The sequence below is a fragment of the Microcoleus sp. D3_18_C2 genome (assembly GCF_036702395.1).
Lineage (GTDB): Bacteria > Cyanobacteriota > Cyanobacteriia > Cyanobacteriales > Microcoleaceae > Microcoleus.
In genome coordinates, this window is the sequence record NZ_JAUBTG010000016.1 from 1 (window position 1) to 99657 (window position 99657).

At 44.8% G+C, this 99657-nt stretch carries 81 protein-coding genes, 1 other RNA gene and 6 pseudogenes; 35 read left to right on the forward strand and 53 right to left on the reverse strand.

Annotation, left to right across the window (positions count from 1 at the left end):
• The first annotated feature begins 811 nt into the window (after positions 1-811).
• On the forward strand, positions 812-955 hold the full coding sequence (locus QUA88_RS12395; protein WP_096831166.1) for a chlorophyll a/b-binding protein: 144 nt from the start codon (positions 812-814) through the stop codon (positions 953-955).
• 198 nt (positions 956-1153) lie between these two features.
• On the opposite strand, the gene QUA88_RS12400 is transcribed toward QUA88_RS12395, so the two are convergent.
• The 7 genes from QUA88_RS12400 to QUA88_RS12430 all read right to left on the reverse strand — a co-directional run bounded on the left by QUA88_RS12400 (position 1154) and on the right by QUA88_RS12430 (position 9485).
• Positions 1154-1366, reverse strand: a complete 213-nt coding sequence (locus QUA88_RS12400; protein WP_333055883.1) for a hypothetical protein — start codon at positions 1364-1366, stop codon at positions 1154-1156.
• Positions 1367-1472: 106 nt separating this feature from the next.
• A complete protein-coding gene (locus QUA88_RS12405) occupies positions 1473-1691 on the reverse strand; it encodes a hypothetical protein (RefSeq protein WP_333055882.1) in 219 nt (72 codons plus the stop codon).
• Positions 1692-2152: 461 nt separating this feature from the next.
• Positions 2153-2545, reverse strand: a complete 393-nt coding sequence (locus tag QUA88_RS12410) for a response regulator (protein ID WP_333055881.1) — start codon at positions 2543-2545, stop codon at positions 2153-2155.
• Positions 2546-2904: 359 nt separating this feature from the next.
• Complete coding sequence (locus tag QUA88_RS12415; RefSeq protein ID WP_333055880.1) at positions 2905-5466, reverse strand: PAS domain S-box protein; 2562 nt, start codon at positions 5464-5466, stop codon at positions 2905-2907.
• Between the two features lie 350 nt (positions 5467-5816).
• Positions 5817-8063, reverse strand: a complete 2247-nt coding sequence (locus QUA88_RS12420) for a glycoside hydrolase (protein WP_333271920.1) — start codon at positions 8061-8063, stop codon at positions 5817-5819.
• A gap of 255 nt (positions 8064-8318) precedes the next feature.
• Positions 8319-8555 (reverse strand): NifU family protein, encoded by a 237-nt coding sequence (locus QUA88_RS12425; RefSeq protein WP_006632519.1) that lies wholly within the window; start codon positions 8553-8555, stop codon positions 8319-8321.
• Between the two features lie 279 nt (positions 8556-8834).
• The gene (locus tag QUA88_RS12430; RefSeq protein WP_333055878.1) at positions 8835-9485 is read right to left on the reverse strand and encodes a DUF3386 domain-containing protein; all 651 of its coding nucleotides are present in this window, start codon (positions 9483-9485) and stop codon (positions 8835-8837) included.
• Between the two features lie 320 nt (positions 9486-9805).
• Between QUA88_RS12430 and QUA88_RS12435 the strand changes: the two genes are divergently transcribed.
• From QUA88_RS12435 to gmk, 3 genes are all read left to right on the forward strand, one after another.
• On the forward strand, positions 9806-11344 hold the full coding sequence (locus QUA88_RS12435; RefSeq protein WP_333055877.1) for a PAS domain S-box protein: 1539 nt from the start codon (positions 9806-9808) through the stop codon (positions 11342-11344).
• Positions 11345-12209: 865 nt separating this feature from the next.
• The gene (gene remA / locus QUA88_RS12440) at positions 12210-12476 is read left to right on the forward strand and encodes an extracellular matrix/biofilm regulator RemA (RefSeq protein WP_172193250.1); all 267 of its coding nucleotides are present in this window, start codon (positions 12210-12212) and stop codon (positions 12474-12476) included.
• 78 nt (positions 12477-12554) lie between these two features.
• Complete coding sequence (gene gmk, locus QUA88_RS12445; RefSeq protein WP_333055876.1) at positions 12555-13109, forward strand: guanylate kinase; 555 nt, start codon at positions 12555-12557, stop codon at positions 13107-13109.
• A gap of 116 nt (positions 13110-13225) precedes the next feature.
• Here gmk and QUA88_RS12450 read toward each other — a convergent pair whose 3' ends face one another.
• Complete coding sequence (locus QUA88_RS12450) at positions 13226-14032, reverse strand: hypothetical protein (protein ID WP_333208144.1); 807 nt, start codon at positions 14030-14032, stop codon at positions 13226-13228.
• A gap of 243 nt (positions 14033-14275) precedes the next feature.
• Between QUA88_RS12450 and xseA the strand changes: the two genes are divergently transcribed.
• Both xseA and xseB read left to right on the forward strand, forming a co-directional pair.
• Entirely contained in the window at positions 14276-15445 is a 1170-nt protein-coding gene (xseA, locus tag QUA88_RS12455) for an exodeoxyribonuclease VII large subunit (RefSeq protein WP_333271924.1), read from the forward strand.
• Positions 15442-15669, forward strand: coding sequence for an exodeoxyribonuclease VII small subunit (gene xseB, locus QUA88_RS12460; RefSeq protein WP_190740787.1), 228 nt, complete (start codon positions 15442-15444; stop codon positions 15667-15669). The genes xseA and xseB overlap by 4 nt, the downstream gene beginning before the upstream one ends.
• Before the next feature lie 353 nt (positions 15670-16022).
• On the opposite strand, the gene QUA88_RS29500 is transcribed toward xseB, so the two are convergent.
• Positions 16023-16373 carry an ISAs1 family transposase gene (locus QUA88_RS29500; protein WP_445243083.1) on the reverse strand — a complete coding sequence of 117 codons (351 nt, stop codon included), beginning with the start codon at positions 16371-16373 and terminating at the stop codon, positions 16023-16025.
• Positions 16374-17090: 717 nt separating this feature from the next.
• Here QUA88_RS29500 and QUA88_RS12465 point away from each other — a divergent pair.
• The 3 genes and pseudogenes from QUA88_RS12465 to QUA88_RS12475 all read left to right on the forward strand — a co-directional run.
• Entirely contained in the window at positions 17091-17408 is a 318-nt protein-coding gene (locus tag QUA88_RS12465) for an ISAzo13-like element transposase-related protein (protein WP_333055873.1), read from the forward strand.
• A 133-nt stretch (positions 17409-17541) separates the two neighbouring features.
• A complete protein-coding gene (locus QUA88_RS12470) occupies positions 17542-18801 on the forward strand; it encodes an ISAs1 family transposase (protein ID WP_333271927.1) in 1260 nt (419 codons plus the stop codon).
• 107 nt (positions 18802-18908) lie between these two features.
• A pseudogene (locus tag QUA88_RS12475) lies at positions 18909-19331 on the forward strand (ISAzo13-like element transposase-related protein); the annotation flags it as partial.
• 75 nt (positions 19332-19406) lie between these two features.
• Here the strand turns inward: QUA88_RS12475 and QUA88_RS12480 are convergent.
• The 5 genes from QUA88_RS12480 to QUA88_RS12500 all read right to left on the reverse strand — a co-directional run bounded on the left by QUA88_RS12480 (position 19407) and on the right by QUA88_RS12500 (position 22801).
• Positions 19407-20195 carry a class II glutamine amidotransferase gene (locus QUA88_RS12480; RefSeq protein WP_333053638.1) on the reverse strand — a complete coding sequence of 263 codons (789 nt, stop codon included), beginning with the start codon at positions 20193-20195 and terminating at the stop codon, positions 19407-19409.
• A 291-nt stretch (positions 20196-20486) separates the two neighbouring features.
• Positions 20487-21383: a thermonuclease family protein gene (locus tag QUA88_RS12485; protein ID WP_333053639.1), complete on the reverse strand. Its 897-nt coding sequence runs from the start codon at positions 21381-21383 to the stop codon at positions 20487-20489.
• 96 nt (positions 21384-21479) lie between these two features.
• A complete protein-coding gene (locus QUA88_RS12490; protein ID WP_333053640.1) occupies positions 21480-22058 on the reverse strand; it encodes an ACP phosphodiesterase in 579 nt (192 codons plus the stop codon).
• 3 nt (positions 22059-22061) lie between these two features.
• Entirely contained in the window at positions 22062-22397 is a 336-nt protein-coding gene (locus QUA88_RS12495) for a XisI protein (RefSeq protein ID WP_190740648.1), read from the reverse strand.
• The gene (locus tag QUA88_RS12500) at positions 22385-22801 is read right to left on the reverse strand and encodes an element excision factor XisH family protein (protein WP_333053641.1); all 417 of its coding nucleotides are present in this window, start codon (positions 22799-22801) and stop codon (positions 22385-22387) included. The genes QUA88_RS12495 and QUA88_RS12500 overlap by 13 nt, the downstream gene beginning before the upstream one ends.
• Positions 22802-22892: 91 nt before the next feature.
• Between QUA88_RS12500 and QUA88_RS12505 the strand changes: the two genes are divergently transcribed.
• Positions 22893-23180, forward strand: a complete 288-nt coding sequence (locus tag QUA88_RS12505) for a hypothetical protein (protein ID WP_333202092.1) — start codon at positions 22893-22895, stop codon at positions 23178-23180.
• 103 nt (positions 23181-23283) lie between these two features.
• Here QUA88_RS12505 and acs read toward each other — a convergent pair whose 3' ends face one another.
• The 3 genes from acs to QUA88_RS12520 all read right to left on the reverse strand — a co-directional run bounded on the left by acs (position 23284) and on the right by QUA88_RS12520 (position 26231).
• Positions 23284-25254 carry an acetate--CoA ligase gene (gene acs, locus QUA88_RS12510; RefSeq protein ID WP_333053648.1) on the reverse strand — a complete coding sequence of 657 codons (1971 nt, stop codon included), beginning with the start codon at positions 25252-25254 and terminating at the stop codon, positions 23284-23286.
• 121 nt (positions 25255-25375) lie between these two features.
• Complete coding sequence (locus tag QUA88_RS12515) at positions 25376-25738, reverse strand: DUF5615 family PIN-like protein (RefSeq protein ID WP_333053649.1); 363 nt, start codon at positions 25736-25738, stop codon at positions 25376-25378.
• Positions 25716-26231, reverse strand: coding sequence for a DUF433 domain-containing protein (locus QUA88_RS12520; RefSeq protein ID WP_445243013.1), 516 nt, complete (start codon positions 26229-26231; stop codon positions 25716-25718). The genes QUA88_RS12515 and QUA88_RS12520 overlap by 23 nt, the downstream gene beginning before the upstream one ends.
• Positions 26232-26336: 105 nt before the next feature.
• Between QUA88_RS12520 and QUA88_RS12525 the strand changes: the two genes are divergently transcribed.
• Both QUA88_RS12525 and galT read left to right on the forward strand, forming a co-directional pair.
• Complete coding sequence (locus QUA88_RS12525; RefSeq protein WP_333053650.1) at positions 26337-27017, forward strand: restriction endonuclease subunit R; 681 nt, start codon at positions 26337-26339, stop codon at positions 27015-27017.
• Positions 27018-27250: 233 nt separating this feature from the next.
• Positions 27251-28297, forward strand: coding sequence for a galactose-1-phosphate uridylyltransferase (gene galT / locus QUA88_RS12530; RefSeq protein ID WP_333053651.1), 1047 nt, complete (start codon positions 27251-27253; stop codon positions 28295-28297).
• A gap of 246 nt (positions 28298-28543) precedes the next feature.
• On the opposite strand, the gene QUA88_RS12535 is transcribed toward galT, so the two are convergent.
• Both QUA88_RS12535 and QUA88_RS12540 read right to left on the reverse strand, forming a co-directional pair.
• Complete coding sequence (locus tag QUA88_RS12535; RefSeq protein ID WP_333053652.1) at positions 28544-28828, reverse strand: hypothetical protein; 285 nt, start codon at positions 28826-28828, stop codon at positions 28544-28546.
• A gap of 155 nt (positions 28829-28983) precedes the next feature.
• A complete protein-coding gene (locus tag QUA88_RS12540) occupies positions 28984-29961 on the reverse strand; it encodes an acetamidase/formamidase family protein (protein WP_333053653.1) in 978 nt (325 codons plus the stop codon).
• Positions 29962-30283: 322 nt separating this feature from the next.
• On the opposite strand from QUA88_RS12540, the gene QUA88_RS12545 reads away from it, so the two are divergent.
• The 3 genes from QUA88_RS12545 to QUA88_RS12555 all read left to right on the forward strand — a co-directional run bounded on the left by QUA88_RS12545 (position 30284) and on the right by QUA88_RS12555 (position 34127).
• Positions 30284-32107, forward strand: a complete 1824-nt coding sequence (locus QUA88_RS12545) for a metallophosphoesterase family protein (RefSeq protein WP_333271934.1) — start codon at positions 30284-30286, stop codon at positions 32105-32107.
• A gap of 117 nt (positions 32108-32224) precedes the next feature.
• Positions 32225-33472, forward strand: coding sequence for a DUF262 domain-containing protein (locus QUA88_RS12550; RefSeq protein WP_333259249.1), 1248 nt, complete (start codon positions 32225-32227; stop codon positions 33470-33472).
• A 13-nt stretch (positions 33473-33485) separates the two neighbouring features.
• Positions 33486-34127, forward strand: a complete 642-nt coding sequence (locus tag QUA88_RS12555; protein WP_333259246.1) for a HEPN domain-containing protein — start codon at positions 33486-33488, stop codon at positions 34125-34127.
• 225 nt (positions 34128-34352) lie between these two features.
• On the opposite strand, the gene QUA88_RS12560 is transcribed toward QUA88_RS12555, so the two are convergent.
• Positions 34353-35558, reverse strand: a complete 1206-nt coding sequence (locus tag QUA88_RS12560) for a DUF4336 domain-containing protein (RefSeq protein ID WP_333271937.1) — start codon at positions 35556-35558, stop codon at positions 34353-34355.
• 126 nt (positions 35559-35684) lie between these two features.
• A complete protein-coding gene (locus QUA88_RS12565; protein WP_333271940.1) occupies positions 35685-36506 on the reverse strand; it encodes a Uma2 family endonuclease in 822 nt (273 codons plus the stop codon).
• Between the two features lie 119 nt (positions 36507-36625).
• On the opposite strand from QUA88_RS12565, the gene leuB reads away from it, so the two are divergent.
• Positions 36626-37711, forward strand: a complete 1086-nt coding sequence (gene leuB, locus QUA88_RS12570; protein WP_333239935.1) for a 3-isopropylmalate dehydrogenase — start codon at positions 36626-36628, stop codon at positions 37709-37711.
• Between the two features lie 357 nt (positions 37712-38068).
• Here the strand turns inward: leuB and QUA88_RS12575 are convergent, their stop codons facing one another.
• Complete coding sequence (locus QUA88_RS12575) at positions 38069-39547, reverse strand: bifunctional orotidine-5'-phosphate decarboxylase/orotate phosphoribosyltransferase (protein WP_333271943.1); 1479 nt, start codon at positions 39545-39547, stop codon at positions 38069-38071.
• Between the two features lie 273 nt (positions 39548-39820).
• On the opposite strand from QUA88_RS12575, the gene QUA88_RS12580 reads away from it, so the two are divergent.
• From QUA88_RS12580 to QUA88_RS12600, 5 genes are all read left to right on the forward strand, one after another.
• On the forward strand, positions 39821-40051 hold the full coding sequence (locus QUA88_RS12580; RefSeq protein WP_333272022.1) for a pentapeptide repeat-containing protein: 231 nt from the start codon (positions 39821-39823) through the stop codon (positions 40049-40051).
• A gap of 148 nt (positions 40052-40199) precedes the next feature.
• A complete protein-coding gene (locus tag QUA88_RS12585; RefSeq protein ID WP_333271946.1) occupies positions 40200-40910 on the forward strand; it encodes a DUF547 domain-containing protein in 711 nt (236 codons plus the stop codon).
• 390 nt (positions 40911-41300) lie between these two features.
• The gene (locus tag QUA88_RS12590) at positions 41301-41516 is read left to right on the forward strand and encodes a hypothetical protein (protein ID WP_333165514.1); all 216 of its coding nucleotides are present in this window, start codon (positions 41301-41303) and stop codon (positions 41514-41516) included.
• Positions 41517-41546: 30 nt separating this feature from the next.
• Positions 41547-41783: a hypothetical protein gene (locus QUA88_RS12595; RefSeq protein WP_333271949.1), complete on the forward strand. Its 237-nt coding sequence runs from the start codon at positions 41547-41549 to the stop codon at positions 41781-41783.
• Between the two features lie 34 nt (positions 41784-41817).
• Complete coding sequence (locus QUA88_RS12600) at positions 41818-42000, forward strand: hypothetical protein (protein WP_333254001.1); 183 nt, start codon at positions 41818-41820, stop codon at positions 41998-42000.
• Between the two features lie 168 nt (positions 42001-42168).
• On the opposite strand, the gene QUA88_RS12605 is transcribed toward QUA88_RS12600, so the two are convergent.
• Together QUA88_RS12605 and QUA88_RS12610 are read right to left on the reverse strand one after the other, a co-directional pair.
• Positions 42169-43095: a DUF4145 domain-containing protein gene (locus tag QUA88_RS12605; RefSeq protein WP_333271952.1), complete on the reverse strand. Its 927-nt coding sequence runs from the start codon at positions 43093-43095 to the stop codon at positions 42169-42171.
• A gap of 360 nt (positions 43096-43455) precedes the next feature.
• A complete protein-coding gene (locus QUA88_RS12610; RefSeq protein WP_333271955.1) occupies positions 43456-44049 on the reverse strand; it encodes a Uma2 family endonuclease in 594 nt (197 codons plus the stop codon).
• A gap of 349 nt (positions 44050-44398) precedes the next feature.
• Between QUA88_RS12610 and QUA88_RS12615 the strand changes: the two genes are divergently transcribed.
• The 3 genes from QUA88_RS12615 (at position 44399) to QUA88_RS12625 (ending at position 47958) form a co-directional block, all read left to right on the forward strand.
• Entirely contained in the window at positions 44399-45799 is a 1401-nt protein-coding gene (locus tag QUA88_RS12615) for a DUF2157 domain-containing protein (RefSeq protein WP_333271958.1), read from the forward strand.
• 98 nt (positions 45800-45897) lie between these two features.
• On the forward strand, positions 45898-46596 hold the full coding sequence (locus QUA88_RS12620; protein ID WP_333271961.1) for a GDYXXLXY domain-containing protein: 699 nt from the start codon (positions 45898-45900) through the stop codon (positions 46594-46596).
• 216 nt (positions 46597-46812) lie between these two features.
• Complete coding sequence (locus QUA88_RS12625) at positions 46813-47958, forward strand: hypothetical protein (RefSeq protein WP_333271964.1); 1146 nt, start codon at positions 46813-46815, stop codon at positions 47956-47958.
• Between the two features lie 143 nt (positions 47959-48101).
• Here QUA88_RS12625 and QUA88_RS12630 read toward each other — a convergent pair whose 3' ends face one another.
• On the reverse strand, positions 48102-48290 hold the full coding sequence (locus QUA88_RS12630) for a hypothetical protein (protein WP_333053671.1): 189 nt from the start codon (positions 48288-48290) through the stop codon (positions 48102-48104).
• Between the two features lie 421 nt (positions 48291-48711).
• On the opposite strand from QUA88_RS12630, the gene hemH reads away from it, so the two are divergent.
• The gene (gene hemH / locus QUA88_RS12635; protein ID WP_333053672.1) at positions 48712-49875 is read left to right on the forward strand and encodes a ferrochelatase; all 1164 of its coding nucleotides are present in this window, start codon (positions 48712-48714) and stop codon (positions 49873-49875) included.
• A gap of 208 nt (positions 49876-50083) precedes the next feature.
• On the opposite strand, the gene QUA88_RS12640 is transcribed toward hemH, so the two are convergent.
• Positions 50084-50695, reverse strand: coding sequence for a DUF4126 domain-containing protein (locus QUA88_RS12640; RefSeq protein WP_333053673.1), 612 nt, complete (start codon positions 50693-50695; stop codon positions 50084-50086).
• 420 nt (positions 50696-51115) lie between these two features.
• Here QUA88_RS12640 and QUA88_RS12645 point away from each other — a divergent pair, with 420 nt between their 5' ends.
• Positions 51116-52402 (forward strand): Glu/Leu/Phe/Val dehydrogenase, encoded by a 1287-nt coding sequence (locus tag QUA88_RS12645; protein ID WP_333271967.1) that lies wholly within the window; start codon positions 51116-51118, stop codon positions 52400-52402.
• An 82-nt stretch (positions 52403-52484) separates the two neighbouring features.
• Here QUA88_RS12645 and nrdJ (QUA88_RS12650) read toward each other — a convergent pair whose 3' ends face one another.
• From nrdJ (QUA88_RS12650) to QUA88_RS12715, 15 genes and pseudogenes are all read right to left on the reverse strand, one after another.
• The gene (gene nrdJ, locus QUA88_RS12650; RefSeq protein WP_333231792.1) at positions 52485-53558 is read right to left on the reverse strand and encodes a ribonucleoside-triphosphate reductase, adenosylcobalamin-dependent; all 1074 of its coding nucleotides are present in this window, start codon (positions 53556-53558) and stop codon (positions 52485-52487) included.
• A gap of 5 nt (positions 53559-53563) precedes the next feature.
• On the reverse strand, positions 53564-54598 hold the full coding sequence (locus QUA88_RS12655; RefSeq protein ID WP_333053676.1) for an NUMOD3 domain-containing DNA-binding protein: 1035 nt from the start codon (positions 54596-54598) through the stop codon (positions 53564-53566).
• Between the two features lie 104 nt (positions 54599-54702).
• On the reverse strand, positions 54703-55947 hold the full coding sequence (gene nrdJ / locus QUA88_RS12660; RefSeq protein ID WP_333053677.1) for a ribonucleoside-triphosphate reductase, adenosylcobalamin-dependent: 1245 nt from the start codon (positions 55945-55947) through the stop codon (positions 54703-54705).
• A 208-nt stretch (positions 55948-56155) separates the two neighbouring features.
• The gene (locus QUA88_RS12665) at positions 56156-56443 is read right to left on the reverse strand and encodes a hypothetical protein (RefSeq protein ID WP_333053679.1); all 288 of its coding nucleotides are present in this window, start codon (positions 56441-56443) and stop codon (positions 56156-56158) included.
• Positions 56444-56865: 422 nt separating this feature from the next.
• The gene (locus QUA88_RS12670; protein ID WP_333271973.1) at positions 56866-59028 is read right to left on the reverse strand and encodes a DUF4394 domain-containing protein; all 2163 of its coding nucleotides are present in this window, start codon (positions 59026-59028) and stop codon (positions 56866-56868) included.
• Between the two features lie 822 nt (positions 59029-59850).
• Positions 59851-61545: a hypothetical protein gene (locus QUA88_RS12675; protein WP_333053681.1), complete on the reverse strand. Its 1695-nt coding sequence runs from the start codon at positions 61543-61545 to the stop codon at positions 59851-59853.
• 193 nt (positions 61546-61738) lie between these two features.
• Entirely contained in the window at positions 61739-62692 is a 954-nt protein-coding gene (locus QUA88_RS12680; RefSeq protein ID WP_333053682.1) for an ABC transporter ATP-binding protein, read from the reverse strand.
• Between the two features lie 667 nt (positions 62693-63359).
• Positions 63360-63863, reverse strand: a pseudogene (locus tag QUA88_RS29505) (DUF6745 domain-containing protein); the annotation flags it as partial.
• Between the two features lie 561 nt (positions 63864-64424).
• Positions 64425-65138: pseudogene (locus QUA88_RS29510) on the reverse strand (leucine-rich repeat domain-containing protein); the annotation flags it as partial.
• A 61-nt stretch (positions 65139-65199) separates the two neighbouring features.
• Positions 65200-65775: a hypothetical protein gene (locus QUA88_RS12690; protein WP_333271980.1), complete on the reverse strand. Its 576-nt coding sequence runs from the start codon at positions 65773-65775 to the stop codon at positions 65200-65202.
• A gap of 68 nt (positions 65776-65843) precedes the next feature.
• Positions 65844-65984, reverse strand: a complete 141-nt coding sequence (locus QUA88_RS12695) for a hypothetical protein (RefSeq protein WP_333208169.1) — start codon at positions 65982-65984, stop codon at positions 65844-65846.
• Positions 65985-66185: a hypothetical protein gene (locus QUA88_RS12700; protein ID WP_333208170.1), complete on the reverse strand. Its 201-nt coding sequence runs from the start codon at positions 66183-66185 to the stop codon at positions 65985-65987.
• Positions 66182-66481, reverse strand: coding sequence for a BrnT family toxin (locus QUA88_RS12705; protein ID WP_333208171.1), 300 nt, complete (start codon positions 66479-66481; stop codon positions 66182-66184). The genes QUA88_RS12700 and QUA88_RS12705 overlap by 4 nt, the downstream gene beginning before the upstream one ends.
• Before the next feature lie 94 nt (positions 66482-66575).
• Positions 66576-67616, reverse strand: coding sequence for an ABC transporter permease (locus QUA88_RS12710; RefSeq protein WP_333271984.1), 1041 nt, complete (start codon positions 67614-67616; stop codon positions 66576-66578).
• A 239-nt stretch (positions 67617-67855) separates the two neighbouring features.
• On the reverse strand, positions 67856-68368 hold the full coding sequence (locus tag QUA88_RS12715; protein ID WP_333271987.1) for an adenine phosphoribosyltransferase: 513 nt from the start codon (positions 68366-68368) through the stop codon (positions 67856-67858).
• A 237-nt stretch (positions 68369-68605) separates the two neighbouring features.
• Between QUA88_RS12715 and QUA88_RS12720 the strand changes: the two genes are divergently transcribed.
• Entirely contained in the window at positions 68606-69772 is a 1167-nt protein-coding gene (locus tag QUA88_RS12720; protein WP_333231777.1) for a pyridoxal phosphate-dependent aminotransferase, read from the forward strand.
• 123 nt (positions 69773-69895) lie between these two features.
• Here the strand turns inward: QUA88_RS12720 and QUA88_RS12725 are convergent, their stop codons facing one another.
• Together QUA88_RS12725 and QUA88_RS12730 are read right to left on the reverse strand one after the other, a co-directional pair.
• Entirely contained in the window at positions 69896-70669 is a 774-nt protein-coding gene (locus QUA88_RS12725; RefSeq protein WP_333053793.1) for an RNA polymerase sigma factor SigF, read from the reverse strand.
• Between the two features lie 462 nt (positions 70670-71131).
• The gene (locus QUA88_RS12730) at positions 71132-71974 is read right to left on the reverse strand and encodes a photosystem II manganese-stabilizing polypeptide (protein ID WP_333053687.1); all 843 of its coding nucleotides are present in this window, start codon (positions 71972-71974) and stop codon (positions 71132-71134) included.
• Positions 71975-72375: 401 nt separating this feature from the next.
• Between QUA88_RS12730 and QUA88_RS12735 the strand changes: the two genes are divergently transcribed.
• Positions 72376-72738 carry a hypothetical protein gene (locus QUA88_RS12735; RefSeq protein ID WP_333053688.1) on the forward strand — a complete coding sequence of 121 codons (363 nt, stop codon included), beginning with the start codon at positions 72376-72378 and terminating at the stop codon, positions 72736-72738.
• A 67-nt stretch (positions 72739-72805) separates the two neighbouring features.
• Here the strand turns inward: QUA88_RS12735 and QUA88_RS12740 are convergent, their stop codons facing one another.
• The 4 genes and pseudogenes from QUA88_RS12740 to QUA88_RS12755 form a co-directional block, all read right to left on the reverse strand.
• Positions 72806-74476 carry a calcium-binding protein gene (locus tag QUA88_RS12740; RefSeq protein ID WP_333053689.1) on the reverse strand — a complete coding sequence of 557 codons (1671 nt, stop codon included), beginning with the start codon at positions 74474-74476 and terminating at the stop codon, positions 72806-72808.
• Positions 74477-74824: 348 nt separating this feature from the next.
• Positions 74825-76621, reverse strand: a pseudogene (locus QUA88_RS12745) (GAF domain-containing sensor histidine kinase); the annotation flags it as partial.
• 456 nt (positions 76622-77077) lie between these two features.
• Positions 77078-79906, reverse strand: a pseudogene (locus tag QUA88_RS12750) (ATP-binding protein); the annotation flags it as partial.
• Between the two features lie 164 nt (positions 79907-80070).
• Positions 80071-81054, reverse strand: coding sequence for an AEC family transporter (locus QUA88_RS12755; protein ID WP_333271992.1), 984 nt, complete (start codon positions 81052-81054; stop codon positions 80071-80073).
• 359 nt (positions 81055-81413) lie between these two features.
• Here QUA88_RS12755 and QUA88_RS12760 point away from each other — a divergent pair, with 359 nt between their 5' ends.
• The 3 genes and pseudogenes from QUA88_RS12760 to QUA88_RS12770 form a co-directional block, all read left to right on the forward strand.
• Complete coding sequence (locus QUA88_RS12760) at positions 81414-82370, forward strand: hypothetical protein (protein ID WP_333271995.1); 957 nt, start codon at positions 81414-81416, stop codon at positions 82368-82370.
• A 128-nt stretch (positions 82371-82498) separates the two neighbouring features.
• A complete protein-coding gene (locus QUA88_RS12765; RefSeq protein ID WP_333231769.1) occupies positions 82499-84088 on the forward strand; it encodes a hypothetical protein in 1590 nt (529 codons plus the stop codon).
• 428 nt (positions 84089-84516) lie between these two features.
• Positions 84517-84651: pseudogene (locus tag QUA88_RS12770) on the forward strand (IS630 family transposase); the annotation flags it as partial.
• A 73-nt stretch (positions 84652-84724) separates the two neighbouring features.
• Here QUA88_RS12770 and ssrS read toward each other — a convergent pair.
• Both ssrS and QUA88_RS12780 read right to left on the reverse strand, forming a co-directional pair.
• A non-coding RNA gene (ssrS, locus tag QUA88_RS12775) (6S RNA) lies at positions 84725-84912 on the reverse strand.
• Between the two features lie 50 nt (positions 84913-84962).
• A complete protein-coding gene (locus QUA88_RS12780) occupies positions 84963-86225 on the reverse strand; it encodes a 5-(carboxyamino)imidazole ribonucleotide synthase (protein ID WP_333271998.1) in 1263 nt (420 codons plus the stop codon).
• 338 nt (positions 86226-86563) lie between these two features.
• Here QUA88_RS12780 and purD point away from each other — a divergent pair, with 338 nt between their 5' ends.
• Both purD and QUA88_RS12790 read left to right on the forward strand, forming a co-directional pair.
• Positions 86564-87844 (forward strand): phosphoribosylamine--glycine ligase, encoded by a 1281-nt coding sequence (purD, locus tag QUA88_RS12785; RefSeq protein WP_333208178.1) that lies wholly within the window; start codon positions 86564-86566, stop codon positions 87842-87844.
• Between the two features lie 170 nt (positions 87845-88014).
• Entirely contained in the window at positions 88015-90180 is a 2166-nt protein-coding gene (locus QUA88_RS12790) for an ATP-binding protein (RefSeq protein WP_333272003.1), read from the forward strand.
• Between the two features lie 120 nt (positions 90181-90300).
• Here the strand turns inward: QUA88_RS12790 and QUA88_RS12795 are convergent, their stop codons facing one another.
• Positions 90301-91656: an O-antigen ligase family protein gene (locus QUA88_RS12795; RefSeq protein ID WP_333231762.1), complete on the reverse strand. Its 1356-nt coding sequence runs from the start codon at positions 91654-91656 to the stop codon at positions 90301-90303.
• A gap of 33 nt (positions 91657-91689) precedes the next feature.
• On the opposite strand from QUA88_RS12795, the gene QUA88_RS12800 reads away from it, so the two are divergent.
• Together QUA88_RS12800 and QUA88_RS12805 are read left to right on the forward strand one after the other, a co-directional pair.
• Positions 91690-93120 (forward strand): SLBB domain-containing protein, encoded by a 1431-nt coding sequence (locus tag QUA88_RS12800; RefSeq protein WP_333053699.1) that lies wholly within the window; start codon positions 91690-91692, stop codon positions 93118-93120.
• Positions 93121-93141: 21 nt separating this feature from the next.
• Complete coding sequence (locus tag QUA88_RS12805) at positions 93142-95373, forward strand: polysaccharide biosynthesis tyrosine autokinase (protein WP_333053700.1); 2232 nt, start codon at positions 93142-93144, stop codon at positions 95371-95373.
• A 349-nt stretch (positions 95374-95722) separates the two neighbouring features.
• On the opposite strand, the gene QUA88_RS12810 is transcribed toward QUA88_RS12805, so the two are convergent.
• The 3 genes from QUA88_RS12810 to QUA88_RS12820 all read right to left on the reverse strand — a co-directional run bounded on the left by QUA88_RS12810 (position 95723) and on the right by QUA88_RS12820 (position 98890).
• Positions 95723-96622, reverse strand: coding sequence for a S1 RNA-binding domain-containing protein (locus tag QUA88_RS12810; RefSeq protein ID WP_333053701.1), 900 nt, complete (start codon positions 96620-96622; stop codon positions 95723-95725).
• 181 nt (positions 96623-96803) lie between these two features.
• Positions 96804-98048 carry a transposase gene (locus QUA88_RS12815; protein WP_333053702.1) on the reverse strand — a complete coding sequence of 415 codons (1245 nt, stop codon included), beginning with the start codon at positions 98046-98048 and terminating at the stop codon, positions 96804-96806.
• Positions 98049-98131: 83 nt separating this feature from the next.
• Positions 98132-98890: a dienelactone hydrolase family protein gene (locus QUA88_RS12820; protein WP_333231760.1), complete on the reverse strand. Its 759-nt coding sequence runs from the start codon at positions 98888-98890 to the stop codon at positions 98132-98134.
• Positions 98891-99657 lie beyond the last annotated feature (767 nt).

The following is a 99657-nucleotide window of genomic DNA, read 5'->3' on the forward strand; positions in this document are numbered from 1 at the left end:
TCATTTTTTAACGTTATATGCTTGCTATGTAAGCATTATAACCTATTTTTATCGTATTTTATGTTTAAGTCCCGTTAAGTGTGTGTTCTGAAGATCGACGTAAATAGAAAATAAAGGCTGAGACTGGCTTTTTTGTTTGCCTGTGGTTCGATGATTGTCCACCATTGTATTCATTCCTACAATTAGGTTGATTGGACAGCCTCGACATATCGCGCATCTAGCATTCATGGAGTGTTGTCTGTGGATTTGCTCAAAAATTAACATCTCGGCACAGGACAATCTGTTACCACAAAACACTGTAATTTTGTTGGGATTTGATTAGCGTCTTAGCTACAGGGTTTACATAACTGGAACGAGTTTAGTAGCAGCCCGCTGAAGGGAAATGGAACTCAATAATGTTTCAATTTTCTCAAGCTTGTATCAACTTGTTAAAACGACATTAGACTTACATTCCGCTCAACGGGGTGCTAGAAACTTGCCCCAGTTTTATAAACCGTGTAGCTAAGACGACTCAATCAACATTCCTTCATTTTGAATGCGATATTTTGTTTTAGCTCTGCTTTTAGGCTAGCGTTCTAATTATTGGATGTCAAGTATTAACTCAAAATAATTTGTTTACATCCTTAGACATCTCACCAAGGTTTTCGCCAAGCTGACACCGATCGACCTTCCCCCCGCGAGCCCCTCTCCCTGCGGGCCCATCCCGCTGATCTCCGGCATTTGAACAGTAAATGTAAAAATATGTTGCAAACTTTATACTGCTGTGTTAAGTTTAGTTACATAAGGTTGAAATTAAACGAGGTTTATGGTCATGGAAAACAAAGACGCAAAAGTTGGCTTCACTGAGTTTGCTGAAACCTGGAACGGCCGTTTGGCAATGTTGGGCTTCGTTATCGGCCTAGCTACCGAATACATCACCGGTCAAGGCATTCTCTCTCAAATCGGTTTGATGTAATCAGCTTAACTGCATACAATAGCTGAAATTCTGTAGGGCGATCGACCCCATCACAAGTGCACTCATCCCCCCCGCTAATAAGTCCCCTTCACTTCACACGGAAGGGGATGAGTGCATTTTTTATCCAAAAATCCCACTGAGGGCACAAACAAAAATCTTTTCAGTCTCAATATTTATCGCGAGACTAACTCCAGGAAACTAAGCAATTTCTACAGAATCAAAAATCCTCAATTTAGGAGTCAAACTCGCAACCTTCACCAAACCATCGCGTTTGTGATTCCGCACGCTGTTACGTAAAATCATCTCCGACAGATCCGGCATTTCCTGCCAGCAGTGCGAGCAGAACCAATAAACGCGATTGTGGCGAGCGTGGCGGAGCAATTTAGAGGAGCAACAAGGGCAACTATTCATGATATTTTAAACCTTTTTTGAAGATATGGAGCGATAACCCAATCATTAGAGAGATTCACGAAAGCCTGCACATCTCAATTCCAGGCACAAAAATAAAAATTTTTTTTCACTCATAGCTTTGGGCGTCGCGCAAGTAGCACTTTTGGAGGCCCAAGAGTAACACCACAATCAAAAGCTGAACGCTCCAAGGAGCCCAAGAGAAACCCCAAATAAAACAACCCAGCCCGGCCCAAGCCACAAGAACAAAAATATCTTGAGAGGTTTGCCAGTAAATCCAGACTGCTGCCAGAGAAACTATTAGTAGCAAAATGTAAGCTGAGGGCATAATCGTCTTCTCCCAATGTGTCTGCCAACAGTCAGGAGCGATCCCTGACGTTCTGCTTAAACATAAAACTAAAACCTGAAGAACTTATGAAGACGAGTGAGTTGTTACAAAAAGTAAAATAATCCTGCCAGCTTATATTTCGCGGATAAATCAGTAGGAATACTGAGTTCATGGCTGAGGCCGAATTCGGTTAAATGGACGCACTACCAATAGGGACTTAGGCATCCCTATTGGTATCAATTTCACCCCAATACCGATAGGGTGGAAACTGATACCGGACTGAGGTTTTGAGTCTTAAGCTGACCGGACCAAAGGTGCGGGGTCTAAATTGCTACATATATCCTGTCCGATCGCCCTAATTCGATCTAAGGAACCATATCCAAGAAACCAAGTTTTTTTAACTCTCTTTGCCTGCAAAACTACTGCTTGAAAAGCTGCACAATTCAATGCGGACGATCGATCTATTCTTGCTTCCAGCCCAAAGCCTCAGCGACCTGATCCGCCAAAAACATCGGTTCAAAAGGCTTAGCAATCACGCTCACCACCCCCAAATCAGCGAACATCCGCCTGTCCCCAGCCAGAGCCTTAGCTGTCAATAAAATTACCGGAATGTGCTGCGTAGCCTTATTAGCTTGTAACTGTTGAAAAGTAGTAGGCCCGTCTTGGTCGGGCATCATCACGTCCAATAGAATAGCATCAGGCTGTTCGGCAAGAGCCTTAGCAACACCCTCGCGGCCAGAACTCGCTGTCAGGACTTCCCAGCCCCCCACCAGCTCAAGACTGACTTGAGCTACTTCCCGAATATCTTCCGCATCGTCAATAACCAAGATGCGCTTGGCAGTCAAAATTAACATTTTTTTATGAATGAGAACTGATCATAGATTAGAGGTTAAATGTGAATATTTTGTAAAGCAAATTATCTGACCCAATCGGACTTTACAGTAAAATTTCAAAACTGTATAGCAAATATTGAAGGAACAAGGAACAAGGAAGTTACCATTGAGCAGCAGGGTTTCACCTAAGAACATCCTAAGCGTCTGGCGCGATTGCTGTACAATATCCCACCCAAAAAAAGCCGCTTTTCGACCTCAAATTGTGCTTTTTGCCCGCAGTCCCCAAACTTCTGAAAAGGCTGAGATTGTTTGTCGATGACTCGATCAAACAATCTGCACAAAATCATTAACTTTGCGTACACCTGGGTAGAAATTAACTTTCAGTTGCCAGCCCCTCCCGCAAGAAGTGGCAGACTTAAGAAAAAAGTGCTGCCCTCCCCCACAACGCTCTCCACCCACATCCGCCCGCCGTGCTGCTCCACGATACTGCGACAAATAGCCAGCCCCAAACCAGTACCTCCTTTCTGGCGAGAATCAGAAGCATCAACTTGTTGAAAGCGTTCAAAGACCATCTCCAGTTTGTCTGGCGGAATACCCCGCCCTTGGTCTTTCACAGCAATCACGATGTACCACGAGGTCGGAACTGGCATATGCGGAGGCGCGGCGGCCGGCTCAGGAGACAACAAAGACGGAGACGACACCGACTTGTGGGCTGCTTTTTCTGCCAAATCCAGATTGTGGCTCAACTCCCCGCTCAGCCAAACCGTAGCGCCGGAGGGAGAAAATTTTATAGCATTACTTAGTAAATTTGTCAAGGCTTGAATTAGCCGATCGGGAACAGCTTGCAATTGCGCCCCCACAGGCTTCACCGACAGAGTAACTCCCGCCGGCTTCGCCATTCCCTGCATCTCGTCAGCCGCCTGCAACATCAGCTCAGCCACATTGCAAGTTTGTTTGACGGCAGTGCTGTAACTCGACTCCATCCGCTCTAAATCTAGGATGTCGTTGACCAAGCGCACCAAGCGGTCAGTATTAGTGACAGCAATCTCCAGCATCCGCTTAGCTTTCTGGGGGTAAGCGTCGAGCAGGCCGCTGTTGAGGAGGCCGAGGGCGCCGTGAATCGAGGTCATCGGCGTCCGCAGTTCGTGGCTGACAACAGAGATGAATTCATCTTTCATGCGCTCGACGGCAAGCTGCTCCGTGATATCTTTAAAAGTCACTACAGCTCCAATAATTTCGCCTTGTTCTCGCATCGGAGCGACAACGTACTCAACCGGAAAACTGCTGCCGTCTCGCCGCCAAAAAATCTCATCGGTGACGCGCCGCGCCTCTCCGTCTTCCAAGGTGGCTAAAATTTGAGAACTTACCCGGTTCGGCAGCAGTTTGCCCGCCTGCTGTGCGGCGCAGTGTGGGACAAGTTCCGACCCTGAATTGATGTCTGTTGCAGGTGACAGTTGCTCGATCGCCCTTGAGCATTCTTGCTGTGAACGGTGTAAGCTTTCATAGAGTGGTCGATCGATCAATTGCTTCAATTCGCACCCAGCCATTCTCACCGCCGCAGGATTGACAAAAGTTACTTTTCCCTGTTTGTTCAACCCGCAAATTCCTTCTCCTGCGGAGAACAAAATCATTTCTGTTTGGTGGCGGAGTTGTTCAAAGGCTTTTTCGACTCGCTTGCTGTCGCTGATGTCGCGAGAGATTGTCGAAACGCCCGTTACCGCTCCAGTCGCGTCTTTAATCGGAGAAATCGTGAGGGAGACATCTATCTGTTGGCCATCTTTCCGCAAGTGTACGGTTTCATAATGGTCGATGGTGGCTCCAGCTCTAATATTTTCCAATATTTGAGGCATTTCCTTGGGGCGTTCGGGTATGGCTAGAATCTCTATAGACTTCCCCTTGATTTCCGCCGCACAGTAGCCATAAATCTTCTCTGCTCCTGTGTTCCAGCTCTGAATTGTCCCGGTGAGGGTTTTGCTGACGATGCCGTCATCGGAAGACTCGACAATCGACGCCAAGCGCACGAGTTCGTCTCTAGCTTGCTTGTATTCGGTGATGTCGCGGCCCAAAATCACGATACTTTTGCGTCTGCCGTCGGGGTGAAATACGGGTACTTTAATCACGTCGTAGATATTCACAGTACCGTCCGATCGGGGAATCATTTCTTCCCCCCTAGAAAGCTTACCTTTTTCCCACGCTTCTCGATCGCTCACCTCGCAAGCCTGTAACGCCTCGCGGTAAAAACTGCTGAGTTCTCCTAGCTGAGAATCTTTAAGGCCACGGTAGTCTATTTTTTCTAGCTCGAACACTTCCAATATCGCTTGATTTGCCTCCTGCCACCTGCCCTCGCCATCTTTGAAGCAGACAATATCTGGCATGGCATTCATCAGCAAGTTGAGATAGGAGTTTTCTCGCAGTGCAGTTTCTACCTCGGCCCGCTTGGCGATTTCCCGTTGCAGGTTTTCGTTTGCCGTTTGCAGCGAGTCCTTTAACAAACTTTCTGTAAAAGTCCGTTCTTTAATTATTTCCTGAAGTCTGTGGATTTCTAGCGACTGCCGCCTGCGGGCCAACAAATTCTCTACCCGCCAATGCAGTTGGGCGAGTTCGACGGGACTTACTATCAAATCGTCTATTCTGCGTTCGAGTTGTTTGGGCTGCTGCGAAAATGGCTGCTCAGAAAGAGCAGGCGTTTGGGATTGACTAACCAGCAAGAACGGTAAAAATATCGGTTCGGCGGCAGTTTTTAATGATTCTACCAGCGGCCCGATGCGATCGAAAGAGGCCTCGTCGAGAATGCACAAGTCAAAAGCGATTTGGGGAATGGGAAATTCGGAGTTGGGATTTAAAGCGCGATCGAGTACAATCACCTCATGCTCGGTGTTGAGGTGGGCGATCGGCAAATTAAGTTGTTGGTGGCGATCGACCAATAGTAAAATGCGGCTCATTAGTTTGTTAATTTCCCCATGACTAATGATATGATTTCCGGTAAAATAACTATTACAATAAGGTTTGTAGTGATGACTTTATTCCTCTTTTTCATGAGTGATGAAGCCCTCATTACAGACATATTTTATAGTTTTCGCTCGACCGGATGCGACCGAAATTATCAAGGCATTAGGCAGCCAGAGTAGAATCCCCAATTGGATATAATTTGATAATTATTTAATTGTTTGTTGGTTCAAAAAATCACTAATGACTAATGACTAATTCAGGGGGCGGGTTTATATTTATTTGGGTTAGCAGTTCTATGAAAGCTGGTGAAACCCGCCCCTACAGCCTAATGACTAATGACTTTTTACGGCATTCCGATCGGAATCAAAGAATCGAACGGCATACAGGTAGAGTAACTACTCCCATCCGATAAAACCGCAATCAGCCTCACCTGCCAGTCGGGCATAATCTGCAAATCCGCCCAGGGCACTGCTACCTCCAAACATTTATCCACTCCCACTTGGGCGCGGCTAATGCGGGGCAGCCACCGATCGCCCTCTTCTGCTTCCTGAAACCAAATCGATTTCGTCAGCAAATTAATCTCTAACTGATGGTGGTATCTATAGTTGAGCGGTGCTTCGTCAGGTAAACCCGACAGCGGAATCAGACTGTTGTTCATCGTGCGATCGGGATAAAACCAGAACAAATTTAACTGCTGCGGGCAATCAATTCCCGGCCGCACCCCTACCTTGAAGTCGGCACGAATGTAAAAATTCAAGTGGTCAACCCCGTACCAAAGGCGCTGAATTGCCGAACTCCGGTGCATCGTACCCCTTGCTCCCCCAACTTCAATCCGACCGGCTTTGTCCCAATCCTGTTCGTTGCCGATACCGTCAATCACCGGGTGAATAAAGCTCAGCGGCAGGTGGTCGCCTTGAACAGAGTGCACCTCTACTTGCCGCCGCACTTCCGGGGGTACAGGCTCGCCGAGAGCTTCGTAAATCGCCGCTACGTGTTCGCGAAATAGCTGGTCGAACATGGCATCTTGGTTCGACGTGTGGCCTTCGCCAAACCACCAGAACCAGTCGGAACCTTCGGCCGCATACAGCGCTTCCCAAGCTTCTGGGTTGCTTTCTTCTGTGGCCTCTGGATGGTTTGCCAGCATTTGTCTCGCAGGCTCTAACAAGTCCCAAGCGCGATTTTTCGCGGGATCGCCGATCCAAGTTGTGAGAGAACCGTCCACCCAGGAACCAGTGTGCAGTTGGGCTGCGGGAATTGTTTCGGTTGCTGGGAATTTGTCGAGAAATTCCGAGACTGTGACTAATTTGATATCTGGATTGTCGCTGAGAGTTTGATAGAGGGATTCTAAGAACGGTTTGCCGTCTTGGGGATAGAATTCCCAGCAATTTTCGCCGTCGAGGGCGATCGTCACTAACCAGGGATTTTCTAAAGCTGTTTGGCCGCCTGACTGTCGGTTTTTGAGAGTTCTGCCGATCGCCTCTAAGTGTCCCACTAAATCTGATGCTGCTTTTTCCGGTTCCATCGAACCGTAGGTAAACCCGATCAAGTCCGACAATCTGTGGTCTCTAAATACTATGGCTAAATCCCCGTCAGGAGTTTCTAAACGGTAAGGGCGATATAAGAATTCTGGTTCGTAGACATTCCCTGTCGCGTCGCGGTGGAAAAAGTGTTTAATTGTCCACCCCAAAACTGCTTCGTCCGAGACTATCCATTTAAAGCCTTGTTTGGCAATGTAGGGCAAAATTTCCGGGCTGACTGCTTGTTCCGACGGCCACAAACCGCGCGGTTGGCAATCAAACCGGTCTTCATACATTTCCCAGGCTTTTCTCAGGTGTCGGGGAATATCTTCTTCCCACTGAAACCGGTGTTGTGGCAGCGTCATGTTTGGAATAGCTATGCGGCCGCCATTAGTGTCAGCAAGCAGCGGTAAAATCGGGTGCGTGTAGGGGGTTGTGGAGACTTCCAACTGTCCCTCAGCTTGCATTTTACGGTGCTGGGGGATGATGCGAGCGAGGATTTCTTTTTGTTTTGAGTAGATGTTTTTTCTGTCTACCAAACTAAAATTTTGTCCTTGTTTCAGCCACCCTGCAATCTCCGGGTCGTCCCAAAACAGCGGGTCAATCCAAGCTAAATTGTGCCAGGCCAGCAAGTCGCTAAAATCCTGCAATTTCCAGTTTTCCAAACACCACTGAATGCCTTTTTCCTGCCGCTGAGTGTAGAGTTGAGCGTAGCGGGGGTGTGGCTGAATCAGAGTGTGGTAATTGGCGTCAAAAAAGTGTTCTAAAATGAACTCTTGTTCTGGGAGGGTTAAAATTTCTGCTGACTTTAATGTCACCGTCAAGTAAGGGTCTAATGCTTTATCTGCGATGCAGTCTTCTATCTGCAAAATCAAGGAGGGAACCAAGTTTACGGTTTGATGAAGCTTGGGATATTTTGCCAGGAGGAGCACTAAATCCAAGTAGTCTTTGACTCCGTGCAAGCGCACCCAAGGCAGTCGGTACTGGGCTGTTCCTGCGCTAGCTGATACTCTGGATTTGTAGAGCGGTTGGTGTTGGTGCCAAATGAAGGCTACATAAAGGGGGTGAGACATTGAATTTAGTAATTGGTAATTGAATTTGGTAATTGGTAATTGGTAATTGGTAATTAAATTGGGTAATTGGTAATTGGCAATTAAATTGGGTAATTGGTAACAGTCAACAGTCAACTGGTAATTGGTAACAGCCAACTGTTAACAGCCAACTGCCAACAGTCAACCGTCAACTGGTAATTGGTAACAGTCAACCGTCAACCGTCAACCGTCAACTGCCAACTACCAATTGCCAACTACCAATTGCCAACTGACTAATTACATTACCTGTTCGACTTCGGCAATTTCTGGGATAGCCTCGCGCAGGCGACGTTCAATCCCCATTCTCAGAGTCATTGTGGAACTCGGGCAAGAGCCACAAGCTCCTTGCAGTCTCAGGTGTACCACTGGGCCGTCAATTTCTACGAGTTCGACGTTGCCACCGTCGGATATCAGGTAGGGGCGCATTTCATCGAGAACTGTTTCGACGTTATCTCTGGTTAGTGCTAGTGTCATATTTCGCCTCTGTGATGATTTTTTGCAGGTGATGAAAGTTCGATTTGACTCAAGGGCAGCATTCTCAACCCGCGCGGGATTTAAGAAACCGGGTTTTTTGATCAAAGACTTAGGCACTCAGGTGAGCCCGCGGCAGGAAACCCGGTTTCTGTCACGCTGATGCTCGATCCCAATTAGCTCTCTCGTTCGATCGTAGCGTTACTTGCCGCCAAATCAAGTTGATTCTGATACGTTAACCAAAAAAACCCTTTTATTTAAGAAATCGGGTTTTTGAGGGCGCTACACTACTGCTGGTTCTAGCAGTTTGACGTGGGAGTAGTTGAACTCGGTTGTTGTCAGTTGACCTTTTTCTTTGGCTCGAACTACTTGCTTTGTCATGACATAATAGTCGCCTATCTTCTCAAAGGTATCTTCAAATTCGAGTTCTTTGATAATTTCGTCTGTTTGGGGGTTGCGGAAAACGGCATCGTAGTGGGTAGCCAAAGAACCTTCGGGTGTCTCTAAGCTTTTGTGCGTGTCAATTACGAAAGCCATCCGGCCCATCACCCGGCTGACTTGACAAATTGAGAGACCTCGGATTTTATAATTCGAGCCCATTGAGTCGCCTTGCACCAAGATGTCCACAGCGTCGGTGCTGTCCTTCTCGCCCAGGGTAAAGCTATTTTTGCCGTGAGATTTTTCAAATGTCGATCGTTTGCGGTGGGTGACAATATCACGCATTTGGGTGTAGACGCTTTGCTGCACTTCCTCATCTTCAATGCCGCTGACTTCCACGCTCATGTCGGGTTTGATGGAAACATGACCCGTATATACTTCGTCGCCCTGTTTGAGTTCAATATCGGCACTGTAACCGGGAAAATTGGCATCCCAGGTATAGCGGTGTTCGTAAGCAGCGCGAAACAAATCGCGAGCGTTGGCTTGCTCTGTCATAAATCCCTCTTTCTCTTGACACCCATCTAGTTTAGCTTAACCGCGAGAAGCCCTACATTCACTGGGTAGGAGAGTTACCCGCACTCCTGGCGATCACTTCTTGGGGGTGCGGCTGGGCTGGCAATTAGGGCGCAACAAGAATTTACTTTCTCTATCGGTTGCTATGATTTGAAGAGAAAGTCCCAAAATGCCTGGTTATTGAGAGCGCGATGGGTCGATCGCCACACACCAGTCTTAGTTATGGGTTATGTTGAAAAAACTTGTGTCCGCTTTTTAGGGGTTGCACCCGCCGGCAACTATTAGATTCCCCCCTTAATAAAATGCTAGAAACTGTCTACAAACACTTAGAAACATTGCAGGAACAAGCTAGGGAATTGCCACACCCGCAACAGGCAATTTTCACAAAAACTTTGGAAGATTTATCAAATTCTCTACAGGAAATTGCAGGCAGCCGCTTGTTTGAAAGCGCCACAAATAACGCGGCAAAGCTGGTTAAAATTGAAAAAAACAATCGCCTATTGGAGCGCACTGTAGCCCAGCAAGTAGGGCAAATCAGACAGCTACGGGAGCAGTTGGAAAAACAAATCAGCCAGCATCGCAGGGACACTCAAGCCTTAACTAAAAGTGAAGCCAAACTGCAAGCTATGCTGCGTAATTCTCCCGATCTAATTAGCATTGTCGGCTCCGATGGGCGAGTTAGATACCACAGCGGCTCTCTACAGCGGCTTTTGGGCTACAACCCAGAAGATAGAATTGGCAAATTTCACGGCGAGTTAATCCATCCAGACGATTTGCTAGCTTGGCAGACGTATTTTGGTAAGTTGTTAGAAGCTCCCGGAATTGGGGGGGCAATCGAATATCGGAAACGCCACGCTGACGGTTCTTGGATCTACATGGAGTCAATAGGTAACAGTTTGCTTTACGATTCTAGCGTGCAGGGAATTATAATTAATTCGCGGGAAATAGGGGAACGAAAGCAAGCGGAAGTCGCTGTCCGAGATTCGGAACTGCACTACAGAGTTATGTCGCAAATTACTTCGGATTTTGCCTATTCTTTTAAGGGACTTCCCGATGGCAAGTTCGCCTGCGAGTGGGCGACAGAAGCTTTTGAGCGCTGCACCGGTTGCGTTCCTGAAGAATTAGAATCGTTTGGTTGGTGGAACTCCGAACTCGTTCATCCCGACGACAGGGAAATGTTAATTAAACAGTTAGAAGGCTGTACTTTCAGCCGCACTGGAGCTAATGAGTATCGCATTATTAATCAAAAAGGCGAGGTGCGCTGGGTGCGGGACTACTGGCAAGTGGTGTGGGACAAAACTGCTGAACGGGTTGTCCGGTTGTGGGGCGCTTGTCAGGAAATTACCGATCGCAAGCAAGTAGAATTGAAACTGCAACTCGTTAACCAAGTTTTGCAAGCCCAGATAGCATCGGCGCCGCTGGCGATTAACTGTACCAGCAATGACGGCAATACCGTTGTTTGGAACCGCGCCGCCGAACAACTTTTTGGCTGGGCTGCGGCTGAGGTTTTAGGGAAACCTTTACCGAATATTCCTGAAGGCCAAAAGCAAGATTTTTACGCGCTGCTAAAGTCTGCGTCTAATGGCAAACCGCAAAACGGTTTGGAAATATCTTTGTTGAAAAAAGACGGTAGTTCGATCGATGTTTGGCTTTGGGCCGCACCTGTGCGAGATGCGGGCGGCCAAACTGTCGGCAGTATCAACATATTTTCTAATCTTTCAGAACGCAAGCGCATAGAGGAAGAGCGCCAAAAACTAGCAGCGATGAAAGATATGGAAGAACCTTTTTGGGCGCGCTATGTCAGCCCTCCAAAAATACCGAAAAAAAAGGGTGGCGGGTAATTATCTCAAGTTACAATCATTAAAAGTGCGAAAGTGCAATCTTATGATTGCAGGGTAAGAGGCTCTCAATCATGCTTGACAAAAGCACTTGAGAATTGGTTGGGTGGAGGGGAGATATTATTCCCTGCCCCTCCCATTTAGATATGTACGTGCGAATTTCTCCGCATACAGAGCCCGATGTTCTCAGCTTTCGCTTTTGCTCATGTGAATATAATCGTGATAGATGAGAGTGAACCGCTAGAAGGCTGTTTATTTTCGAGTTACTATGGTTGCCGTCTACATGATGTAGATTAACCCTTTCATCGCCTAGCATTTTTAAGCCATATTCCCCACATTTATGGTTTTGCCGTTTTAAGGATTTAGAGGTTTCGCTGTCATAAAGTTTGCTGTTACGCTTACTCCAGTAAGGAATGAGAATTAAATAACTTCCACTCTTGAAAGTGGGATGGGCTCTTATAGCCCGTCCACTCATGACGGGCTATAAGAGCCCATCCCACAATAACAATTAAAATTGTAAGTTATTTAATTCGCGATCCTTAAAAACTGTCCGGAGTATTGCTATCTGGGAAATTAAATTTATATTTCGCAACATTTACTGGATGTTGTCTCGATACAGCTAATGCTATCATTTGCAACTCAAAATCGACGCTTTTACTGAATCTTTAAGATAGAGCGACAACAGCGAGTCTTTTTTAAATTTTTGATAAAGAACGGGGTACTAGGCGTCAAAAGGGTAAAATTTTTAGGTAGGAAATAAAAAACTTAGTTGGGATTAATTTGAGGATTGTCAGAAAAAATCTTTGTATATTATATGATCAAAAGTAAGGATTGATAGTCAATCGTTCACCTACAAATTAAGAATTTCATGGATATTCAATTAATTAATATCGGTTTTGGTAACATTGTGTCTGCTAATCGAGTGATTGCCATTGTCAGTCCTGAGTCAGCGCCAATTAAGCGGATTATTACTGATGCACGGGAGCGGGGACAACTGGTTGACGCTACTTACGGCCGCCGCACGAGGGCGGTAATTATTACAGATTCGAGTCACGTCATCCTCTCGGCGATTCAGCCGGAAACTGTTGCTAATCGTTTTGCGATCGGCAAAGACGGTCAAGGTAGGGATGATTGAGGTTTGTCAGTTGCAATTTGAGCGCTTACGGTCTAAAGTAAGCAGAAACTTAAATTGTTACACGTTTCTTTTCTAAAAATGAAATCTGGTAAATTAATTGTTCTGACGGGGCCTAGCGGTGTGGGGAAAGGCACCTTAGTACGATCGCTCCTCAATCGCCATTCCGAATTGTATCTTTCGGTATCGGTGACAACTCGTGAGCCCCGCGAGGGAGAAATTGAGGGACAACACTATTATTTTGTCAGCCGCAGCCGTTTTGAAAAAATGGTTGAGGCTGGAGAGTTGGCGGAATGGGCCCAGTTTGCCGGTAATTTTTACGGTACTCCTTATTTTGGTCTTAAACAAGGAATCGGTGAGGGAAAATCGGTAATCCTGGAAATTGAGCTGGAAGGGGCAAGGCAAATTAGGAATAATTTTCCAGAGGCGCTGCGAATTTTTATTTTACCTCCTTCTTGGGAAGAGTTGGAGCGCCGGCTGCGGAGTCGGGGTCAAGATTCTGAAACTGCGATCGCCCGTCGGTTGGTGCGGGCTAAAGAGGAAATTGAAGCGGCGGGGGAATTCGATTTCCAAGTTGTTAATGACGATTTGGAAGTTGCTTTGAAAAAGCTAGAATCAATACTTAATTTGGAGTAATTTTTAGGTGGGTATGAGTGAATTTTGAAGTTTTATTGATATTAAGGCCCAACAGCACGACACAAAAGTCACGGATACACTGATAGTTGTTTTTTCTTCTAACTTCTGAATCACCATTAAGAATTAATCCGTGTATCCGTGTCAAAATCAGTGTCGTGCATTCCTTGTTCCTTCAATCTTACCCATTTCTCCGTCCTGGCTAAAACTTCGCTACTTTGTTTGATAGCAACACAAACTTTTAAATTCAATTCCAGAATATTAAGTGAAGGAGAAATTTTTCTCAACGGTTCAATTTCGCGAGCAGAACAGCCCAACATTTCCATATAAGCTAGCGTCCAGCCAATAGCTGCAATGTCCCCTACATTGCCTTCTCCGGCGCAAAGGTAACAACCCAGTTCGCCCTCCGACCCACACTCAGGACACACCCAATTGCCCAGTTGTGAATGGAGTAGATTTGTGCGGGAGGCGGATGCGATTGTTAATGCTTTAATATGATTTTGAACTACTTGTTTAAAACCTCGGTTGTGGTCGCTGCGGTGGTCGGAATTACCGGGCGATCGCCCGATTGCTACTGCTTGCTGTTGTGGCGAAGCAACAGAGGCTGTTTGGTTCTCCCTGGTTACTCTAGATTCGCCTAGGTTCGCAGTTAGCTGAATACCATAGTCTTTCGACTCTTCAGTCTGAGAGTGGTTGAGTGCGCTGGAGGAATCGGGTTCGGAAGTTGTGAAGGATTGTTCTATGCGATCCTCTTCGAGGGCTTCGCCAACGGCAAAATCTTGCATTGAGAGGTGATGTTCGATCGCCAAAGACCAAGTTCTTTTATGTCGGAGGTCGCCATATTTTCTGGCTTCTTCCTCAGTAATGCCGATCGCCGCAGCCTCTTGGCGCAGCACATTAATCGAAGTCATTGTATCTGATATCATTAGTTTGTTTGCAGTTAAATTTACGATCGCCCGCTCAGCCTACAAATAAATTACCTTAGATATAGTACAATAGTCCGGACTATTTTTAGATTGTCTTCTGAAATCAGTGATTTTCCGTTATGAAGGAGATTGCACAATCGCCCTGAAACCCTTATTTTACGCTTGGCAATCACACACTGTCCGAAGCATTGATAGTAGCCTAAATCTAAAATCTAATATCTAAAATCTAAAATCTAAAATTGGATGACTTCAATTCTTCCCGATACAGCTTTATCTGTTGCTGGACTAACATCTTACCTGCAAGACTTGTTGGAGGGCGATCGCAACCTGCAATCAATTTGGCTGACAGGCGAGGTGTCGAACGTTTCGCACCACCCCAGCGGCTGCTTTTTCACTCTCTGCGACACCGACAAAAGCGCTGCTATTCGCTGCGTGGTGTGGAATTCTCAGCGGCCAAAATTGGTGCAAATGCCCGCAAAAGGGGAACAGTTGCTGGTTTTGGGAAGCATCCGGGTTTACAAAAATCGCGGCGAGTACCAGTTGACGGTTGTGCAATCGCTGCCGGCTGGGGAAGGATTGCAGGCTTTGCGGTTGCAGCAATTGCGATCGCGCTTGGATGCTGAGGGTTTCTTCGATCCCGCCCGAAAGCGCCCGATTCCCGCACACCCGCAAATTGTGGCCGTGGTGACATCCGATACTGGCGCTGCTTGGGGAGACATTCAGCGCACTCTAGCCCAAAGATATCCGGGTTTGCGGGTGTTGCTGTCGCCGACAGGAGTGCAGGGGGAATTCGCTGCTGCTGCGATTGCTAGGGCGATCGCCCGTGTAGAATTGGACGGTAGGGCGGAGGTGATCGTGTTAGGGCGGGGCGGCGGGGCGGCGGAAGATTTGGCTTGTTTTAATGATGAGAGAGTTGTCAGGGCGATCGCCAATTGTGCGATTCCAATTATCACTGGTATCGGGCACGAAAGAGACGAATCTCTCGCCGATTTAGTAGCAGATAAACGAGCCCACACTCCTACTGCGGCGGCGGCTCAAGCTGTACCAATTTTAGCAGATATTTACTTTGAACACAAGCAGCGAATGGTCAATTTAGCAAGTGCTGTGCGGGCCAGATTTCAGGCAGAAGAAGAGCATTTGCAACAGTTACAAAATCGATTAAAACGTTTGCCTGCGACATCCCGAACTTTGCGGCAGGCAACTGGTAAACTGGAAGTATTGCAAGAAAAGTTATCCGCACTGAATCCGGCGGCGGTTTTGCAAAGGGGTTATGCGGCGGTAATCCAAAGTGACGGTACGATCGTCCGCACAACTGACGGTTTGGAATTGGGAGAGGAATTGACTGTGAGGTTGAGTCGGGGCCGGCTGAAAGTTAAGATTGTAGAAGTATTGGATGCGGAAGACAAGTTATGATTGATTCGCAGTTGCGCCAGTCTGACTGGAATTATGAGGAAACGGTCGATCGAATTGAAGCAATTATCGATCGGGTGGAATCGGGAGAGTTGCCCCTAGAGGAGGTTTTCGAGCAGTTTGGGGTGGCTGTAGAGTGTTGGCAGCAGTGCGAAAGCTTTTTGGCGCGGGGGAAGGAACAGATGGATTTGTCGATCGAGCTTTTGGCTGCAGAACCCGATTTTTAACCGGAGATAAACTCTGATTAATGTGGATAAAATAGCGCGTTTTGCCGAAATCCAGACAGGGAATTAATTCCCTGTCTCCTCGCAAAAATCTTCGCTATGAGGAGTGTTAAACTGATAATACTCAATCCGGGTTCGCTACCCCCTTTCTTATTACCCAACGCCGAATCAAAATCGACATTCTTTACCTTAAAACCAGGTTACTTTGCATCACTCCTTTATTTGATTTTTTTAGTCAAATTCATCTTCCGATATTGCTTGATACTCCCAAAGCTTCTTCCCTCGGATCGTACACCAATTTCCCGTAAATTTTCAGCATCCAATCCGCGAATTAATACATGGTAAAAGCATCTCAATCACCCTTGACAAAAGGACTCAAAAGAATCTAATATATTGTCAGCAAAACAAGAACGAATAATTTGAATCAGATCATCACTATCCATAGCTGCCCTTTTCATTTTTTGTCTAAAACTACGTTTGTAAGTCAGTTCACGATTGAAGGCATTGAGCGCGAGCCGTCGCAGGACAGCTAAATTCTGGGGACTGTGGAAAAAGCGAATCCGGCAGGCATCTTCAGCAAAGGTAGAATCTAAAGCCCAATGAGCCTCATTTTCAATCCCCCAATGTTTTCGGAGAGCTCGACCTAAAAGTTGAGCATCACTATCTAAGGAAGTTAGAAATGAAAAATAAATAAGTTGATGAGTTATCGGTTATAATGAAATAAAGTGTGAGATGACAATTTTTACTCCTACAGAGAACAACTCACAACTGATTTTTATAGTTAACTCTTCTAATTTACTTTTAACTCCCGGTCTGAGTCTAATTGAATTGAGTCAAAAATTAAAAAACTTTATACATCATTATTATCAGAAAAAAACAAAAGAAGATATGCAGCTTTCTTAAGCTCAAAAATTAGGATGGGGTGGAATTAGGTATGTAATGCAAATTTTGGGATGCAGTCGAAATACTATCATCAAGGTAATAGAAGATTTAGAAAAAATGGACTCAGAGACACTGAATAGTTCCAGGATCAGAAAGAGAGGAGGGGAAAGAAAAAGTATTCTGTCTACTAAAATCGCCATTGATGCAGAATTTTTATACATTTTAAAAAATCACACAGCCTGAAACCCAATGAATGAGTTAATCAAATAAACTAATTTGACCCATAAAGAAATAGCTTCTGCAATACAAGCGGCAGGTTTTACCATTAGTCTCCCCTTACGATCGCGAATTAAATAATTTACACTCTTGAAAGTGGGGAGTAGGGGTTGGGCTTATAGCCCGCCCTTTCTGGACGAGCAGGACGCCCATCCCACAAGAACCATCACGGATTGTAAGTTATTTAATTCTCATTCCTTAGTGGCAAAACTATTAAAAAATCATTGGTATTTGAAACGAAAACAAAAAACAAATAATAGTAATTAATGAAAATCGTGACGCTCAATTTTAAAATATTGCGAAAGTGGATACGGAGTATAGAGAAGCCAGCAATCCTATCCAACCGTTTTGATACCAAAAAGAAAAAAGTTTTAGGAAATTTGTATCCTCCGGGAACTCTCTATACAAAGGAACCTGTCACTACTTTCGATCGGGATTTTTGGAGTTTAGGTCACGGTAAAGTGAGCCCACATGGGGTTTATGATTCTCAACAAAACCGAGGATATATAACATTAAGAAATAGTAAAAATACCAGTGAATTCGCCTGTGAGTCTTTAAAAAAATGGCAGGGTAAGCTCATCTAATTTGGTATAATATGAACTTGACAAAGTTAACAAAATAAGCATAAGAGACTGTGTAGACAGCACACTTGACTCCTAACACAGATCAGTGAGATGACAGTAATACTGTAGTTGAAAATCTCAAAAAATACCCTATATGTTTCAAGGCTTTGACAACAAAACTGCCGATACTCAGAAAAATTTTCCTCCTGAGAGAAAGCTAACAGAAGTGGCAGATATCGCTTGTATTCAAAAAAGTTTAGTTCAGCACTTCCAAGATATTAAAGATCCCAGAGTGGAGAGAACGAAGAAACATCAACTCACAGATATCTTAGTAATTGCGATTTTAGCAGTAATTGCTGGAGCGCAAGGATGGGAAGACATGGAAAATTATGGCATTAGCAAAAAACAGTGGTTAGAAAAGTTTTTGGCATTACCTCACGGTATTCCCTCTGATGACACTTTTCGTCGGGTATTTGAGTTTATTAACCCAGAAGAATTGAATCGTTGTTTTCTTCAATGGGTAGAAACCCTTGTCACCAAGATGGGAGGAGAAATAATCCCCATAGATGGGAAGACCATTAGGGGTTCGTATGACCGAAATCAAGGTAAATCGGCACTCCATATTATTAGTGCCTGGTCGAGTGAACAACGTTTAGTTTTGGGACAGATGAAAGTAGAAGATAAATCTAATGAAATTACTGCTATTCCTGCATTATTAGAATTACTGGATATCACCGGTTCCATTATCACTATTGATGCAATGGGGACACAAACAGAAATTGCCAAAAAGATTATCGACAAGAAAGGAGATTACGTTTTGGCGCTCAAGGCAAATCATCCCACTCTCTACAATCAGGTTCAAGAATGGTTTGAAACAGCTTCTTCTCAGCAATTTCAAGGCATTGATGTCAGTTATGAAAAACGCATCGAAAAAGGACACCATCGCCGAGAAATTCGTCAAGTCTGGTCGGTTCCGGTTTCTGCAATTAATCATCTTTATCAACCCCGATTATGGGCAGGACTTCAAAGCGTTGTCATGGTTGTACGAGTCCGTCATCTCTGGAACAAAACTACCCGTGAGGTGCAATTTTATTTGACTTCTTTACACAGTAATGCTCAACTTATTGGTCTGGCTATCCGAAAACATTGGGGTATTGAAAACCAGGCTCATTGGACTCTTGACTGTACATTCGCTGAGGATGCTTGTCGCATTCGCTCTTTCCACAGTCCTCGGAATTTTGCTCTTTTACGACGCATCGCTCTTAATGCCCTCAATCGAGAACTGACTTACAAACGCAGTCTCAGACAAAAAATGAAACGCACTGCTATGGATAACGATTATATGATTCAAGTTCTCTTTTCTTGTTTTCTTGACCCTACATTAGATTCTTCTGAGTCCTTGTGTCAAGCCTAATTGAGATGCTCTTACCCTGAAAAAAATGGTGGAATAATTATGGTAAAGCTACCTACCCTAACGCTAGTTCTATCTTGGCAAAATGTGATGGGTGAGGTAGTAATAATGCTAATCATTATATTTTTAAATCAGATTTGCATAAATTAGTTAATGAAATAGGAATAGAGATCGGAATTGCTCATTATCCTCCTTATATATCTAAATATAATCCGCTCAAACATATAGCCTTTCTCAGAAAGATGAGGTACTCATGGGCATAGGGCATACCTCACTTTTTTAAGAACCGCTATAGACTTTTTCCTCATATTACCAGGGCTTGTCAAGGAGTAATTTTTACAAGTTTAGAATTAGTCAAAGCTCTCGTCGAAAAAACTCACACTAAAACGGGACTATCTGTAGCTGTAAATATCCTTAATAAAGTTTATAAAACTGGTAGGAAGGTAGCTGATAACTTCAAAAATACTATGCAAATTCTTTTTGACGAATATTTGCCCAAATGGAATTATCGAGCCGTACCCCAACCTGAGTAATTCATTAAATTATTTATTTTTCATTCCTTAGCAGGTTGGATGCTCTGTTTAGGCTTTAAATTTGTTTAAATCTCGTTAACTTAACTCCAGCAGCCCAGAAGAGACAGGCAAACCATCCTGAAATACCAGCAATTCTCCTGGCTGAATTTGCGTCCAAACTTCGTTATCAGTCAGCGGAAAAGTGGCAATAACAGCCACGCGATCGCCCTCATTGGTCAATTCCCGAAAATCGACTGTTACATCTTCGTCGATCGAGTGAGCGCTAGCAAAAGGTGCTTGTCGCACAATATAATGCAGATTAGTAGAACAGTGGGTGAACAAGTGTTCTCCATCCGAAAGTAAATAATTAAAAATTCCGTACTCTGCCAAACTTTTAGTAATTTCCTCCAGTACCGGGTAAATTTCCGCTACAGCAGGCTTACTTTGAGGAAAAGTAGAGCGCAGCTTTTCTAATATCAAACAGAATGCTTTTTCGCTGTCAGTTTTGCCAACCGGTTTGTAAACTCCGGCACATTCTGGATAAAAATTTTCGAGATTTCCGTTGTGAGCAAACACCCAATAACGTCCCCATAGTTCCCGAATAAAAGGGTGGCAGTTTTCCAGAGCAATTTCGCCTTGCGTAGCTTTGCGGATGTGAGCAATGACGTTAGTTGAATGAATGGGATAGCGGCGCACTACTTCAGCAACCGGAGAAGCAATCGCAGGTTTAGAGTCTATAAAAAGGCGACATCCCAAACCTTCAAAGAAAGCAATTCCCCAACCGTCTTGATGAACGTCTGTTCTGCCACCTCTTGCAGAAAAACCCTCAAAAGAAAAGCAAATATCTGTTGGAACATTGCAGTTCATTCCCAGTAATTGGCACATAGCTTTTAAATTTCTGGAGTTTGGATAGATGTCGCAGCTATTGGCAGCTACAGATTGGCGATTATACTATTATAGTATGAATTGATTTAGCCTAATAAAAAAACACAATATTTTTTGATTTTAAACCGTCATGCTACTTAAAATTTAAAAAATGCGCGAAGCCAAGCTATCCCGTTCGTTAAGCGGGCCCGTTGCGGTAGGGAATCGCCCAAAATTCAATCGCGTTCCCCGGAGAACAGTCTTCATCGTTCCATTTGTCCTGCAATTTTGTTAATTAAATTTATGTAATATTCACTTTTGTGGGGGAAAGTCTGAAAGTTGTTTGATATCCTTCAAAACTATTTGAGGCTTCCCTTTGTACTGTTCTACCTTCCCACTGACATACACATATCCCCGTCCCAGACCCGCATAACGTTTCTCGATTAGCCGCTTCAAGGGAGCTCTTTCATCAGTTTCAGAATCCGGTATCCACAAATCTAATTTATGATACACCGAACCAGCATAAATTACAGCGCTGCCGCCGATCCTTTTAGTAATTCCCGCCTGCAAATCGCAGAAAATAGTAATAGATTTAGCTTTCTCAGAAGCCGCTAATATTTTCGGGTAGTCCAACCTCAAAGAAAGCGCTCCTGCGGTTGCTTCCGACAACCGAAATTCTTCAACAATCGAGCCTCGCATCGACCACCAAGGCAGTAAATTAGCATAGTTGCGAGAGGGGATTTTGGCATTGATAATCGGATTCCAAATCATCAGATTGTAAGCTTTTGCTGCCGATTCTGCCTCAGTCATTTGTCGGTGATACAATCTGGAGCGCCCGTATTTTACAAAGTAGGGACTCCAGCCTTCTTCAATCAGTTTAAGATTGTAATTTTCTCCGTCTTTATGTACGTAACAGAGGAGACGCCCGTAGTTGTCGCGGTGTTTTTGTAGAGCCACTTCAACCGAATCGTCTGTATCAAATTCTATGTCAATTTTAGCAAGTCCGCCATCTGCTGTCGCAAAGTATTTTTTAGCCATTTCCGTACCTGCTTTCCCCGCCGCAGTTACAGGTTTGGAGCCTCCCGGATGACTTTCTTCTGTATCGACGCAAATCAGCCGCAGAGACTCGGTTTTGCCGTTGAGAGAAATTTTGATGCTGTCGCCATCAACTACTTTAGTTATTTGCAGGTTCGGAATTCTGGTTGCCATATTTTGAACCCTGTTGCACTTGAGATTTCATGCAGGTATCGCTTGGAGTATACACGAGTTCGTTATCACTAGCAACTGTAATTTTTGTTGTTTGTATTAATATTTGTCAACTGTGGCGTATTTTATCAAGTCTGGGAAAAACTCTCGAAAATCTGATTCTAATCGCTGATAGTTAGCTGTCAAATCTTCTATGCCGCTTGCCAAGTTATTTGTCCGCTTGATTCGGGCAGACATTCTTGTAAGAGTGATGCCGATTTCGGCGATGTCCTGATAAGATGAAAGCAAGTCGCGGGCAATTATTGTGGGCAGCACCCGCTGGAGAGATTCAGGCAATATATCGCGGTTGTCTTGCAGGATTTTATAGACATGGCGAGAAAAATCGGGGAGCGGAATTTCTGAATATTCGAGCCAATTTTTAGCTAAGAAGTGGTCGTAAAACACGTCAATCAAAACTCCAGCAAACCTGCGTCTCTCGGCGCAAACAAGGCTTTTACTCGATCGCACTATTGCGTGAGAGTCGGTGTAGCTATCTACTTTGCGGTGCAAATCGATGCCTTTTCTAATTTCATCGGGATAAAGGTTGATTGCCGAACCTTTGACAAAATCTCCTAAGAGGTTGCCAATCAAGGATTCTGGCGTGCCTTTTGATAAGAATAGATGAGCCAAATAATTCATTAACTACACAACTGCATAACCTGTATGAGGTCTGACATCGGCGGGATGAAAACCTAAAACAATGGAATCCTTGGAAATTCCAGCAGCTACAAGTTCTTTTGTCACGCCGTATTCTGTCTCATCTCGCTGTACCCAAATCTTATCATCAATAATATCTATATGAACCAAACAGCCGTGAATTCGTTTGGCTTTATCCCAGCCTAAAGTAACTAGCAGGTAACAATCAGATTTTTCATCAAACACGGCTTTACAAATTATATCGCCATGAGAGTAAGGAATTTTTGTGTAAGGTTCGAGAACTGTTTTAATGGTGGTTCTAAAGTTAGCTAAAGTATCCATTTTACGATCGCCTCTTGATTTGGGTCGAATACAATCAGCTTGAGCTTTTCATCTTCAATCATTAATTGACCGATCGGTTCTTCAAATAGAGATTCATAGGTGATATCGCGAACAGCCAGATAAAGCGTATGTTCTGGATAAGTTCTCTGAAGCACAGATCGATAAATAGTAAATTGTCCGATCGCCTCTCTCAAGTCCTGCATTTCTGAATCGCTGACAAAGCTTTTGACTTCCACAGCAATTTTCTGTTCTCCTCGTTCTGCAGCCAGCACCTGTTTTGCTCCCAGATCCACATACATATCTTTTTTCCCCCATTTCAGATGGAGAGGATCGTGAGTAATTATCCACCCATCATTGAGGAGAGATTTTTTAACTGTATTGTGGTACAGGTCTAAAGCGGGCATAGAACAACACGAGCAATATAAGACTTCACGGTTATATAATAGCAAATTATTATGCAATTATCTTAAACCGCAACTACAAGGAGAAAGAATAATGGCTGTTCTGGAATGTGTAAAACCGGGTGCTAAACTAGGTCAAATTATTCTTGCCGTCGATCTTACTGTTGCCGGTGCTGTCGATCGCATTTTAGCAAAAATTCAAGACTTGGGATATGACCCAGAAATTCGTCATGTCAACTATCCGTCTGGAGTCCACGTCTTAGCAATTCTCAAAGACGAACAGCATTCTGAAGCAGTTGATGATGATTACTTGTTAGAGGATTGGCTACAGGTAAGGTCGCAAATTAACCCAGATGCGGTTCATCTGTGGCGCGGTAAATAAACCAATTAACAATTAAACCGCAGATAAACGCAGATGAGCTGATGGGAATTTCATCAGCGTTCATCCGCGTTCATCTGCCTACATCTGCGGTTACAAAATACCCCTACGCACCACCGCGCAACTTATCCAAAACCGTCCGATCTTCCAAAGTCGAAGTATCCCCAGAAACCTCTTGTCCCGCAGCCAAAGAACGCAGCAAACGCCGCATAATCTTCCCGCTTCGAGTCTTCGGTAAAGCATCAGTAAATCGAATTTCTCCCGGACGGGCGATCGCCCCAATTTCCTTAACAACGTGCTGCTTCAATTCCTTAGCCAATTCATCGCTAGGTTGCTGCGAGTTGTCCAGCGTGACAAAAGCCACAATTTCCTCACCTTTAATCTCATCCGGTTTACCAACAACCGCAGCTTCCGCCACCGCTGGATGCGATACCAAAGCTGACTCGACTTCCATTGTGCCGAGTCGGTGTCCGGCCACATTAATTACATCGTCAACGCGGCCCATTACCCAGAAATAACCGTCTTTGTCCTTGTGCGCGCCGTCCCCTGCAAAGTACACAAATTCGCCATCTTTCGGGTGCAAATATTCCCAATAAGTGCGGCGGAAGCGATCGGCATCGTTGTAAAGTGTCCGCATCATTCCCGGCCAAGGATGTTTCACCACTAAATAACCGCCGCTTTCGTTAGTTACTGGTTCGCCATCTTGGTCAACAACATCAGCCACAATTCCGGGGAACGGTAGGGTTGCAGAACCGGGTTTTGTAGGAATTGCACCGGGCAAAGCGGTAATCATAATTCCGCCGGTTTCTGTTTGCCACCAAGTATCGACGATCGGACAATTCGACTTGCCAATTACTCGTTGATACCACATCCAAGCTTCAGGATTGATCGGTTCGCCGACAGTTCCTAACAATCGTAAAGAGGACAAATTGCGCGCGTTGGGCAAGTGTTCGCCCATTTTCATGAATGTTCTGATCGCAGTAGGTGCAGTGTAGAAAACGGTGACGCCGTATTTTTCAATTACATCCCAAAAACAGCCAGGATTTGAAGGGCGAGGAGCACCTTCATACATTAAAGTTGTCGCACCGTTGGACAGCGGCCCGTAGACAATATAACTGTGTCCAGTAATCCAGCCGACATCAGCAGTACACCAGTAAACATCGGTATCTTGGAGGTCGAATATCCATTTGGTTGTCATGTGGGTATAAAGGTTATAACCACCGGTTGTATGGACGACACCTTTCGGTTTGCCGGTACTGCCACTGGTGTAGAGTACGAACAGCATATCTTCGCTGTCCATCGGTTCGGCGGGACAATTTGCCGATACACCTTTTTGCAAATCGTGCCACCAATGATCGCGCCCGGGTTCCATGTCAATTTTCTGTTTGGTGCGCTGAACTACGAGAACGTTGGTAACGCTGGGTGTGGCATTATTTGCTAATGCTTTGTCTACTTGTGTTTTGAGGCCGACGGCGGTATCTTTGCGGAAGCCACCGTCAGCGGTGATGACGAGTTTTGCTTGGCCGTCGTTGAGTCGATCGCGCAAAGCTTCTGCACTAAAACCGCCAAAAACAACGCTGTGTACTGCACCGATTCTGGCGCAGGCTAGCATGGCGATCGCAGCTTCGGGAATCATGGGCATATAAATGCCGACGCGATCGCCCTTTTGGACTCCCAATTGTTTGATGACGTTCGCCATTTGGCAGACTTCGCGGTGGAGTTGCGCGTAGGTGAGGGTGCGGGAGTCTCCGGGTTCGCCTTCCCAAATCAGGGCGGCTTTATTTTTGCGCCAAGTGGTTAAGTGGCGATCGAGACAATTGTAAGAAATATTAATTTTACCGTTGACAAACCATTTAGCAACAGGCGGCTGCCAGTCGAGCACGGTATCCCAGTTTTGGAACCAGTCTAATTCTTGGGCTGCAAGTTCTGCCCAGAATGCTTGGGGGTCAGCTTTGGCTTTGTCGTAGAGGGCTTGGTACTCTTCTAGGCTTTTGATGTGAGCTTTTTGGGAGAATTCAGCGGGCGGCTGAAATAGCCGTTTTTCATGCAGAATTGATTCGATGGTATCTTGCGACATTGCTTTTAACTTTAACTTCGGTTAGTCTTTTTAACTATTGTTTGCATAAGTTGGGGCAAAAGTATGTTTATTTTCCTTAAGACTTTGGGGAATTTTGTAAATGTTGGATCTGCATGAGAAATTAGAGCACTGGTAAATTGTAAATTCTATCTTCGTACTCATTCTCAAATGATGCTTCATAAATCAAAATCAGTTCGTCAATATTTTGACCAATACTCAGCTTGGAATTCAGGAGAAAGATTCCGGGAAGATGGCGATTTTGCTCTAAATGATCTGTTAAATGAACGGGCATAGAGCGGCGGTTGTTGGTAACAAGAATGAAATTGTGGATTTCGCACCAAATAAGAATTTCTGGATCGAGAGTCCCTTTAGAAGGTGCTGTTAGTTCTCCCACTGCTAGAACAACCAGATCGGGATTGCGTCTGCGAATTTGGCTAGGATAGGCAGGATCGACATTTTCATCAAAGAGATACTGGATTGCCATCAGCTTTTCTCCTTGCATCTCTTTCTGCTCTCAGTTTGCGAAGTTTTTCGGCCACAGGAGGAGGATTGCGGCGCTGTTCTTCTCGCATTTTTTCGCCCCATTCCAACCATTCGGTTATGTATTTACCGACTGCTTCTTTGTTGTGCAGGTAGTACAAAATGGTCGCATAAACTTGTTCGAGGGTGAGCGATGTATAAATGTTAGCTATTTCTTCGGGAGTTCGAGCGCGAAACAGGTATTCATAGAGAATGGTTTCGATGCCGATCCGGGAACCTTTGAGCCGAATATCGTCAGGTCTGAGGAAGTTGAAATAGTCTTCTAGTTGCGTGGTTTGGTGGTTGGCTTCATGAGATTGCTTCTCTTTATTAATGTCTGTTCCTTCTGGAACCAGCACAATTACTTCGGCTCGGCTGTTGCGATATAAATTGAGCGGTTCACCAACGCACAATTGTCCTCGATCGTCGATCGTTGCCATCACTTTAATTGCTTTCATACAATCTACCCGATTTACAGGAGCGATATCTGGTATGATTATATCATAACAAATCCGATGGTAATTCTTTTATAATTGACATAAACAGCCGATCGCACAAAAGCCATGACGCAAAATTTTGAAGCAAGCCAACTATCGCTAAATGACGTTCACCGCCTTCTCAAATTGGAAAGACAAACAGGAGGAGGATTTACTGATTTTTTCTCTCTGGAACCTCTGACGGATTTTGAACAGCAGGAATTATTGCAAATCAGCAATGACTTTTGGCGCTATCTAGAAGTGGGAAAGGTTTCTGAAGAATTGGTTAAGTTTTTGTCACTTTCACCGTTAATGAAATTAACGGGATTTTTTAAAGTTCCTGTGGTGCTGACAATGGAAGATAGCATCCCCATCGAGGTTGAGGATGCGGATACTTTAATTAAAGGCCGCTTGGATGTCTTAGCGGTAAATCAGCCGGATGCAGAGCTCGCGGCGGCACAGTTTTGGATTTTGGTAGTGGAGGCGAAAAATAGTGCGTTAGCGAAGCCCTCGAAGAGGATCGATCCTTGGGCCGGTTTGCCGCAATTGCTGACTTATGCTTATAAAAGTTTGCAGCAGCAATCGTCTGTTTGGGGATTGACCACGAATGGACGTAACTATCAGTTTGTGTATCTGACGCGGGGAAATCCTTGTACTTATCAGATTTTACCGGAATTGAATTTGATTGACCGAGAGCGATCGCTCTTGTTGGCCCAAGTGTTGAAAGCTATTTGCAAGTTGCAGAATGTGCAGTTGCAGTTGGCTTAATCTCTGCGGTTAAAAGCTGTGCTTCCCCGTACTGCCTAGACCGATATTCTGTACCACTTTAGTCCTAATCGGCCTCTATCGTCGATGGCAACCAACTGTTGTGAACTTCTGTTGGAAAAATGCTGGAAAATTTATAAATCAATATCTGTTAAAGAAATGCAATAGCTAGTGACATAATACCAATTATTTTATAGAATTATCAACGTTTAAACCCTGCAACTGAAGGTAAAAAAATGTCTGAACTTAGACAAAATTTAATTACCAGAGATTGGGTAATCATCGCCACCGAACGGGCGACAAGACCGGATCAATTCGCTAACAAAAAAAAGTCGGCTGCAGTAGTGCCCCCGCACCGTGCCGATTGCCCGTTTTGCGTGGGAAATGAGGAAGACGGAACCTTAGAAACTTGCCGTTTGGGCGATTCCCTACGGGATAGCTTCGCTTCACGCACGGGCTGGAAAGTCCGGGCAATTCACAACAAATATCCCGCCCTCTCCCCGACAGCCAAATGGATGAGGATATCATCGGGAATTCACCGCACGATGGCGGGAATCGGCGTGCACGAAGTAATTGTCGAACATCCGCGACACGATTTGACGACAGCTTTGTTGAGTGTTGAAGAAGTTGAAAACATACTTTTAGTATACCGCCAGCGCTATGTAGAAATTAGAAAAAATCCCCACATTGAAACTATTATTATCTTCAAAAATCACGGGGAAACTGCCGGAACTTCTCTCGAACACCCCCACTCGCAGATAGCAGCGACGCCCGTTGTACCCAGCCAATTTCGCAGCCGCATCGACGAAGCTATTAGATATTTTGATGACACCGGAGAATGTCTGTTTTGCCGAACTTTGGAAGATGAATTAGCGGCGGAGGAAAGAGTGATTTGTGAGAGTGAACATTTTGTGGCTTTTATCCCTTACGCTGCACTTTCACCGTTTCACACTTGGATTTTTCCGCGCCGACATTCCTCTTCATTTGATGACCTTACTGATGGGGAAATTACGGATCTTGCTGATACTTTGAAAACTGTACTGGCTAAGCTTTATTACGGATTAAACAATCCCGATTACAACTATACTATTCGATCGGCACCGATCGCCGAAGGGGGAACAAAATACTTTCACTGGTATATCGCAATTATTCCCAGAGTCACCAAGCAAGCTGGATTTGAGTTGGGCAGCGGGATGTTTATCAATACTGCTTTGCCCGAAGAAAGTGCAGCGTTTTTGCGATCGATCGAAATTCCTAGCGACAGTAATTTCCCCCCCATCTAAAGTATCCTACATCACAATAGGTCAAGTTTACTTAAACTGGGGGTGGAAATGCACCCAGCTATTCTGAGTTGCGAGTCTGCGTTGAGGGAAGAAATTGATATTATTTGAGATTTGAGATTAAAGAATTGGGCATAACGCATGATCTAATGGTTTAGATCACCGGCATAAAGTTGGATTCTTTTTTAAACTGCTATAACTTACGCTCTCAAATTATGAACGTACAAATACTTATGGATTTTACCAAACTCACAATAAACTTTCGACATACTGCCAGCCGTCGTCGCTAAAAGTAGCTCTCAACATATCTCTAATTTTAGCATCGATCGATAATATTCCCTCACCCGATTCAACATTCTCGCCGATTTCGCAACTGTCTTCAGACATATGTTCTTGGATGTGGGCCAGAGTATCAGCGAAATTAGCCAGAAAATAATGTTCGTGCACCCACGCTGTTGGATCTGGTATTGCTGCACTCCCAAAAGCTCGATCGACTAAATCTTTTTTGGCAACATCGTCAGTCTGGTTTTTCATGTTGAGTTCGATTGAGGTAGAACTGGTAACTTATCCATTTTAAGCTTAATTGTCAACAGGAACGCGATCCCGATCGACCACAGCAGTGACAAATTTGTGTAGTTTGTGCGATCGCGATCCTAATTTTTTGGTCGCTCGCGTGTTATCATATTACCTCAAACTCGGTGGTCAATAATGTTCACATCGAGCAGAATACACTTGGGAATCATTCCGTGAACTCCTTTTTGAGGATTGTTAACAGCCTGCGTAATCCGAAAATTTACCGCAAGCGAACACAAAACATAAGCATCTTCCTCTTGGAAACCCGCAAACTTTTGCAGCCAATAAACCGTCTGTTTTACTGCCAGCTCAAACGCTTCATCTAATGTTCTACCGAATCCCATAATCACAATATGAGTGGGCGTTTCCGCAAACGGAAATATCAGAAATAAATCCTTGCGTAAGATGATCTGAATAGTCCCGTTCATCGAAGTTTCAATCGCAGTACCGTCAACTTCACCATCTCCTTGTGCCGAATGTCCGTCGCCAATGGACAGTAAACCGCCGCGCAGAAAAACAGGTAAAAATAACCGCGTTCCTGCTTGGAGTTCCTGATTGTCCATATTGCCGCCGTAGCGCTCTGGAGGAATAGAAGAACGGTTGATTTGTGCATTAGCAACGCCGATAATTCCAAAAAAAGGATGCAGGGGAATCCGAATGCCGCTACCTGTGGGAAATTCAGCAGTTTTTTGCTCTAAATCTAGCGGAATAAACCGCAATTTAGGTTCGGGGAAATACTCAGGTAAAGAACCCCATCCGGCGCGAATTGCATTAAATCCTACGGGCAAACTTGGGTAAACATCCTCAATGTGAATTTCTAAAACGTCTCCCGGTTCGGCATGGTTAACATAAATCGGGCCTGTCAGCAAGTGGGGCCCCGGCCCAACTTTGCGGTTGGGAGGCAAATTCTGACAAATATCTAAAAATTCGGGGGTGAGAAATTCGGGCGGCGCTTTGTCAGCAACATAATATCCTGAATAGGTTTCGATATCGATGCGATCGCCCGAATCGACAGTTAAAGCAGGTTCGATATTCGGAGAAAAACCGCCCAAGTGTACGGTTTTGCAGTTGGCTTTGAGAAGGTGGCGGGTCATGGGATTTTAGATTTTAGATTTTAGATTTTAGATTGAAGTCAGGGTGTTAAGAATGTTATATCGCAAGTCTCAGTCATTTTTGATTTTTTTTTATGAACCGCAGAGGGCGCAGAGGGCACAGAGAAAGAGAATGGAGAACTCAGAAGATTTCCAAAAAGGGTGGAGGTTTCTTTTATCGGAAATATTTTACTAATTTCTTAACTTTTTGATAACGTGGGTAGTTTAAAATTTAAAGTGGGTGGCGCGGGTTTATATATTATTGGGGTGGGGAGTTCTGTTTGGCTGGTGCAACCCGCCCTTACAAACTAATGACTAATGAATTATGTTAACGCCTTTGCCCAATAAAGTAGAATTTTCTCAAGGTTATTCTCGCAATCCCTGGTTTTTTGGTGTTTTGATTTTGATTGTCCTATTGCTAGGTTTCATGATGCAATCTTACCTTAACAAACCTCAGCTTTTAACCGACCCGTTTCTGCAAGTCCCAACAGCAAACTCGGTGCGAGTTGTCTGGTTCACAGAGTTTGCCGGTACTCGCAACACAGTTGATTACGGCGAAAATTTGAATCAAGTCGTGACGGCAAATACTACCAAGCTAAGCCGCACTCGCGAAGACAAAGACTCGCGCATCTCCGATGAAATGAAACAAAGCATTATTGACAGCAATCCAATTGTCCGCGACATCTGGCGCCATGAAGCAGAAGTCCCCAATTTAATGCCCGGTGTTCGCATTCCTTATCGAGTCACTAGCGAAAGGAAAGACGGCGCATCTGTCAGCAGCAAAGTTTTCACTCTTTCTCCGACACCCGCAGCAGGAAGTGCGCTCAAAATTCTCCTCACTTCTGACCATCAATTGATGCCGATGACAGCAGCAAATCTCCAGAAAGTAGCCGAAACAATTGGCAGAGTTGACGCGGTTTTCATGGCAGGGGATTTAATTAATATACCCGATCGCGCTTCTGAATGGTTTGACGATTACCGAGGCCGCGCCTTCTTTCCGTCTCTGCAAGGTCGCGCATTTTCCGAACTCGACAAAAACGGCATCAAAACCGTTTACAGCGGCGGCGAACTGATTCAACACGCGCCTTTATTTCCGGCCATTGGCAATCACGAAATCATGGGTCGCTTTGCAACCAACAGCAAACTCGATGACCAATTTAACGATCCTTTTCCCCGCGCCGCTGCGGAGAAAATATACGCTCAACGTGCTGCCTCTTTGAATCTTAATAATGACTCTTCAGTGCGGGAAATCTGGCTAAAAAACAAGAGTTTTAATAGCGATACCTATGACGAAATTTTCAATTTACCTGGAGGCAAAAATTACTATGCTGTGACTTTTGGGGATGTACGCTTAGTGACTTTGTATGTTACGAATATCTGGCGGACTCCGAATTTAGATCCGCGTGCGAGAGGCAGGTATCGGGAACGGGACGAAGATTTTAATCATCCCGAAAAATGGGGATACGGACAGCATATTTTTGAGCCGATTGTCAAGGGCAGCGCTCAATATAATTGGCTGCAACAAGAGTTAAAAAGCTCGGAATTCCAGCAGGCAAAATATAAAATTGTGATGTTTCACCACCCGCCCCATTCTCTGGGTGACAATATTGTACCTGCTTATACTGACCCTGTGCAAATAGTCGATCGCGCTCTCGATGGCGAGATTAAAATGGTGCGTTACGAGTATCCGAAACAGCAAGATTATCTGATTCGGGATGTAGTGCCGCTACTAGAAACAGCGGGCGTGCAGTTGGTATTTTACGGACATTCGCACTTGTGGAATCGGTTTGTAAGTTCCAGCGGAATGCACTTTTTGGAGAGTTCTAATGTGGGCAACAGTTACGGTGCTTTTGCGGGGGAAAAGCGCCGATTTGTGCCGCCGGCATATCGGGAAGATTACAGCGCTATTGGAGACCCGAACGGATTGGAACCTGTGGTGCCGACTGTTGCGCCTTTGTTGGGAGAAGACGGGCGGCCGCTGCCTTATATTGATAGCAATGATATTACGGCTTTTACTATTTTTGATACGGGGGAGGGTACGGTTAGCAGCTACTATTTTGATACGCGGAAACCGGAGTCGGAAGTGGTGAAGTTTGATGAGTTTAAGTTGAAAAATTCGCCATCTAGCTTAAAAATCCGTAAAAATTAAAAGCGATCGTTTTCATAATCGATAAATTAGTTACTGCTATGATAACTTAAGGCTTCTGACTTCTGCTATACTTAGGTATAATGTATCCAAATTAAAATTACCCAGTAGAGCGCGGTCATGCCTGAACTAAACCTCTTAGAAAAACAAGAAGAAGTAAGCTTCGATGAGGAAGAGGAAGCTCTAGATTATGAGCTTGAATCTAATGGTAATCCCAAATCAGTCTTAGACGAAATTTCCGAAATAATTGTAGCTGGAAATGACTGGACGACAGCCACCATACTCGATCAACTTGTTCGTGACAATATTCAACTTAATCCAAGATTTCAAAGGCGAGATGCTTGGGATATAACTCGTAAAAGCAGGTTTATTGAATCTATTTTTCTAGGATTTCCCATTCCAGATATAGTTTTGGCTTCTCAAGATAAAAAACGCGGAAAATTTGTAGTTCTTGACGGCAAGCAACGCTTGCTTACGATTCTGCAATTTTATGGAAGGAGCGAAACTCCCAACGATAGTTTTGCTTTGAAAAACTTAGAATTTAGACCTGAACTCAATGGTTGTACGCATGAGGATCTAAAAAACGATCTTCTCCATAGTTCTGTACTTGATGCACTGGATAATCAAACTCTTCGTACTACATTGATTCGGAATTGGCATACAGAAAGTTTACTCTACAAAATTTTTCTCCGTCTGAATGTAGAAAATACTCCGCTATCTCCACAAGAACTCAGGCAAGCATTGCATCCAGGTGATTTCATCAATTTTTTAGATGACGAATCAATTAAAAATCAGGCTTTAAGAAAAATACTTAAATCCCAAAATCCCGATCCTCGGATGCGCGATGTCGAATTATTACTGCGATATGTAGGATTCCATCATTTTTTATCCGATTATCGCGGTAATCTTAAAGTGTTCCTGGATATGACTTGCAAAAAGCTCAACAAGGATTGGAAAGAGAAAGAAACTGAGGTCAGATATACAGTTAGCCAATTTGAAAAGGCAGTGCAAACAACCACTACAATATTTGGAGAAGAAAATATATTTCGTGTGTGGTTGAGTAGTTCTAATAGTTACCGAGGCAAGTTTAATCGAGCTATTTTAGATGTAATGGTTTTTTATTTTTCAGATCCAGTTATTAGTGAAGTTGCTGAGAAGAATCCGGCGGGTGTGCAAAAAGCTTTTAAAGAGTTATGTTCATCATCTAATAGCGAATTCAGAGAAGCTGTTGAGAAAAGCACAACTAGCATTCGCGAAACTCATACTCGTCTCTCACTGTGGGGCAAAGCTTTGTTAAAGGTTTTGGATGTAGAGTTTAATGTACCTGAACTCGTAGATAACCATATTATCTTTAACGGTTTGAGGTAAGTTATTAAGAGGTATGCCAAAATCCGTTAGATTTCGTACTCTAACCCAGCAGTTAAATAGGTTAAAAAAACAATTTTTTCCTAAGATTAATCCTCTAGGTTCATATTCCGAGCGGCAGCTAGCCTTAACTCTTGCCTACAGAGTTTTAGTTCATGCCGAAATTGAGGCTTATTTTGAGGACAGAGTTTGGGAAGTAGCCCTTAATGCTAAAAAGAATTGGGATAGTCAGGGTAAGAGTTGCCGTACTTTAATCTGCTTGCTTGGCTTTTCTGGTCAAATGATGGAAGCACCACCAGATACACTGACTCCAACTAAGGGAAGTAAAGCTTTGCCACCGGAAAAAATAAAAGTCAACAAAAAAATAGATTTAGCTATTAATAGTTTTAAGCGAAGTATTGACCAGAATCATGGCATCAAAGAATCTAATCTTCTGGCGTTGCTTTTGCCAATAGGAATAGATACCGATGATTTAGATTCTGTTTGGCTGGCTACCATGAATACGTTAGGGGAAGAAAGAGGTGTGGCGGCACATACTTCAGCTACATCCCCGAAAACTATTAGAAGCATAAATCCTATACATGAACTGCAGAGGGTAGAGCAAATTATTCAAGAACTTTTGAGGGTGGATGAGATGATTAATAATTTAATGAGATAAATGAATAAACCGACACCAATTGTCAAGAGTTTAATCTTTTTGGTAGGCTTCTAGCCGGAACGGGCTCTCCGGCCCGTTCCACAATACTTTATTTTTTTGTGGCACAGGCATCTTGCCTGTGCTCAAACGGGCTCTCCGGCCCGTTCCACAATACTTTATTTTTTTGTGGCACAGGCATCTTGCCTGTGCTCAAACAGCTTATTCAGAATGGTGCAAAATTTCCGATTAAACCTTGTCTTTCGCAGGCGGAACCAAACCTGTTTTATTCAAACCCGCATCAATCTGCCTGAGCAATTTAAAATCATCTTCGGGTAAGGAATTAACAGGCGAGTGTTTTTCCAGAAACGAGAATGCTTGCCGAAATTCACGCGGCCGGGAGTCGATCGCACTATCGAAGTGACAAGGTACAATTCTTTGAAACTCCCAACTCGCCACTTTATCCACCCAATCGAGAGTTTCCCTCGGCGCGCGGTTGAGAATCAAAGTCTGCAGAATCGGCGCGACAAACAACCGCCCTCCTCCCCGCAAAGCCTCAAAAGATCGCTCCCAATGTTTTTTCCACTTGAACGGATATAACCCGAAATAAGCTTTCCTAGAGCGTTCTGGCGCTTTGCCTGCATTGGCAAATACCTCCGACCACGGCGGCACTTCCAGCACGCTGGGGCTAAAATACATGGCAAATAAGGCGATTCTCTGCCACCCTTTGCGCCGATTTTCGTGGGTGTCTGCCACAATGTCCGAGGCGCTGTCTTTGGCGTGAAACAGCAGGGGGTACGAGTCGAGTTGGACGATCGCCGGCGGATTTTCGGGAATCGAAACTATGGAATCTGTTAACATCAGCGTGTGCGATCGTCTGTGAAATAAGGCAACTTCAGCAAATCTGCCCAAACCAAGGTCGAGGGGGCCGAGAATTGCCCAGTCAAATTGATCGGCTAAGGGCGTGTTGCTGCTGTCAAAGGGCAGTACAGACGTGCGTTTCGCGGGCAAACCCAGCCAACTCAGCGGCAAATTCACCGGGAAACTCCACTGCTGCGGGGCGACAAACACCTGCGCTTCGGGAAAACACCTCGCAAAGGGGCCGACAAAAACTTTGTGCTCGATGCCGGAAACCGTTGTCAGCAGGATGTACTTCACCTCGCCGTGCTCTGCTACTAACTCTTTTACCAAGCGGATGCACTCAGGAGTCGGTGCAACGGGGGCGTAGACGAGAAGGCCTTCGGGTTCTAGTTTAATTACTGTCATCCGAATCGGGACGACAACGTAAAAAATGCCTTGTAGTTGGTCAAAAGTCCAGATTGTGTCCTTGACTATTTCCTTGCGGATAGTGCGCCGCTTGCTGTAGGGATAGAGGGGGACAACTGGCCAAAAGGCCCAAGAATAGTCCCGATAATCAATTTGTGCTGCTGTTGGTATGCCTTCGCCCTCTGCCACTGGTGCGACTCCTTGCCGATTTTTTTGTACGTGCGTGCGATCGAACTATTTTTATCTTATTTCACTCCTGTTGCGCGGATTCGAGGAGTTGAAACCGGGTTTCACCAGGCCTGGGTGCGAGAACTATTAAACCAACTTTTCAGGATCGATGCCTAGTTCCCGCAACCGCGCCGCTAGTCTTTCCTCTCGCTGTTGAGATTCTATGAGTTGCTGTTGAGATTCTAGAACTTGCTGTTGAGATTCTATCAGTTGCCGTTCCGCCGCCGTTGCTCTTTCACCCGGACTCAAAATCAACCCTCCTTGGGCCGTAAACCACCGCAACCACAACCGATTCATACTCTTATAAGTCCCTTGCCACCAACCTAAACTCAACTGCAACTCAGGAATAAATAACCGCCCATCAATTAATTCTGCAGGTTCATAGTGGCCTCCTACAAGATGAAAAGCTCGCAATTCATCCGTGTAGCGACTGAACACAAAATAGTAAGGAATCCGCAAAATTTGTTCATAAACTTGCCACTTAGTCGGCGGTTCCCCAGCTTGCTGAACAGTCCGCCCTAAATCTTCATCTTCAGTTCCCGGCGATAGCAATTCCACCACCACAAACGGATTTACCCGTTCTTGCCAAACTACATAATTCAAACGCATATCGCGCCCTTGATAAAGCCTTGGCACACCCACCGCAGCAAACCAATCCGGGCGTTTATGCCAGCGCGGTTGTGTTGCATCGTAATACAAATTTAGGTAACAGGCTGTAAAGACTTGTTCGGCATCCCATCCCGGCGGCAAAAACGTGAATTCCAAGAGTTGCGGCTGATCTAAATGAAATGTATCTGGCAAACCGGGCTCCTTTGGGTCTTCGCTAGGTAAATCATACATTGTTGGCAAACTCTGCCGGGGGTCTAAAGGCGGTTCAGCTTGAGCAGGCGGGTAAGTCGGGAATGTCATAATCAATTCTGAGGTTGCTTATCCTGATATGATTATAACCTTGTGAGAATGTCTTGCATTTCCAAAGAATTCCCATTAACTCTCAATCTCAAATCTCAAATCAAAACTCCAAAATCGATATGACTCAAAACTACCGCATCACTCTTTTACCAGGAGACGGCATCGGCCCTGAAATTATCGCTGTAGCGGTAGATGTCCTGAAACTTGTCGGTCAACAATTGGACATCGGCTTTGAATTTCAAGAAGCTTTAATGGGCGGCGCTGCTATTGATGCAACAGGCAATCCGCTACCCGAAGAAACACTGGAAAAATGCCGCAACTGCGATGCAGTATTGTTAGCAGCAATTGGCGGTTACAAGTGGGATAATTTGCCCCGCGAACAGCGCCCGGAAACTGGATTATTAGGACTGCGCGCCGGATTGGGATTGTTTGCAAATTTGCGACCTGCGACTATTTTACCGCAATTGGTTGATGCTTCTAGTTTGAAACGGGAAGTTGTCGAAGGCGTGGATATTATGGTCATCCGCGAACTCACAGGCGGCATTTATTTCGGCAAACCGAAAGGTATTTTTGAGACGGAAACAGGCGAAAAACGCGGCGTTAATACGATGGCTTACACCGAGTCGGAAATTGACAGAATCGGGCGAGTCGCTTTTGAGACGGCTAGGAAGCGGAGCAAAAGGCTGTGTTCCGTTGATAAAGCGAATGTTTTGGATGTTTCGCAACTGTGGCGCGATCGTATTATTGCCCTTTCTTCAGAATACCCTGATGTCGAACTTTCTCACCTCTACGTTGACAATGCCGCCATGCAGTTAATTCGCTGGCCGAAACAGTTCGATACGATTGTCACCGGCAATTTATTCGGCGACATTCTTTCCGATGCGGCGGCGATGCTAACTGGTAGTATTGGGATGCTGCCTTCTGCTAGTTTGGGAGCAAGCGGGCCGGGAGTTTTTGAACCCGTGCACGGTTCCGCACCCGACATCGCCGGACAAGATAAAGCAAATCCTATCGCCCAAGTTTTAAGCGCGGCAATGATGCTGCGCTACGCCTTAAATCAGCCGGAAGCTGCTAATAAAATTGAGCAAGCAGTTGTCGAAGTTTTGGATCGAGGTTATCGCACTGGTGATATCATGTCGGAAGGCATGAAACTCGTCGGCTGTCGGGCAATGGGCGATGCTTTAATTGAAGTTTTGCAAGGTTGATTAATGGTCTGGTAGGGGCGGGTTTTACCAATAATATTCGACGCACACGCACAATCTCATAAACCCGCCCCCACACAACTAATAACCTATATCAACCTTGACTTTGATCGCAGGGAAAAAGGTACATTGAGGCTTACCGTTGGGAGGGGGCGGGTTTATAAGATTATTAATTTTTGGCGATTATGGTTGGTAAAACCCGCCCCTACTGGAATTGGGGTTTAATGTTCCTGTTTCAAAAGATTGAATTGCTCGGTATCAATGCGACTGGCTTGATACAAAATCTCAGGGGCGGGTTTATCATATTATTAGTTTTTGGCAATTATGGTTGGTAAAACCCGCCCCTACTGGAATTGGGGTTTAATGTTCCGCAGTCAAAAGATTGAATTGCTCGGTATCGATGCGATTTGCTTGATACAAAGTTTGAGCAATTTCCGAAAGCGCTAACACAGAATGTGCGCGATAACCGTTAGCCTGCATCTTGTCTTTGACTCCCTGTTCGTGGTCGATTAATACCACGATATCTTCCACATTCAACCCAGCCGATTTTAACTTAGCCGCGCCTTCCATCACGCTTTTGCCGCTAATCAAAATATCATCGACTACGACAATCGTTTCTCCTGCCTGAAAATGCCCCTCAATTAATTTGCCTGCACCGTAAGTTTTCACCTCTTTGCGCGGGAAAATCATCGGGCGTTCCATCCGCAATGCTAAACCGGTTGCTGTGGGTAAAGAACCGTAGGGAATTCCGGCAATGCGATCGAATTTTAAATCCTTGAGAATGTCTGCATAAGCGCTGACAATTTGATGGAAAATCTGCGGAATAGAAATTATTTTCCGCAAGTCGATGTAATATGGAAATACGGCACCCGATGCTTGTACGTGGTCGCCAAAAACTACGCAGCCGATGTCATAAAGTTGCAAGATTAAATCGCGGTGAGGTTCCGGTTGCAAAAAGCAAACATCGGGCAGCCACAGTTCGCAAGTGGGACTACCTTCGATCGCCCGCACCCTCTGTTTATTAATACTATCCCGCAATTTGTCAATTTCTCGGCGCGGCTCTTTCCCCGCTAATAAACTTGGGGGGACTGGCAGCAGCAAACCATCACCATTTGTGCTTAAACCGGCCGCCAGCAGTTGTGCGAGGTCGTTTTCTTCTGTCAGGTCATTTTCTTCGGCGATGTCTCCTTCGACTAAAATTAGGCGTTCAGGAGCTTCTTTGCGGATGCGGGCTAACATATCCGGCATTACTCCTACTTCTAAACCGAGTTTTTCGGGAGTTCCCCAAGTTTGAGATAGTCGAACTAATTGCAAGTAAAAAGGGTTGTTTGGCGTGGGATATTCTTGCAAAGCAGCCCCTGACGGGTTGGCGGTGGCACAGAGCACAAAAACAGTTTTTCCGGCGTATAACAAAAATGGCGCTACTTGGTCGAATCCGGCATAGGGACTTAAGGTAATAGCGTCAACTCGCCAGTCTTGAAATACAATTTTGGCAAACACTGTGCTGGTATTTAAATCGCAGTGTTTGGCATCTAAAATTACTGGCAGGTGAGGGGGAATAATTGTTAAAATTTCTTGCAGTAATGCCCAACCGGGAATACCGAGAGATTGGTAAAAACCGAGGGTGATTTTGCAGGCACAGATTAAATCGGCTGTTTGGTCGATCGCACTTTTTAGCTTTGACAACAAATCAGTTACAAAAGTTTGAGTTTCTTCCCCAGTCATGGAAACCTGCGGGGGCAAGGTTTCCGGGTCGGGGTCGAGGGCTAAATAAAGCAAACTTTGATTGCTTTCAACAGCCGCTAACAGTTTATCGAAAAAGTTGGTTCGATCGCTCATGGTGTGTTATGGAGGTAAGGGGAATTTAAAAAATTGCAGGTCAAAGTGGGATTGGTGTTGTGCCGGAAGAAACCGATCCCCGTTGAAATTGAAATTAAGAATCTTTTAAGATTGTAGAATGTAAAGAGCAGGAAATCTGTAACTTTGGGAGCAGTTTCATGGGGAATGATTTTCGGGTTGGCTACACCAGTGATTGCACCTAACCCGCAGCAAATCAATTAGTTGCGGTAAACTAACCAGTCTCAGGTCGGCGATTTTATCGGCATTCGCCTGCTGTACGCGAGTTTAGCAAATGCGAATTTGCAAGGGGCAGATTTGAGAGAAGCAAATTTTAGGGAAGCTAATTTATCCGGGGTAACTTTGAGCGGTGCTTCTTTGTGGCAAGCTAATTTACAAGGCGCTAATTTTACTCAAGCTAATTTAATCCAGAGCCCGTTTAACAGGTCTAATCTAAAAAATGCTACCGTTGGAGGTATTATTTGGGTTGACGGTAGTATTAAATAGAGAAATCCTTGCAGGAGTCGTAAATTTTTAACCCCACCCCAACCCTCCCCTTGCTAAGGGGAGGGAGTAAGAAATTCACAAATGATTTAGGATTGCTATAGAAGCAGAAGTTAAAGCCATGCCCGCCTTATCATATGGATAGTAATAAATGATCGGTACGATCGACTTTACGATTTGGGACGAGTTGCTGCAACGCTACGTTGACGATTTGGGCCGCGTCAATTATCGGGGCTGGAAAGCTGAGGGGGCGGATGTTTTGAGGGCGTGGCTGGAAAGTTTGGCGGATGTGGATTTGGCGGATGGTAGCGATGCGGATGCGCGGCTGGCGTTGTGGCTGAATTCCTACAATGCGATCGCAATTTCTCAAGTTCTGGAAGTATATCCGATCGCGTCCATCCGTCCCAAAGTTTTGGGAATTCCTAACTGGCTGAGTTTTTTGGATTTTTTCACCCGTTCCAATTCGATTATTGGCGGCAAAAAGTACAGTCTCAATCAAATCGAACACGCCATTTTGCGGCCGGAATTTGCCGAACCGCGCATCCATTTTGCATTAGTTTGCGCTTCTGTCGGGTGCCCGCTGCTGCGCCGGGGGGCTTATTTCCCGGAGTCGGTACGGACTCAACTAGAAGCGGATGCCAGCCGTTTTATTCACAATCCTGATAAGGTGCGATATGATGCCCAGAAAAAGACGCTTTATTTGAGCAAGATTTTTAAGTGGTACGGGGAGGATTTTGTCAAGACGGCGGGTTCGGTGGCTGAGTATGTGGGCGGTTATTTGGGGCCGGAGGTGGCTGTGGGTGATGGATGGGCGATCGTTTTTTTGCCTTACGACTGGAATTTGAATCGGGTTGATGGATAAAATTTGCGCCTAGGGGTAGGTGTTTTTTTGAGGGAGTAATTTTTTTCGGCTGTCGTTACCCCTTCAAATTGCCAGATTCAACAGGGCGATCGGATGACTCCGAGGCGATCGGGGCGATCGGACGGCTGGCACTGGTGAGGGTTAAGAATGCGGTGATTTAGGGCGGTGTGTGGGGTTTTGGGGTGATTGGATGGCTGGCACTGCCTAAATCGCACCCTAACCACGGTCGGAGCGGTGGCAAGGTCTAGCGCGGTCGGAGCGGTCGGAGAGGCTGGTACAGGTCTTTATGTAAAGAGTTGATGTTTAAGTATTTTTACGGTAGACGCTGAATTGAAAAAGGTTGAAGATGTAATAAAGATTTGTAATCCCTTTCTTTTGGAGAAATGATAAATGTCTAATCATAAAGATAACTCTGAAGATAAAGCAGAGGCAATTGGGTATGTAGCTGGTGGTGCTGTGGCTGGAGCTGGTGTAGCTAGTGCAGTAGGTGGGATGGGTTTAGCTGTTGGCGGAACGGCTGTTGCAATTGGTGCAGCACCCGTTGTTGCTGCTGGTGCTGTTGTCGGTTTAGCAGCATACGGACTCAAGAAATTGTTTTTCAATTAAACGAAATTTTAGATATTTTAGGGAAGAGTTATGGATAATTTGAAAATGGTTGGTGCTATTACCAGTGCAGCGGCAGCTACTGGGACAGGTTCTGTGACAATTGCTACAATTACTTCTTCAGCGCCTGGAATTCTTGGAGCTATTGGGTTTACCACCACTACAACCGTAGCTTTACCTGTAGCGGGTGTTGTGGCAGTAGCAGGGTTGGTCGCCTTTGGTGTTTACAAAGGAGTAGAGATTGCCCGCCAGCAATCAGAATCTCAGTAATAATCCAATTTTAAAAACCTGAGAGAGTAAGTAAATGTCAAAATCAAAAAATCAGCAATTATTAGAAACGGCTCCGGGGATTCTTGTAGCTATTGGGTTTATCACCACTACAACCGTAGGTTTACCTGTAGCGGGTGTTGTGGCAGTAGCAGGGTTGGTCGGCTTTGGTGTTTACAAAGGAGTAGAGATTGCCCGCCAGCAATCAGAATCTCAGTAATAATCCAATTTTAAAAACCTGTTATGCAGAGTAAACCTTACCCTGCCACCTTTCCGTAACAGTTTCAAGCACTAGGCTGGGAAATATCCGTTTCCCAGCCTAGCTTTTGCCCCGGTCGGAGTGGTGAGAGCGCGGTGGTAAATTCTTAACCCACTGGCACTAAACAAACTATTTTGTGGGTGGTTTATTTGGGGCTTTTGGTTTATTTGGGGTTTGTGGTTGATTTGCGGCTTGTGGTTGATTTGCGGCTTGTGGTTGATTTGGGGTTTTAAGTTTTGCCTTAAGTTTATTTTCCCTCTCTTCATTTCTTTTAGGTGCTATAAACTTAAAATCAAACAGACGTTCCAACAGCTCTATTAACCATTTCGCTTCATCTGGCTCAACAGGCAAGACTTTACCTGTGTTTTGGTCTTTATTGGGATGAGCAGCAAAATTTCCAATTTGTCTGATATAGTCTATAACACCTGTTATTTCAGACGGGATATTAGGTTTTTTTATAAAAATCTTAATAGCTTCTTTTAAGTTATCATTTTCAATCTGAAATTCATTCCTAAGAATATTTTGAAGGATACGTCTACTAAGCATAACACTAGCTGTAGAACTTAGAGGCATTACTAACACAGCTTCACGAAAATCACTTGCATATTCATCAGGCACTTCAGAAGGAACCGTAATATTTTCCCTATAAGGATAGATTGATAGTATTTTGCCGCTCGATACTTCTTTTAAAGGTTCATCTTTTAAAGGTTCATCTGTAGCTGGATAACCTGGATAAAAAGGTTCATCTGTAACTTGATAGTCTGGATCAACTGCATTGCCGTGGGCTTGTGCCTGGACAAACACAGTCTTGTTGCATTGTAAACAGCTACAAATAAAATCGAATATCAAATTTTTATCTTGAAAAGATATACCGTTTTCTATGTCTTTCTCAAAACGCTCAACTTTACGGTCAACATTCATTACTGAATAAACCTGGCAGTGTGGACAATTAAGGCATATTGGTTTTGGTATCACATCCATTAACCTAAACTGTTGACGATCATAATGATCACTATAAAAATCTTTTTTAAATTCAACTTCAAATTTATTATTCATCTTGTAACTCCAATATTTAACTACTAATAAGTATAGTTTTGATAACGTATACTTTTGTACGCCACTTTTAACATAACACATAAAGTGTTTACATACCATACTATAGATTTTACAAGGGTTACAGGGCTTAGGCGGGGAAACTCACATTTCCCCGCCTATATTTATTTAGCAAAGTAAGGTTGGTGATATTCTCACGTCACTATCTAAAAATGGTGTGACTGTTAGCGAAACTTACAGGTTGCAATCAACCTAAATCCCTATCAGGGATTGAAACATAGCCTCAATCAGGTTGAGGGTGGAGATTTTCACTAATCGGTAGGTGGTTAGATGAATGCTAACCAATTAGCTATCGATCCGCCCTTAAACCTCTCCACTCAAAATCTGTTGAACCGTCAAACTTAGCTGTGGAAACATCGGAGATACGATCGCCTCTCCATCCCGAAATCCCCCAACCTCAACATATTGCCCATCCTCAAGCCGCAAAACCGTCACCACTTCTTCTATTGGATCGATAACCCAATACTCTGCGATGCCCCGCGCTGCGTACTGAGCTCGTTTGCGATCGTAATCCCGATCCCTGCCCACTCTACCCGGACTCACTACCTCCACAACAAACCGAGGAGGCAGCATATCGAAAGTGATAGTTAGCCTGATTGCTGTCAGCGGAATGTGTTCAGGTTCCAGAATTATCAAATCGGGGTAGCGGTTGGCCGCATCTCCCGATCGCAAAACGGCAACTTGAACCTCGCAATTATGCGTTTTGATCAGCCTGAGTGGCACTAGCCCGCTGCTAGCAAGATAGAAAAATAGATAGTTAGCAATGAAATTATTAGGTTCAGCTTCTGATGGCAAAGCTATTAACTCCCCATCAATTAACTCATAGCGTTGACCCGTATCATTTGAGTAATTAAGGTACTCGTCAAAAGTTAATTTTTTAGAGTGAACTTGTACCATAATATTACATTCCTTGATTTATTCGTTTCTTTCTGCTGGGAGTTTGTTTATGTAGAAACGGTTTCAACAGCCGAAGGATATCAATCAAAACTGCTGTGCTACTTCAGCAGGTGTCCCAGCCTCGATCGACAATCGACAAACAAGTGACATATTAAAAACTATCACAGTTCAAATCCAATAAGGTTCAGTTAAAACTGTTTATTCCTCGGAGATCCCCCTAAATCCCCCTTAAGAAGGGGAGTAGGGGTTGACTTTGAGTAAGATTCTTGTCCCCCCCTTAAGAAGGGGGGCTAGGGGGGATCGGGCTTAACTAAACCGTATTGAGTTCAAATCCTCTGGAATATTAACAATGATTTCAGATAAATTTCGGCGCGAGTTGCGGGAACAAGCCAAACTCTGGCAAGCAGAAGGACTAATCGACACTTCATTCTACCAACAACTTTCGGAACGCTACCAATTCAACACACTCGAAACCGCCTCCCGCAACCGATTCCTCAGCATTCTGATGAGTCTCGGCGGCATTCTCCTCGGTATAGGAGTCATCACCTTTGTAGCCGCAAACTGGCAAGTTTGGTCGCGAGAAGTGAGAGTTGCACTGTTGCTAAGTCTTTTCGTAGCAGTCAATGCAGCAGGTTTCTATCTGTGGCGAATTCCCCCATCCCGAAGCAACAACTCCCATCCCAATATGCCCGCAATAAAAGGGCGAAACACACTCCTAGGTGAAGGATTGTTGCTGTTAGGATCTCTGATTTTAGGAGCAAATATGGCATTGATGGCGCAAATGTTCCACATTGGCGGTTCTTCCTACGGACTTTTCCTTGCTTGGGGAATCGGCGTGCTCGGAATGGCTTACAGTTTGCGGTTGACTTCCTTGGGCGTTTTGTCCGAACTTTTAGTTGGTTTAGGCTATTGGCTGGCGGTGTTAGATTGGTCTTCCAAAGTCGAGTTTTCTTGGCTGGAAGTTTTGGTGCGGCAAATGCCGATCGCAGCCAGTATAATGTTTGTGCCGCTGGCTTATTGGTGTCGATCGCGTGCTATTTTTGCCATAGGTGCGATCGCGATAATTTTTTCCCTACAAGTTTCTATCGTCCAAGGCTTAAATCTAACCTGGGGTACAGCAATTTTTTGCGCCCTACCGCCCGCTTTGCTGTGGGGATACGACGATGCAATCTGGCCGAAGGTACGCAGCAAGCTGTTTCAACCTACCGCCCGCAGTTTAGCACTGCTGTTTCTCGCCAGTTTGTTTTATTTTCTTTCTCTCCACTGGTTGTGGCAAGATTCGCCCAATCCTGCGCCAACGGAGTCGGATTGGGTTTTGCTGGCAAATGTGGCTGTTTTGGGCGGTTTCACACTGTTTGAATGGCTGCGTTTGGGACGTTTGGAACTCCGGCGGCCAAAACAAAAAGGAGTGGATTTGACCACAAGTGCGATCGGCATTTTAATCCTCGCCAGCGCCTTACTACCGCTTATTCACCTCAATTTTACTCCCATTCCTCAATTAGCAACTTTTCTGTTCAATGTTTTCTTATTTTTGCTCGCTGTCGGCTTAATCCGAGAAGGTTTAGGTTTAGGAAACCGCCAGACTTTTTGGGGAGGCATGGTATTAATCACCCTGCAAATTATCAGCCGAGTCTTTGAATATAACACAGGATTGTTGCTCAAATCTTTTGTATTTGTTTTGTGCGGAATTGGTGTTATTGCTGCTGGTTTGTGGTTCGAGCGCCACTTCGCAAAAATCCCCGATGAATAGAAATTATTCATCTCTCTCTTCTCTAACTCAGCGCCCTCTGCGTTCTCTGTGGTTAAATCATTCCGAAACAACCGCCAACAATATAACCCATACATAAAATGAACACAAACAACATTGACTTATTAGTTGAAAATCCAGATACAACAAATTTGTTTCAGCTTCCCCCGGAAGCAAAACGACTACCCGCGTGGCGGCTGTGGGTTCCTTTGGTGCTGCAAATCGGACTAATTGCCGCCGTACCCGCCACCGCCGTTTACACTTTTATTACTGGCAAAACAGTTGTCCTACAAACAGCACCAGTAGACCCTTACGACTTTTTGCGCGGATATTACCAAGTTTTGAGCTATGATATTTCCGATCTCACAAATCTCCAAAAACTCCCCGGCTGGAAAGATTTACCTACCGAAAAAAAACCTTGTCCGCCCGGAATTGTTTGTCCAAAAAATACGCACAATCTCAAACCACAAACCAGTTTTTATGTAATCTTAGAAGCGCCAAAAACCGCCACTAATCCCGGCCGCCCCCAAGCTTGGAAACCCGTCCGCGTCAGTCTGGAAAATCCGGCCAATTTGCCCGCCAATCAAATCGCAATTAAGGGCAAATATAACGGTTGGCAGATGGAATACGGCTTAGAAACTTATTATATGCCAGAGGATGAAAGGGAAAAAGTCAATCAGGAGATTAGCGAAGCTCAAAGGAACCAGCGACAATCTTTTTTGGTAGAAGTAAAGGTTGACAAAACAGGCCATGCTGTGCCTGTAAGTTTGTGGGTGCGCGATCGCAATTATCGATTTTAGCCAAAAAGGGCAAAAGGTCGATCGGTCTTTTGCCCTTGTTTTGAGTATTTTAGCTTAGGGATGGGGCCGAGGTTGGGCGATACCCTACCGCAACGGGCTCGCAGGCGCGTTGGGGATAGCTTCCCTCGCGCAGACATTTCAATTGCCGACAACCCAAGAGAATCTATTAAGATATATAAGACTTGTGCAAATCTTGCCAGTTCAAGGGCGCAAGTCATGACTCTACTGGAGCTTCTCATGTTAGCCGAGCTAATCTCAGCCAGACGAATACTCAAGACCAAACTCCTCGACTTCTTAGGACTTCCCGAAAATTGCCCAGACCAAACCGATCATCTCGTCAACCGAATTGTATCCCTCCTGGAAGCAAATCCCGCCGAACAAGAAAGATTTTGGGAGACATTCAAAAGTGAATTAGCGGTCGATCCGGTAGAATTAGAAAAAATACTCAAGTGTTCGCCAGCAGAACGCCAGCAGTGGATTGAACAAGACAAACTTCCTATTTTAGAATACCGCTCTTTCCGCAAATCAGGAATCCATTTAGAATATCCCGTTCACGACAGAAGATTCATCTTAAGTCTAACGCCAACAGATATTAATAATTGGCGCAAAGAACCGAAAGGGCTGATTAAAAATAATCGCGAAATACCCACCCCAATCAATACAGAAAAGCCTGAAGAAAACGAACAATCACGAGTAGCTTTTAGTTCCGAGTGGGAAAAAATCATTGCCGACTGGAAAGAACAAGGTTCGGAAGAAATTTCAGCAACCTTCCAGCTAGCTTACTGGACAGTTTGGGCGTCGCGCTGGGCCAAAGAAAATCAGCTCAACAGCTTTAAAGCAATTAATAAATATAAGGAAGTCTACGAAACTCACCAGCAGGAATGGTACCAGCGAAAAAATCAAGCAGTCAAGTTACTGATTGAAATGCCCTACGCCATGCTTTACTTCTACCGTCCGGCGGATTCTGACAAATTATATCTCGAACTGTGCGACGACCACCAGGAAATGATGAAAGATGCCTACTATTGGGACAAGTGGGACTTTTTCTATCAGAACCGCAAACTTGTCAATAAGTGCCGCGAATGCGTGTACTCCGACATCAAAGATTATTACTCGCTTTACTATCTCGAAATCAAAAGCGACAAGTTTCCCGATTTTAGTTTTTCTTTCCACACGCCGTACCCAATCGGCAGAAAATTTTTGCCGCATCCAGAAACGCTGCCTTATGTAGACCACGTAGAACAGGACGGCATTTTTCGCTTTGGCCGCCCGCTGCTGGAACAAGAGAAAGCTATTCACACAGAAAAGGATGTATTGCTCAAGTTTGAGGCGGCTTTGGCAGAAGCGAAAAAGTTTGTTTAGTCATTAGTCATTAGTCATTAGTCATTAGTCATTAGTTGACAAGTATAGTAAGATGCGCGCGCCGACCTCAGAAACCGGGTTTCTCCCGATATTTATCGTCACTCAACCCAAAATTCGTAGAAACCCGGTTTCTTCCCCGCGCGCTAATGACAACTGTCAACTGTCAACTGACAACTGTCAACTGACTTTTGAACTTGGATTACTTGAATGCTGCCGTCAGCATAAAGTTTTGGTTGTGGAGTTCCTTCGGAATTGTACGATCGCCATCCCACCTCTGCCAACAAACTCCCCAAGTCAGTTTCAGTCTCAAACAACCACAAAAATACAGCCAACCCTGACCTAAATACCGGATTTGTATGCAGAGGAAAATCTACCCAAATGAATAGACCACCGGACTTGACCGCGCGGTATACTTCCTGAAAGATTGTCGCAATTGCGCCAGTTGCATTTCGTGCATCGCAACGCTGCTGTGTACTCCTGTCAAACTGACAGTCGGCAAAAGCTTCTAAATAATAATTGGCTGATGGTACATTTTTCCTTGGCCGTTGTGACCCAAACGAGCATTGCCGCCTACGCTCAAAGCAGCCAGAGGTGCGATCGCAATCCTAGAGACACTGATACCGATAACTTAAATCTCTAAAAATTGTTGCTATAGTCAAAATTATGTATACCTTGCTATCGACTTAAGATATTATTAAGTTATATCATAAAGATAAGTAACAGAACTGAGACGATGGGAGAGCTGTAACCGCTATGGGTCGTGTGGGAGTATTGCTATTAAACTTGGGCGGGCCAGATCAAATCGAGGATGTCCGTCCTTTCCTGTTCAACTTGTTTGCTGACCCGGAAATCATTCGCATTCCGTTTCCGTGGATGCAAAAACCGCTCGCCTGGTTGATTTCGACCCTGCGCTTTCAAAAATCCCAGGAAAACTACCGCCAAATCGGTGGCGGCTCTCCTTTGCGGCGAATTACCGAGGAACAAGCCGCTTCCCTGCAAGAACTCTTGCAAGAAAAGGGACAAGATGCTCGAGTATACGTGGGGATGCGCTACTGGCATCCTTTTACCGAAGAGGCACTCGCCAAAATTAAGCGCGATCGCATCGAACATTTGACAATCTTGCCGCTGTATCCTCAATTTTCCATCAGCACCAGCGGTTCTAGCTTCCGGCAGCTAGAAGAAATGTGGGGCAAAGATCCGGCCCTCAAGGATATAGAATATACCGCTATTCCTTCTTGGTATCAGCGGCCTGGTTACATTCAGGCAATGTCGGAATTGATAGCCCAACAACTAGACCACAATCCGAATCCCGATCGAGTTCACATCTTTTTCAGCGCCCACGGCGTCCCCCTCAGCTACGTAGAAGAGGCTGGAGACCCCTATCAGCGCGAGATTGAAGATTGCACTCGTCTGATTATGGAACATTTGGATCGATCGAACGAACACACTCTAGCTTATCAAAGTCGGGTTGGCCCGGTGGAATGGCTCAAGCCTTACACCGAAGACGCCATTACCGAATTGGCAGAAAATGGAGTCCAAGATTTGTTGGTAGTTCCGATTAGTTTCGTTTCCGAACACATCGAGACTCTTCAAGAAATTGACATGGAGTATCGAGAATTAGCAGAAGAATCGGGGATTAAAAATTTCTACCGAGTGCCCGCACTGAATACTCATCCGGTGTTTATTGAAGCCTTGGCTGATTTAGTCATCGAGTCGATCGAATCTCCCAGCGTTAAATTCTCCGATGTTATACGCCCTTCCAAAAAAGTGAAAATGTACCCTCAAGAGCAGTGGGAGTGGGGCTTGACCACGGGGGCGGAAGTCTGGAACGGTCGTGTGGCGATGATTGGTTTTGTGGCACTATTGCTAGAGTTAATTACGGGTCAGGGCCCGCTACACTCGATCGGATTGCTTTAAATTGACAGTTGACAGTTGACAGTTGACTGTTGACTGTTCACTGTTGTTAAAAAGGACTAATGATATAAAATCCGTTGGTATCGGAATTATTCATCTCTCTCTTCTCTTCCTCTGCGCCCTCTGCGCCCTCTGCGGTTAAATCATTCCGAAACAACCGTAAACGATATGACTAATCACCAATAACTAATCACCAATAACTAATCACTAATTAATCAGGATCGCGCTTGCGGCGGCGGGGATTTCCCCTGTCGCCCGGTATTCCCTGACTTTTATACCATCGATACCACTCTTTTGAACTGCGAATTGCCAGCCACAGCAGCATCATCGCCACTAACCCTCCCTGCCGCGGTGCGTCAAAGGCAAACAAAACCAAGGAAATGCACAGAACATCTTGGAGGAAAATCACCCAAATCGGCAAACCCCGCAGCCGATAAAACCATCCTGCTTGTACCAGTTGCAGCACTAAAGCCAACAAACCTCCGACAATACCAATTATCCACAGCATCCAAGGGTGAGCAATAATTTCCTCGATCGAACTTACTTGAGCGATCGCAATTCCCATAATTGCTCCTACAATAGGGCTGAAAATAATTTGCACAATTTGCAGTACCCGCTGTCCTACAAAGGTTTTAGAAGCAAATAACTCTAACAGCGACCAACTCACTAAAATTGCTATCACCACCTGGGGGTGAAGCCCAGACAATAGAGGTATTTCCGACCAAAGTTTGTCAATCCGCAACAAACCAATTAACAGCAGGGGCATGGCAATTCTCATACCCCCTGCCGCAGACGCAGAGAGTGCGGCTAGGAGTCCAAGCATAATAATAATAATTCAGTTTCTAACGTCAGCTAAAGCCTCGATATATTTCAGAATTTAATTCCCCTGATGGCTGGCACTGATTTGAGCGATCGAACTCAAATTGTGGCTTGAGCTTAAATATCACCCTCTATTGTAAGTGTATCTGCTTAATAGCTGCTTGGCACTGCTCGAAAAGTCGATCGACACAAGGCAGTTTGTAAACAGTTAACCATTGACAGTTGACAGAATTCAACCTGGATTGTGATTAAATTAAAATGTATAGGAAAACCAGTAGATCAGCAGAGACACTTAAAATTAAGATGTCAGCTATTCTTGCTTCTTCCCTCTGACTTCAAAATCTGACGGACACTAAATAATTAATCCGTGTATCCGTGTATCCGTGTCAAAATCCGTGTCGTGCTTTCCTTCTTCCTTCCAATTATGTCTGAATCATTATTTGCCGATGCCAGCCGCCGATTAGAACGAGCCTTAAAATATGTGTCCCTTTCCGAGGATACGATCGAAAGGCTGAAACACCCCAAATCCAGTTTAATTGTATCGATACCCGTGCGGATGGACGACGGTTCCCTGCGAATTTTCCAAGGTTATCGGGTGCGCTACGACAATACCAGAGGCCCGTCTAAAGGAGGAGTGCGCTATCATCCGGGAGTAACCCTTGATGAAGTGCAATCCTTAGCATTTTGGATGACGTTTAAATGTGCAGTTTTGAACTTGCCATTTGGAGGAGCAAAGGGCGGAATTACTCTCAATCCCAAGGAATTGTCCAAACTGGAATTGGAACGGTTGAGCCGGGGCTATGTCGATGCGATCGCAGATTTCATCGGCCCCGATGTCGATATTCCCGCGCCGGATGTCTACACCAATCCCATGATTATGGGTTGGATGATGGATCAGTACAACATTATTAAGCGACAGCTTTCTCCAGCGGTTGTGACTGGAAAACCAGTGACAATCGGCGGCAGTTTGGGCAGAGATACGGCCACAGCAATGGGTGCTTTTTTTGTAGTACAAACTATTTTACCCAAATTTGAGCTAAATCCTCAAGATACAACTGTAGCAGTACAAGGTTTTGGTAATGCCGGTGCAGAAATAGCAGAACTGCTCTGGAAAGCAGGTTACAAAGTTGTTGCTGTCAGCGATTCCCAAGGGGGAATTTATGCTAAACAAGGGCTGGACATCCCCAGTATTCGAGGTTTTAAAGATTCTAACAAAGGTATCAAAGCTCTTTACTGCGAAGGTTCGGTTTGCAATATTATCGAACACGAAATCTTGACAAATGAGCAACTTTTAGCATTAGCTGTAGACGTGCTGGTTCCAGCCGCTTTGGAGAATCAAATAACAGAAGCCAATGTTAATGATATTAAGGCTAAGTTTATTTTTGAAGTAGCTAACGGGCCGATTGATTCTGCTGCTGATTTAATTTTAGAATCGAGGGGAATTCAGGTAATTCCTGATATTTTAGTCAATGCCGGAGGCGTAACGGTTAGTTATTTTGAGTGGGTGCAAAACCGCAGCGGACTTTATTGGACACTAGAGGAAGTCAACCAGCGGTTGAAGCATAAAATGGTCGAAGAGACTGAGGCAATTTGGAAAAAATCTCAGGAATTGTCAGTTTCCATGAGAACTGCTGCTTACGTGTACGGGTTAAATCGACTCGGAGAAGCGATGAATGCGAAGGGAACGCGGGATTATTATGTGAAGGGTTGAGAAATAAAATCCCCGACTTCTTCTGGTTATTTTCGTGAAATATCGAAGTAATTTCAGAAGTCGGGGATTTGGCTATTGGCTATTACATAGCCTTAGTCTCTGGCATCAAACACTTATCGGAATCGCAGCCCGCCGGCCCCGAATCCATCATTTCACCTAAGTCATAACGACTTAGTGCCGCATGAAAAACATCTATTTGGCGACGCGCTAAAGTCTCTTCCACCATCTTGGTGTAAGTTTCCTTGCTTATCGGTTCAAAGGGCAGACGCGGGAAAGTTTCAAGAGCATCAAACCGAGCTAAAAGCGCTGCGGAAATGTAGCCTTCATCATCGCGAATCGCTTCATAAATCCGAGTCCCCAAACTTTCCACTTCATTTTCGCGCAGTTCAATCGTGGCAGAAGTGTTATGTCTGACATAGAACTTTTGCACTTGCATATAAAAGTCCATTTGTGCCGCCGCTGAGAATTTGTTAATGTCAATTTCATCAGCACCGGGCAAGTCAGCCCAACTTACCGCAACAGGTATTTCTACCAGCCATTCTGTACAGCGTTCATCGAAGGGATTGTTCAGCAAATTGCCGTTTTCATCTTTGTCAGATTGAGACGGAATCACGTTGTATCCGTAGTCGATGCAGGCGAGGGCTACGGGGTCGTTTTTGCCGAAAGTGATTCGGCGAATGAAACGCTGGGCTTTCGGCGGATGCCAGCCGGGAGAAGCACCTGTCAGCAGAGATTTAGTACCCGATGGTTGAACCGTTGTGCAGCGATTTGGGCGTTTTAAGGAATGGCGATCGCAATAATCCCATACTACCCGATTCACAATCTCGCGCCAACCACTCAAATACTCTTCTTCCCGCTGTTTAAAAGCGATTCCTTGCGGAGTTTGCGGGCGACCTTCCACCCACCAGCGCAGCCACTCAACGCCAAAAGCGTGAACGAAGAAATCGAACAATCCCGTGAAAGAGACGCCGACAATCGGGTCGAGTTCGCGGCTGTATTGATAGCGGGGTTCAAGAAATTTGTGATTGAGAAGTACCGCCACAGATAGAGCCGCAGCCTTGAAAGCTTCCTCCTGTTCTTTGAAGTTGTAAGGGTCAATTTGATTGAGGTGAACCTCCGCCAAATTACAGTGAAAGTTAGAACCGATAATTTCCATTTTTGTTATCCTAAAGGCTTTTTATCCTCTAGTTCTACTGCTTTATTTTTCGCAGTAGCTCCGCGTACCTTTTGCGCGTATTCCCTCAAATAATAGAGGAGTTCCTTTCTGCTACATGGTTTACCTGTAACAATCTGACATATTGTTCGGATATCCAGAATGTTATTTTCTTTTTGTATTGAGTCCTGTAAAGCTTGAAAAAGCTCTTTTAGGTTATTCAACTTTACAGATAAGAGTGTCTCATAATTATCCAAGGCAAAAGCATGAGCTAATGTTTGAATATCAGAATTAGTTGTTGAAGTTTTTCCATGCTGTGCCTGAACAGAGCAATTTTTGGAGCAAAAACGACGCTTCGATACTTTGTGTTGTATAACTTCAAAACTGTTCTGACAAAATTCGCAAGTAAGAATAAATCTAGGTACTAATGCACCTGTTTTCTTGCCCTTGCGTGACTCATGGTATGCTTTTCGCTTGGCACTATTGACAAACTTTTCCTTGAAACTAGGATCTGCAAATCTTGCCTTCGCCTTAGCTTTGATTTTGGCTTTGGTGGTTTCAGATTGAGTAACGCCATACATAGGGTTTCTCTTTCCGAAATTATCCATGCCTCTTACCTTAGCATGAGATTTCCATTCCTGTTTCAAATGCTCAAATACAAAAGGAGTATCCTTAATGAGTTGTCTTAGATCTTTTTCTTGAAAAATAGTAACTTTTACATTGTACTCAGACTCAAATCGCTGAATTTTTGGCAAGTCGCTTTGATAATTAAAAACGCCTTTAATTTCGACATACTCACCATTTTCTAGAAGGAAGTCTGGTTTGTACCGAACTTCATTCGAGAGTAGATAGGTTTTATCTTCGTATGTCCAGCCAATTTCCATGTAGTCCAGGTATTTCGCGTAAATGTACTCAAGACTTGACCTTAAACAATGCTCACCGTAGAAACCTGAGTAGCCATAAAAGGTGCTTGTCATACGCGCCCCCACACTCTTGGAGAGATTATATTCTAGATTGCTTTTTTCATTGTAATCTAGCTTCACTCTCTACGCTGTACGGTGTCAAAAGCTTTTTAGTTCTTCTGATTACCACGGGATTAGCATTTCAGCTTTCCCCGTATTTGCGAGGTTTTTAACGTGAGGCAAAATTACTTACCACACGGGTTTAAGCCCAAACGAACTGACCGGTGTTCTAATTCTTCCGCAGTCATGTCAGGATAGCGTTCCTGGAACCACTGTTTAGCTTTTCCTTCGTCGTAAGCTTTCAAAAACTCAAGTTTAAGACTCGGTGTTGAAAGTAAATCAACGTTAGCTCTAGCTACAGCTTCACCAGCCCATTGAATTGCACCTTCACCAGAATAATACTGTTGGCGAACGGCATCAATACACTCTTCCCGCGTCGGTTTATGATGAAAAACGCGAGAGTGATTTGCCATTCTCAAAGCATCTCGATCGGGGTCGATTTTCCAGTTGCCATTTTCATCTTGCTGCCACAAATTATTTTTAGCATTTGCGCCCAGTTCATCACTCGAATCAAATTGACGAATCCCCGCGCTGCGCCTAATGTTGCCGGCGACGATCGTGACCGCCGCTTCATCAATCAACACGCAGCATTCAACTGAATTTAACTGCCGCCCTAAAGCTTTATTCAAAATTGCCGCGCAGCGCTGATAAAGGTCGGGCAATTTCACCGGATTTGCTACTCCGCCAAAACCTTTTAAAGGTTCTCCCACCGGGCGAACATCGCTCAAATCGATGAAAACTTGAACTTCTCCTGCAAATCTTTCATCTGTGGATAATTCCAGCAAACTTTGATAGGATTGTACCCAACCTTGGCGAGAATCTCCGACATAAATAGTTGCGGTTTTTTCTGCTATTTTTACTTCTGTTTCTTGACGGCGCGACTGGGCGGGTGTAGAGCCGATTTCGCCTTGCATGGTTAGGGTTAAACGGTTGCGAATCGGCGGCAGTTGGTTGATATATTGTGGTTCCAAGACTGCGCCGGTGCCGCAGCCCATCATTGCCAAATCCATTAACAAACCAAAGGAACGCCAGTCGAGAATATTTGTTGAGGAGCAATTATATGCGCCGGAAAAATTCTCTGGTTGCTCGATCCATTTGCTGCCACCTACCCACAGCCAGCGGCCTGAAGCGAGGGTTTTGAGCTGGTTTTGCATTCGGTGCAGCAGTTGTGTTTCTTCGGGGGTGAGGTTTCCCAGCTTTTGCAGCCCCTTGACTGTTCGATCGCACACTTCGGCCCAAGTCTCCCTTCCCGTCTCGGTACGGCGGCTGTAAGTCCTAAAAAATACGGGATTGGCGGCGGGTGCTGTTTCGGGGAAATCGGACAGGTTGCGTTTCTCGTTGGCACTCGATCGCTCTAATTCTCTAACCATAGGTTGTGTACTGACGTGTCGGAATAAATCAACAGACTACGAATATACAACAGGATTCAGATTTAGGGTAAAAGGTTAATATATTTGACAATTTGCACTAGATATGGGGCACAGAACTGTACAAACTCGATCGGGCGATCGGCTCAAAACTTGACAAAAAAACCCGATTTCTTCCAGAAACCGGGTGAAGCGCAAATCTTGTCAATTGTCAATTATTTGTCAATAAAAACTCAATATTCGGTAACAGCGGGTCTTGAACAACCCCCACGCCGTTAAAGCCCCAACGTTCGAGTAGCTTTTTTACCTGAGAACCGGAAATCGATTCTACTCCGAATCGATCGGCAACATCAGCAGCGTGGGCATTGAGATAGCTCAAAGCGTCATAGTCTTCGCGAAACATCAGCAGGTAACTCACTGCCGCATCTGGATTGGGATTCGCGGACAGATATTTGCCGTCACTGCGGGAACGTAGCAAGTAAAAAACTTGAGATAACATTTTATGTTGTGTCCGATCGATTAGTGTTGCTATGGGCGGGGGCGGGTTGATGAATTTGTTGGTTTTGAGGGAGAGAATACTGGTGAACCCGCCCCTACAAGATATGGCATTATATTATAATGGATCGACCCGACTTGATATTATTATCAAATTAACGATGAATTTATTTGATAGCGGATTGCGTGCGTGTGAGGTACATTCTCGATACCTTCCAACTTTCCTGAAGAAAAAAGGCTGTTCCATTCTCCCGAAACCCGCCAGGGAATGAATTCCCTGGCTAATAGCAAAAGTCGGTTAAAAACCGACTCAAATTCTAATTTTTAGTTGCTAATTTTTAGTCCTCTTTAGAGGACTTTCGCTATGAGACAGGGGTTTCAACCCCTGTCGGACTGTTGGACTGCGGGACTGTCGGACTGCACCATTTAAATCAAAGTTAGTGCTAAGCCTTTAATCCCTTGCCCGTCACCAATTTGACCGACAATCGAAGCTTGACCAGTCGTCAAATTGATATTGTATAGACTGGAAACTCCGCCAACCTCGATCGCAGCCAAAGCCGTCTCGTTACCGCCAACACTCCTGATATCAAAGCCGAGAACGGTACCAGCATCAATTCCCAAAGATCCGATCGTATTCAACACCCCATTATTCGGCGGATCTTGCCGCACCAAAATGTCTAAATTGGTGTCAATTGCAAACAGTGTCGTCGAAGCTGCCCCTGCAAAGTTATTCACATACGCAGCAGCCGCCGCCGCGCCGGGATTGCCAAAATTGCGATCGCCCGCAGCATAAGCCAAATTCCCGTCGAGTTGAACTCCCCCCGTCAGCGTGTCAACATCGACAATTGCCCCCGTATCCGGGTTGAGGCGGGCGTTTTGACCGGCTTGATTGACAAAGCGAATTCGATCGACTGTCGGATTGAAATCAAAACCCGCAGCCCCCGGAGTTAGGGGAACAGCAAACTGCCCGCTACCGACGGCACTGGCTTGCCCAGTAACTGGATTAATCGCGTACAAGCGATTGCTAGAACCCACACCGTATAGCACACCGTTAGCGGGGCGAAAATCAATTCCCAGCAAACTTTCTCCGGGCTGCAACCCTGTAACTGACACGTCACTGAGAATCGCCCGCGGTGCCGCTTCGTTAAAACCGACAATTGTTTCAGCGCCATTTCTGACAGTTAAGGCGTAAGCTGTAGGCAAAGGCAAAGCCAAACCGTTAATCTGTCTTCCGTCGGCAATTTGACCGACAAAGGAAGCTTGACCGCTGCTTAAATTGATATTGTACAAGCCGGAAATGCCACCGACTTCCAGCGCCGCCACAGCCACCTCGCGGCCGCCAATACTCCTGATATCAAAGCCGAGAACGCTAGTAGCATCAACTCCCAAAGATCCGATCGTATTCAACCCTCCATTATTCGGCGGATCTTGTCGCACCAAAACATCGAAATCGCTGTCAATTACAAATAGTGTGGTCGAAGTTCCCCCGGCAAAGTTATTCACATACGCAGCCCCTGCTGCAGCCGGATTTGACCCAAAATTGCGATCGCCCGCAACATAAGCCAAATTCCCGTCGAGTTGAATTCCCCCCGCCACCGTGTCAAAATCCACAAGTGCCCCGTTATCCGGGTTGAGGCGGGCGTTTTGATCGCCTTCATTGACAAACCGAATTCGATCGACTGTCGGATTGAAATCAAAACCTGCAGCCCCCGGATTTAGGGGAACAGCAAACTGCCCGTTACCGACTGGACTTGCTTCCCCAGTCATCGGATTGATAGTATACAAGCGATTGCTAGAACCCACACCGTAAAGCACACCATTAGCCGGCCGATAATCAATTCCCAGCAAACTTTCTCCCGCTGGCAATCCAGTTACGGGCAAATCTGTGAGGACACTTCCGGGATTGGAAAGACTAAAACCGACAATCCGATTAGCAGGAGTTAAAGCATAAGCCGTTGTCCGCGCTGGAGGCGGGGGATTGGGAACAACGCTGCTAATATTATTAGTGAAACTTGCCTGGTTAATCGCACTTTGTCTCACTCCTTGGAGAGTAGCGATAAATTCTCCTGTTACCCGGTCTTGAATAACAGTATTGTTTCCAGCTTCCAAAATATTTAAGTCGCTAAAACTGAGACCTTCCCCCAAACCGATTAAATCTGTACCGGGTGTAAAATCGGCGATCGCGTCCGCATTTGCCAAACTAACACCGCCACTGGTACGGAAAGGGTCAGCCTCAGCGTAGCGCCTCAAAACAAATAGGTCTGCCCCGTCTCCGCCTATCAGGATATCAGTATCTCGATCGCCCGACAAAACATCATTGCCGGAGTTGCCCGATATGGAATCGCTGCCTTTTCCGCCCACTAAAAAATCGTTACCTTCGCCGCCGTTAATAATGTCGTTATCTAAATCTCCAAAAAGCGAATCTTGACCAGAATTGCCATCAATTAAATCGCTTTGCTTACCTCCAAAAATACTGTCATTACCAGAGTTTCCGGCAATGGTGTCAGTGCCCATCAAACCAAAAATCAGGTCATCTTCTGGAGTTCCTGCTAGCAAGTCTGCTTGGGCGGTGCCTCTAATTTCTGCCATGCTCTAATCACCCTCTAAATTTGATACTTTTGTTGCCTAACGGCGGTGGTATTCTCAGTCAAAATATCACAAATTCGCACTTTTAGGATAGTTTTTCTTATTTTCGGCTGTAGGGGGGGGCTTGCCATACAAGTATTACAGGCAGCTAAAATGATATATAAACCCGCCCCCGGATTCAAATAAACCCAGTCCTAAAGACAGATCGCTTAGCCGTATTTTATAGTTGGGTGTGTAGCTGGCGGGGGAGCGCGGCTCAACTCCAAACAGGCAAGCTGAAATTTTTAGCGGTGCGAACCTATGAAATTTTGTACTGCGTTCATTAGTAATATACGCTGACTCTATAATTTTGGATCTGTAAGCTGTGGAGCATTTAAACGACTAACGAACCAGGTAAGGTGCGCCATTCGCGAACACTTACGCTTACAAGGGAAACGCTTATGTACGCTGGGCACCCTACAATCGTCCTTTAAATGTCGAACAGCTTACAGTCAGATTTTTTTTTCAACTTTAATCTTAAAGCCTGCGAAGGTGAGCTTTGTATGTAGCGGCGACCGCTATCGCTTAATATAAAGTCGAGTATAAATGCGGAATTGGCATAATAAGGAATGAGAATTAAATAACTTCCACTCTTGAAAGTGGGATGGGCGTCCCGCCCGTCATGAGTGGACGGGCGGGACGCCCATCCCACAATAACAATTAAAATTGTAAGTTATTTAATTCGCGCTCCTAAGTTAGTTGAACAGTCGTCTGAAGACGACTTAAGGTTTCAGGCAGGGGTTTAAATCCCGGCCTGAATCGGAGTTTCAAGTTTCCCCTGCTTTTTCAAGCTTTCAGCAGTGCTTTAGAAGCTGATTCCCCTGCGAGTCTCAGTTGCGATCGCAATTTGAGATTCAACAACAGCAACACAGTCCACTGACTGAGTATCGAAATCAAAATCGTAGTTCCAGATCCTATGTCAGGCGAAAAAGACCAAAAAATCGGAAAGGTTGAAGATAGCCAGAAGACAGGATTTTTTTCTGGAGTGAGCAAGAGCATAGATAAAATCACAGGTGGTAACAAGATAGCACCGCTGATAGTACCTACGGCCCAAATTTCCTGATTGCGGGTTTTGAGAAATAGGAATAGTTGGGTGATGGTTGCGTAGATGAGGATCAGATTGATACCGAGAATTACATTCCAAAATATGCTTGTGTGAGACTTTTCAAACTCGCCCCGATCTATTAAAATTAGTCCGCTGAGTAAAATGAAGGATGAGCTGAGAAGATTAATCGCGATCGCAACTACAGCCGGACTTTTTTCGCTCCAAACCAAATCGAGTAGTGGGTAACGTCGCCACAACTTGTGACCGCTGGGAACAATTTGTTGCCGATACCTTGCCCAATCATACAAAGATTGTCTCTCAGATGTTAAAGATGCTATTACAATTAAGAACATCACCAAATTCAATGTTAGCAAAGGAAAAGTTTTACCGTAGGCTAGGGGGTCAGATTGGAGTGCAAAGCCTAAGATAATGGGCTGACAGCAGATAACAGCAAAATAACTTTGTCGCTTGCTCAAAACTGTAGTAGTGGGATTGGGAAAACGGCGCTGCCATCCCTGCCACATCCAATAGGTTCCGATACTACAAATTGACAGAGACAAAATAATGCCACTTACAATATTTTTACCGATGGGCAAGTAAAACCATTGTAACTGGTGTATGTCTGCACCTAATGAATTAAATTCATAGTTATCCATTCTTCCAACAATTAGATATCTTAGGATGCCAATGGCAGATACAAATGTTCCTAAATCCCCAGCAGTTACTGTTAACTTCATGGTAGAGATTACAAACACAAACAAAGCGATACCGCTAGCCAACCAAGGTTGAAATCCTCCCAACCAACTGGTTGTCAATCCAAATAGCATCGCAGTGCTGTAGAATAAACTACAACTGGCTGCAATCGCCATGTAGAAGCATAAAATTTCATTCAAAGGTATTTGAGCAGCTAATCCACTGTATAGATGTAGTGGTATCGCCAGAATTGCTGCTAGATACACTAAAATAGGGACACCGAGAATTTTGCCAATAAAAATGGTGTTGGCAGATTGGGGACTGAGGCGAATAAAGTTGAGCGTACCCAGGCGTTCCTCCTTGTCTAAGTCACTGACGAGCATATAAGTCCCTGCTACTAATAGGACTAACACGCTAAATATACTCAGCCAAATAAATATTTCTACCCACCACTTGGGCCAATCAATTACTATATTACCCAAGGCATCTGTGAGACATTGTGTTCCTTGTTTCGTGTTAGTGGTCGTCTTTAAAACACAAAATCTGTTATAAATCGGTTCAGTACGATCGACATTACGAAGGGCAACGGGTAACTGGGCGCTGTAATACATGAACAGCAGCAGTTGAGGCCCTAACGAGAAAGCAGATGCGATCGCCATATTGCCAATATTCAAGCGGCCTTTGATTTCTCGAAATAACTGGGGATTCCAGTTGCCGACTTTGTCCAGTAAGTTGAGTGTCATGGTTGATTAGTTATTGGTAATTGGTAATTCTCTCTCTTCTCTTCCTCTGTGTCCTCTGCGCTCTCTGCGGTTAAATAATTCCGGTCCAACCGTAAAGAATATAACTCAGTTATAACTCACTGTTGAATTATTTTCAATAACGGGAAAGATGCCCGTTCCACAAAGAATTAATTTGATTATGGAAACGACTAAATTAAGATGCTTGCTGGTGTCCCATCTTGAGGAAGATGGTTTCTAAGTCTTCTTGAGTGCAGTGGAATTCGGTTAGGGGAATGTTGGCGGCGACGAGTTCGCGTAATAAATTGGCTGCATCTTCCGGGCTTCCTGAAAAATCAACGCACACCTGTTGAGTTTCCGGGATTATTGCCCAATTTTCTATCCAAGGAAAGTTTTTTAACTCGGATATTAGCGCTTCTAATTTATTTCCTAAAACCGACATCAAAATTTGCTGGCGGCTGAGGCGTTTGTAAAGTTCTTGTAAAGGTGCGCTTTCGACCAGATATCCGAGTTCCATGATACCAACCCAGGTACAAAGTTCGGCTAAGTCGCTGAGGACGTGAGATGATATGACTACAGTCATGCCCACTTGTTGCAAAAGTTTGATAATTTCGCGGAACTGCATTCGGGCGATCGGATCTAAGCCAGAAACCGGTTCGTCTAACAACAACAATAGCGGTTCGTGGATAATAGTTCTCCCCAAACTCAGGCGCTGTTTCATTCCCCGCGAAAGGGTGGAAATTAAGCTGTTGCGCTTGTTGGTTAGTTGCACGAGTTCTAACACGGAGTTGATTCGCTCTCGGCGGCGCGGTTGCTGGAGGTTGTAGAGTCGGGCAAAATAGTCTAAATAATCCCAAACAGTCAAGTCGTCGTAGAGGGGAAAGTCATCGGGAAGAAAGCCGATGCGCTGTTTGAGAATCGGGTGCGATCGATCGCGCAATAACCTATCCCCGTTGATGTAAATTTCCCCTGTAGTCGGTTCCTGGGCCGCCGCCAACATCCGCAGCAAAGTAGTTTTCCCGGCACCGTTGGGGCCGATCAGTCCGCATACTTCGCCTGCTGCTACTTGCAAATCGATGTCATTGACGGCTATATGGCGATCGAATTGTTTCGTCAGCCCGCGAGTTTCTATTGCTAGTGGTTTTGCCATGTTTGGAGGGTGAATGAAATTTTATCTGTGCATTCCTGGGAATAATAGGAGTTATATCGAGTCCGATTGACTTGAGGGGATTATTCGTGGGGGAGGGCGGGTTTATTTAACCTGTCTGCAAACGTTTAAGCCTACTGGCGAACCCGCCCCTACAGCTAATGGAGAATGCTGCAATATCTCAGATAGATCCGATCCGTTATTACAAACGCCATGTCTTGTAGGGGCAGGTTCACCGACAATAATTGCCGAAAACCGACAATCTCATAAACCTGCCCCCTCGACGACAAATCGCTAATCTACCGCACAGGATATTACGCATCAACACCAAAGAAACCGGGTTTTTGTCGCTTTTGGGTGCTATAATACCAATTTAATGTGAAGTTGCACATATCTCGATCCCCCTAAATCCCCCTTAAGAAGGGGGACTTTGATCGGAATCTTGTCCCCCCCTTATTAAGGGGGGCTAGGGGGGATCGGATTCTATGCAACCTGATAAAAAATTGGTATAACACGTCTTCTCAGAAAAAACCCGGTTTCTGGCCACCCGTGCGTAAATCCCGATCGAAATAGATGTCTACAGCTAGCCTAGCTCGTTCTTCCAGGAATTGTCATCTCGTTTCTGAAATTAAAACAAGGACATTCTCGATCGCTGAAATCCTTGCTAATATCAAGTCTGCACGGAAAATTCCTCTGGATCGATATCCCAATTGGCCCAGCCAATTGCCTCCCTCGCTGATGTCAGGTTAGGTGGAACTCTCAAAGCGTGAATGAATCCCGTACTCGGACAAGTCATTTTTAACAAACAAATCGGCTCGACATCGGCGTTATCTATTTGTAATAGTGCATATTCCTGCCAACTATCTATTTGTTTTGCTTGCAACTCTTGACAAATGCGATCGTAACCAATTCCTTCAATTAACACTCGCCGAAGTTCGGCATTCTCTTCTGTTAAAAGCCATTGCGATTGCCATTTATTTGGGTGGACTTTGCCGTATTCTTCAGGCAATCTGACGCCGTGATAATAGTAAAAATTCCATCCATCCGCAAACTCGATCGCAGGTTCTGCTTCCGCGTGCAAGCGGTTTTGACTGTCAAAGCGAAGGTGGCGGGGGCGATCGCACACCGCGCAAATCTTTTCAAAGGGAAATATCCAACCGCAATGCTCGAAAAGCAGCTTTTGGTAGTGATGTATTTCTTGTGCCTTTTGGGAAAGATTGACGCCTGAAGATATATACAATTCAGTTAAATAGATTTCTTTAAACAAAGTCGTGGAGGTTTGAGGGTAGTTAAGGTAGAACAAATCTTTGAAAAAAACATTCCATATCGTTCGTTCCGATCGCATATAGCTGTCAACCACTTTGTACATTGCCGAATTCAGTGTGCTGTCGGCTTCGGACTCGATCGTGATCCTATCGAGCTCATACTCCCACACCCACGAAATTGCAAATTCTTCCATAGGGGATATCCATATCTGGTTTAAATTTTCCCCCAATCTATTGCTGTATTCGTCTGAGCAGTTTTGTGAATGCTCGCGTTTGAGCCTTTTGAAGATTTGGGGACAAACGTCGCGGGGACTGCTGCAAATAATAACTTCGGGTTCTTCTAGGCCAATAGCGGCATAGACAACTTTGATGGCTTCTGTGGCTTTTTGACCATCAATTGGTCTAGTCGAGAGAGTAAGACGTTTCTGTGCGAGGAGGCCTAACACGCACAGATCGGCGGTAATTTGATTACCCTCGATATTCAGTTGTGTCAGATTGGTGAGCTTACGCAAGGCGCTGATATCGGTAATTCTATTCTCGTAGAGATTGAGTTCTGTCAGATTGGTGAGCTTACGCAAGGCGCTGATATCGGTAATTTCATTGTTGTTGAGATCCAGTGTTGTCAGATTGGTGAGCGAGCCTAGGAAGCTGATATCGGTAATTTGATTGTAGTTGAGATTGAGTTCTGTCAGATTGGTGAGCGAGCCGAGGAAGCTGAAATCGGTAATTTCATTCTTGTCGAGATCCAGTCTTGTCAGATTGGTGAGCGAGCCGAGGAAGCTGATATCGGTAATTTTATTGTAGCCCAGATGCAGTGTTGTCAGATTGGTGAGCGAGCCGAGGATGCTGATATCGGTAATTTGATTGTAGTTGAGATTGAGTGTTGTCAGATTGGTGAGCGAGCCGAGGGAGCTGATATCGGTAATTTTATTGAGGGTGAGATTCAGTGTTGTCAGATTGGTGAGCGAGCCGAGGGAGCTGATGTCGGTAATTCTATTGCCGCACAGATTCAGTTCTGTCATGCTTGAAAGTATCTGCTGGGCTGCTTCAGGGTCATCAGTGCCAGCCTTTTTTAACAACACTTTAACTGTGTGCCTTGCCCATTCTGAAAGACTGTCAATATGCCTGCACCAGTCGGCAAAGCTGCTAAAACTCATTGGCTCGTTTGGTTGTTTTTCTGACATAAAGCACTCCTAGATGGGGAATGGTATATGGGCATGGGGCATGGGAATATCGATCGCACTTTTAGGGTAGTTTATCGCGCAGTAAAAGCCAAGTGTTGAGTTTTTCATCTAAAACATATTTATCCGTATCAGAAAGTGCTGCAATAACTTTCAATCGATTTTTAAGTTTTCTTAACTCGCGAATTTCTGTAATAGGTAGCGTTTGCCAATTAGCTACCTTTTTTTCGACATCTTCCTGCGACTCTTTGATGTTATCCCAAAACCATTCTAAAATTAAGTTAACATCGAGAACAGGATGATCGGAAATTACTTCCTGTTTTTCTATCATCGCAGCCCGCAACATCATTGAGGAAATCGTAAAAGACTCGCCACTACCTGGTTTTTTCCGATCGGCATCACCGGCCTTGCGATCGTAAATTGCGATCGCGACTTCTGCCCATTTGCGATCGCACAAACCGGAACCATTTTGACCTTTTCGAGCCTTAGCCGAGGCAACATCCGCTAATAATAGCCAGTTAAACCCTTGTGGTTCGGTGGTTTGACCTGAAAATATGTTGTTCGCCCAAATCAGTACAGATTCGGCATTTTGTTCGAGAATGCGATCGAGGGATATTGTCGTAGGAGATTGAGTCATCATTTATCTACTCTACATATTCGATATCAGCATTATTTGGATCGACTCCGCCAAATAAACCGGGTTTTTATCTAATTTGCGAGCTGAAACGAAGTATTCAAGGGAAAAACCCGGTTGCTGACTATCCCTGCGTAAGTTCCTATCTCCTTTTGCGGTCGATCGCGATCGAACACTATCAGGCAAGCCACTTGAGAAAAAAATGGGTTTTTCACCTACTCAACACTTTGAATTAGTTTCATGTTATTTCTCAGCCATTCATTGACCAAAGCTTGAACCTCAATCTTTTTATGATCGGCAATTTTAGTCACAAAGTCCTCGACATCGGGTTCGAGATAAATGGGATAATGAAACGTAGCATCAGGATGGTAAAACTTGCCTTGCTCTGATGAAGAAAACTCATACTCTGATTTCATAATTTCCTCTCTTGATAAGGTTGGGTTTCAGTGGAATTAGCTTTGCGGGCTGAAATAATCCGAATTACACAGGAGGTGCGATCGGTTTGTTCAAAGGTATGGACAACAACCCTTAAAATTCCTGTTTCATCTAAACCTATGGTAATCCATCTATCTTCATCTTGACTGTGTTCTTCATCATAGATTGTTAATTGAGAACGATCGCGGAAAACAGTTGATGCCAAACGAAAATTTAATTGATGTTTGCGAATATTTTGCTTTTCTTTGGCTGGATTCCAATCAAAATTATAATCCAAAGCAATTTATCAGGTTAAATCGAGGTACTATCAAATTATAACACCAATTATAAGTTAGGGTTTTTCACCCCGCGTGCGTCCAGGACTAATTCTACTATTTCAAATCTTCCAGCTTAATCCGAGGATCGACAGCTTTCAGCAGCAAATCCGCCAACAAATTCCCCACAATCAACATCGTCGCACCCATCATCAAACTTGCCATTACTAAATACAAATCTTGATTGTTCACCGCCTCCAAAGTCAGCTTTCCCAAACCCGGCCAATTAAAGAAAAATTCCGCAATAAACGCACCGCTCAACAAACTAGCAAACTCAAAACCCAACAGCGTAATCAACGGATTAACAGCATTCCGCAAAGCATGAATGTAAATTACTCGATCGTCCGGCAAACCTTTAGCCCGTGCTGTTCGGATATAATCTTGACGCAGCACGTCCAAAAATTGTCCGCGCATCAATCTTTGCAAACCAGCAAAACCAGTAACGCTGAGGGCGACTGTTGGCAAAATTAAGTGCCAGCCGTAATCGAGGATTTGACCCCACCAAGGTAAGTCTGCGTGGTCAATACTTGTCATTCCTCCGACGGGAAACAGAGGCGAAGTATTCTGAGCAAAAAATAGCAGCAGCAAAGCTGTGATAAAGCTGGGAAATCCTTGTCCCGTGTAGCTGACTACTTGCAGAACTCGATCGACTGTGCGGTTTTGATTGACGGCGGCGACAATTCCCAAGGGAATGGCGATCGCCCAAGTTACAATCAAAGATGCGATCGCCATTAATAACGTCGCCGGTACCCGTTCCCACAGCAGCGAAGCTACGGATCGCTGATACACAAAACTCGTGCCAAAATTCCCCCGCGTCACAATTTGTTGCAGCCACAGCCAATACTGCACAATCGCTGGTTTATCTAAGCCGAACTGCTGTTCGAGTTGCTTGAGTGTCTCCGGCGAAATCTTGGGATTTTGGCTCAATGTATCCAAGTAATTACCCGGTGCTAGCTCAATAATTGCAAAACAAAGCATCGATGCCAAAAATAGGGTTAAAAGTGCCTGCAACAGTCGCTTGAAAACATAAGTAAATGTCTCGCTGCTAAACAGAGAACTCAACCCTCGCCAATTTTGATTCAATTTAAGAGAAGTCATAGGATTTTAGATTTTAGATTTTAGATTTTAGATTTGAAGAATTGTGAATGATATTAATGCCGGTTGCATCGGAATGATTTAACCACAGAGAACGCAGAGAACGCAGAGAAAGAGAAGAGAGAGATGAATAATTCCGATGCAAAGGTCAAGGATATTATTTGTCAGTAGTTTTTATTCAACTGTCAGCAGTCAACTGTCAACTGTTAACTGTCAACTGTCAACTGCCAACAGTTAACTAACTAATACTCCACTAGCGTTACGATCGGCACATCGGGCAATTTCTGCCGGCCGCCCAAAGCCTGCAATTCAATGATAAAAGCAAAACCGACAAGCTCGCAGCCAGCTTGTTCCAACAATTTAGCCGTCGCCGCGGCTGTTCCGCCAGTGGCGATTAAATCGTCCACAATCAGCACCCGGCTGCCCGCTGTCATCGCATCTTGGTGCATCTCCAGTCGATCGACACCGTACTCCAACTCGTACTCAGCAAAATGAACCGCACCGGGCAGTTTCCCCGGTTTGCGGACAGGAATAAAGCCTATTCCCATTTTATAAGCCAAAGGCGCGCCAAAGATGAAGCCCCGCGATTCCATGCCCACCACATAGTCAACAGACATTGCAGAGCATTTTTCGGCTAAGCTGTCAATGGTGTAGCGGAGCCCTTGCGGGTCGCGCAGCAAAGTTGTAATGTCTCGAAACAGAATTCCCGGCTTCGGGAAATCAGGAATGTCGCGAATCAGAGATTTGAGATCCATAAGCTTGCAGATCGGCGTTGAGGGTAACGAGGCATCAAAAATGCTACAATAATAACGTCAAAATTGAAAAATTAAAAAATAAAAATTAAAACTAAGAGCTTTTTTAATTTTTATTCTTTAATTGCTTAATCCTTTACGTACTATGTAAACAAATGTCATAATTCCCTAACAACAGGGTTGAATATCACGATTTGTCGCCCTATGATCTAAAGTCAAAAATCTAATATCTAAAATCCAATGATTAAGTTGGCAGCACGAGTGGGTGAGGTTACTCCTTCTATAACCTTGGCGATCGCCGCTAAGGCTAAAGCCATGAAGGCCGAAGGGATTGATGTCTGTAGTTTGAGTACGGGAGAACCCGACTTTGATACCCCCGAACACATTAAAGCAGCGGCAAAACAAGCTTTAGACGCGGGGAAGACTAAGTACGGCCCTGTGGCTGGGGAACCGCAGTTAAAAGCTGCGATCGCCCGCAAACTCCAATCCGACAACAATCTCCACTATCAACCAGAAAATATCATTGTCACCAACGGCGGCAAGCATTCCCTCTACAATCTGATGATGGCTCTGATCGAGCCGGGAGAGGAAGTAATTATTCCGGCTCCCTACTGGCTAAGCTACCCAGAAATGGTCAAACTCGCTAGCGGCAAGCCAGTAATTGTACGGACTGATGCTTCTACAGGATATAAAATTACACCGGAACAACTGAGTCGAGCGATTACTCCCAAAACCAAGTTATTTGTACTGAATTCGCCTTCTAATCCGACGGGAATGGTGTATACTCCGGCGGAAATCAAAGCATTGGCCGAGGTGATAGTCGATCGAGATATTTTAGTCGTTGCTGACGAGATTTACGAAAAAATTATATATGACGACGCCCAGCACGTCAGCATCGGTTCCCTGGGCAAAGAAATCTTCGATCGCACCCTGATCAGCAGCGGTTTTGCTAAAGCTTACTCGATGACAGGCTGGCGAATCGGTTATTTGGCCGGGCCGATCGAATTAATCAAAGCCACCAACACCATTCAAGGTCACAGTACCTCAAATGTCTGTACCTTTGCACAGTACGGTGCGATCGCAGCTTTGGAAAGCAGTCAAGAGTCTGTCGAAACAATGCGTCTAGCTTTTGCCGAAAGGCGTCAGGTAATATTTGAATTACTCGATGCTGTCCCTGGAATTAGCTGTATTAAACCAGACGGTGCTTTCTATATGTTTGTCAACATCAGCAAGACTGGAATGAATTCTTTGGAATTTTGCGACGCTTTTTTAGAAAAGCAGCAAGTAGCAGTTATTCCGGGGATTGCTTTTGGCGCAGATGACCACATTCGCTTGTCTTACGCTACCGATTTAGGCACCATTAAAAAAGCCGTAGAAAGGCTCGATAAATTTGTCCGCAGCATCTAAAAATTAGTCTGTTGACTGTTAACGGTTAACTGTTAACTGTTAACGGTTGACTGTTAACTGTTAACTGTTCACAACTGACAACCAACAACTGACAACTGACAACCAACAACTGACTAATAATAACTAAAGCTGTTTAGTCATAATCTCTTTGAGCAAATCCAGCCCCTTCTTAACTCGCCGAGAAACTGTCACCGCACTGATACCCAAGCGTTCAGCCGTTTCCTTCTGAGTCAAATCGTAGAGAAAAACAAACTCCAATATCTCGCGAGTCCGTTGTTCCAACATAGCCAAAGCTTGCTGTACGCGAATTTGATCCTCTTGCGCCAACTGAAAACTCCGATACTTGCTATCGGGTACCAATTCTCCCAGACAAGTCGCCCCCTCGTCTTCATCTTGCATCGGCGCGTCCAAACTCAGAGGCGATCTGTTGAGATGGGCCAACTTAATTTCTTGCCATTCTTGTACAGAAACCTCAAGGGCTGCTGCTACTTCAGCATCCGTAGGTTTCCGGTTTAACTGCACCTGCAACTCCTTGATCGCTGCTACTGATTTGCGTTCCAGGGACTGCCAGTGGCGGGGAAAGCGCACCGAAGGGCTTTTGTCGCGCAAGTAGTGTTGAATTTCGCCCCGTATGTAGGGAATTGCAAAGGAACTAAAAGCGTGTCCCTTGGCGATATCAAACCGCTCGATCGCCCTGATCAACCCAATACATCCGACTTGCAGCAAATCGTCGTAGCTTTCACCGCACTGGTTGAGCCAGTGGTAAACTTCTTTTCTGACCAGTCCAACATTCAGTTTAACTAACTGATTGCGGATTTCATTCGATCCAGAAAGTTGGTACTCGCGCAACAATTGCAAATTTTCGCTTTTTAGCTCGTTCGGCACTGTGGTAGACATGGTGACATAAGGGTTGGTAGAGCAGAGGACTGAAGTTGCTTTAGATATAGTTTCCAATCTAGTCTAAAAAAATTCACTTTTAGGTAGTGTAATCCTAGCACTTAATCGGTGTGATAGCGGACACACCCGTTTAACTTTCCGAAGGTGCAGGGATTTAGCTGAATTATCCGAAGGTTTTCCGCATAAGGCAGAACTTTATCAGGTAGAAGACTTTCGAGACAAGCCAGAATTAAACCGGGATTTTGCCCAAGTATATTATAATCTGAAAGCGGTTTTAATACAATACTTTAATTAATTAAAAATTCCAACTTAATAAGTTGCGAATGACCACAGTTTAACCATAAATTTAGTCATTAGTCAACAGTCCTAAGTTATATTGCTCGAGACTGTTGGCTAATGAAGAGGGAGCAGGAGCTTTACGGCCAGAAACTGCTCAAATTCGATCGATCCTGAAAGCCAATTTTATGACACAGAAGGCTCAATGCGAGCGTAAAACAAACCCCGAATTTTCACGTCCAGAGCCGGTCTAGCTCCCAAATCAGTATCAGAAGGCTGCGTGCTCTCAAAAATCCCGCCAACTTCGCCTGTGGCGCTGTTGACTTTAGCAACTTGGAGAGAAATTTTGCCGGCCTTGGTGCGAGTGTCAGCAACCTTAACATTAGCCCGCACCCGTTTGGAATTGTCACTAGCCGGAAGCGCTACAGCATTGTCGTAGCCAGTCGATACCCCGCGGGCTTTAGGGTCTAAAAAGCCTGCGCTGCGGTAAGAAGGAACGTTAAACTCCCCTCTCAAATCGGTGGAAGTATTGATAGCAACCACTCCGGGTTCGGAACTTGCCACTAGCTGTTTAATGGTAAACAAGAAAGGTACTTGCTCTCCGCCCGGTAATTGAATCGTAATAGCTTGAAAATCCAAGCCGTCTTCTTCTGTGAAAGTCAGAGTTCCATCAGTACCGACCTTGAGCGTACCTTGAACTTGGTCAATGCTCGACGTGAACCGGGTCAGCAATTTACCAGGCACAAATTCCGCTTCTTGGCGTTTGTTTGCTGGTTCTTCCTTCACAAAATAAGTTGTGGGCTGCAAACACAAACCAGTCAGTTTATAGGTGGCGCCCGCTTCGATGGGGATCGATCCCCGAGAAGTTTCTGCCAAGCTAGGGCAGTTATTAGCCAAGCCAGTACCTCTAATCTGGTCGTAGGTGAGCAACTCAGTAGTTGCCACCGTCGTGTCAGAAGCAGAAGAACAAGCAACCAGCGCACTCATGCAAAAAGCTAAAAGTGCAACAATTAAAGCACGATATTTCATTGCAAACCTCAATATCCAACATCGGATTATATTAAGAAAAAGCCCTAGTTCGAGCAAAATATAATTGCCCGCCGGCAGGCTAGGCCAGCGCTTAGGGTAGCATTTAGATCCTGATCCCTCGCTTCACCGAGACCGGCATTGACTCAAAAAATCAAGCTAGTGCGTCGTGAAAATAAGCATGAACTTATGATTTCTCAATCATGTTCGGATCGCAGCCCAATACACATGGTACGACGGGTTGTGCTCTTTTCCTGACTTGGACTGCAAATTAATATTGCTTAAGTCAACCTACTTAAGTTACTTTGCTTATGACCCCGAATGGCGATCGCGACTAGCTCGATTAGTCGGTTGACCAAAAGGCTGGGGACAAAGGCCTTGTAGATTTCAAAGGAAGCAGCAGTATGGACAACGGCAAAGATTTAGAGTCAGAAAAGTTGCAGTCTCAAATGCAATCGCTGACAGAGGCGATTCGGACTTTAGGCGAAAGTTGTCAGGGAGACAGTCTGCTGCTTTTGGCCCTGCTGCGGAGGCTGGAAGCTTCGCACCGGGAAATTCGGGACGGTTTGTTTCAAGCGTCTTTTCCCGACAACCGCCAAGCACTTTACAAACTGCTCAGGAATATTGAAGCCAATGGCGGCTGGCCTTACATCCACCGCATGAAACTTCGATCGCTCTTGGAGTATAGCCAACAATTATCTCCCCTAGAAGATTCTCCAGCCGAGTCGCCAGAAGACTCGGCCGAAACTCCCCAGGACGTTAAATAGTTTTGAGTTATGAGTTTAGTGAGTTTTACATTAACTCATAACTCATCACTAAACTGCGCGATCGCACCTACAACCCGAAAGGTGGAGGGACAGGTGTAGGAAAAGGTATCAGGTTCGGCACCGTCGGGAATATCGGCGTCTGGCCCGGCATTGGCAATAGTCCGGGAGTCGGAGTCGGGGCCAGAGAACTCATTGACACCAGAGGCGAATCATCAGGCGGGCTAACTGTCGGTGCAGTAGGAATCCTCGCAGCAGTTGGCGTCGGAGTCGGAGTCGGTGCTGCTGTGGGAGTCGGAGTCGGCGCAGCAGTTGGCGTCGGAGTCGGCGCAGCAGTTGGCGTCGGAGTCGGCGCTGCTGTGGGAGTCGGAGTCGGTGCTTCCGTGGGAGTCGGAGTCGGTGCTTCCGTGAGAGTAGGCGTCGCTTCGTCCGTGGGAGTTGGAGTCGGTGCTTCCGTGGGAGTTGGAGTCGGTGCTTCCGTGGGAGTTGGAGACGGAGTTGGAAGTGATTCTGTAGTTGAAGTTTGAGGTTGAGTTGGATCTGTAATTGTGCTTGTAACTGTAGTTGTAGTTGTAGTGGTAATGGTGGTTGGCCTGGGAGTAGCCGTCCCAGTCACAGCGATAAAATCATTCGCTTCGATTAGCGCCGCCGGAGTGTCGATCAAAATTGCTAAAAGCTTGCCGTCGAGCGTCGTAATTACTGTATCCCTGACATTTGCACCGTTGCCTTGGGTAACTAGCAGTTGAGCGAAAGATAAATTGCTCGGCAGTCCAAAGAAATCCTCTGTGTCATTGTAATCAGTAATTAAAGCCAGACTGCCAGGCCCGGCTCCCAATCCAAAGACATCGCTGCCGCTGCCGCCAGTCAGAGTATCCGAACCCTCGCCTCCGATTAAAGAATCATTACCCTCTGCTCCAAATAAATTGTCATTGCCGAAACCGCCCAAAATTGTATCGTCGCCGATACCTCCAGCCAAGGAGTCATCGCCAAAACCGCCGTCGATACCATCATTACCTTTGCCACCAAACAAAAAGTCATTGCCTTCATCTCCCAGTACCGAGTCGTCGGCTTCATCGCCGCGAAGGGTATCGGAACCGGTGCCGCCAAAAACTGTATCGTCAGCCTTGCCGCCGAATATCTGGTCATTACCAGCATCTCCGAAAAGCGAATCGTTGTCAGCATTGCCGTACAAAGTGTCGTCGCCGTCGCCGCCGGTCAAATAATCGTTGCCCTCAGCGCCCAACATTTGATCTCTACCACTGCCGCCGTTGAGAGAATCGTTCCCCGCATTCCCGTAGAGAAAGTCGTCATCAGCATTGCCGAACACGGAATCGTCGCCGTCATTCCCTGTGAGGGTGTCGTTACCAGTACCGCCGGCAATTACATCAAAGCCTCCGTTGCCAAAAACTAAGTCGTCCCCGGCGTCTCCCAACACGCTGTCTATCCCGTCGTTGCCTTCGAGGATGTCGTTGCCCAAACCACCGCGAATTGAGTCGTCGCCGTTTCCGCCGGAAGCAAAATCGCGGCCTTGGTTGCCAATAAGTTCGTCATTTCCTTCACCGCCAATCAGCGAATCTGCTCCGTCACCTCCCAGAAGCTGGTCGTTGCCGCCGTCGCCCTCTAGGGTGTCATCTCCTCCCGCACCCAGGGCCGTGTCATCGCCATCTAAGCCGCGAATTCGATCGCTCAGCGGAGTTCCTAGAATAAAGTCGTTGCTGTCTGTGCCGATCAGGTTTGCCATACGGGATACACCGCTCCTAAATCAAATAAATTGTTTGAAATTATATTAATCACCTTCGTGACAAGGGATTGCTGCTTGCCTACGTTAGCATAGTTGAGATTGTGGGGATCAGGCGAAGGGGCGCGGGAAGTTTTGTCCCTGTTCGGAGTTGCGATCGGGGCTGGTATAAGGCCCGATTAGTCATTAGTCATTAGTCATCAGTCATTAGTCATTAGTCATTAGTCATTAGTCAACGGTTAACGGTTAACCGTCAACAGTCAACAGTCAACCGTCATCAGTTAACAGTCAACACTCCTCAGTCATCAGTCAACCGTCAACCGTCATCAGTTAACAGTCAACAGTCAACTTTTATTCGGTAACAGGTAACACTATCTCAAATTGAGTTCCCTCTCCCTGATGGGAATTCACCTCAATTGTTCCGCCGTGGGTTTCGACTACAATCTGGCGGGCGATCGCCAATCCTAACCCAGTGCCTTTTCCTACTGCCTTCGTTGTGAACAGATGGTCAAAAATCCGCTGTTTCACTGCTTCGGTCATGCCCGCCCCGTTATCGGCAATCTGAATTTTGATGTGTCGATCGCCCGACTGACTGGTACGAACTGTGATACAGTGGGGATAGGCTTTCAGAGCCTCGAAACTACCTCCTTGGCTTGATTCTTCTAGAGCATCGATCGCGTTAGCAAGCAGGTTCATAAAGACTTGGTTCAGTTGACCGGGAAAGCATTCGATTTGAGGGAGATTGCCGTAGTCTGTGACGACTTCGATCGCAGGATGGTGTTCGTTGGCTTTCAGCCGGTGTTTCAAAATTAAGATAGTGCTGTCAATGCCCTCATGGATATTAAACGGAACTTTGTAGTCTTTATCGGCTCTGGAGAAGGTGCGGAGGCTGGTGCTAATGCCGCGAATGCGATCGCACCCCACTTTCATCGACAACAGCATCTTTGGCAAATCTTCTAAGGCATATTCTAAATCAATATCCTCAGCATCTTGTTCAATTTCATCGCCAGGGTCTGGCAGTTTTTCTTGATATAATTTTAAGTGGGCAATCACATCTTTAATCGTGGTGGTTGCTTCCTCAATATTGCCGCTAATAAAGCCGACAGGATTATTAATTTCGTGGGCTATTCCTGTGACTAAATTGCCCAATGTGGACATTTTTTCGCTTTGCACGATCTGTAACTGTGCTTGCTGCAAATCAAAGAGCGATCGCTCTAATTCTTGTGCATAAGCTTGAGATTGCTGGTACAATCGAGCATTTTCTATAGAGATAGCCGCTTGGGCGCACAAAAGTTGGATGACTTCAGTGCGATTTTCTGTAAATGCACCAATTGTCAAGTTATTTTCTAGATATAGCAACCCGATTAATTTACCCTGATTTAAAATTGGCACGCACAGCACACTTTTGGGCTTTTTCTGCATCAAATACGGATCGGCAATAAAATCGTTTTGTACTGCAGCATTATCCAAAACCACAGTTTTCCAAGTCCGCTTAACATAGTTGACCACAGCAGCGGGAACCTCGTCGCTGGCTGACAGCGGTACAGATATTGAGATGACATCTTGATGGAAGGAGGCTACAGCTTCGATCGCGAGATTCCCATCCTTAAGCAACAGGAGAACTGCTTTTTTTGCTCCGGCATTTTCCATCACCACAGACATCAGTCCAGCTAGCAATTTTTCTAATTTAATTTCACTCGATAGAGTTTGGGAGGCTTTGAGAATAGCCGCGAAATCGAGGGTTTCGTAAATACTGTCGCACCTCGATAAAATTCGTGGGAATGTTTGAGGTAAGATTGACGATTTATTGATTGGGTGGAGGCGAGTTTCGCTGATTGCCAAACGGTTTTCTATTGCGTGCAATAGGGGAGCAAGAAGTTGGGGATAGCGTTTTTCTAAGTCATCGATTTTGGCTTTTGCACCCCAGCGATCGTAACAGTAATAAGCCTCTTGCATATAGGCTTGGGCCACTTTTTCTTTGCCCCAGTCGAGGTAGAATTTAGCTGCTAGTTCGTTAGCGAGGGCTTCTTCTTGGATGTATTTGTTTTCTTTCGCTCCAGAAATAGCGCGATCGTACATTTCAATAGCTTCTGCCCTCTGTCTGGCAACTCGGTATTTCTCTGCTTCTACCAACTGCCACTTATGCAATTGACACTCCCCGACCTAAAAGTGCGAGGATTCTTAATTCAGCGACTAACCTTTAAGTGTTGCGTCATGAAAGGCAATATTCAGACCTTTTAACCGTAGAAAACTACCAATTAACGAGCCTGATTCGCAGCCACCCCAGCGGGTCTATCTCCAAAAGCGTACTAGGATATTTACCTAGAGTTTGGGTATGCCCTACCCTACTTAACAATCCTAAAAGAATAGTTTGTTTTAACTGGTTTAAGGTTTAATTCAACCTCTAGCTGTTTAAAGAGTTTTCGCTGCTCTGCGTCCCCCGGTTTATACCTAAAAGTGTGTCTTAACTGTTTCACGATGGTAAAGGAATTAAACCTTGACTTTTATAGTATATCACAAATATAGGAACTTACTGGACTTGTTGAAAGAAGTTTTAAGAAATTAAAGCCGTCCTAGAAGGACAGGGTTTTAAACCCAAATTTTTGATAAATTTACCTGTAAGGCAGTCACCAACGCAAACAAAGACCAACCGACCACATAACAAACTGACACCATACTTGCCGCCACTTGCATGGTGGCCAGTTTTTGGGCATCCACTATCGCTGGCAGCTCGAATAACTCTTCAATCGGTCGATCGCCGATCGAGCTATTAATTTCCTGCACTGCTTGCTGAATATCTTCTGATGTAGGGCGATCGGGCAACTCAACTCCTAGTTCTTTTAGACTCAACAAACCGATAGCAATTGCTTCTAAAAACTTGTTCTGGGACGATAATGCCTGAATTTTGACGATGTAAACGCTCACTCGCTCTAGGGGAGTTCTGGTATGATAAATCACAGTGTCAATCCACTGATTCATCTGGTCAAAATCACCACAGAGTGAAGCCACTTCTGCTGCTATGTCGTGCAAGTTCAAGGTCATCTCGTACTGTCGTTGCCAAGCGCTCTCTCCCAGCAAATTTAGCCCGATCGCAGCATAATCGCGAGCAGCTTGATAAGCAGTAGCGCCTCTGGCTTTGCGGCAAGCCGTGAGGTTGAGTTGCGCCAATTCAGATCGTTCTGTTTGGTTTTCAATCAGCGCAATACCATAATTCAACTGATTGACAACTGAAAAAATTTCCTCTTCTATAGCTGCGGGTGAAATTTGCTGGATCGGCAATTGTCCAATCTGATAGTGAACGCGCGATCGCTCTTGTTCGGGAATTAAAGAATAGGCAGCTTGCTGAACGCGATCGTGCAAAAACTTGTAATTCACCACCTCCGAATTTTCGGCCTCCTCCTGTCTTTCTCGCCCCATATAAAACTTGTAGACTTCACTTTCAGGCAGGATTAACCCCTCTTGCAAAGCCTTCCACAAATCCGCCGCCGTTTCCGTTTCCAATTGCTCGGAAACAACTGCCAAAGTCCCCAAATCAAACTGATTACCAACACAAGCAGCCAACTTCAACACATTCTGAGTCGCTGGCGGCAATTTTTGCAACTGCAACGCCATAAACTCGACCACATCATCCGTCAGCGCTGCCTCCCTAACTCGCACAATATCGCACTGCCAATAACCAGCAAGCCGATCAAACTCAATCAGCCCATCCTGATGCAGTGCTTTGAGAAACTGCGTTGCAAAAAAGGGATTTCCCTGGGTTTTTTGTGCCAGCAAATCCGCCAACGGTTTTGCCCAATATGGAGCACAATTGAGCGTATCAGCAACCAAATGATTGAGACTTTCTGAACTCAACGGTTCCAGCGTCAGAGTATTCACCGTCGCCCCAGCTTTTGCCATTGCATCCAGTGTCAGCATCAACGGATGTGCTGCAAACACTTCATTATCTCGGTAGACACCAATTACTAATAAATAGCCGATTGTCGCATCGGCCACCAGCATTTCCATTAACCGCAGCGAGGCGGAATCTGCCCACTGCAAGTCATCCAAAAACATCACCAGGGGATGTTTGGGTTTTGTGAACACCTTAATAAAGTTTTGGAACAGCAAATTAAACCGATTTTTTGCCGCTGTTCCTGATAATTCTAGTGCAGGTGATTGTTGGCCAATAATTTTTTAGAGTTCGGGAATTACTTCAATAATGACTTGTGCGTTATCACCCAGTGCTTGCAATATTTGAGTTTGCCATTTTTTCAACTCCTCGTCACTTTCGCTCAACAATTGTCCCATTAAGTCTCGAAATGCTTGCACAAAAGCTGAGAAAGGAATGTTGCGGTTAAATTTGTCAAATTTACCTTTGATAAAATAGCCGCGCTGGCGGACAATTGGTTTTTGAACTTCATTTACAATTGCAGTTTTTCCAATGCCAGAAAAACCACCTACTAGCATCATTTCAGTTCGGTCACTACTGACGCGATCGAAGGCTTCGAGTAGGGTTTCTACTTCTGTTTCGCGACCATAAAGTTTTTCTGGTATAGTGAATCGATCGCCAACATCCCTCTGCGCGATCGCAAAACTCTTTATCCTACCGTTTTCTTCAAGTTGCTCCAAACAATATTCTAAATCGAATTTCAGCCCCAACGCACTCTGATAGCGGTCTTCGGCATTTTTCGCCATTAATTTGCTGACAATCTCCGAAAGTACGGGCGGGATTTCAGGATTGATTTGATGCAGTGATGGTGGTTGCTTGGCAATATGACAGTGTAGCAATTCCATCGCATCGTTGGATTGAAACGGCAATTGTCCCGCCAGCAATTGGTAAAAAGTTACGCCCAAAGAGTAAAAGTCTGTGCGGTAGTCTATGCCGCGATTCATCCTTCCCGTTTGTTCGGGAGACAAATAGCCGAGTGTTCCTTCCAGTACGTTAGGATTCATCAGGGTTTGAGTTTCTCGCGGCAGCAAAGATGCAATACTAAAGTCAATGAGTTTGACTTGTTTTGTATGCGGATTAATTAAAATATTGGCGGGTTTAATGTCTTTGTGAATTATCCGGTGGCGATAGAGTATATCTAATGTATCACTCAGGTCGATCCCAACTTGCAAAAACTCCATCAGAGACGGCCCAGTTTCCCTTTCTTCCGTCCATTCTTTTAGAGAAATTCCCCCAAAGTCTTCCATTACCAACGCATAGCTGTTGTGGTAGGTTTCTAAGCTGTAGGTTTCGATGATTCCGGGCAAGTTGAGGTTTTTGGCGATCGTGTACTGATTGCGAAATTGCACCAGTTCGCTGAAGCTGGGATACTGACTCCGCAAGACTTTGATGGCGACTGGCTGTTTGTCGTCAATACGGAAAGCTCGATAAACTAGGGTGCGAGTTCCTGAGTAAATGCGATCGAGAATTTGATAACCTGTCAATGTAAAATTTATACTTGCCATACTTTTATTCTTCCCGTCCTCCGCCGGCTATTTCCACATTAGGAGAAGCCAATACACTTTCCCTGTCCAGTGATTGTTAAATTAATATGACATATAGCGCTCAAAAATTGTGATGGGTATCACTGAAATAATACACTTTTAAAACTGACCCAATCCTATTTTTATTAAAAATTAAAGAGCCTCATCCATATTGGAATAGTGAATAATAAACTAACGCAGCCGAGACCGATCGCTGTTACGGCTAATTCGCGATCGAGATTGAAAGCTTCTGCCAACAACGTAGTACCAAAAGCAGGAGGCATCGCCATTTGCAGCACTAGCACGAGTCGCGGCGCGCCTGCGATGCCAAAAAACGTTAATCCCGTGCCAATTACCAAGGGAATAAACAGCATTTTAATCGCCAGACAAGCCAAAACTGGTTTGAGGTTGTGCAAGGAATTCAACTTGCTCAACTGCATCCCGATCGTAATTAAAGCTAAAGTAATTACCGTCCAAGCACCTGTTGTTAACAATTCTGCGATTGGTGCCGACAGCGGCAAGCTGCGCGAGATAAATCCTAAACCAAAAGCCCACAGTGCCGGATTCTGAAAGATTGCCAGCAGGGGTGTTAACCAACCCTGACGGCGATCGCTTTTACCGCAGTGAGAAGCAATAGCAACTCCCAGTATATTCATTCCCATCGTAGTGCCTAGCAAGTCGTAAAACAACGCCCAGGCAAAGTGTTCCGAACCTAATAAGGACAAGGTGACGGGAATGCCTAAAAAACCCGTATTACCCAGCATCGTTGCCAATAAAAAGCTGCCTTTAGTGGGCAAACTCCAAGCGCTGGTGTGTTCCGGGCTATTTTGGGCCGGATTAAGACTCTTGAAACGTTCCTCGCCGACACCGAAATTTATCAAAATCCCAGCGAGTCCTCCACCTGCTAGAATTGCCGCCCAAGCTATCAGCGGCGCCATCCAAATAGCGCCCGACAAATTGGCGCTGCGGATAAAAGCAACAATGCTCAATGGCGTGCCAAAGAAGAAAAGAAACTTGGCTAAATATGTAGAATAGCTTCTCGGTAGCAGGCGGCCGAGAATGAATCCCAACGTCACCCATCCGATTAGATTTAGATAAAGTTTGAGCACCGGATTTTCTAAATAAACCATGATTGACTAAATATTTTCTAAACGACTTATACCAATTTTTTATGAGCCTCCATAGAATCCGATCCCCCCTAGCCCCCCTTAATAAGGGGGGGACAAGATTCCGATCAAAGTCCCCCTTCTTAAGGGGGATTTAGGGGGATCGAGATATGTGCAACTTCACATTAAATTGGTATTACGCAGATCCACTACTTTTGCCAAAACAGCCCACCTTTAGCCTATCGCCGCAGTTTTCCCTGGCATCGCAGGGCTAAATATTAATGATTATTCAGCCTCGCACATAATTTTCCACACAGGCCTTGACATCCACAGAAGCGCGTGTCATGATTAAGTTGAGGAATAAGTCAACATAGGTGAAAACTATGGCACGGCAAGCAAAACAATCATCTCAAGTCAAACGTTCCAGCAGCCAAGCAGCCTCCAATACTCGCACCAAGTTTACCCTCTACAATTTTGCCGGAAACGCCAAGGCATTCTATCTAGTCGATCGCATTAATTTAGAAAGAAAGCCCGGGGATATCCCAGAAAAATCCGTCGCTCACAGCATCATCATCATCGACCGTTCCGGCTCAATGTATTATGACTTAGAACCGCTGAAAGAAACCCTAATCAAGCTTTTGACCTTAGACGAATACAACAATTACCAGCTAATTGTCAGCCTGATTTCCTATGCTAGCAATGGGGACGTAATTTGTCATTTCCAGCGAATTCCCATTCAAGAAGTGCTGAAGTTTGACTCTCAATACATCAAAGAGATTCAAAAAATCCACACGGCTGGCAGTACCTGCATATCGCAGTCGATGCAACTCGCTAAATCTCTGGTTAAAGCGGGAGAAATGACAGCGATCAATTTGCACACAGACGGCTATGCAAATGACCCAAGTGCTAATTCCGAAGCTACAAAACTAGGGGAAATTTGCGAAGACCTTAAAGACATGGATGTGTTTGCCAACACCATATCCTATGCCTCTGCTGACTTCAAACTGCTCTCCAAAATCGCCAACACATTATCGGGAAATTGCATCCGCGCGGGCGAAGTTAAAATGGTTTATGATGCTCTTTACGACAGCACAAAACTGTTAGGCAGTTCCGTTGCACCGCCGCTGGAAGAACCGTTAATTAAGGAATATGATTATCAAGTTTTTGTTTCCAAAAGTGGCAAGAAAATCAACGCTTCATCGAGTACGCTGAAAATCTGCGGGCTGAAAGCAGACGATCGCGGACTGTTTTACAAATATCAGAAAGTCGCCAAAGATGAGTATGACAAATTAGATGTTCCCGTTGCTCAAACTGATGAGTCATTCGATTTTAGATTTTAGATTTTAGATTTTGGATTGACCCCAGGGATAAATGCGGGGGCAATAAGTGATTTTCGATTTTCGATTTGGGATTGATTCCACGGATAAATCACGTGGCGGGTACCACATGAAGAAATTCGTGGTCGGTGTTGGCTTTTGCGAAAGCTAACCTCGCTGACGGCAATTTAAATACGGCTAAGTATGCGCTGGCGAGCACCTTCGATGCTACTTTGACGGAAAAACACGCGAAAGCTTTGACAAATGCCCAAATAGCCGAGTTTACGGAAGATTTGGAAGAGGCTGTTTTTGCGCCTGATGTGTTGAAAAATCATGAAATTGGCGATCGGGTAAAAGTCAGCGATAAAATTTCCCTGCTGGAGTTAATCAAGATATTGGAGGAAAACAGCAACAGCATCATCATCAACTTGAAACACTTGCAAGAAAATTATCAGCGAAAAGGTTTGAAGCGAATTGAAGGAAAGCGAGACGAAAACGGCAACCTTGTCAAGCCTTGGCTGAAAACTGAATTCTTAGATGGTGGCGAATACGTGCAAATGGGTTCATTTGCCATCAATCAAAATACCGCTACCATCAATATGCTGATTACCCGAAAAGCTAAGCTGGTAAAAGTTGAGGATGAAACTTTAATCGCCGAAGTGGCGGGAATTCTAGTTACAGACCTCAATACTTTCAACAATTATACCATTGTCAGCGACGGCGAAGTTAATATTAAGTCGCTGCGAACCAAAATCAGCAGCAAACCTGTGTTTGATTTGCTCAAAAAATGCGGTCTCCTTGAAAAAAACGGTTCGCCCGTGCAAGAATTTGACTTCCGTTCCGAGTACGATATTAAGTTAGATACTTTGCCCCTCGTGCCTTTTGACGGGCGTTACGGCAGCATTGACGGAGTGTTTGAGGAACTAGCAGAAATCAAAATTCTCTCTAGCATTCTCTCGGCTCATTTGAAGGAGGAATCTGAGGCTTACACTGCGGAACAATTGGAAGAAGTGAAACAGCATTATCTGTCAAAAAGCCTTTACATCAACTTTCCGACGACGACAGAATACACAGATTTAAAAAGTGCGATCGCCAACGGTTCAGTAGATTCGCGAGTCAGCTACAAAATCGACATCGGCAGCAAAAACATCCTCAACTTCGGCAAGTTGCACTCGGCCAACAAATTTCTCGATCGCCTTTATGAAGTTTACCACAAAAACACGGGCGAAAAGCTAGCAAAACCGACATTTGACATCACCTTAGATGAGCCTGTTGTCTTCGCCCACAAAACGCTGTCATCCCGAACAAAAATCACCAAAGTTGACGACTTGATGAAACTGATTTTTGATGAGTTTTTGGGGTTGGAGGATAACGGAATTGTTAGCGCTACTTTAGCCAAAGTGGGTGCAGATAGTTTGCTGCGCCTTTTGCAAGCGAAATGGCAGGGAGAAGATGTCAAGCGAGACGAATTTGTCGCTGCTTTAGCTAATGCGAATGAGCGACTGGAAGCTTATGCTGAAAAAGTGTACAGGGAAAAAGTTTCACCGCTGGTTTTCTATATCGGTTCTACTGGACTTATCCCGGATGAAATGGAGGCAAAAGCGGCGACTGCTGAGGAAATTAATTCTAAATACGGCAACTTGCAATTTTCTAAAGATGAGCAAGAGGGGATGTTTTTTGAAGTGGGAGACTGCATTATTAGCGTGTATGCTAAGAATGAGTATTTCACTGTAGGGAAGTAGGAATTAGGGTGGGCTTTTGCCCACCTTGGTTAAATATTTTTATTGGAAGGGCGATCGATTCCACGCCGGAGATTTTGCTGAGAGTTGACCAAGAATTTCAAAGGTGGTACCCGCCACGTAATTTATCCGTGGAATCAATCCAAAATCTCAAATCTAAAATCCTCAAGCCCCCGAATTTATCCGTGGGTTCAATCCAAAATCCAAAATCTAAAATCTAAAATAGAATGACTGCTTTACTGCATCAGTTTGTGGAAATTATTACCAGGGCGATCGCAAGATGATTGGGAACATCTCAAATTTGCAAATAGACTGCTAAGCTGTCGCGCATTTAAATTGTATATTCAGGGCGGGCGGGACGCCTAACCCACAAGAACCATCACGCATTCTAAGTTATTTAATTCTCATTCCATATCCGTTATTTTTCGATAAAATATATTGCAAATCGACTTTTTACATCTATTGAAGAGCTGGAGTATTTATTGCAGATCCTCTTAAATGAAGGACAATTAATAATTAAATGGGGTCGCCAAATCAAAAACAAGGGTAATGCTTGTATAGTTTAAATATGCAACAGCTTATCTCAAAAAAAAATAGGCTAGCCATATTTCACAGCGCCTATCTCTATCCAAATTTTAATGGTTCCCCGCAACGCCGTCTTACCTCAGCTTTTGACCTGGTATTTTACCAGGTGGGTACCGTTGGCTCGGACTTAAAGTTTCTGGGTACAAGCCCAGTTTACTGCTGTCCAAACATCTTGATTCCCGAGAGTTAAGAGTTATAGATCAAAAAAACATTATTGGCAGTCACCAACGTCGCAGTAGAACCTTTATTAAATATATACCAACTAACCCGATTTTGGCAAGCTTTGAGCAATTTAACTTGCATACCAGATGGATTCTACGGTTTGAGCGATCGCCAGTGCTTGCGATCGCCCCTGAGCCACCAAATCCGCGTCGATCACAACTGTAACGTGACCGAGTTTGCGGCCGGGACGCGATTCTTTCTTACCATACCAATGGACAAAAGCACCACTAATTTGTGCCAGTTGTTGTCTTTTTGCTAAATAATCGGACTGGGCAGACTCGTAGCCTAGCAAATTTACCATCACAGCGCCTGCACATTTCAGAGCCGAATTACCTAAAGGCAGTTGACAAACTGCGCGCAAATGCTGTTCAAATTGGGAAGTTTCGCAAGCATCGATCGTAAAATGTCCCGAGTTGTGAGTGCGGGGTGCAATTTCATTGACTAACAGCTTATTGTCGGCGGTTAAAAATAATTCAATGCCGAATACGCCGACAGCTTGCAAACTGTTGAGGAGAGTGCGGGCGATCGCACAAGCTTCATTTTTCACCTCTAAACTAATATCAGCGGGCGCAATCACCAGATGACAAACCTGATTTTGTTGCTGAGTTTCCACGATCGGATAAATAGCAATTTCCCCATTTGCCGATCGAGCTGCAATCACAGCCAACTCGCGATCGAACGGCACAAACTCTTCCACTAGCAAAGACTGACCTTGGAGTTTAGCACGAATTGACTCAAAACTCCCCCGATCCTTAACAATAAAAGTACCTTGGCCGTCATAACCGTGGCGGCGAACTTTGACAACAAAGGGAAAGTCGATCGATCCAGCATCTGAGTCTCCTGCAATCTGCACGCTGTCGGAAACAGAAATTGCCGGAAAGTCGATCGCCACCGCCTTAAACAATTCTGGGGGCAAATCCGCGCTGCAATCCCATTCCCAAAACCTCGGAGTTGGCAAACCCAAACCTTGTAAATAACAGCGCTGAACGTACTTATCCAACAAAGGAGAAAGCGACGACAAACTCGGCTGAAATAACACACCTTGCTCTTCTAGCGGCCGCAAACCATCCAAATCCACAAACTCATTTTCAAAAGTAATAACATCGCAGTCATCCGCCAATTGAGCCGTAGCCAAAACATCATCAACAGCAGCCAAAACAGCACCAGCAGCAACAGAAACTGCCGGGTCAGTAGCATTAGGAGTTTGTACTACCAATTCAATACCGATCCCCCTAGCAGCATCCCCCATCATCCAAGCTAGCTGGCCGCCGCCGACAACGCCCACCCGCTTAAATTTTGCAGACGAACTCGCAGCGGTTTGATTTGATTTCATGTGAGTAAAATTCCGCAAAGTTAACCTGCCTATCTTATCGCTATTTGGCCCTGGCTCAATTACAGTAATTGCAGAGTTAAAAGCCAAAAAATAGTTTGAATTGCAGGATTAAATCGAGGCAGAACCCAGAAAAATTGGGCGGCTAAAGTCTTTAATTATTGCACGCTCCCAGCCATTGAGAAACAGCGGTCGAAGCCCACCCCTCCAGAAAAGTGCCACATCTAGCAATTCCCTAGCGCCAAGCATGGCATAATTGACAGCACTGCAAAAAGCAGATAGACAGATGCCAACACTGAAAATCAGACATTCAGGGAACACAATTTATAGGTGAGGATACTGTGAAAGTTTTAGTTGTGGGAAACGGAGGTCGCGAACACGCGATCGCAAAAAAACTGCTAGAATCTACGCGGATTAAACAAGTATTCTGCGTGCCTGGGAACGGCGGCACAGCTACCACCCCAGGCTGTCAAAATCTGTCGCTCAACATCGACGACTTCCAAGGCATCGAACGCTTTGCGATGGTCAACAACATCGGATTAGTCATCGTCGGCCCCGAATTGCCCCTATCGCTAGGCATCGCCGACTATTTCCAACAGCGAAAAATGATGATTTTCGGCCCCACCAAAGCCGGCGCCCAAATTGAATCCAGCAAATCCTGGGCCAAAGAACTGATGCTCGAAGCAGGCATCCCCACACCCAAAGCTGCCGTATTTACAGACGCAGAAGCAGCCAAAGCATACGTTCTGGAACAAGGAACCCCAATAGTCATTAAAGCAGACGGACTCGCATCAGGCAAAGGAGTCACCGTTGCCACCACCGTCAAAATGGCTCACAGCGCCATCAACACCATTTTCCGAGGCGAATTCGGCACCGACAACATCCGAGTCGTCGTCGAAGAATTCTTAACCGGTCAAGAAGTCTCGATTCTCGCCCTCACCGACGGCATCACAGTGGAACCGTTGCTGCCGGCCCAAGACCACAAAGCTATCGGCGAAGGCGACCAGGGAGCCAACACCGGCGGTATGGGAGCCTACGCCCCAGCGCCCATTGTCACCCCGGAACTCATGGAAAGGATTCAAGAAGAAATTCTCGAACCCACCCTCTCCGCACTGCAAAAACGCAAAATCGACTACCGGGGTGTACTCTACGCAGGTTTAATGATTACCCCCGACGGAGAACCCAAAGTCTTAGAATTCAACTGCCGTTTCGGAGATCCCGAAACTCAAGCGGTTTTGTCACTGCTGGAAACGCCTTTAGAAGATTTGGTGCTCGCCTGCTGTCAGCAGCGTCTCGGTGAATCTTCTATTCGCTGGAAGTCGGGGGCCTCTGTTTGCGTAGTTTTGGCTTCTGGGGGCTATCCTGGAAGTTATCAAAAAGGCAAAGTTATTACAGGTATCGAGGAAGCTGAAGCCAAAGGAGCAGAAGTCTTTCACGCCGGCACCCAGTTGAAGCACCAGCAGTTGGTGAGCGACGGCGGCCGGGTTTTGGGCGTCACCGCAGCGGGAGAAACTTTGGAACAAGCTATCTCCACAGCTTATGCAGCAGTTGATTGCATCCAATTTGAAGGCGTCTACTGCCGTCGGGACATCGGTCGCCGAGCTCTGGGCGATAAAAATTAGGAATTGCGACATCGACCGCCATCCGAAAGCCAAGCAATCTCAATGTAGAAATGTAACAATGAAGTTTGGTATCTCTGCGGTGGCGGTAGCGGACAAGTCGCATCAGAAAATTTTATCTGAAGCCAACTGAATTTATCTTGCTTTTAATATTGAACGGGTGAACTGGTGAAATGCTGGCCATACTAAACAAAATCGGAGAAATTATTGCCCGCTGGTGGTCGGATTTTACCCTCCAGACCCGCCTGATGGCCGCTGCTACCCTCGTAGTGTCGTTAATTATGAGTGGCCTGACATTCTGGGCCGTGAATACTATCCAGCAAGACGCCCGACTTAACGATACTCGTTACGGCCGCGACCTCGGCTTGCTGTTGGCAGCAAATGTGGCGCCGCTGATTGCCAACAACGATCGCTCCGAAGTCGCCCGCTTTTCCCGCCAATTTTACAGCAGCACCTCCAGCGTCCGCTATATGCTTTACGCAGACGAAGCGGGAGATATTTTTCTGGGGATACCCTTTTCGGAATCCGAGGTGGAGACTTCCCTGACACTGCGCCGCCAGATCAAACTTCCCGATAATTTTCTCGCCGATATTGAGGCGAGAAATTTAACTTCTTTGCCTTTGGTGCGGCAGCATTTGACCCCCGATGGAGAAGTTACCGATGTATTTGTGCCGTTAATTCATGAAGACAAATATTTGGGAGTTTTGGCGATCGGCATTAACCCAAATCCCGCAGCAGTTATATCTTCAAATCTGACTAGGGATGTCACTTTAGCAGTATTTGTGACTATTTGGGTGATGGTCATTTTGGGGGCTGTATTTAATGCCCTGACAATTACTCAGCCGATAAAACAATTAGTCTTCGGGGTCAAAAACATTGCCAGCGGGAATTTTAAGCAGCGAGTTGACCTGCCTTTAGGCGGAGAATTGGGCGAGTTAATTGGCAGTTTTAATGAAATGGCCCAGAAACTCGAAAGTTATGAAGAACAAAATATTGAAGAACTGACAGCGGAAAAAGCTAAGTTAGAAACTTTGGTATCAACGATTGCTGATGGCGCGCTTTTATTAGACGCAAATTTGCAGGTGATTTTAGTTAATCCGACAGGGATGCGGATTTTTGGATGGGAAGGCAAAAATGCGCTTGGAGTAAATGTTCTCAACATTTTGCCTTCGGAAGTGCAGCAGGAGTTGGCTAGACCTTTGCAGGAAATAGCTGCGGGCGATCGCGACGGCGGCGAATTTCGCATCTCCATGAGCGAACCAGTTAACCGTACAATTCGCATTGTTTTAACTACAGTCATTCTGCACAAAGCGCCCGGTGCCGAACCGCTGTGCAGAAGCTGCATCCGCCACGAGCAAAATACCTGTACCGAACCACAACGCCCGGTAGCTGTAGAGTGTACTTTCTACGAGCAAACCTCCAAGCATCAAGGTTCCGGAAATTACCGAGAAAGTCTCAAAGGCATTGCAATGACAGTGCAGGACATTACTCGGGAAGTAGAACTAAATGAGGCTAAAAGCAATTTTATCAGCAATGTTTCTCACGAATTGAGAACGCCTTTATTTAATATCAAATCTTTTATCGAGACTCTGCACGAGTACGGAGAAGACCTTCTAGAAAGCGAGCGCCGGGAATTCCTAGAAATTGCCAATCGAGAAACCGATCGACTAACTCGTTTAGTAAACGACGTGTTAGACTTGTCGCGACTGGAATCCTGTCGAGTTTATCACTTGGAAGCTGTTGACCTACCGCAAGCTGTGGAACAAACCCTGCGGACTTATCAGTTAAATGCTAAGGATAAAGGCATTGAATTAGAGCAAGAAGTTGACCCGTATTTGCCGCCTGCTTTAGGTCATTACGATTTGCTGCTGCAAGTATTTGCAAATTTAGTAGGAAATGCCTTAAAATTTACTGAGTCCGGCGGCAAGGTGGCAATTCGAGCGTATTTGCTAGAGTCGGAGACGCCCACCTACAAAGACGGTCAATCCGTCAACCAAAACTTGTCACCGGATGCTAAACATTTTCCGGTAGTGCGGATCGAAATTTCTGATACTGGGATTGGCATAGATCCTGAAGACCAACAAGCAATATTCGATCGCTTTTTCCGGGTAGAAAACCGAGTACACACTTTAGAAGGAACGGGATTAGGTCTTTCTATTGTCAGAAACATTATTGACAAGCACCACACTAAAATTAATTTAGTTAGCGAAGTTAATGTGGGTACGACTTTCTGGTTCGACTTGGCAGTTTATCAGCCGAAACAAACACTAGAGATGGAAAATTCTTGGCCAGTGGAAGCCACGGTGGAGAGTGAAACAATTGCGAGTCATATTAAGTAAGCCCACTTAATTAAACGTAAAACGCGATCGGTGTTAAAGCCCCGACTTCTTTAAGAAGTGGGGGATATGCCTATTCTTTGTAAAGATTCTCCTAATAGGCCTGACCAAACGCTGACATCATCAGGGTGGATTATCCTTAGCTGTCCTATCTAAGCTCAATTTTACCGATAAAACTACATACCAACACCAATAAGTACCAACCCCCAATAGTCCCCCCTCTGTCAAATTGGTCATTAGCATAAATGTTAATAAATACAAAGGCAAACCTGACTCTGGAAAAGTTCCTTTAACTAGGTACTTTATACCTCTAAATATATTATTCAAAAATGACCCAATAAACAACAAGAGTCCGGCCCAACCCAGTTCGCAAAGTATATCAATAAAACCATTGTGAGAGTGGGGTGGCACAAAACCAGTTTTAGCTACTACAATTCCGTAAGCGGGATTTTCCGAGCGACGCCACCACTGCCAAAATCCTTGTATTCCATAACCAAATATGGGATTGTTTTGATTAATTCGATCAATAATTAAAGGCCAAAAATCGGTTCTACCTGTTAAAGTCATATCTTTTTTCAAACCATCCACAATAATAGCCTCTAAATTATTTAATACCAAAATACTTATACCTATACTACCGACCAAAAATAAGATAAAGCAGAGAAAAGCCCATTTTACAGGTAATTTTTTTAAGAGGGCTAAATAACTCCACAAACTGATTAATACCACTGTCAAAATCCGACTAGCACCACTACAACCTTTTTGCAATCCTACTAAAGCTATTAAAGTTATAAATAATGATAAATATCGATACTTACGATCCTTAAAAGCATATAAAAGCCATAAAGAAGCTGTATTAGCCATTTGAAAAGAAAAAGGGTTTTTATGACCTAAAACTCCTGTCCAACAACCGTCTGGCGCTGCATTTGTTTTCACAAGTGACCATAAAGCTAATAAACCAGTTAGCCATCTCAATAATCCATAAATTTCTAACCAACTATACACTTTCCCTACATAAATAGAAGCCAGTGTTACTACCCAAATAGCAAAAATAGCCCTAAAAGTAATTTCAGGAGTTTGTGACCACAAGCCCGATAAAGTCATAATCAACAAAAACAAACCTAAAAAAATGTCTCCTGCTATCCATTTAATGCACATAGAAACTGTTTTTTGGGTAGTTTTAGTTAAGCGGGGAAATAGCATTAATATCATGCCCCCATAAATGGCAATTTGAGCAATCATCGTTGGGGGTGTAGTTTCTAAGTTGTAGAAAACGTTAGGATGGAGTTTGGTAAAGGGCATTGCCGTGATCCCCGAACCACCAGTGATGGTAAAAAAAAGTATGCCCACAAAAATCTTTTCTAATGTGCCACTCAATTTCGGATGGCGTGCAGCTAAAATATAAATAGTCACAAACACGATAAGCGTTAAACACAATAGCATCAACGCAAACATCGGCATTCTTAAAATATCTTTCATGGCTTTACCTCTATCATAAATTTGTTACTACCTATGAAATGGCTTACTCTCCGTGCTTTACAACTGCCACTGCTGGCGCTGGTACTCACTCTCTCCTACCCTCAAACCAACCTCGCTCAGTCGCCAGCCCCCGCAACAAGTATTAATACTGATTACTATCTAGGTGGTGGAGACAATATTAAAATTGATATCTACGATCTGCCTCAGCTTAGTGGGGAGTATCAAATTCCCGCTGGGGGAGCTATTCAAATCCCCATTATTGGTAGTGTTTCCCTTCAAGGATTAACTTTAGAACAGGCAGCCCAAGTTATCACTAGAGCTTATGGTAAGGTCGTAAAAAGACCTTTAGTTACAATCAGCTTACAAGCTGCCCGCCCGCTTAATATTTGGTTATCGGGTGAAATAAGTCGTCCGGGCTCTTACTTATTACCCCTAGCTAATGGAGGTGGAACTAGACCATCGATTCAGTTTCCCACGCTTCCTCAAGCTTTAGAAAAAGCTGGGGGTATTCGAGCTAGCGCTGATATTCGACGAGTAATTGTGCGGCGTCGGCTTACGGCTAACAAAGAAATAACTATCACTTATAATCTGTGGGATTATTTACAAACTGGTCAGAGCAGCCAAGATATCACGTTGCGAGATGGAGATCAAATCTTGGTTCCCCCTCAAGAAACCATTAATTTAGCAGAAACAAATCAACTTAGTGAATCTAATTTTTCTATACCAGCAGATCAACCCCGTACTGTCTCAGTATTCGGAGAGGTGAAGCGTCCGGGTAGATATGTAGCCATTGGTGGTGATACCCGAAATGGTGAAAGAACCAGCGGACAACCGACCATCATTCGATCTCTACAACTAGCTGGTGGCATAACATCAATCGCTGATATTCGGCAAATCCAACTCCAACGTTATACTAGAAGTGGCCAACAACAAATTAGAACTATTAACCTCTGGCAATATTTGCAAGAACAAGATACCTCTCAAGATACTATACTACAAGAAGGGGATATCATCTTTGTCCCGACAGCGACGGCGATCGACCCCGGAGAAGTTTCTGTTCTAGCTACTGCTAGCTTTGCTCCGGCGACTTTGCAAGTAAGTGTTATCGGAGAAGTCAATGCTCCGGGTGGACTCAAATTACCTCCTAATACTACCTTAAATCAAGCAATTATGAGTGCGGGAGGTTTTCGACCAAATCGCGCTAACTCTAGATATGTGGAACTGATCAGGCTAAATCCTAATGGCACGATATCTCGATCGCAAGTATCAATTAACTTTAATCAAGGAATCGACGCTCAAAGCAACCCACTGATTCAAGATAATGACATAATTATAGTGGCACGATCGAGGACTGCTATATTCGTAGACAACATTAATACTGTTTTCTCACCAGCTAGTAATATTATTGGTGGAATTCTCGTTCCCACCCGACTGATAGAGCTACTCAGACTATTCGGAAATTAGGAATTAAATAAGATTCTTGCTATGGATAAAAAACTGTTGTCTTCCATCAAAAATGACCTTAATGGTCAATATTTGTCTGCTCCCTCCGCTAATTACCTAGCTAGTACCCCAGCAGAGGATGACCAAGTTCTTGATATGAATTGGGTACTAGCTGTCATCAAACGTCGCCTTCTGGTGATGGGCATAGTAGCTGCCAGCATAGCTACTTTAAGCGGTAGTTTCGTGCTCAGGGCTGCCAAAAACTCTATTACTGAGTATGAAGGAAAATTCACAGTTTTAGCAGAACCGATTACGGCTGACGATCGGCTATCAAAACTATTGGTTCAAGCTCAAAATAACAGTTTAGGCATCACAGACTTGAACAAAATTAAATCATCAGCGGAAGACGGTTCCTCGGTGGATTATCAAAGTTTAGCGCGGGTTTTAAAAAGCCCAGAAGTGTTACTACCATTAGTCAATAAATTGCAAACAAAATATCCAAAATTTGACTATAAAAGTCTCAGTAGCCGCTTGACTATCCAACGTATTACTTTCTTGCGAGATGGGAAGCAGGGTGGTACTAAACTCATAGATATTAGCTATCGCGATCGAGATCCAAAGCGCATCCAATATGTGCTGGATGAAACTGCAAAATATTACCTAGAATATATGGATAAAGAGCGTTTGAAAGTTAGCAAACAAAGTATTGATTTTATAGATCGACAACTGCCCCCACTCCAGCAGAGAGTCGATAAATTGCAACAAGAATTACAAATGTTAAGGCTTCAGTATAACTTTAATCAACCCGAAGTACGCAGCCGCAGCCTATCAGATCAGCTCGATAATTTAACTAATCGTCGCCTAGAAGTGCAAGCACAACTGGCAGAAAGTAGGCTTCAATATGAAAGCTACAAAAAAAGAGCGTTAACGGGCGATAATCGTTGGATTGTTGATATTAGCCCCAAATCCTATGAAAATTTAATTAGCAAAGTAAATGAAATAGAGTCGCAATTAGCTTTAAGCTCTACTCAATTTTATGAAAATAGCCTTCCCATTCAATCTTTGCGGGAAAAGCAGCAAAGTTTGCGTGATTTAATCAAAAAAGAAGCTGATATTGTCCTCTTGCAGATGCAATCACAACTAAAACAGTTGGAAGCTCGCGAGCGATTGATAACTAATAGCCAAAATTCACTGCAAGCAAAAATCACTCAAATGCCTCAAGCTCAACTTCGCTATGATGACATACAATTAAAACTAGAACTAGCTAAAGATAATCTCAAACTCTTCCTCGAAAAACAAAAAACTTTACAACTAGATGCTGGTCAAATTGATGGCTCTTGGCAAATTATATCTAAACCACAGTTAATCACAAACGAAAATGGTGATTTTTACCCAGTAACAGAAAAACCAACCCGTCGCCACCTAGCCATTGCGATCGTTATTAGCACTTTACTAGGCATTGCTATAGGTTTCCTAGTAGAAGTTTTAAATACTGTTTTCCATACTCCCGAAGAAATTAAATCAGCAACTAAACGCCCTATTTTGGGAGTCATTCCGATCGCCAAAGCGATGAAAATTAAATCTGGTCGAGGTGAACGTGTTCCAGCTAAATTCACTAGCGTAAGTTCAAATACTAACAGTGCAAGCTTAAAACGAATAATAGTTTCAAATTACAAAGATTTTCCTGTAGTCGAGGCATTTCACTACTTATACACAAATATTCAATTATTAAATGCTGAACACCCAATAAGTTCTTTAACCATCACTTCGACCATTAAAGGTGAGGGTAAGTCAACTGTAGCACTTTATTTAGCTAAAACTGCTTCTGCTGTTGGTAAACGAGTATTATTAGTGGATGCTAATATGCGTGTGCCTCAACTGCACACATATCTTGGCTTATCAAATATGAAAGGTTTAAGTAATGTTTTAAGTTCTGATTTAAGCTTAAATGAGGCTATTCAGCGATTACCCGACGATGACAATCTTTTTGTCCTCACAGCAGGTACTATTCCCTCTGATCCAATTAAATTACTTTCTTCGAGAAAGATGCACTATTTAATGGAACAATTCCTAGCCTTATTTGATTTAGTCATTTACGATACACCACCTTTAATTGGTTTAGCAGACGGTCATTTACTAGCTTCTCAAACTGATGGTACAGTGCTGATAGTAAAAATAGAAAAAACCGATCGCGGGATGGTAAATAAAGCTTTAGATCAACTAAATGTAGCAGATTTTAAAGTCTTGGGAGTAGTAGCTAATGGAGTTAAATAACGAACGCTAAAAATGGAGTTAGATAGGGAAAGGAAGACGTAAGACTATTTGGGATTTTTGATGGGCGAGAGGTATTAACTTACTGGATAGGGGTTTGGAGTTAGCCTATATAGCAATCCTTGCAGGAGTCGTAAATTTTTTACCCCACCCCAACCCTCCCCTTGGTAAGGGGAGGGAGTAAGAAATTCCTAAATGATGCGACGATTGCTATAGTGGGATTCTTTTGGGAAACTGGTATAAGAAGTCGATGTAAAATGCAAAATAAGTAAATCAACTTAATTAAACGTAAAACGATCGCACTCTTACCACCCCGACTTCTTAAAAGTCGGGGTGGTAATTAGATCAAGACTTAAGAAAGAGTCTTTCTAGCACGTTCCGATCGCTCTTCTGCAGTCTCCATAACATCCGCCATCTTATCCACCATTTCCCCTGGGTAATTTTCTAGTACGCGAGTAGAAAGTGAAATTCGGCCACGACTTTCATCGAGGTCAAGCACGATCGCTTTCAGGGGTTGACCGGGAGCAAACACCTTGCCAAGGTTATCAATATATTTTTGGCTGACTTGCTTGATGTGCAGCAAACCGCTAACTCCTTCCAAGTCCACAAACACGCCAAAAGGCTTGATGCTGCTGACTTTTCCTTCCACCAACTGACCAATTTGCAAGTCCTTGAAAGCATTCGATTGAGTGGCCATCCGCTGGGAAAGTACGAGTTTTTCCCGTTCGCGATCGACCTCCAAGAAATTAACGCTCAAAGATTGACCGATCAGCGATTCTAGGTTATCGCGATCGACTAAGTGCGATCGGGGAATAAAGCCGCGCATTCCCTGAACATCTACAGTCACGCCGCCCTTATTTGCGCCAGAAACCCGCACCTGAAGAACTTTACCGGTTTCCTGCAATTCCACTAAATCTTCCCAAGCTTGCTGAATTTGTAACTGCCGCAGAGACAAGGTAACTTGGCCATCGGCATCTTGTTCGCGGATAATCAAAAAGTCCCGTTCCTCGTCCAGCGGAACCACTTCCGACAAATCCGTTACTGTTCTCAAAGCAGCCTCTTCGATCGGCAAAAAAGCCGAAGACTTGCCGCCGATATCAACATACGCGCCGTTTGAGTCGTACTCGAACACTTTGCCGCGCACTACTTGTCCCTTCTGGAATTCGTAATTGTGCTGTTCGAGGGCTTTAGCAAAATCATCCATTGAAAAGGATGGTTTTGCGCTTTGAGAACCTGTAGATTTGGAATTCATGTCAGTTTAGTTGTCAGTTGTCAGTAATTTAGTTGTCTGTTGTCAGTAGAAAAATTTTCCCACCCGGACCATCGGACTATCGGACCATCTCCCCATCTCCCCATCTCCCACTCTCTAAGCTGGTTGAAGTTGCTGTTGACACTCCCCTGCCTGAAGGCGAGGGGATTCTTAAGAACCGCAATCAAGCGTGGATCTTGATTCGTAATGGCTGTGCCAAACAGCCTCTAGACAGTCCGGTAAAACCATTCTGCTTACTTTTTCTGCCAATATTTGCAGCACCATTACAATCAGCGTTAATCAAATGTCCTTCCCAAGTCCGATACAATCCGCGCTTAACACGCTTGCCAGAAAATTGGTAAGTTGCTGGTTTGCCGGCATTGTAGACAGGCAAATCGTCACCATCCAAAGCGCTAGCTTTGCTTGTATACGATTCTTCCTGTTCAAGGTAGAGCAAGCCGTAACGCTCACAAAGCGATTTCAGCTTACCTCTCAAAGTATGAAAAGGAATTTGGACAAAGTTCTGATTGTTGCGACTGCTAATATTGATTTCCTGCTTCTGGCCCAAATTGAACCCGACAATCACGCGCTCAATTTTCTGGGCAATGCAATGGTCAATAATCAGCCTTGCCGTTTTGCTGAGATAGTCCCTAACTTGATTGTTTCGATTGACAAGCAATCTAGCTTGACGCTCAGTTATCCGCTCAATCTTTTGTCTATCTTTGATAGATTGCAATCTGGCATTTTCTTTGTTGAACCACTGGTTAATAGATTTAAGTTTACGACCATCCACAATAAAGGATGCCCCATTGGTGTCAACGCAAGTAGCCAAATTGTCCAATCCCAAATCAATGGAAATAGCGCTATCAACGACTGTTTCAACAGGTTCTGGTTCAACCTGGGAAACAAACTCGACTTCAAAGAATCGAGCATTGTACTTAGAATGTATCCGAACTTCTTTGATAGCTTCAGGATTAAGTCTCTCAGGGAATGGAATAGATACCGCTCCAAACAGCTTCTTGAAAGCATTTGACATCGGTACATTAAACCGTCCGTCCTTAACCACGATCCGAGGAATTATCAATACAAAGTAGCCATCTTTGGGTAAGTAGTGAGGCAATCTCACCTTCGGTTGATAGCGGCCAGATTTAACAGCGCTAATCAAGGCATAGAAACTGTGAAACGTTCTGTCTACTACTTTCAAAGTCTGTTGAGCAATATCCGTGTTTAGCAAACGATAGTTCTCGTTTTCTTTGCACAGATGGTAGGCAGATTCGTAACGCAAGTGTTTGCGCTCCTGAAAGTAGTATTGTCGAACAGTGTAAAGCCCTACATTGTAGAGATTTTTGCTAAGACGACACAACTCTCGCAGTGCCAAAAACTCAGACTTGTTTAGATTGCGGATTTGGTTCTTTTGAGTCAGGTACATCCTATTGGTCTCGCTGCATATTCTATTCTACAGCGAAACCTCTCAACTTTCTGGTTAAATTGCGGTAAAAAGGCAAAGCCGTCCTAGAAGGACGGGGTTTCCACCCATATTTTCTGATGAAATAGCTGCTTCACCTGCCTCCACGAATCGGCTGCTGCCGTAGCGTCGTAACTGCCGCGGTGGTCGCAGAAGAAGCCGTGATCGGCATTGTAGCGGAAAATTTGGTGAGAAATACTGTGTTTTTGCAATTCGGCGGCGATTTGGTCAACTTGTTCTAAGGGAATGCTGGGGTCTTGAGTGCCAAAAAAGGCGTAGAGAGTGCCTTTAATGTCTGCTGTGCGGGCGATCGTGGGGGTGCCGCCGCCGGGGGTTTGGGTGGCGATACCGGCGCCGTAGAACGACGCTGTAGCCTTGATTTCGGGCAAAGTAGCGGCAAGGTAGGCGACGTGCCCTCCAAAGCAGAAACCGATGCAGCCAAAACCTTCTGGTTTGACTGAGGGTAGAGTTTTGAGATAATCGATCGTGGCTTGGATATCGCCGAGAAGTTCGGAAGCGGTGGTTTTTTCTTTGTATTCTCTGCCGATTTGGATGGCTTCGGGTGTGTAGCCGGTTTCAAAGCCGGGGGCTTGACGCTGGTAGATGGCTGGGGCGATCGCCACATATCCTTCTTTTGCTATTCTTTCAGTAACTTCGCGGATGTGTGAGTTGACGCCAAAGATTTCTTGAATCACGATAACTGCGGGAAATTGCCCTGGGGAGGTTGGCTGGGCTAGGTATGCAGCTATTTGCAAATCCCCGTTAGGAACTGTGATATTTTTGGTGCTAATTTCGGCTTTTGTCATAGGTTGTTTTAAGGTAAATGCCACTCTACTGATTTTAAGTTAATTTGGGGATTTTGTATGCAATTTACCAATAATATTTTTCGGAACCGCGAAGCGTAAAACCGCAAATATGGCAGGTAAAAATTCGCTTATTGTTGAAGGTTTAGGTTTGGCTGAACAAGTTGGGGCAAATCACTCATAGGAATTAATTGGAGATTCAATTTCGGTAAAATATAAGTTTTGGTCTGTGATTTTCTAAAGCCTAGATTTTGATAAGTCTACGACTTGGCAGTTTTTATATGGCTTTTTCGTGAGATTTTAGAGATAAGTGTCTAAGCCGTTAGCTGTTGAATATGAGCTAATTTTTTTTGATAGATCGGAGTTGTTTTTTAATCGCTTTGCTTTCTGGTTGGCGGAATAGTTTGAGGAGATTGATTCCGGCTAGGACTCAAGTCTAAGTTACGATCGCCACGCCGAACAAGGTCATCCAACCAGTTGAGGAGATGGATGGAGGCTAGGACTCAAGTCTAAGTTACGATCGCCATGCCGAACAAAGTCATGCAACCAGTTGAGGAGATTGATTTCGGCTAGGACTCAAGTCTAAGTTACGATCGCCCCGCCGAACAAAGTCATTTACTCGGGGCGAAGCCTATTTCGCAGCCCAAAAAGTCTAAGTTACGATCGCCATGCCGAACAAAGTCATCCAACCAGTTGAGGAGATTGATTCCGGCTAGGACTCAAGTCTAAGTTACGATCGCCACGCCGAACAAGGTCATCCAACCAGTTGA

Coding starts and splice junctions, on each gene's coding strand:
- QUA88_RS12615 (WP_333271958.1), top strand. CDS start 44,399: ATGATTTCAGATAAATTTCGGCGCGAGTTGCGGGAACAAGCCAAACTC.
- QUA88_RS12495 (WP_190740648.1), bottom strand. CDS start 22,397: ATGGATACTTTAGCTAACTTTAGAACCACCATTAAAACAGTTCTCGAA.
- QUA88_RS12725 (WP_333053793.1), bottom strand. CDS start 70,669: ATGTCTACCACAGTGCCGAACGAGCTAAAAAGCGAAAATTTGCAATTG.
- QUA88_RS12800 (WP_333053699.1), top strand. CDS start 91,690: ATGAAATGGCTTACTCTCCGTGCTTTACAACTGCCACTGCTGGCGCTG.
- QUA88_RS12525 (WP_333053650.1), top strand. CDS start 26,337: ATGACGCAAAATTTTGAAGCAAGCCAACTATCGCTAAATGACGTTCAC.
- QUA88_RS12710 (WP_333271984.1), bottom strand. CDS start 67,616: ATGACTTCTCTTAAATTGAATCAAAATTGGCGAGGGTTGAGTTCTCTG.
- QUA88_RS12620 (WP_333271961.1), top strand. CDS start 45,898: ATGAACACAAACAACATTGACTTATTAGTTGAAAATCCAGATACAACA.
- QUA88_RS12605 (WP_333271952.1), bottom strand. CDS start 43,095: ATGAATAATAAATTTGAAGTTGAATTTAAAAAAGATTTTTATAGTGAT.
- QUA88_RS12500 (WP_333053641.1), bottom strand. CDS start 22,801: ATGCCCGCTTTAGACCTGTACCACAATACAGTTAAAAAATCTCTCCTC.
- QUA88_RS12470 (WP_333271927.1), top strand. CDS start 17,542: ATGTTTCAAGGCTTTGACAACAAAACTGCCGATACTCAGAAAAATTTT.
- QUA88_RS12790 (WP_333272003.1), top strand. CDS start 88,015: ATGCTGGCCATACTAAACAAAATCGGAGAAATTATTGCCCGCTGGTGG.
- QUA88_RS12690 (WP_333271980.1), bottom strand. CDS start 65,775: ATGATGACTCAATCTCCTACGACAATATCCCTCGATCGCATTCTCGAA.
- QUA88_RS12555 (WP_333259246.1), top strand. CDS start 33,486: ATGCCAAAATCCGTTAGATTTCGTACTCTAACCCAGCAGTTAAATAGG.
- QUA88_RS12410 (WP_333055881.1), bottom strand. CDS start 2,545: ATGTTAATTTTGACTGCCAAGCGCATCTTGGTTATTGACGATGCGGAA.
- QUA88_RS12755 (WP_333271992.1), bottom strand. CDS start 81,054: ATGGTTTATTTAGAAAATCCGGTGCTCAAACTTTATCTAAATCTAATC.
- QUA88_RS12665 (WP_333053679.1), bottom strand. CDS start 56,443: ATGTTATCTCAAGTTTTTTACTTGCTACGTTCCCGCAGTGACGGCAAA.
- QUA88_RS12675 (WP_333053681.1), bottom strand. CDS start 61,545: ATGACACTCAACTTACTGGACAAAGTCGGCAACTGGAATCCCCAGTTA.
- QUA88_RS12400 (WP_333055883.1), bottom strand. CDS start 1,366: ATGAATAGTTGCCCTTGTTGCTCCTCTAAATTGCTCCGCCACGCTCGC.
- QUA88_RS12425 (WP_006632519.1), bottom strand. CDS start 8,555: ATGACACTAGCACTAACCAGAGATAACGTCGAAACAGTTCTCGATGAA.
- QUA88_RS12805 (WP_333053700.1), top strand. CDS start 93,142: ATGGATAAAAAACTGTTGTCTTCCATCAAAAATGACCTTAATGGTCAA.
- QUA88_RS12415 (WP_333055880.1), bottom strand. CDS start 5,466: ATGAGCCGCATTTTACTATTGGTCGATCGCCACCAACAACTTAATTTG.
- QUA88_RS12595 (WP_333271949.1), top strand. CDS start 41,547: ATGGATAATTTGAAAATGGTTGGTGCTATTACCAGTGCAGCGGCAGCT.
- QUA88_RS12715 (WP_333271987.1), bottom strand. CDS start 68,368: ATGGATCTCAAATCTCTGATTCGCGACATTCCTGATTTCCCGAAGCCG.
- QUA88_RS12435 (WP_333055877.1), top strand. CDS start 9,806: ATGCTAGAAACTGTCTACAAACACTTAGAAACATTGCAGGAACAAGCT.
- QUA88_RS12645 (WP_333271967.1), top strand. CDS start 51,116: ATGTCTGAATCATTATTTGCCGATGCCAGCCGCCGATTAGAACGAGCC.
- QUA88_RS12640 (WP_333053673.1), bottom strand. CDS start 50,695: ATGCTTGGACTCCTAGCCGCACTCTCTGCGTCTGCGGCAGGGGGTATG.
- QUA88_RS12700 (WP_333208170.1), bottom strand. CDS start 66,185: ATGAAATCAGAGTATGAGTTTTCTTCATCAGAGCAAGGCAAGTTTTAC.
- QUA88_RS12450 (WP_333208144.1), bottom strand. CDS start 14,032: ATGATATCAGATACAATGACTTCGATTAATGTGCTGCGCCAAGAGGCT.
- QUA88_RS12575 (WP_333271943.1), bottom strand. CDS start 39,547: ATGAGCGATCGAACCAACTTTTTCGATAAACTGTTAGCGGCTGTTGAA.
- QUA88_RS12625 (WP_333271964.1), top strand. CDS start 46,813: ATGACTCTACTGGAGCTTCTCATGTTAGCCGAGCTAATCTCAGCCAGA.
- QUA88_RS12760 (WP_333271995.1), top strand. CDS start 81,414: ATGGCACGGCAAGCAAAACAATCATCTCAAGTCAAACGTTCCAGCAGC.
- QUA88_RS12535 (WP_333053652.1), bottom strand. CDS start 28,828: ATGAAAAACCAGACTGACGATGTTGCCAAAAAAGATTTAGTCGATCGA.
- QUA88_RS12420 (WP_333271920.1), bottom strand. CDS start 8,063: ATGTCTCACCCCCTTTATGTAGCCTTCATTTGGCACCAACACCAACCG.
- QUA88_RS12515 (WP_333053649.1), bottom strand. CDS start 25,738: ATGGCAATCCAGTATCTCTTTGATGAAAATGTCGATCCTGCCTATCCT.
- leuB (WP_333239935.1), top strand. CDS start 36,626: ATGACTCAAAACTACCGCATCACTCTTTTACCAGGAGACGGCATCGGC.
- acs (WP_333053648.1), bottom strand. CDS start 25,254: ATGTCGCAAGATACCATCGAATCAATTCTGCATGAAAAACGGCTATTT.
- QUA88_RS12540 (WP_333053653.1), bottom strand. CDS start 29,961: ATGACCCGCCACCTTCTCAAAGCCAACTGCAAAACCGTACACTTGGGC.
- xseA (WP_333271924.1), top strand. CDS start 14,276: ATGACTTCAATTCTTCCCGATACAGCTTTATCTGTTGCTGGACTAACA.
- QUA88_RS12480 (WP_333053638.1), bottom strand. CDS start 20,195: ATGTGCCAATTACTGGGAATGAACTGCAATGTTCCAACAGATATTTGC.
- nrdJ (WP_333053677.1), bottom strand. CDS start 55,947: ATGGTTAGAGAATTAGAGCGATCGAGTGCCAACGAGAAACGCAACCTG.
- hemH (WP_333053672.1), top strand. CDS start 48,712: ATGGGTCGTGTGGGAGTATTGCTATTAAACTTGGGCGGGCCAGATCAA.
- gmk (WP_333055876.1), top strand. CDS start 12,555: ATGAAATCTGGTAAATTAATTGTTCTGACGGGGCCTAGCGGTGTGGGG.
- QUA88_RS12430 (WP_333055878.1), bottom strand. CDS start 9,485: ATGACAGAGCAAGCCAACGCTCGCGATTTGTTTCGCGCTGCTTACGAA.
- QUA88_RS12815 (WP_333053702.1), bottom strand. CDS start 98,048: ATGTACCTGACTCAAAAGAACCAAATCCGCAATCTAAACAAGTCTGAG.
- QUA88_RS12720 (WP_333231777.1), top strand. CDS start 68,606: ATGATTAAGTTGGCAGCACGAGTGGGTGAGGTTACTCCTTCTATAACC.
- QUA88_RS12585 (WP_333271946.1), top strand. CDS start 40,200: ATGATCGGTACGATCGACTTTACGATTTGGGACGAGTTGCTGCAACGC.
- QUA88_RS12545 (WP_333271934.1), top strand. CDS start 30,284: ATGTTAACGCCTTTGCCCAATAAAGTAGAATTTTCTCAAGGTTATTCT.
- QUA88_RS12405 (WP_333055882.1), bottom strand. CDS start 1,691: ATGCCCTCAGCTTACATTTTGCTACTAATAGTTTCTCTGGCAGCAGTC.
- QUA88_RS12795 (WP_333231762.1), bottom strand. CDS start 91,656: ATGAAAGATATTTTAAGAATGCCGATGTTTGCGTTGATGCTATTGTGT.
- QUA88_RS12520 (WP_445243013.1), bottom strand. CDS start 26,231: ATGAAAGCAATTAAAGTGATGGCAACGATCGACGATCGAGGACAATTG.
- QUA88_RS12395 (WP_096831166.1), top strand. CDS start 812: ATGGAAAACAAAGACGCAAAAGTTGGCTTCACTGAGTTTGCTGAAACC.
- QUA88_RS12490 (WP_333053640.1), bottom strand. CDS start 22,058: ATGAATTATTTGGCTCATCTATTCTTATCAAAAGGCACGCCAGAATCC.
- QUA88_RS12820 (WP_333231760.1), bottom strand. CDS start 98,890: ATGACAAAAGCCGAAATTAGCACCAAAAATATCACAGTTCCTAACGGG.
- QUA88_RS12780 (WP_333271998.1), bottom strand. CDS start 86,225: ATGAAATCAAATCAAACCGCTGCGAGTTCGTCTGCAAAATTTAAGCGG.
- QUA88_RS12590 (WP_333165514.1), top strand. CDS start 41,301: ATGTCTAATCATAAAGATAACTCTGAAGATAAAGCAGAGGCAATTGGG.
- QUA88_RS12670 (WP_333271973.1), bottom strand. CDS start 59,028: ATGGCAGAAATTAGAGGCACCGCCCAAGCAGACTTGCTAGCAGGAACT.
- QUA88_RS12740 (WP_333053689.1), bottom strand. CDS start 74,476: ATGGCAAACCTGATCGGCACAGACAGCAACGACTTTATTCTAGGAACT.
- QUA88_RS12600 (WP_333254001.1), top strand. CDS start 41,818: ATGTCAAAATCAAAAAATCAGCAATTATTAGAAACGGCTCCGGGGATT.
- nrdJ (WP_333231792.1), bottom strand. CDS start 53,558: ATGGAAATTATCGGTTCTAACTTTCACTGTAATTTGGCGGAGGTTCAC.
- remA (WP_172193250.1), top strand. CDS start 12,210: ATGGATATTCAATTAATTAATATCGGTTTTGGTAACATTGTGTCTGCT.
- xseB (WP_190740787.1), top strand. CDS start 15,442: ATGATTGATTCGCAGTTGCGCCAGTCTGACTGGAATTATGAGGAAACG.
- QUA88_RS12485 (WP_333053639.1), bottom strand. CDS start 21,383: ATGGCAACCAGAATTCCGAACCTGCAAATAACTAAAGTAGTTGATGGC.
- QUA88_RS12565 (WP_333271940.1), bottom strand. CDS start 36,506: ATGACATTCCCGACTTACCCGCCTGCTCAAGCTGAACCGCCTTTAGAC.
- QUA88_RS12735 (WP_333053688.1), top strand. CDS start 72,376: ATGGACAACGGCAAAGATTTAGAGTCAGAAAAGTTGCAGTCTCAAATG.
- QUA88_RS12610 (WP_333271955.1), bottom strand. CDS start 44,049: ATGGTACAAGTTCACTCTAAAAAATTAACTTTTGACGAGTACCTTAAT.
- QUA88_RS12550 (WP_333259249.1), top strand. CDS start 32,225: ATGCCTGAACTAAACCTCTTAGAAAAACAAGAAGAAGTAAGCTTCGAT.
- galT (WP_333053651.1), top strand. CDS start 27,251: ATGTCTGAACTTAGACAAAATTTAATTACCAGAGATTGGGTAATCATC.
- QUA88_RS12810 (WP_333053701.1), bottom strand. CDS start 96,622: ATGAATTCCAAATCTACAGGTTCTCAAAGCGCAAAACCATCCTTTTCA.
- QUA88_RS12680 (WP_333053682.1), bottom strand. CDS start 62,692: ATGGCAAAACCACTAGCAATAGAAACTCGCGGGCTGACGAAACAATTC.
- QUA88_RS12465 (WP_333055873.1), top strand. CDS start 17,091: ATGAAAATCGTGACGCTCAATTTTAAAATATTGCGAAAGTGGATACGG.
- QUA88_RS12505 (WP_333202092.1), top strand. CDS start 22,893: ATGGCTGTTCTGGAATGTGTAAAACCGGGTGCTAAACTAGGTCAAATT.
- QUA88_RS12730 (WP_333053687.1), bottom strand. CDS start 71,974: ATGAAATATCGTGCTTTAATTGTTGCACTTTTAGCTTTTTGCATGAGT.